General features: G+C 53.3%; 104 protein-coding genes and 4 tRNA genes (1 of these 108 only partly in view). 35 read left to right on the plus strand and 73 right to left on the minus strand.

Annotated elements, in window-relative coordinates; genetic code table 11:
- Positions 1 to 63: 63 nt before the first annotated feature.
- Positions 64 to 315, minus strand: coding sequence for a hypothetical protein (locus Q4606_RS14735; protein ID WP_303608004.1), 252 nt, complete (start codon positions 313 to 315; stop codon positions 64 to 66).
- Between the two features lie 119 nt (positions 316 to 434).
- On the opposite strand from Q4606_RS14735, the gene Q4606_RS14740 reads away from it, so the two are divergent.
- Together Q4606_RS14740 and Q4606_RS14745 are read left to right on the plus strand one after the other, a co-directional pair.
- On the plus strand, positions 435 to 1,139 hold the full coding sequence (locus Q4606_RS14740) for an AzlC family ABC transporter permease (RefSeq protein WP_303608005.1): 705 nt from the start codon (positions 435 to 437) through the stop codon (positions 1,137 to 1,139).
- Positions 1,132 to 1,482, plus strand: a complete 351-nt coding sequence (locus Q4606_RS14745; RefSeq protein WP_303595815.1) for a branched-chain amino acid transporter permease — start codon at positions 1,132 to 1,134, stop codon at positions 1,480 to 1,482. The genes Q4606_RS14740 and Q4606_RS14745 overlap by 8 nt, the downstream gene beginning before the upstream one ends.
- A 9-nt stretch (positions 1,483 to 1,491) precedes the next feature.
- Here the strand turns inward: Q4606_RS14745 and Q4606_RS14750 are convergent, their stop codons facing one another.
- Positions 1,492 to 1,896, minus strand: a complete 405-nt coding sequence (locus Q4606_RS14750) for a DUF1330 domain-containing protein (protein WP_303595814.1) — start codon at positions 1,894 to 1,896, stop codon at positions 1,492 to 1,494.
- Between the two features lie 131 nt (positions 1,897 to 2,027).
- On the opposite strand from Q4606_RS14750, the gene Q4606_RS14755 reads away from it, so the two are divergent.
- Complete coding sequence (locus Q4606_RS14755) at positions 2,028 to 2,975, plus strand: AEC family transporter (RefSeq protein WP_303608006.1); 948 nt, start codon at positions 2,028 to 2,030, stop codon at positions 2,973 to 2,975.
- Positions 2,976 to 2,995: 20 nt separating this feature from the next.
- Here Q4606_RS14755 and Q4606_RS14760 read toward each other — a convergent pair whose 3' ends face one another.
- The gene (locus Q4606_RS14760) at positions 2,996 to 3,766 is read right to left on the minus strand and encodes a fructosamine kinase family protein (protein WP_303608007.1); all 771 of its coding nucleotides are present in this window, start codon (positions 3,764 to 3,766) and stop codon (positions 2,996 to 2,998) included.
- Between the two features lie 94 nt (positions 3,767 to 3,860).
- Here Q4606_RS14760 and Q4606_RS14765 point away from each other — a divergent pair, with 94 nt between their 5' ends.
- Both Q4606_RS14765 and Q4606_RS14770 read left to right on the plus strand, forming a co-directional pair.
- Entirely contained in the window at positions 3,861 to 4,475 is a 615-nt protein-coding gene (locus Q4606_RS14765; protein WP_303608008.1) for a DUF938 domain-containing protein, read from the plus strand.
- Positions 4,475 to 4,915: an N-acetyltransferase gene (locus Q4606_RS14770; RefSeq protein WP_303608009.1), complete on the plus strand. Its 441-nt coding sequence runs from the start codon at positions 4,475 to 4,477 to the stop codon at positions 4,913 to 4,915. Before Q4606_RS14765 ends, Q4606_RS14770 begins: the two co-directional genes overlap by 1 nt.
- Before the next feature lie 48 nt (positions 4,916 to 4,963).
- Here Q4606_RS14770 and chrA read toward each other — a convergent pair whose 3' ends face one another.
- Positions 4,964 to 6,160, minus strand: coding sequence for a chromate efflux transporter (chrA, locus tag Q4606_RS14775; protein ID WP_303608010.1), 1,197 nt, complete (start codon positions 6,158 to 6,160; stop codon positions 4,964 to 4,966).
- Between the two features lie 290 nt (positions 6,161 to 6,450).
- Here chrA and Q4606_RS14780 point away from each other — a divergent pair, with 290 nt between their 5' ends.
- Both Q4606_RS14780 and yghU read left to right on the plus strand, forming a co-directional pair.
- On the plus strand, positions 6,451 to 7,005 hold the full coding sequence (locus Q4606_RS14780) for a carboxymuconolactone decarboxylase family protein (protein ID WP_303608011.1): 555 nt from the start codon (positions 6,451 to 6,453) through the stop codon (positions 7,003 to 7,005).
- Positions 7,006 to 7,092: 87 nt separating this feature from the next.
- Complete coding sequence (gene yghU / locus Q4606_RS14785; RefSeq protein ID WP_303608012.1) at positions 7,093 to 7,968, plus strand: glutathione-dependent disulfide-bond oxidoreductase; 876 nt, start codon at positions 7,093 to 7,095, stop codon at positions 7,966 to 7,968.
- Positions 7,969 to 8,035: 67 nt separating this feature from the next.
- Here the strand turns inward: yghU and Q4606_RS14790 are convergent, their stop codons facing one another.
- Positions 8,036 to 8,656, minus strand: coding sequence for a TetR/AcrR family transcriptional regulator (locus Q4606_RS14790; RefSeq protein ID WP_303608013.1), 621 nt, complete (start codon positions 8,654 to 8,656; stop codon positions 8,036 to 8,038).
- 163 nt (positions 8,657 to 8,819) lie between these two features.
- Between Q4606_RS14790 and Q4606_RS14795 the strand changes: the two genes are divergently transcribed.
- Positions 8,820 to 9,518, plus strand: a complete 699-nt coding sequence (locus Q4606_RS14795; protein WP_303608014.1) for a haloacid dehalogenase type II — start codon at positions 8,820 to 8,822, stop codon at positions 9,516 to 9,518.
- Positions 9,519 to 9,553: 35 nt separating this feature from the next.
- On the opposite strand, the gene Q4606_RS14800 is transcribed toward Q4606_RS14795, so the two are convergent.
- The gene (locus Q4606_RS14800) at positions 9,554 to 10,054 is read right to left on the minus strand and encodes a lactoylglutathione lyase family protein (protein ID WP_303608015.1); all 501 of its coding nucleotides are present in this window, start codon (positions 10,052 to 10,054) and stop codon (positions 9,554 to 9,556) included.
- A 93-nt stretch (positions 10,055 to 10,147) separates the two neighbouring features.
- On the opposite strand from Q4606_RS14800, the gene Q4606_RS14805 reads away from it, so the two are divergent.
- From Q4606_RS14805 to Q4606_RS14830, 6 genes are all read left to right on the plus strand, one after another.
- Positions 10,148 to 11,017, plus strand: a complete 870-nt coding sequence (locus tag Q4606_RS14805) for a LysR family transcriptional regulator (RefSeq protein WP_303608016.1) — start codon at positions 10,148 to 10,150, stop codon at positions 11,015 to 11,017.
- A gap of 172 nt (positions 11,018 to 11,189) precedes the next feature.
- Positions 11,190 to 11,591: a GtrA family protein gene (locus tag Q4606_RS14810; RefSeq protein WP_303595802.1), complete on the plus strand. Its 402-nt coding sequence runs from the start codon at positions 11,190 to 11,192 to the stop codon at positions 11,589 to 11,591.
- Complete coding sequence (locus tag Q4606_RS14815; protein ID WP_303608017.1) at positions 11,575 to 12,603, plus strand: glycosyltransferase family 2 protein; 1,029 nt, start codon at positions 11,575 to 11,577, stop codon at positions 12,601 to 12,603. Before Q4606_RS14810 ends, Q4606_RS14815 begins: the two co-directional genes overlap by 17 nt.
- Entirely contained in the window at positions 12,587 to 14,086 is a 1,500-nt protein-coding gene (locus tag Q4606_RS14820; RefSeq protein ID WP_303608018.1) for a glycosyltransferase family 39 protein, read from the plus strand. The genes Q4606_RS14815 and Q4606_RS14820 overlap by 17 nt, the downstream gene beginning before the upstream one ends.
- Positions 14,076 to 14,855, plus strand: a complete 780-nt coding sequence (locus Q4606_RS14825) for a response regulator transcription factor (protein WP_303608019.1) — start codon at positions 14,076 to 14,078, stop codon at positions 14,853 to 14,855. The genes Q4606_RS14820 and Q4606_RS14825 overlap by 11 nt, the downstream gene beginning before the upstream one ends.
- A complete protein-coding gene (locus Q4606_RS14830; protein ID WP_303608020.1) occupies positions 14,852 to 16,141 on the plus strand; it encodes a HAMP domain-containing sensor histidine kinase in 1,290 nt (429 codons plus the stop codon). The genes Q4606_RS14825 and Q4606_RS14830 overlap by 4 nt, the downstream gene beginning before the upstream one ends.
- Here Q4606_RS14830 and Q4606_RS14835 read toward each other — a convergent pair.
- From Q4606_RS14835 to Q4606_RS14845, 3 genes are all read right to left on the minus strand, one after another.
- Entirely contained in the window at positions 16,126 to 18,117 is a 1,992-nt protein-coding gene (locus Q4606_RS14835) for an LTA synthase family protein (RefSeq protein ID WP_303608021.1), read from the minus strand. The two genes, Q4606_RS14830 and Q4606_RS14835, sit on opposite strands and share 16 nt — an antisense overlap.
- Before the next feature lie 163 nt (positions 18,118 to 18,280).
- Positions 18,281 to 19,900, minus strand: a complete 1,620-nt coding sequence (locus Q4606_RS14840) for a methyl-accepting chemotaxis protein (RefSeq protein ID WP_303608022.1) — start codon at positions 19,898 to 19,900, stop codon at positions 18,281 to 18,283.
- 194 nt (positions 19,901 to 20,094) lie between these two features.
- Positions 20,095 to 20,185 (minus strand) — tRNA-Ser (locus tag Q4606_RS14845).
- 210 nt (positions 20,186 to 20,395) lie between these two features.
- Here Q4606_RS14845 and Q4606_RS14850 point away from each other — a divergent pair.
- Together Q4606_RS14850 and Q4606_RS14855 are read left to right on the plus strand one after the other, a co-directional pair.
- Entirely contained in the window at positions 20,396 to 20,926 is a 531-nt protein-coding gene (locus tag Q4606_RS14850) for an isochorismatase family protein (RefSeq protein WP_303608023.1), read from the plus strand.
- A gap of 71 nt (positions 20,927 to 20,997) precedes the next feature.
- Positions 20,998 to 21,648 carry a cupin domain-containing protein gene (locus Q4606_RS14855; protein ID WP_303595794.1) on the plus strand — a complete coding sequence of 217 codons (651 nt, stop codon included), beginning with the start codon at positions 20,998 to 21,000 and terminating at the stop codon, positions 21,646 to 21,648.
- A 7-nt stretch (positions 21,649 to 21,655) separates the two neighbouring features.
- On the opposite strand, the gene Q4606_RS14860 is transcribed toward Q4606_RS14855, so the two are convergent.
- The 6 genes from Q4606_RS14860 to Q4606_RS14885 form a co-directional block, all read right to left on the minus strand.
- Positions 21,656 to 22,201 carry a lipocalin family protein gene (locus tag Q4606_RS14860; protein WP_303608024.1) on the minus strand — a complete coding sequence of 182 codons (546 nt, stop codon included), beginning with the start codon at positions 22,199 to 22,201 and terminating at the stop codon, positions 21,656 to 21,658.
- Positions 22,202 to 22,326: 125 nt separating this feature from the next.
- Positions 22,327 to 22,677 (minus strand): hypothetical protein, encoded by a 351-nt coding sequence (locus Q4606_RS14865; RefSeq protein ID WP_303608025.1) that lies wholly within the window; start codon positions 22,675 to 22,677, stop codon positions 22,327 to 22,329.
- Positions 22,678 to 22,763: 86 nt separating this feature from the next.
- A complete protein-coding gene (locus Q4606_RS14870; protein ID WP_303595791.1) occupies positions 22,764 to 23,687 on the minus strand; it encodes a LysR family transcriptional regulator in 924 nt (307 codons plus the stop codon).
- Positions 23,688 to 23,699: 12 nt separating this feature from the next.
- On the minus strand, positions 23,700 to 24,887 hold the full coding sequence (locus tag Q4606_RS14875) for an MFS transporter (protein ID WP_303608026.1): 1,188 nt from the start codon (positions 24,885 to 24,887) through the stop codon (positions 23,700 to 23,702).
- Between the two features lie 3 nt (positions 24,888 to 24,890).
- The gene (locus Q4606_RS14880) at positions 24,891 to 25,718 is read right to left on the minus strand and encodes a protein-glutamate O-methyltransferase CheR (RefSeq protein WP_303595789.1); all 828 of its coding nucleotides are present in this window, start codon (positions 25,716 to 25,718) and stop codon (positions 24,891 to 24,893) included.
- 42 nt (positions 25,719 to 25,760) lie between these two features.
- Positions 25,761 to 26,690 (minus strand): chemotaxis protein CheV, encoded by a 930-nt coding sequence (locus Q4606_RS14885; RefSeq protein ID WP_303595788.1) that lies wholly within the window; start codon positions 26,688 to 26,690, stop codon positions 25,761 to 25,763.
- A gap of 188 nt (positions 26,691 to 26,878) precedes the next feature.
- On the opposite strand from Q4606_RS14885, the gene flgA reads away from it, so the two are divergent.
- The 6 genes from flgA (at position 26,879) to Q4606_RS14915 (ending at position 31,903) form a co-directional block, all read left to right on the plus strand.
- Positions 26,879 to 27,580 carry a flagellar basal body P-ring formation chaperone FlgA gene (gene flgA, locus Q4606_RS14890; RefSeq protein ID WP_303608027.1) on the plus strand — a complete coding sequence of 234 codons (702 nt, stop codon included), beginning with the start codon at positions 26,879 to 26,881 and terminating at the stop codon, positions 27,578 to 27,580.
- Positions 27,581 to 27,797: 217 nt separating this feature from the next.
- Positions 27,798 to 28,127, plus strand: coding sequence for a flagellar biosynthesis anti-sigma factor FlgM (gene flgM / locus Q4606_RS14895; RefSeq protein WP_303595786.1), 330 nt, complete (start codon positions 27,798 to 27,800; stop codon positions 28,125 to 28,127).
- 7 nt (positions 28,128 to 28,134) lie between these two features.
- Complete coding sequence (locus tag Q4606_RS14900; RefSeq protein WP_303595785.1) at positions 28,135 to 28,605, plus strand: flagella synthesis protein FlgN; 471 nt, start codon at positions 28,135 to 28,137, stop codon at positions 28,603 to 28,605.
- A 236-nt stretch (positions 28,606 to 28,841) separates the two neighbouring features.
- Entirely contained in the window at positions 28,842 to 29,453 is a 612-nt protein-coding gene (locus Q4606_RS14905; protein WP_303608028.1) for a peptidylprolyl isomerase, read from the plus strand.
- 17 nt (positions 29,454 to 29,470) lie between these two features.
- Entirely contained in the window at positions 29,471 to 31,195 is a 1,725-nt protein-coding gene (mnmC, locus tag Q4606_RS14910; RefSeq protein ID WP_303608029.1) for an FAD-dependent 5-carboxymethylaminomethyl-2-thiouridine(34) oxidoreductase MnmC, read from the plus strand.
- Between the two features lie 75 nt (positions 31,196 to 31,270).
- Positions 31,271 to 31,903, plus strand: coding sequence for a CBS domain-containing protein (locus tag Q4606_RS14915; protein ID WP_303608030.1), 633 nt, complete (start codon positions 31,271 to 31,273; stop codon positions 31,901 to 31,903).
- 3 nt (positions 31,904 to 31,906) lie between these two features.
- On the opposite strand, the gene Q4606_RS14920 is transcribed toward Q4606_RS14915, so the two are convergent.
- From Q4606_RS14920 to Q4606_RS14940, 5 genes are all read right to left on the minus strand, one after another.
- The gene (locus Q4606_RS14920) at positions 31,907 to 34,615 is read right to left on the minus strand and encodes a hypothetical protein (protein ID WP_303608031.1); all 2,709 of its coding nucleotides are present in this window, start codon (positions 34,613 to 34,615) and stop codon (positions 31,907 to 31,909) included.
- A gap of 190 nt (positions 34,616 to 34,805) precedes the next feature.
- The gene (gene ligA, locus Q4606_RS14925) at positions 34,806 to 36,836 is read right to left on the minus strand and encodes an NAD-dependent DNA ligase LigA (protein ID WP_303608032.1); all 2,031 of its coding nucleotides are present in this window, start codon (positions 36,834 to 36,836) and stop codon (positions 34,806 to 34,808) included.
- Positions 36,837 to 36,913: 77 nt separating this feature from the next.
- Positions 36,914 to 37,882, minus strand: a complete 969-nt coding sequence (zipA, locus tag Q4606_RS14930) for a cell division protein ZipA (protein ID WP_303595780.1) — start codon at positions 37,880 to 37,882, stop codon at positions 36,914 to 36,916.
- 147 nt (positions 37,883 to 38,029) lie between these two features.
- A complete protein-coding gene (gene smc / locus Q4606_RS14935; RefSeq protein WP_303608033.1) occupies positions 38,030 to 41,524 on the minus strand; it encodes a chromosome segregation protein SMC in 3,495 nt (1,164 codons plus the stop codon).
- A 1-nt stretch (position 41,525) separates the two neighbouring features.
- Entirely contained in the window at positions 41,526 to 42,209 is a 684-nt protein-coding gene (locus tag Q4606_RS14940; RefSeq protein WP_303595778.1) for a GntR family transcriptional regulator, read from the minus strand.
- Positions 42,210 to 42,501: 292 nt separating this feature from the next.
- Here Q4606_RS14940 and Q4606_RS14945 point away from each other — a divergent pair, with 292 nt between their 5' ends.
- The gene (locus Q4606_RS14945; RefSeq protein ID WP_303595777.1) at positions 42,502 to 43,428 is read left to right on the plus strand and encodes a GGDEF domain-containing protein; all 927 of its coding nucleotides are present in this window, start codon (positions 42,502 to 42,504) and stop codon (positions 43,426 to 43,428) included.
- Between the two features lie 27 nt (positions 43,429 to 43,455).
- On the opposite strand, the gene rluB is transcribed toward Q4606_RS14945, so the two are convergent.
- The 13 genes from rluB to sdhC all read right to left on the minus strand — a co-directional run bounded on the left by rluB (position 43,456) and on the right by sdhC (position 58,685).
- Positions 43,456 to 44,487: a 23S rRNA pseudouridine(2605) synthase RluB gene (rluB, locus tag Q4606_RS14950; protein ID WP_303595776.1), complete on the minus strand. Its 1,032-nt coding sequence runs from the start codon at positions 44,485 to 44,487 to the stop codon at positions 43,456 to 43,458.
- 39 nt (positions 44,488 to 44,526) lie between these two features.
- Entirely contained in the window at positions 44,527 to 45,168 is a 642-nt protein-coding gene (gene scpB / locus Q4606_RS14955; RefSeq protein WP_303608034.1) for an SMC-Scp complex subunit ScpB, read from the minus strand.
- A gap of 46 nt (positions 45,169 to 45,214) precedes the next feature.
- Positions 45,215 to 46,009 carry a ScpA family protein gene (locus Q4606_RS14960; protein WP_303595774.1) on the minus strand — a complete coding sequence of 265 codons (795 nt, stop codon included), beginning with the start codon at positions 46,007 to 46,009 and terminating at the stop codon, positions 45,215 to 45,217.
- 4 nt (positions 46,010 to 46,013) lie between these two features.
- Positions 46,014 to 47,228: a tryptophan--tRNA ligase gene (locus tag Q4606_RS14965; RefSeq protein ID WP_303595773.1), complete on the minus strand. Its 1,215-nt coding sequence runs from the start codon at positions 47,226 to 47,228 to the stop codon at positions 46,014 to 46,016.
- A gap of 121 nt (positions 47,229 to 47,349) precedes the next feature.
- On the minus strand, positions 47,350 to 48,222 hold the full coding sequence (gene sucD, locus Q4606_RS14970) for a succinate--CoA ligase subunit alpha (protein ID WP_303595772.1): 873 nt from the start codon (positions 48,220 to 48,222) through the stop codon (positions 47,350 to 47,352).
- Complete coding sequence (gene sucC, locus Q4606_RS14975; protein ID WP_303595771.1) at positions 48,222 to 49,388, minus strand: ADP-forming succinate--CoA ligase subunit beta; 1,167 nt, start codon at positions 49,386 to 49,388, stop codon at positions 48,222 to 48,224. The genes sucD and sucC overlap by 1 nt, the downstream gene beginning before the upstream one ends.
- 196 nt (positions 49,389 to 49,584) lie before the next feature.
- Positions 49,585 to 51,027: a dihydrolipoyl dehydrogenase gene (gene lpdA / locus Q4606_RS14980; RefSeq protein ID WP_303595770.1), complete on the minus strand. Its 1,443-nt coding sequence runs from the start codon at positions 51,025 to 51,027 to the stop codon at positions 49,585 to 49,587.
- Positions 51,028 to 51,062: 35 nt separating this feature from the next.
- A complete protein-coding gene (gene odhB / locus Q4606_RS14985) occupies positions 51,063 to 52,295 on the minus strand; it encodes a 2-oxoglutarate dehydrogenase complex dihydrolipoyllysine-residue succinyltransferase (protein ID WP_303595769.1) in 1,233 nt (410 codons plus the stop codon).
- Positions 52,296 to 52,320: 25 nt separating this feature from the next.
- Complete coding sequence (locus Q4606_RS14990) at positions 52,321 to 55,158, minus strand: 2-oxoglutarate dehydrogenase E1 component (protein ID WP_303595768.1); 2,838 nt, start codon at positions 55,156 to 55,158, stop codon at positions 52,321 to 52,323.
- A gap of 316 nt (positions 55,159 to 55,474) precedes the next feature.
- On the minus strand, positions 55,475 to 56,179 hold the full coding sequence (locus tag Q4606_RS14995; protein WP_303595767.1) for a succinate dehydrogenase iron-sulfur subunit: 705 nt from the start codon (positions 56,177 to 56,179) through the stop codon (positions 55,475 to 55,477).
- A 14-nt stretch (positions 56,180 to 56,193) separates the two neighbouring features.
- The gene (gene sdhA / locus Q4606_RS15000; protein WP_303595766.1) at positions 56,194 to 57,966 is read right to left on the minus strand and encodes a succinate dehydrogenase flavoprotein subunit; all 1,773 of its coding nucleotides are present in this window, start codon (positions 57,964 to 57,966) and stop codon (positions 56,194 to 56,196) included.
- Between the two features lie 3 nt (positions 57,967 to 57,969).
- Positions 57,970 to 58,317, minus strand: a complete 348-nt coding sequence (gene sdhD, locus Q4606_RS15005; protein ID WP_303595765.1) for a succinate dehydrogenase, hydrophobic membrane anchor protein — start codon at positions 58,315 to 58,317, stop codon at positions 57,970 to 57,972.
- Positions 58,308 to 58,685, minus strand: coding sequence for a succinate dehydrogenase, cytochrome b556 subunit (gene sdhC, locus Q4606_RS15010; protein ID WP_303608035.1), 378 nt, complete (start codon positions 58,683 to 58,685; stop codon positions 58,308 to 58,310). Before sdhC ends, sdhD begins: the two co-directional genes overlap by 10 nt.
- A 481-nt stretch (positions 58,686 to 59,166) precedes the next feature.
- On the opposite strand from sdhC, the gene gltA reads away from it, so the two are divergent.
- Positions 59,167 to 60,441 (plus strand): citrate synthase, encoded by a 1,275-nt coding sequence (gene gltA, locus Q4606_RS15015; RefSeq protein ID WP_303595763.1) that lies wholly within the window; start codon positions 59,167 to 59,169, stop codon positions 60,439 to 60,441.
- 135 nt (positions 60,442 to 60,576) lie between these two features.
- Positions 60,577 to 61,449 carry an NAD(P)-dependent oxidoreductase gene (locus Q4606_RS15020; protein WP_303595762.1) on the plus strand — a complete coding sequence of 291 codons (873 nt, stop codon included), beginning with the start codon at positions 60,577 to 60,579 and terminating at the stop codon, positions 61,447 to 61,449.
- Positions 61,450 to 61,530: 81 nt separating this feature from the next.
- On the opposite strand, the gene topA is transcribed toward Q4606_RS15020, so the two are convergent.
- The 3 genes from topA to fadB all read right to left on the minus strand — a co-directional run bounded on the left by topA (position 61,531) and on the right by fadB (position 67,798).
- Positions 61,531 to 64,170, minus strand: a complete 2,640-nt coding sequence (topA, locus tag Q4606_RS15025) for a type I DNA topoisomerase (RefSeq protein ID WP_303608036.1) — start codon at positions 64,168 to 64,170, stop codon at positions 61,531 to 61,533.
- 271 nt (positions 64,171 to 64,441) lie between these two features.
- Positions 64,442 to 65,617: an acetyl-CoA C-acyltransferase FadA gene (gene fadA / locus Q4606_RS15030; protein WP_303608037.1), complete on the minus strand. Its 1,176-nt coding sequence runs from the start codon at positions 65,615 to 65,617 to the stop codon at positions 64,442 to 64,444.
- Positions 65,618 to 65,650: 33 nt separating this feature from the next.
- Positions 65,651 to 67,798, minus strand: a complete 2,148-nt coding sequence (gene fadB, locus Q4606_RS15035) for a fatty acid oxidation complex subunit alpha FadB (protein ID WP_303608038.1) — start codon at positions 67,796 to 67,798, stop codon at positions 65,651 to 65,653.
- A 428-nt stretch (positions 67,799 to 68,226) separates the two neighbouring features.
- On the opposite strand from fadB, the gene Q4606_RS15040 reads away from it, so the two are divergent.
- Positions 68,227 to 69,042, plus strand: coding sequence for a hypothetical protein (locus Q4606_RS15040; protein ID WP_303608039.1), 816 nt, complete (start codon positions 68,227 to 68,229; stop codon positions 69,040 to 69,042).
- Positions 69,043 to 69,116: 74 nt separating this feature from the next.
- Positions 69,117 to 69,548, plus strand: coding sequence for a universal stress protein (locus Q4606_RS15045; RefSeq protein WP_303595757.1), 432 nt, complete (start codon positions 69,117 to 69,119; stop codon positions 69,546 to 69,548).
- Positions 69,549 to 69,628: 80 nt separating this feature from the next.
- Here the strand turns inward: Q4606_RS15045 and Q4606_RS15050 are convergent, their stop codons facing one another.
- The 4 genes from Q4606_RS15050 to Q4606_RS15065 all read right to left on the minus strand — a co-directional run bounded on the left by Q4606_RS15050 (position 69,629) and on the right by Q4606_RS15065 (position 73,239).
- Complete coding sequence (locus Q4606_RS15050) at positions 69,629 to 71,581, minus strand: ATP-binding cassette domain-containing protein (protein ID WP_303608040.1); 1,953 nt, start codon at positions 71,579 to 71,581, stop codon at positions 69,629 to 69,631.
- A gap of 8 nt (positions 71,582 to 71,589) precedes the next feature.
- Positions 71,590 to 72,393: an MOSC domain-containing protein gene (locus tag Q4606_RS15055; RefSeq protein ID WP_368502318.1), complete on the minus strand. Its 804-nt coding sequence runs from the start codon at positions 72,391 to 72,393 to the stop codon at positions 71,590 to 71,592.
- 87 nt (positions 72,394 to 72,480) lie between these two features.
- Positions 72,481 to 72,556, minus strand: a tRNA-Gly gene (locus tag Q4606_RS15060).
- 80 nt (positions 72,557 to 72,636) lie between these two features.
- Complete coding sequence (locus tag Q4606_RS15065; RefSeq protein WP_303608042.1) at positions 72,637 to 73,239, minus strand: DUF924 family protein; 603 nt, start codon at positions 73,237 to 73,239, stop codon at positions 72,637 to 72,639.
- A gap of 101 nt (positions 73,240 to 73,340) precedes the next feature.
- Between Q4606_RS15065 and Q4606_RS15070 the strand changes: the two genes are divergently transcribed.
- The 3 genes from Q4606_RS15070 to Q4606_RS15080 all read left to right on the plus strand — a co-directional run bounded on the left by Q4606_RS15070 (position 73,341) and on the right by Q4606_RS15080 (position 74,799).
- The gene (locus tag Q4606_RS15070) at positions 73,341 to 73,718 is read left to right on the plus strand and encodes a sirohydrochlorin chelatase (protein WP_303608043.1); all 378 of its coding nucleotides are present in this window, start codon (positions 73,341 to 73,343) and stop codon (positions 73,716 to 73,718) included.
- Positions 73,719 to 73,729: 11 nt separating this feature from the next.
- Positions 73,730 to 74,632 (plus strand): TIGR01777 family oxidoreductase, encoded by a 903-nt coding sequence (locus Q4606_RS15075; RefSeq protein WP_303608044.1) that lies wholly within the window; start codon positions 73,730 to 73,732, stop codon positions 74,630 to 74,632.
- Between the two features lie 91 nt (positions 74,633 to 74,723).
- Positions 74,724 to 74,799, plus strand: a tRNA-Glu gene (locus Q4606_RS15080).
- A 72-nt stretch (positions 74,800 to 74,871) separates the two neighbouring features.
- On the opposite strand, the gene ccoM is transcribed toward Q4606_RS15080, so the two are convergent.
- The gene (gene ccoM, locus Q4606_RS15085) at positions 74,872 to 75,027 is read right to left on the minus strand and encodes a cytochrome c oxidase subunit CcoM (protein WP_303595751.1); all 156 of its coding nucleotides are present in this window, start codon (positions 75,025 to 75,027) and stop codon (positions 74,872 to 74,874) included.
- Between the two features lie 246 nt (positions 75,028 to 75,273).
- Here ccoM and Q4606_RS15090 point away from each other — a divergent pair, with 246 nt between their 5' ends.
- From Q4606_RS15090 to pta, 3 genes are read left to right on the plus strand one after another with little or no spacing between them, the layout of a single operon-like run.
- A complete protein-coding gene (locus tag Q4606_RS15090) occupies positions 75,274 to 77,691 on the plus strand; it encodes an EAL domain-containing protein (protein ID WP_303595750.1) in 2,418 nt (805 codons plus the stop codon).
- A 21-nt stretch (positions 77,692 to 77,712) separates the two neighbouring features.
- Positions 77,713 to 78,900 (plus strand): acetate/propionate family kinase, encoded by a 1,188-nt coding sequence (locus tag Q4606_RS15095; protein WP_303608045.1) that lies wholly within the window; start codon positions 77,713 to 77,715, stop codon positions 78,898 to 78,900.
- Between the two features lie 33 nt (positions 78,901 to 78,933).
- Positions 78,934 to 81,090, plus strand: coding sequence for a phosphate acetyltransferase (gene pta, locus Q4606_RS15100; protein ID WP_303608046.1), 2,157 nt, complete (start codon positions 78,934 to 78,936; stop codon positions 81,088 to 81,090).
- A gap of 26 nt (positions 81,091 to 81,116) precedes the next feature.
- Here pta and der read toward each other — a convergent pair whose 3' ends face one another.
- The 13 genes from der to trmJ all read right to left on the minus strand — a co-directional run bounded on the left by der (position 81,117) and on the right by trmJ (position 93,860).
- Entirely contained in the window at positions 81,117 to 82,538 is a 1,422-nt protein-coding gene (gene der / locus Q4606_RS15105; protein ID WP_303595747.1) for a ribosome biogenesis GTPase Der, read from the minus strand.
- Between the two features lie 61 nt (positions 82,539 to 82,599).
- Positions 82,600 to 83,766, minus strand: a complete 1,167-nt coding sequence (gene bamB / locus Q4606_RS15110) for an outer membrane protein assembly factor BamB (protein WP_303608071.1) — start codon at positions 83,764 to 83,766, stop codon at positions 82,600 to 82,602.
- Positions 83,767 to 83,771: 5 nt separating this feature from the next.
- Positions 83,772 to 84,437: a tetratricopeptide repeat protein gene (locus Q4606_RS15115; RefSeq protein ID WP_303608047.1), complete on the minus strand. Its 666-nt coding sequence runs from the start codon at positions 84,435 to 84,437 to the stop codon at positions 83,772 to 83,774.
- Between the two features lie 42 nt (positions 84,438 to 84,479).
- On the minus strand, positions 84,480 to 85,760 hold the full coding sequence (hisS, locus tag Q4606_RS15120; protein ID WP_303608048.1) for a histidine--tRNA ligase: 1,281 nt from the start codon (positions 85,758 to 85,760) through the stop codon (positions 84,480 to 84,482).
- Positions 85,761 to 85,798: 38 nt separating this feature from the next.
- A complete protein-coding gene (gene ispG, locus Q4606_RS15125; protein ID WP_303608049.1) occupies positions 85,799 to 86,917 on the minus strand; it encodes a flavodoxin-dependent (E)-4-hydroxy-3-methylbut-2-enyl-diphosphate synthase in 1,119 nt (372 codons plus the stop codon).
- A 35-nt stretch (positions 86,918 to 86,952) separates the two neighbouring features.
- Entirely contained in the window at positions 86,953 to 87,978 is a 1,026-nt protein-coding gene (locus tag Q4606_RS15130) for a RodZ domain-containing protein (RefSeq protein WP_303608050.1), read from the minus strand.
- On the minus strand, positions 87,968 to 88,738 hold the full coding sequence (gene pilW / locus Q4606_RS15135) for a type IV pilus biogenesis/stability protein PilW (RefSeq protein ID WP_303608072.1): 771 nt from the start codon (positions 88,736 to 88,738) through the stop codon (positions 87,968 to 87,970). The genes Q4606_RS15130 and pilW overlap by 11 nt, the downstream gene beginning before the upstream one ends.
- A 78-nt stretch (positions 88,739 to 88,816) precedes the next feature.
- Positions 88,817 to 89,929, minus strand: coding sequence for a 23S rRNA (adenine(2503)-C(2))-methyltransferase RlmN (rlmN, locus tag Q4606_RS15140; RefSeq protein ID WP_303595742.1), 1,113 nt, complete (start codon positions 89,927 to 89,929; stop codon positions 88,817 to 88,819).
- Between the two features lie 62 nt (positions 89,930 to 89,991).
- Positions 89,992 to 90,420, minus strand: a complete 429-nt coding sequence (gene ndk / locus Q4606_RS15145) for a nucleoside-diphosphate kinase (protein ID WP_303608051.1) — start codon at positions 90,418 to 90,420, stop codon at positions 89,992 to 89,994.
- Positions 90,421 to 90,488: 68 nt separating this feature from the next.
- Positions 90,489 to 91,637, minus strand: a complete 1,149-nt coding sequence (locus tag Q4606_RS15150) for an IscS subfamily cysteine desulfurase (RefSeq protein WP_303608052.1) — start codon at positions 91,635 to 91,637, stop codon at positions 90,489 to 90,491.
- An 18-nt stretch (positions 91,638 to 91,655) separates the two neighbouring features.
- Complete coding sequence (gene iscR, locus Q4606_RS15155) at positions 91,656 to 92,153, minus strand: Fe-S cluster assembly transcriptional regulator IscR (protein ID WP_303595739.1); 498 nt, start codon at positions 92,151 to 92,153, stop codon at positions 91,656 to 91,658.
- A 77-nt stretch (positions 92,154 to 92,230) separates the two neighbouring features.
- Complete coding sequence (gene cysE, locus Q4606_RS15160; protein ID WP_303595738.1) at positions 92,231 to 93,004, minus strand: serine O-acetyltransferase; 774 nt, start codon at positions 93,002 to 93,004, stop codon at positions 92,231 to 92,233.
- A complete protein-coding gene (gene trmJ, locus Q4606_RS15165; protein WP_303608053.1) occupies positions 92,997 to 93,860 on the minus strand; it encodes a tRNA (cytosine(32)/uridine(32)-2'-O)-methyltransferase TrmJ in 864 nt (287 codons plus the stop codon). Before trmJ ends, cysE begins: the two co-directional genes overlap by 8 nt.
- 185 nt (positions 93,861 to 94,045) lie before the next feature.
- Here trmJ and Q4606_RS15170 point away from each other — a divergent pair, with 185 nt between their 5' ends.
- The gene (locus tag Q4606_RS15170; RefSeq protein WP_303608054.1) at positions 94,046 to 94,846 is read left to right on the plus strand and encodes an inositol monophosphatase family protein; all 801 of its coding nucleotides are present in this window, start codon (positions 94,046 to 94,048) and stop codon (positions 94,844 to 94,846) included.
- Positions 94,847 to 94,949: 103 nt separating this feature from the next.
- Here Q4606_RS15170 and secF read toward each other — a convergent pair whose 3' ends face one another.
- From secF to Q4606_RS15265, 19 genes are all read right to left on the minus strand, one after another.
- Positions 94,950 to 95,903 (minus strand): protein translocase subunit SecF, encoded by a 954-nt coding sequence (gene secF, locus Q4606_RS15175; protein ID WP_303595735.1) that lies wholly within the window; start codon positions 95,901 to 95,903, stop codon positions 94,950 to 94,952.
- Positions 95,896 to 97,770, minus strand: a complete 1,875-nt coding sequence (gene secD, locus Q4606_RS15180; protein ID WP_303608055.1) for a protein translocase subunit SecD — start codon at positions 97,768 to 97,770, stop codon at positions 95,896 to 95,898. Before secD ends, secF begins: the two co-directional genes overlap by 8 nt.
- A 95-nt stretch (positions 97,771 to 97,865) precedes the next feature.
- Positions 97,866 to 98,198 carry a preprotein translocase subunit YajC gene (yajC, locus tag Q4606_RS15185; protein ID WP_303596186.1) on the minus strand — a complete coding sequence of 111 codons (333 nt, stop codon included), beginning with the start codon at positions 98,196 to 98,198 and terminating at the stop codon, positions 97,866 to 97,868.
- 63 nt (positions 98,199 to 98,261) lie between these two features.
- Positions 98,262 to 99,383 carry a tRNA guanosine(34) transglycosylase Tgt gene (gene tgt / locus Q4606_RS15190; RefSeq protein WP_303596185.1) on the minus strand — a complete coding sequence of 374 codons (1,122 nt, stop codon included), beginning with the start codon at positions 99,381 to 99,383 and terminating at the stop codon, positions 98,262 to 98,264.
- A 14-nt stretch (positions 99,384 to 99,397) separates the two neighbouring features.
- The gene (gene queA / locus Q4606_RS15195; protein WP_303595733.1) at positions 99,398 to 100,510 is read right to left on the minus strand and encodes a tRNA preQ1(34) S-adenosylmethionine ribosyltransferase-isomerase QueA; all 1,113 of its coding nucleotides are present in this window, start codon (positions 100,508 to 100,510) and stop codon (positions 99,398 to 99,400) included.
- Between the two features lie 225 nt (positions 100,511 to 100,735).
- A complete protein-coding gene (locus tag Q4606_RS15200; RefSeq protein WP_303608056.1) occupies positions 100,736 to 101,362 on the minus strand; it encodes a hypothetical protein in 627 nt (208 codons plus the stop codon).
- 258 nt (positions 101,363 to 101,620) lie between these two features.
- Positions 101,621 to 101,707, minus strand: a tRNA-Leu gene (locus tag Q4606_RS15205).
- A gap of 82 nt (positions 101,708 to 101,789) precedes the next feature.
- Positions 101,790 to 103,010 carry a flagellar hook-associated protein FlgL gene (gene flgL, locus Q4606_RS15210; protein WP_303608057.1) on the minus strand — a complete coding sequence of 407 codons (1,221 nt, stop codon included), beginning with the start codon at positions 103,008 to 103,010 and terminating at the stop codon, positions 101,790 to 101,792.
- 19 nt (positions 103,011 to 103,029) lie between these two features.
- Entirely contained in the window at positions 103,030 to 105,084 is a 2,055-nt protein-coding gene (gene flgK / locus Q4606_RS15215) for a flagellar hook-associated protein FlgK (RefSeq protein WP_303608058.1), read from the minus strand.
- A 5-nt stretch (positions 105,085 to 105,089) separates the two neighbouring features.
- On the minus strand, positions 105,090 to 106,073 hold the full coding sequence (flgJ, locus tag Q4606_RS15220) for a flagellar assembly peptidoglycan hydrolase FlgJ (protein ID WP_303608059.1): 984 nt from the start codon (positions 106,071 to 106,073) through the stop codon (positions 105,090 to 105,092).
- A gap of 8 nt (positions 106,074 to 106,081) precedes the next feature.
- Positions 106,082 to 107,176, minus strand: a complete 1,095-nt coding sequence (locus Q4606_RS15225) for a flagellar basal body P-ring protein FlgI (RefSeq protein ID WP_303595728.1) — start codon at positions 107,174 to 107,176, stop codon at positions 106,082 to 106,084.
- On the minus strand, positions 107,176 to 107,877 hold the full coding sequence (gene flgH, locus Q4606_RS15230; protein WP_303595727.1) for a flagellar basal body L-ring protein FlgH: 702 nt from the start codon (positions 107,875 to 107,877) through the stop codon (positions 107,176 to 107,178). The genes Q4606_RS15225 and flgH overlap by 1 nt, the downstream gene beginning before the upstream one ends.
- A gap of 60 nt (positions 107,878 to 107,937) precedes the next feature.
- Positions 107,938 to 108,726: a flagellar basal-body rod protein FlgG gene (flgG, locus tag Q4606_RS15235; RefSeq protein ID WP_303595726.1), complete on the minus strand. Its 789-nt coding sequence runs from the start codon at positions 108,724 to 108,726 to the stop codon at positions 107,938 to 107,940.
- A 91-nt stretch (positions 108,727 to 108,817) separates the two neighbouring features.
- The gene (locus tag Q4606_RS15240; protein WP_303595725.1) at positions 108,818 to 109,570 is read right to left on the minus strand and encodes a flagellar basal body rod protein FlgF; all 753 of its coding nucleotides are present in this window, start codon (positions 109,568 to 109,570) and stop codon (positions 108,818 to 108,820) included.
- Between the two features lie 88 nt (positions 109,571 to 109,658).
- Positions 109,659 to 111,590 (minus strand): flagellar hook protein FlgE, encoded by a 1,932-nt coding sequence (locus Q4606_RS15245; RefSeq protein WP_303595724.1) that lies wholly within the window; start codon positions 111,588 to 111,590, stop codon positions 109,659 to 109,661.
- Positions 111,591 to 111,616: 26 nt separating this feature from the next.
- On the minus strand, positions 111,617 to 112,294 hold the full coding sequence (locus Q4606_RS15250; RefSeq protein ID WP_303595723.1) for a flagellar hook assembly protein FlgD: 678 nt from the start codon (positions 112,292 to 112,294) through the stop codon (positions 111,617 to 111,619).
- 19 nt (positions 112,295 to 112,313) lie between these two features.
- Positions 112,314 to 112,763: a flagellar basal body rod protein FlgC gene (flgC, locus tag Q4606_RS15255; RefSeq protein ID WP_303595722.1), complete on the minus strand. Its 450-nt coding sequence runs from the start codon at positions 112,761 to 112,763 to the stop codon at positions 112,314 to 112,316.
- Between the two features lie 34 nt (positions 112,764 to 112,797).
- The gene (flgB, locus tag Q4606_RS15260; RefSeq protein ID WP_303608060.1) at positions 112,798 to 113,196 is read right to left on the minus strand and encodes a flagellar basal body rod protein FlgB; all 399 of its coding nucleotides are present in this window, start codon (positions 113,194 to 113,196) and stop codon (positions 112,798 to 112,800) included.
- 226 nt (positions 113,197 to 113,422) lie between these two features.
- Entirely contained in the window at positions 113,423 to 113,986 is a 564-nt protein-coding gene (locus Q4606_RS15265) for a nitroreductase (RefSeq protein ID WP_303595720.1), read from the minus strand.
- Positions 113,987 to 114,138: 152 nt separating this feature from the next.
- Here Q4606_RS15265 and Q4606_RS15270 point away from each other — a divergent pair, with 152 nt between their 5' ends.
- On the plus strand, positions 114,139 to 115,343 hold the 5' portion of the coding sequence (locus Q4606_RS15270; RefSeq protein ID WP_303595719.1) for an adenylate/guanylate cyclase domain-containing protein. Its footprint extends 241 nt past the window's final position; the window shows 1,205 of its 1,446 coding nt (coding positions 1-1,205); the start codon lies at positions 114,139 to 114,141; the stop codon falls past the right edge of the window.

The raw sequence follows: 115,343 nt of genomic DNA on the forward strand, positions 1-115,343 counted from the left end.
ATTGTAACGTTTACAGGCGCCCCCGGGTAGGTGCAAACCGAAATACACCGGAATGCTGCCCCTTCAATTCGGAGAGCCAAGCCCGGCTGAATTCTCAACAGGATCGAACCAGACTACCAGATCGCCCCTGTTAATGGCTGCCCGCACCCCACTTAGCTCGGCCAGAGGGTTTTCGGTATCATTCAAGCCGTGGTAGCGAGTGCAATACTCTTCTGCCAGACCATTCAACTGATCTTCCGTCAATAATTCCTTGTCTACAATGAACTTTTCCTCTCGGGGATCAGACTGAGGCTGATGCGCGGTTTCGTCGCTCATATTATCTCCTTTAAAGACGCCTATCTTAGGGATTATGCCGGGCGGGGAGAAGTCTCCCCCACTTTCAAAATCCCGAACGATTCTCTATCATCCTCCGCTTTCAGAAAGTTTGGATGCTAATGAACCCGTTGGTTTTTCGCCTCACACTTCCAATTCTGTTCGGCTATCTCCCGCTCGGGATGGCGTTTGGCGTGCTGTTTACAACCCAGCTAGACTACGCATGGTGGGCAGCGCCCCTGATGGGCGTTGTGATCTATGCAGGTGCCGGCCAGATTCTGGCGGTCAGTCTGCTGACAGTGGGGGCCGGCCTGCTGGAAGTATTCATTGCCATGTTCGTACTCAACGCCCGCCACCTTTTTTACGGACTTTCCTTACTCGGGCAGTTCCGGGGCGCCGGCTGGCGCAAGTTGTATCTTATTTTCGGGCTGACCGACGAGACATACTCACTGCTCACCAGCCGACCGCGCTCTCCCAATACCAACCATGAGCTTGATGTGGATTTTCGAATCACGGCATTCAACCAGGTTTACTGGGTGATTGGCTGCACGCTAGGTGCGCTTCTTGGACGTAATGTTGCGTTCGACAGCACAGGTATTGAGTTTGCGCTTGTTGCGCTGTTTATCGTTCTCACCATTGAACAGCTCAAAGCCCTGGGGGACGCCTTTCCGGTATGGGCCGGTGCTGCGGCTGCGGGAATCTCTATGATCTTGCTACCGCCAGCGCATCAGCTAATCGGCGCTATCGCCATTGTTACCGGCGTACTCTTACTTCAATATCGCAAACTACGAGCCAAACCCGGCACGGAGACTAGTCACCATGTCTGACACTGGTTATCTGGTTGCATTCATTGCTGTGGCCGCAATCGCGACCTTTGCAACCCGGGTCATACCTTTTCTGTTTTTTGAGCGTCATACCGAACACCCGTTAATCAAACACCTGGGGCGCTATTTGCCTGCAGCTGTCATGGCGTTGCTGGCAACGGTTTTCTTGCAACGTTCGGGAGACTGGTCAGGGGCGGCGCCTGGGCTAGACGCAATTCTTGCGGGTGCGCTTGTGGTGATTGTTCATTTATGGCGTCGCAATGCCCTACTCTCAATTGCTGCAGGGACAGCAACCTACATGGCAATACGCCAAACCGGGATACTGGACTCAGGGCTCACGGGCTGAGGTGCGGTCTCAGCCTTGGCCTTCGAGGTTTGCAACCAGCCTTGAGTCGCTCAAAGCGGCGGTGCGATGTTTCACCACCCCCTTGTACTCGGTGCTTTCAATCATTGCCATAAACGCATCGATTGAGGGGTAGCGTACAAGCAACACCTGATCCCAGGATTCATCTGGCGGCGCAATAAGGGAGCCAACACTGCGGCCAGACCATATAACTTCGGCTCCCACGGCACTGACACAGGCGGCAGCTTCGCGCATATACAGTTGGTAGGCTTCACGCCCGCTCCGGTCACCGGATTCATCGGCGTAGTCAGCTTTATCGCGAAATCTTAAAAGGTTCAGCATAACCACGGGCTGGTCTTTGGGCGTGTCTGCCAGTACCTTTTTTAGCTGCTCCGGCGTGGGGTTTACGGCGTTCATGCTTGCCCTCATGTCCAAATTAGGTTGCGCACTACTATAGCCCACCCTCTACGTCTCTCGGCAAGTGATTTCATTACCTTTCCGTCAGAACTATGATACGGGCATCAATCCTCAGACTTTTGGCCAATCAAATGGATCTTATCAGCATTTTCCTACAGACACTGGAAACCACCCTCCCAGTCTTTGCCATGGTCTTTATCGGGCTGGGCCTTCGAAGAATTGGTTGGATTGATGACTCTTTTGTTCACACTGCTTCTGCATTGGTTTTCAAAGCCACACTGCCGACTCTGGTTTTTCTCAGCATTATTAAAGCCGATCTCAATGCATCCCTTAACCCGAACCTTCTTATTTTTTACCTGTTTGCAACGCTCGCCAGCTTTGGCCTCACCTGGCTGTGGGCTCGCTGGAAGGTTGTTCACGAAGACCGGGGCGTGTACGTTCAGGGCGCCTTTCGAGGAAACTGCGGCATTGTGGGCCTGGCGCTGGCGGCTAACCTCTACGGAGAGTTCGGGCTATCGGCAGGCGGCATTCTACTAGGGATAGTCATACTGTCTTACAACGCGCTTTCTGTGATCGTGCTCACCGCCTATCAGCCGGGGCACTCCCCACAATGGAACCGTATCCTTCAGGATATTCTGCGCAACCCTCTGATACTCTCTGTATTCGCTGCCATTCCTGTTGCCTGGCTTGATCTGAAACTGCCCAACTGGGTAATGACCAGCGGTGATTATTTTGCCTCCCTTACATTGCCACTGGCACTGCTGTGCATTGGCGCCACCATTTCTTTCAGCGCTCTTCGCAGTGACAGCTCAACCGCATTCAGCTCTTCGCTCATGAAAATGGTCATACTACCAGTGCTTTGCACCGGTGCCGCATGGGCGATAGGCTTCTCCGGGCCGGAACTCGGCCTGATGTTCCTGTTTTTCGCGAGCCCGACAGCGGCCGCGAGTTTTGTAATGGCGAAAGCACTTGGTGGCAACGACCGTCTGGCGGCAAACATCATCGCAATAACCACGCTGATGGCAAGCGTTACCATAACCCTGGGGGTATTTATCCTGAAGAGCGCTGGCCTCGCGTGAAATGGGACAACCCTAACTTACTAAGCGCCTGTGACCGCCTGTTTCAGCAACGAAAACCCGCGCCGGCACCCATCCAGATAGTCTGAGCCGAAAAGGTTGTAGTGGTTCAGGTAGTGATAAAGATTGTAGATATCGCGCTTCTGCACATAGACCTCTGACCGCGGGTAAAGCCGATCGTAAGCTGCATAAAACGCACTGCCAAAACCACCGAACATTTCGGTCATCGCCAGGTCAGCTTCCCTGTCACCACAATACACCGCAGGGTCAATCAACCAGGGATCTTCGGCATCAAACAACACGTTACCGCACCAGAGATCCCCGTGCAGAAGGCTGGCATGAGTGCAATGTTCATTCAGCCAGTCAACCAGGCTCTCTTGGTAGGTACTTAGACAGTCCTCAAATGCGGCTTTTACAGAAGGCTCTCGAATTATAGAAACCTGGTACCCAAGGCGATCCCTTACAAAAAACTCACCCCAGTTCGCAGACCAACGGTTTGGCTGCGGCGATAGCCCGATGTAGTTATTCCAGCCCCAACCATATTGTGGTTGCCTGGCCTTGTGCATTCGCGCAAGGCCTTCGCCAAACATCTTGAGCGTAGTCGGTGACGCAGAACACGAATCAACCGCCGTAACCTTGAGTTCACTTTCACTGACACTGTAAACCTCCGGAACTCGTAAACAGCTTATCCCCTGGTCGCGAAGAACTTCCCTCAGGCTTTCAAGTCCTTTCGCTTCACAGACCAGCGCATCTGCATACCCGGTGCTGTTCGGTTTGATGAATACGCCCGCCATACTCCGTTATTCTCCTTGGACACTCTCGCTTTCAAACGTTAGATTCATACGGAGCTTGGCACTTCAAACATCCAGCGACAAATCAGGGGCCCCGATGACTGCAGGAAAGCCATTTTCGCAAGCCTGCGAGAATAACAAACAGGTTATTCTCGAAAAACTTGCTACGGTATTCAGCCAACCGGGAACCGTTCTGGAAATAGGAACAGGAACCGGACAACACGCCGTTCATTTTGCAGGTAACCTATCGCACCTTACCTGGCAGCCCAGCGACCATCCGAGTAACTACCAGCTATGCGAGCCATGGCTGACAGAGGCTCGCTTGCCAAACATCAACAAACCACTGGCTCTGGATGTTTCCGTCGAAGAATGGCAATTGCCGCGAATAAACGGAGTTTTCTCTGCCAATACTTCCCACATCATGTCGTGGCCAGAAGTTGAGGCCATGTTTCGGGGGGTATCCGCCAACCTCCAGCCAAATGAAGCCTTCTGCCTGTATGGTCCATTCAATTACAACGGTCAGTTTACCAGTGCCAGCAATCAACAGTTCGACGCGCATCTGCGGCAACAGAACCCGGCAATGGGGATTCGCGACATGAATGACCTGAAGCGCATCAGTAATGAAAACAAACTGTTTCTGGATTCGGATTTCGAGATGCCAGCGAATAACCGACTGCTGGTCTGGCGAAAGTGCGAAACCGACTCCGACTGATGAACTACTCTCTGAGAAATACGCGACTAGACGAACTTGAGTGGCTCTACACGTTGAACAAAGAGTCCTTCCTAGATGTTGTGGTTCGTCAATTTGGCGAATGGGACGAAACCTTCCAACGGCAGCTTTTTTTCTCAAAGTGGGATCAGCCGCGACCGGCCCAGGTTATTGAAACAGGAACGGATCGCGTCGGCGTTGTGATTCTGGAACAGCTTGAGGATTGCAACTGGCTGCATGAGTTGCAGATTTGGCCCGACTACCAGCGGCTAGGTTTGGGAACCACTCTCCTGAATAACCTGCTGGCAGACGCACGGGCGCGGGGAGTCCCGCTTCGCCTTCAGGTTCTGCACGCCAATCAGGATGCGAAGCGGCTGTACGAACGATTGGGCTTTGCGGAAATCGATAAGCTGGATCACCACTATCTTATGGAAATCGTTTAACCGCGCCTAAAACTGGGCTGCGCGCAAACCGCAGGATGACGATGCGCTCTACATGGTAATTAGAATGCCTCCGCTCGCCATGATGATCACCACCGCCCAGGCGGGCAGCTTCCATAGGCTTAGCAACAGAAAGCCCGTAAGTGCGAGAGCAAAGTCTTCAGGGCCGAGAATCGCGCTGGTCCAGACCGGTTGGTAGAGGGCTGCGCCCAGAATACCCACCACTGCCGCATTTGCTCCGCTCATCAAAGCCCGCACGTTGCCCCAGCAGCGGAATCGGTTCCAATGGGGCAAGACCGTGACCAGTAGCAGCATGCCCGGCAGGAAAATCATAACCAACGCCAGAGAAGCGCCGAACAGGCTGCCGCCAAGCGGCGTCATTGTCATTCCCAAATAGGAAGCAAAGGTGAACAGTGGCCCCGGTATTGCCTGAGCCGCGCCATAGCCTGTCAGGAACTCGTTCGCCCCAACCCACCCGGATTCCACAACCTCCGCCTCAAGCAGCGGCAATACCACGTGGCCTCCACCGAATACGAGGGCGCCAGCGCGATAAAAGGCATCCATTACTTGCAGACTTTCGGCGGGGTTGACCCACACCAGAAGTGGCAAGCCGACTAACAAGGCAGAGAAGATTACGCCGGCCATGCGACTGGCACGGATGGAGACGGGTATTAATAACTCGTGAAATTGAACTTCGGTATGGGCTTGGCAAAGTGCCATCCCCGCCAGCGCACCAATCACAATGGCTGCAACCTGACCCAGGGGGCCATTTGCCAGAACGACGATAATCACTGCTGCAAGCGCAATGCCGGCGCGCTTGCGATCCGGGCAGAGATTACGCGCCATACCCCACACAGCGTGAGCCACGATGGCTACAGCCGTTACCTTGAGCCCGTGGATAATGCCCTGACTGACAGGGCCATCAAGCACAGCCGATCCCAAAGCAAAGAGCACCAACACCATGGCGGAAGGCAAAGTAAAAGCCGCCCAGGCTGTAGCGGCACCCCAGGGGCCTGCGCGCATCAGACCCAATGCGAAGCCTACCTGGCTGCTGGCCGGACCCGGCAGGAACTGGCACAGAGCCACCAGATCGGCGTATGCCTGTTCGGACAGCCATCGACGGCGCTCAACAAACTCAGTGCGAAAGTAGCCAAGGTGGGCGATGGGGCCGCCGAAAGAGGTCAATCCCAGCAGTAAAAAAGCCATGAAGACTTCTCTGATACGACTAACGGAGTGCATTCTATTCATGCTTGCTACAGATCCCGATCAAAGAGTGTCATCTTTGCCACGCCCAGGAGCTTTCCCAAAAAAGCGCAACCAGAACCTCTTATATCAAACCCGTCACGGCGAATGTATTTTTGTTAATTGAATGTTCACTCAAATACATATTGAGCGATTGCTCAATTTGAGTTAGAGTCCTTCCGTCGAACTCGCACATACGCTGTATTACGCAATGAACTGAGCGATCTCTTCAATTCGTTACAGCCTATGCAATTGCGAGCTATATCACTTTGATATTAACTGGAAGGAGGCAATCCATGGCCAAGTTTACTCTTCACGATAAGCAAAGTGCGCCGCAGGAAAGCAAAGGCCTACTCGAAAATTCCGTTGAAGCCTTTGGTATGGTTCCAAACCTGCACGCGGTTATGGCCGAAGCTCCTGGACTGCTTGAAGCTTATCAACAGCTTCACCAACTGTTTCTGGACAGCAGCTTTGATGACGAGGAAGTCACTGTGGTGTGGCAGACTATCAATGTTGAACATGCTTGCCATTATTGCGTGCCCGCCCACACCGGCATCGCGAAAAACATGAACGTTGATGACACCATTACCGAAGCGCTGAGAAACGAAACGCCGCTGCCAACTGATCGACTTGAAGCCCTGCGCGAATTCACCCTTGCTCTCGTGCGTGGCCGTGGCAATGTCGACCAAAAAGCAGTGGACGCATTTCTGGAAGCAGGCTTCACCAAGCGCCAGATCCTTGAGGTGATTCTTGCCACCGCGCAAAAAGTGATGAGCAACTACACCAACCATCTCGCAGAAACCCCAGTAGACGAGCCATTCCAGAAATTTGAGTGGCATAAGGCAAGTTAATCATAAAGGCTCGAAAGCCGGCTTGCTGGATTCCCCAAAGGGCAGCTTTCCGGCTTCGAGCGCGAAAACGTATAGGAGATCAGGGTTATGTCGGATACCAATCAGTACCAACCACCAAGCGTCTGGACCTGGGACGCAGAGAATGGCGGTGAATGGGCCAGCATTAACCGCCCCGTCGCAGGGCCGACCCATGAGGCCTCATTGCCGCGAGGAAAGCATCCCTTGCAGATTTATTCAATGGGTACACCCAACGGCCAGAAAGTGACCATCATGGCCGAAGAATTACTTGCTGCTGGTGAAACTGGCGCAGAGTACGATGCGCATCTGATCCGTATTGGCGAAGGTGATCAGTTTTCATCAGGTTTCGTCGACATTAATCCGAACTCAAAAATCCCTGCGCTATTAGATACCGAAACCGGCATCCGGGTCTTTGAGAGTGGCTCGATCCTTCTATATCTTGCCGAGAAATTCGGGCGATTTCTGCCCAAAGAAACGGCCGCACGCACCGAAGTGCTGAACTGGCTCTTCTGGCTGCAAGGATCCGCTCCTTATCTGGGCGGTGGCTTCGGGCACTTCTATGCCTACGCACCGGAAAAGTTTGAATACCCGATCGATCGTTTCACCATGGAAGTCAAACGCCAACTTGACGTACTGGACCGGGAGCTGGCCGAGCATCGCTATCTCGGCGGAAACGAATACTCCATTGCGGATATCGCCACTTGGCCCTGGTACGGAAACCTGGTGCTGGGAGAGGCCTATGACGCAGGCGAGTTCCTACAGGTGGAGAGCTATAAGAACGTGCGCCGCTGGGCAAAAGACATTCTTGAACGCCCCGCCGTTCAGCGTGGCCGTATAGTGAATCGCACCAGAGGCCCGCTTTCAGAGCAACTGCATGAGCGCCATGATGCCTCGGATTTTGATCGGAAAACGCAGGATAAGCTGGCGCCGGAATCAGCGGACTGACGCTCGGGCCTTGAACAACCTGCTCTCTGGATGAAAACCACGAGAGCAGGCAAATATCCACAGACCGTCAGTGCGTATTGTTACCCGATTCACCATTGATGCGCAGCGCTTCCAGTGACAGTGCCATATCCTCTGCCAGGGCATGCACGGCAGCACTGTCCACATCACGCTGAGCAAAGGCCCGCAGCCCCATCACCTCAGCCTGCAACCTGCGGCCGAGCCGGATGGGATCGAGCCGGCTATCCAGTTCCCCCATCCTCTGAGCGTCAGCGAAACGAGACACAAAGCGCGCCTCCATACCAGCCAACAACTCTTCTGCTTTGCTCCGGGCTGCGTGCTCACGCTCACCCAATTCAAGCAGACTTTTTACCAGCATACAGGCACGACTTGGTAAACCCTGGTCACAAAGACCGCCAAGCCCACGCAAATAAGCCGCCAGTCCAGCCAAAGGTGATTCATGGGCGAGTAAGATACGTTCAAGATTCGCCAGCCCCAGACTGGCATATCGCTCCAGAGACTCCTGGAAAAGCCCGTCTTTACTACCGAAGGTTGCATAGATACTCCCCGGTCGCATATCGAGAGCTTTCTCCAGGTCCTTCAGCGAGGTGGCATGAAAGCCTTTCTGCCAAAATAGGTGCAGCGCCCGCTCCAGAGAATCTTGCCGGTTGTGAATCATTGCTCGAGCCATGGATATTTCCAGTTATAGAAGTCGCGATACAACACGACAATAGAGTCTGAATGATTGCTCAATTTTATATTGAGCAATCATTCAAGTCCAGATACAGTCCCAGAAAGAAACTAACATCTCTACAGGTGCCAGCATTTCCGCTAACACAACAAGAGAATGACTTATGCCCACTAAAGGCTTCCCCTCGATAATCGTATTTGACGTAAACGAAACGCTTCTGGATATCACTACCCTGGAGCCATTGTTTGATCGAATCTTTGGCAATCCGGGCGTTCTTAGAGAATGGTTCGCACAGCTTGTACTTTATTCCCAGACAATGACCCTCTCGGGGCTTTATTCGCCATTTGGCGAGCTAGGCATTGGTGCCCTGAAAATGACGGCGAGTATCCATGGCGTGAACATTGCGGATACGGATGTTGCAGAGCTGAAAGAACGAATGAGTTCAATGCCGGCACACCCTGACGTTTTACCCGCACTCACCCGCTTGCAGGACGCCGGGTTTCGAATGGTGACGCTGACCAACTCAGCCGCCGGCGCCTCCCCCACTCCGCTCGAGAAAGCAGGATTAAGCCATTTTTTTGAAAGGGCTTTCAGTGTCGCTGAAGTAGAAAAATTCAAGCCGGCTCCGGACACCTACCGTCTTGTCGCTAAGGAGTTAGGGGTCGAGACTTCAGATCTGTGCCTGGTAGCCTGCCACCTGTGGGATACCATCGGTGCGCAAGCTACCGGGTGCCAGGGCGCATTTCTCAAACGCCCTTACAACGACATCCTGCCTGCAACCAATGTCCCCGTCCCCGACCTTTGTGCGTCAGATCTTACTGGCCTTGCCGACGAAATGATCAAGCGCAGACAAAGCACCTGACCGACCAGGCATCGGTCATGGTGCCATGCCGCGACTCAGTATGCGCCTTCGCTGTAGATCAATTCATAGCTGTGGCTGTATATCTCCAGAATGTTCCCGAACGGATCTTCCATGTAAATCATGCGGTAAGGCTTCTCACCCGGATAGTAGTAACGCGGCTTCTGCATACGCTTCTTGCCACCGGCTGCTACGATACGATCAGCGAGTTCTTCAACGTTCGGATCCTGCACGCAGAAATGGAAGATACCGGTTTTCCAATACTCAAAGTTATCCTCCGGATTCGTCTGGTTTTTAAACTGGAATACCTCGACACCAATCCTGTCTCCGGTAGACATGTGGGCAATGCGGAAGCTTCCCCAACCTTTGCCAAACACCTCGGTGCACATTTCACCAATGGGGCTGTCATCCTCAACGATCTCCGTTGGCTCCATGATCAGATACCAACCCATCACCTCGGTATAAAATTTAACGGCATCTTCAAGACTGGGTACTGAAATACCGATGTGCGAAAAATTTCTTGGGTAAACGTTGTTCATGTCCTGCACTCCTGTTTTAACGTAGAGACAGGTTACAATCGCCTTATAAGTACGTAAAATTATCGTTTATCATATTTATGAGTATAATTTGTAATGACTAACACTACCTGGCTCAGGAGCTTTTGCACACTCGTTGAGGTAGGTCACTTCACTCGCACGGCTGAGCGCCTGCACATGACTCAATCCGGAGTCAGTCAACACGTGCGAAAACTGGAAGACCAGTTGGGCGTTGCCCTTCTGATTCGTGAAGGCAAACAGTTTTCGCTCACAGATGCTGGCGAACTGCTGTACGCCGAAGGACGTGCGATCCTTCAGGCGCTATCCAGCCTTGAACAAAGAATCGTCGAAGACCCTCCGTACGAAGGCTTAGTTAAAGTCATGTCCCCGGGAAGCGTGGGGCTCAAGCTATACCCTCACCTCCTAAATTTGCAAAGCCAGCATCCCGGGCTTGTGATTGATTACCGGTTCGCTCCAAATGCTGACGTCGAAAACGCGCTTTCCGATTACAGGATCGATTTTGGGTATATGACCAGCGCGTCAACTCTGGAAGAAGTGAGCTGTTCACCGGTCGCAAAAGAATCTCTCCTGCTAGTGACGCCCGCCGATATTGTTGAGCCCAGCTGGGAATCGTTAATCGAACTCGGATTTATTGACCACCCTGATGGAGCTCATCATGCGGGTATGCTGCTTGGTGCCAATTACACTCAGTTTCAGCACAGTAACCTGTTTCAAAAGAAAGGTTTTTCGAATCAGATTGGTTTGATTCTGGAGCCGGTGAGCATGGGATTAGGATTTACCGTATTACCAGCCCATGCTGTCGAGGCCTTCGGGAGACCCAAGTGTGTGAGGACACACCGGCTTGCCACCCCGGTCAGTGAGACTCTCTACCTTGCCGTTCGTCGCGACAGAACGCTGCAGAGCAGCATGAACACAGTGATTGCAGAATCGAAGAAGTGGCTCTGAAATCAAAGCCAGTATCGAAAGCCTGCAGTCCGTGCCCTCCTTTCTGCATCTACCTTCTCAAGTTTTGACATTTTCCTGATAAAACCTCCACAAAGTCGTGATACCGCCAGAGCTAAGGTACTCACTCACGAGTAGCCCGACTTCGTCTGTCTTCAAGGGGGGCATTTTCGCTGTGATCAGATTTTCACCACCTTTTTTCTCACGCCAGGTGCAAGGATTCCTGGCTGCCGGGGGCCTTGCCACGCTGTTTCACTGGCTTGTTATGGCTGCGTTGATTGGCGCCGGGCTTGAGCCAACAGTCGCAACCGCAAGTGGAAGCCTGTCGGGCGCCGCACTGAACTATGGTCTACAGCGACGCATGGCCTTCCATAACGCTGGCCCGCACAGATTTACCCTATGGCGCTACGTCGGATCCTGTTTTTTCGCCTGGCTGTGCAATCTCGTATTTTTCTTCCTGTTCAATAACCTTTTGGCACTTCCCGTACCGCTTTCCCAATTGGCTGCTACGGGGCTTGTCGCTGCAATGAATTACACCGTTTACCAAAGGCTGGTTTTCCATGAACAAACGCGTTGAGTTCCCTGCTGTACCGTTTGATAAGCCATTGCTATCACTCGTAGTGCCGCTATTTAACGAGCGCCCCATGCTGCCTCTTTTCTTTGAGCGGGTTCTACCGGTGCTCGCTCAACTGGACCTGAAGTGGGAAATCGTACTGGTTGATGATGGCAGCGACGATGGCAGTGCCCAATACATCCGCGGCGTTGTTGACCGAACGCCGGGCATCCGTCTTGTTAAATTGAGCCGGAATTTCGGCAAAGAAGCCGCAATGACGGCGGGGATGGAACATGCCATGGGCGATGCGGTGATTGTGCTGGATGCCGACCTGCAGGATCCGCCCGAGCAGATTCCGGGCATGGTCGAATGCTGGCAGTCTGGTGTAGATGTTGTTCTGATGCAGCGTCGTTCACGGGCTGGGGAAACGGCCTTAAAGCGCTGGAGTGCGCACATTTTCTATCGGTTGCTGAACCGAACCAGCCGGACAAATATTCCGGTGGATACCGGTGATTTCCGATTGATGAGTCGAAAGGCGGTTAACGCTCTGTTGTCGCTGACGGAGCGCAATCGCTATATGAAAGGCTTGTTTGCCTGGGTCGGCATGCCAACCAGAATAATCCAGTACGACCGCGAACCCAGAGCCGCAGGAGAAACAAAATGGGATTATCCGGGGCTGGTTGGACTTGCGCTTGAAGGGCTGACTTCATTCTCGGTGTCACCTTTGCGCTGGGCTACGTTGATCGGACTGATCGCCGCCACTATGGGCGCGGTATTCGGGCTGTGGATCGTCGTCAAGGCTATCATGCTGGGCGATGCGACCAGCGGCTACCCATCACTGGTGGCCATCATCAGCTTTCTCGGTGGCATTCAATTAATAAGCGTGGGCATCGTGGGCGAGTACGTCGGCAAGACCTATATGGAATCCAAACAGCGACCGATTTACCTGACCGAAGAGGTGCTTGAAAGCCGGGTCAGTGTTACGCAGCAGGCTAATCGTAAAATGACAGGGGCACGACATGTCAAAGCGGTTTAACGTCTGGTTGCTGATACTGGCGGTAATTCTAGTGAGCCGCTGCATCAGCATGGCGCTGTTTCCCTTTGCAGACACTACCGAGCCTCGTTACGCGGAAATCGCCCGCTTGATGGCGGAAACCGGAGACTGGATTACGCCCTGGTTTGAACCCGGCGTTCCTTTCTGGGGTAAACCGCCATTGTCTTTCTGGGCCCAGGCGGCGTCCATCAAGATGCTCGGTATCTCGGAGTTTTCGCTACGCTTTCCTTCCTGGCTGGCAACGCTCGGCATGGTGTGGCTGGTGTGGCGACTGGCGCGGCAACTCTGGAGTGTTCAGGTGGCTCAATGGAGTAGCCTGGTTTTCGGGACCATGGCCCTCACGTACATCAGTGCCGGAGCCGTAATGACCGACGCCTTTCTGGCTCTTGGCACCACGCTTACGCTGGTCAGCTTCTGTTTGGTGATGTCGGGAGAACGCGGCGTTTGGCGATGGCTTTTCTTTCTTGGAATGGTGATCGGACTTCTGTCCAAAGGCCCCTTGGCCCTGGTGCTGACCGGAATTCCCCTTGGTTTGTGGTTACTTCTCTCATGGCGTGAGGCGACCACATACTTGCGAAGACTTCCCTGGCTGGGAGGAACTCTGATAACTGCGCTGCTGGTCTGCCCCTGGTATGTCATGGCTGAGTTAAAGACCCCCGGGTTTCTGGATTACTTTATCATAGGGGAACATATTCGCCGGTTCCTGGACCCGGGTTGGGCTGGAGACCTCTACGGCAGTGCGCATAACCGGCCCAAGGGCATGATCTGGATATTCTGGTTGTGGGCATCCTTTCCATGGGGAATTGTTGCGCTGGCGAGCCTGGCAAGTGCATTGCTCAGTGGCAGAAGAAACGAAGTCCTGCACACAGCCATATCAAATCCCGGAGTCCGCTTTCTACTGCTCAGCGCAATAGCGCCTATGCTGTTTTTTACGCTCGCAGGCAATACACTCTGGACTTATGTACTGCCTTCACTCCCGTTTACCGCCATCCTGATCGGTCGCCGGGTCTCGCATTGGGAGACTTCCCCGTTGTTTAGGGTACGGGGCGGCCTGGTGGCGCTTGTGCCTGTTTTACTGAGCGTCTTCGTCGGTCTGGCCGCGACAGGCTGGACGCCGGTCAAAACGGAGAAGGAACTGGTAAGCTATTACCAACAGAACAGGCAAGCACAGGACAGCCCGCTGATGTATCTGGACAACCTGCCCTTTTCCGCCAGGTTTTACTCAGGCGGGGATGCTCTTGAAGTTACCCGGGGTGGTTTGAGTAAGTTGCAGTTGGCCGACAGATTTAAACGTTTGTATGTGGCCGTTCCGAGGAGCTGGTCAGAGAATAACGTGGCTGACTTATCCATTTCGAACCGGAAGATTATGGAAAATAATCGCTATCAATTGTTGATTATTGAGGGCTCGCGCCACGGTCAACATACAGTGTCTGGCGCCAACGGAGTTCGCTTGAATGACATCTGATCACTCTTCTGCACTAACTCCTGCACTGACTTCTGGCAAAAGGTCTGTCAAACCGTCTCTCAAGCTTTTGATTGTTGAGGACCAGGTGGATCTGGCTGAAAACCTGTTCGAGTTTCTGGGTGAGGATCGTTACGCTCTGGATTTTGCCGCTGACGGTCTGACCGCCCTGCATTTGCTCGCCACCCAGACCTACGACGTTATCGTGCTGGACCTGATGCTACCTGGCATCAATGGTTATGATATCTGCCGGCGTATCCGCCAGGACCTGAAATGCGAAACGCCTGTTATTCTGATGACCGCATTGAGCGCACTGACCGACAAGGAAAAAGGGTTTGATTGCGGTGCTGATGATTACCTTGTAAAACCGTTCGAGTTGCGTGAGCTACAATTGCGAATTGAAGCCCTGCACCGGCGCTATTCACCCCAGAGGCCCGTCTTGTCGGCCGGCGATGTACGGTTCGACCCGGGCACACTTGAAGTGGAACTGCACGGGCGGAAAACAGCACTATCCGGCACGCCGGCTCGCCTGTTTGAATTATTGATGCGAGCCTATCCGAGCTTCCTCAGCCACGAAGCACTGAGCGAAGCCATATGGGGAGCACATTATGGCGAAACGGAAGGAAACAGCCTGCGAACTCATATTTACACACTCCGGAAATCCCTTCAGGCCAGCGTGGGTAGCGGTATGGTAAAAACCATCCATGGACGAGGGTACAGGTTAGAGGTCCCTGCGGACCCCCTTGAAAAAGAAAGCACCGATACACCATGAAATTCTCCCTGACCACGCGTCTGGCCCGAACCCTGTTTTTCCTGATCGCCGCCACGACTGCTCTCTCGATGTTTATCGTCGAGGTGTTTGTAAATGATGTTGAGGACACTATTCTCAGCCTGGAGCTGAAGGCAGATGCCCAGTTTTTCACAGAGCAACTCCGGGAAGGGAGCTTTCAACCTCTAAAAACAGCCCAACTGGAAGCCACTTTCCTTCCCGAAGGTGAGCATGAAGACCGCCTGCCAGACTATTTTCAGAGCCTCCCTCTGCCGTTTTCCCAAGAGGTCGAGATAGGTGAAACAACACTTCTCATATTCGGCGAGCAGGTGACTGCGCCAGACGGAAAGCTGTTTCTGGCTCAGGATATTACGATCATGGAAAACCGCGAGTCCCTGGTTCAGCTTGCTCTGGCAGGTGTAGCCGGCTTCATGCTTCTTGTCGGTTTTTTTGTCGCCCGCACAGGCGCCCAATACCTGGTGCGCCCCTTTAAAAAGCTGACTCGTGAAGTCCTCAACACAGCACCGGGCTCCAGGATGCCGCAAATCACTACGGATTATCATGATCAGGAGTTTTGCGATATCGCTGCTGCATTTAACCGCTTCCTTTCCGCTTCAGAGCGCCATATCGAGCGCGAGAAGTCGTTTGTGAAGCTAGCGAGTCATGAGTTGCGCACACCCCTTGCCGTGATGAGTGGCGCCCTCAACGTACTCGAGCAGCGCCAGAGTTTGTCAGCAGCGGACGAAAAAACCCTCGCTCGTATCCGCCGGGCCATGCAAACCATGCGCGACGATACAGATGTCCTGCTTGAGCTCGCTCGCAGTGAAACGCCCAAAGACGATGCCCGAACCGTGATATTGCAGGAAATCGTCCAGAACACCATTGATGACCTGGAACAGGGGCTTCCGAATCATGCCGGGCGGATTACTGTCTACTCAGACAGCTCGGAACTGAGAATAAACACTCATCCCGCTCTGGTGCGCATGTTGCTGAGAAATCTGTTGCAAAATGCATTAAGGCACACCGTTTCCGAGGTGGAGGTTCGAATGTTCGACTCCAGCATCTCGGTGCGGGATTTCGGCCCCGGACTTCCTGATCGAATTACTGCAAGCCTGAATACTGACGAAGCACCCCGCGCCATTACGTCCCCGGCCGGAGAGTTCAGCAACACCACTTTCGGGTTGCTGATTGTCCGGCTGGTTTGTGAACGACTGGGCTGGGATCTGGAGGTCTCGCAATCAGACGGCAAAGGCACGGAGTTTTTGATCCACGTTCATAGCTTGGCCTGATACGCCTGTTCCCGATACAACATCAGTGGAAGGAGTGCATGGGCCAGCGCTTTTTCAGTCGCAGCTTTCTCCGGACTGTCTTCCAGATATTCTGTGCTGCCCTTTTCTCGGGAATAGACTCCCGCTAAAGCTTCCTGACCGGGCCGCAATACTGTCACGTTGAAGCGGTCGTCCATCCACGCATAGTAATCATTGAACTGCATGATCGCCCGGCCGGGCTCTTCCGGAAAACTCAGCAGATCACGGCCTATCATCGGGTGGTCACTGGCAATGCCCATTAGTGATAACAGGGTTGGTGCAAGATCGATCTGGCTGGTCACTGTTTTAATGCGCCGGCTTTCAATATCAGCCCCAAGTATCAGCCCCGGAATCTGAAAGTTCTTCACGGGCACCAGCTCGTCACCCCAGACCCTGGCGTCATGATCAGCAACAATCAGGAACACCGTATCCTCCCAGTAGTCACTGTTTCGGGCAGTATCGATGAAATTACCCAAGGCGTGATCTGCATATTTAACGGCATTATTAACAGTATTTTTCTCATCGTCGTAACGCTCTATTCTTTGGTCAGGGTATTCAAATGGAGTGTGATTGGAAGATGAAAAAACCAGACGGAAAAAAGGTTTCTCCGACGCATGGAGTTTCTCAAGGTCTTCATGGGTTTTTGCGAACAGATCTTCATCGCTGACCCCCCAACTCCCGGTAAAAACGGGGCTGGTGTAGTCCTGTTCGTCGATGATCGTGTCGAAACCGTTTCCGGAGAAAAAGCTGCGCATATTGTCAAAATGGGCTTCACCGCCATAAATGAAACCTGTGTCGTAGCCTTTATGTTTCAGCAGCTCACCCAAGGTAAAGAACCCTGTCTGGGACAGTGACAGCTTCACTACGCTCCGTGCCGGAGAAGGCAAATAGCCGGAGACAACAGCTTCAATACCACGAACAGACCTTGTACCCGTCGCATACAGATTCTCGAACCACCAGCCCGAGTCTTTCAGGGCTTCAAGGCGAGGAGTAACCGGGGTGCCACCCAATGACTCAACAAAGGTCGCACCCAGGCTTTCTTCAAGAACAATGACCAGATTAAGTGGGCGGGACTTTTCGAGTACAGGGCGCTGCCGGTGTAGCGTCGGAAACTCACTTGAGCTGAAAGCGTAGTTACTGAGCCAGGGCGCACTCCTCACCTCATCGAGTATTTTGGAAACTTCCATTTGGCCGTAGATGTCACCTGCGTCGTCCTCGTGCTTGAGATTGTAGATAGCAAAGGCCACCGACCAGGTTGAGTTGATTATCAGCGAATTCACCAGGGCATCTGAAGTCAATGCGAACATCGCCGGGTTAGCAGGTCGATGGCCGGTCGTGGAGCGAATACACATAAACACGGCGAGAATTACGATCGGCCAAACCAGAAGCGCTCGAGGATAGCTGCCCGACCTGACCTCCCCTGACCAGGGTCGCAGCAACCAGGCAAACAAAAGCGTCACTGAGACACAAAGAAAGACTCCGGCAACAACTGTCGGCAAGTATCCCTCCCAGAGCATACTCAGTACCTCTTTGGGATAATTCAGATACTCAATGAACAGACGGTTGGGCCGGGTATCGTATTCTGCAATAAAGGTTGGCGTTGCCAGCTCCATGAACAGAAACACGAAAACAACAAAAAGCGACCACAGGCCTGTCAGACGCTTCCAGACTGTCCAACTGAAACGATGACCCAGAACCGGCAAAAGCAGGACCAGAGGTGCCACGGCCATACCCGCCATGATCAGATCCACCCGTAATCCATGAAGAAAAATGTCTGGCCAGACGGATGTTTCCGCAACCCGATCGAACTGCCATGCCACCAGCAGAAAACGGGACAACCCTCCGATGAGAAGTATTGCCAAAAATAGCATCAATATCGGAGCATAAGCACCGGTCCAGCTGAACCGTTGATAGATACGTTCCGGCAATGAGCGTATCGGGAAAGACAATGAAGTCATATCTGCACTCTGTGTAAGAAGCTTCGCCTCAGGCGACTTATTAACCGAAGTGCAGAATAGAAGGGACCACGTCAATGGCGGGTCAAAAAGGTATCAAAAATTTGTCAAATCATGGGAAGTGTAGGTCGGCGGGAGCCCCGTACAGCGTGCCCGCCTTACGGTCTTATTCACCTTGAATCTGGAAACGGGCAATAAGCGCTCTCAGCGATTCCGACTGCCCCTGCAACTGTTCACTCACCATCTTGGTTTTGCCAATATGTTGATCCAATCCCTGTGAACTTTCTCCGAGCGCATCCACATGCCGGCCCACACGGCCAATTTCATCACGCTGAACGAGAATCGCCTCATCTACTTCATTGGAAAAATGGCTGAGGTCATCAAAGGTTTGTTCGAGGGCTACAAGGTGCGTTTTGAGTGTTTCCAGCGTATCGCGACTTGTATCACCGGCTGTACGGGTTTCATCGAGCAGGCCATGGGCGCTATCAACCTGAGCCACCAACTCATTAACCCACTGACGGATCTGGTTAGTGGATTCACCTGTTCGTCGTGACAGGTTTCGCACTTCATCGGCAACAACGGCGAAGCCTCTGCCCTGCTCTCCTGCACGGGCCGCCTCAATGGCTGCGTTCAGTGCGAGAAGGTTTGTCTGCTCAGCGATGTCCGCGATCACACCAATAACCTGTTCGATCTTTACACTGGACCCGCGAAGCGCTTCAATCGCCTCGGCAACGCGATTGATCACCTCAACTGCGTGTTCTGCTGCATGCTCGCTCTCTCGCAGCTGGTTCTGAACATCATCGTTACCCTTCACGGCACCACTAACCTGCGCTCTGGAGTTCTGAGCCGATTGCTCAATCTGGCTAGCGCTATGGGTAATCGCGCCCATTGACGAAACCACTTCATGGATCTGCAGGTTGGTGCGCTGCGATGAGGCCTTCACTGCATCGGCCTGCTCGTCCAGATTGGCCGAACGCTGCTGCAGAGCCATCGCCGCACCCGTGACGTCATCCACGAACAACTTGAATTTTTCAATCAATCCGTTGATCGCCATTGCCACTGCAGTTACTTCATCGCGTCCTGAAACAGGTAGTGATTTAGAAAGGTCTGAGGCGGCTTCCATTGAGCGGAGGCACTCCGCAATCAACTGAAGTCTTGTGGTTACCGTGCGACGTAACCAGAACGTCAGCAGCAAAACACCAATCAAAACGACAAGCGAACCCAGAATTAACAAATTCTGTTGTTGTTCGAGAAAATCAATCAGTGAGATGGCTCCTTCATCGGATTGCTGGCGGCCTGCAGAGAGCTTGGCTTCGATCTCAGCAAGAATTGGATCAAGTGCTTGATAAAGATTAAAATCAACAACTTGGCCAACGGAGTAGTAGCTCTTTGCATCAATGGGTTCTTTCAGAGCCTCGAGCAGTTCCAGAATTGCATAATGAGCCTCCATGTTCGCCTCTGCCCAACCTTGTAAGCGTGGGTTATCAAGCGCCGACTGCCACTGCCCCTTTATCGCTGCTGAGTTTTCCTTAAACTCTGCGTTGATCTCGTCCCACAGCAACAACTGGGCCTTAATTTTGAAGGCAAGGTCCTGGATTTGGCGGTGACTGCGATCAAGATCAGTCAGCAACCAGACATCCGACATTTGCTCTTGAACAAGCCTACCTGTGGCTTCCTCAGCCTCATCAACGACTGTCATCGACAGCAATCCCAGGCCGGCAAGTGCAACTAAACAAAACCCGGAAAATACAAACAAGCGCTGACGGACGGTAAGATGTATAGACATGAATTACCTCATAAAATTGGCATTTTGAGGATATGTCAGGAATATGACAGTTTGGTTGCAACAGTGAGTACACAGAGGTAAAGCGGAAAGATTTTACATTTGGCAGAACCAAGAAACGGCCAGCCTGGGGGCGACTGATGCTGCACCTAAACGAAAAAACCCCGACTTTCCAAATGAAAGTCGGGGTTTTTAATTGGCGGAGAGAGAGGGATTCGAACCCTCGAAACGCTATTAACGTTTACACACTTTCCAGGCGTGCGCCTTCAGCCACTCGGCCACCTCTCCAATAACCTGTTTCAAATCAGCTATGTTGTCGCTCATTTGAGGGCGCAAACTTTAATGGTTTTGGCGGCGCTTGGCAACTCTCTTACGCTATATCGAGGTAAAATTTACCGTTTACGCCAATAATCATGTGTATGGTATTCGGCGCCCTTGGCTAGGGGTACTATGGCAACCCACTCTACTTAGCATATTGATAAAGCCTGGAGGCCTTCAATGCTCATGAAATCGGAACAATCGACTCTGCTACTGATAGATGTCCAGGAAAAGCTGATGCCCGCGATTGCGTACGGCGCTGAGGTAATCGACCGTTGCACAACCCTCGCTACAATTGCAGGGCTTCTGGAAATACCCGTGCTGGCCACCGAGCAGCTGCCTGAAAAGCTGGGGCCTAATGCAGAGATCGTCAAAGAGCTTTGCGACCAAACTATCGCCAAATACCACTTTGATGCCTGCCCGGACGGGCTGGTTGAGAATCTCCCGGAAGGCCGACAACACATTATTATTGCGGGCTGCGAAACCCATGTATGTATGATGCAAACGGCGCTAAGCCTGATCGATGCAGGCTACAAGGTGTGGGTTGTTGCGGATGCGACCGGCTCGCGCAATGAATTTGACCGGGATGTTGCCCTTGATCGACTCAGTAGCAGTGGTGCACGCATTGTTACCGTAGAAATGGTGGCATTTGAGTGGATGCGACACTGCAAACACCCTGCATTTCGTGATGTACAAGCGTTGATCAAGTAGCGGTTAGCCCATTCATCCATTCGTTGCTTGGTACCGTAAAGGACATCTCGACTTTATTTAGGAGGCACACAATGCTGAACATGGATTTTGGCAGCAGGGTTGTTGTCCGCACCAGTGAGCAGGAGTGGGTCCCCAGCCCTGCGGGCGGTGTTCTAAGGAAACCTCTGGCCAGAGAAGAAGCTGAGCGCGGCCATGCCACCAGCGTTGTGCGGTACGAGCCTGGTGCCTCATTCAAGAGGCACGAACACCCCCTTGGCGAAGAGATACTGGTCCTGGAGGGTGTCTTTTCGGACGAAAACGGTGATTACCCGGCCGGCACCTATCTGCGAAATCCACCTGGAAGTGGTCACGCACCGTTCAGCAAGGATGGCTGCACGCTGCTGGTAAAGCTACACCAGTTCAATGATCGCGATAAAGCCACCGTTCAGATTGATACCCGGAGCAAAGGCTGGTTACCTGGAATCGGCGGACTTGAGGTGATGCCACTGCATGAATTCGAACACGAACATGTAGCCTTGGTTAAATGGCCTGCCAATGAGGTTTTTCAGCCCCATCGGCATTTTGGTGGTGAAGAGATCTTCGTGCTCTCAGGGGAGTTCTGCGATGAGCACGGCCGCTACCCGGAAGGCTCCTGGATAAGAAGCCCTCACTTGAGTCAGCATCACCCATTTGTGGAGCAAGAGACCATTATCTGGGTTAAAACCGGCCACTTACCTTTCTGACCGAGACCTACTCAACAGGGCGATGATCCACCACAATGAGCTCGTCCAGATCAAAGCCCGCCTCAACAGCCGCCCGTCGGAAACGGGCCAACGCTTCTTCACTGACTTCAGGTGTGCGTGAAAGGAACCATAGATAGTCCCGGTCGTAGCCGGTGACATAAGCATACTGATACCCATCCTGGTCCAGCTCAAAGATAACGTAAGACGCGTAAAACGGGCCAAAGAACGATACTTTGAGATGTCCAGTAGTCTCATCACCCACGAACACCGCCCTGCCCTCAGCAAGACTCCATTCGCCAGCCTCCGCATCGAACCCGCGATTAATCACCTTGATGCTGCCATCATCCTGCAATTCGTACTCGGCCGTTACCTGGCTGAGCCCTTCCTCGAACGAGTGATCAAGGCGGGCAATTTCATACCATTCCCCCAGGAATTTTTCCGGATCAAGCCCGGTTACGGGCTGTATACCTTGCGGCACGCCGGTACAAGCTGCGACTAACAAAAATAGCGGCGCAAGAGCCAGAAGCTTCAGATGATTGCGTGAAAATGCCATGGAACTCTCTCTGTATGTAAACGAATAGGGGCATGAGACAATGATTCTACGCAACGATTACACAAAGAGAAAAAAAGAGCCCCTAAGGGCCCTTTAAGTTGGGGTTACACGAGTGCCAAGAGCCTTTACCAGTCCGAAGCTGCAAGAGGCTGGTTAACAAGGCTATCGTTCTCAGGTTCCACACCATCTGCCTGGCTTTCTGCCGGCACTGCGAATACGTGGTACGCCTCTGGGCCGAACTGATCAAGTGCGGTATCTATATATTCAAAGTCCCTGGGCACAGGCTCCCCGGAAAAGGCGACACGGAACTGCCGCTTCAATACAGGGGCTCCCACGTTCAGTGGCTGTTCCACCCAAAGGTAAACGGCTTTATCGGGTATAAGGTACTCACAACGAACTACTCGGTAACCTTCGGTAAGCGATAGGGTGGTTGGCTCTTTACCCGGTTCAATGCGGAATTTGTGGATAGTTTTCATGGTGGCCTCTCCTTTTGGGCTACTGCCTTTTACACCTCCATAGTGGCCACATTTAAAGCTCGATAAAATAATGTTTTATAATCAATTCACATCGTTTTTTTCGATGTATCTCTGGGATTCCTGAAATCTGTGCGTACTTCGCAGATGGCCCGAACGCCCTCGTGATCTAGCCGGCTCCCACGGGTGATGGCGAACAACTCATCTGTTACGTCATCAATAGCAAGGAGGTGTTCCACTTCATACTGCCGGCAGACTTCGTGCTGAATGACGGTAGGTGCAGCAAAAACACCGAAGCCTTCATGCCCAAAGACCTTAATCAACGCACTGTCATCCACTCGAGCCACCAGGTTCATGCGAACCCCATTTAAAAGGAACCAGTTCATAAGGCGGTCGAAGTAAGGCACATCGGTGGCATTGGCAAGAAAGGGCTCTCCGTTCAGTGACTCCGGCAATCCGGGTCTCAATCTTTGCGCCAGCGCCGGCGCGGCAAAGAGGCTGATACTGGAGTTGGCAATCGGGTGAACGGTCAAATTAGTTTCTTGCTGTATTCCTGGCATGCGGTCTGTGAGGACCACATCCAGCTCTTTTCGCTTGAGACTCAAAATCAGCCCCTGGGTTCGGCCCGTCTGGCATTCAAGCTGAACCGGTCGTTTGATCGCCATCGCAGGCTGCAAAAGGTAATAGACGATCAGCTTGTGGATAGAGGCAGAGATACCTGCCGATAACGCCAGAGGGCGGTCCGCGGGACCCGATCGCAAGGTTTCTGTTAACTCTCCTGTAAGAGCAAAAATATCGTCGGCATACCCAAGTGTCAGCCGGCCAAGATCTGTCAGGACGAGCTTTCGCCGTTCCCGCAGAAACAGTCGACCGCCAATAGAAGCTTCGAAGGTCGCAAGTTGTCCACTCAAGGTTTGCGGCGCCAGATCCAGCACGTCGCTGGCGCGGGCAATCGAGCCTTCTCGGCTTATCACCCAGAAATAGTAAAGGTGGCGAAGGTTAAGCTGCTCCATATACGCCTCAAGTTACGAAGCCTCACTGGCCCCTACTTCTTTACGGGTTAACCAGACTGTCATCAGCACGCCATGGATTACCAGAAACGGCACGGCGATCATTACGAGCGAAGACCAACCCAGCCAGGAAAGGATAACCCCAGCCGATAGGGCGGCAGTAGCCTGCGAGCCAAATACAAATATATCGTTCAGCCCCTGAACCCGGAAGCGTTCAGCATCTGTGTAGCCGCGGGGTAGCAAGGTGGTACCACCTACAAAAAGGAAATTCCATCCGACACCCAATAGTAGTAGTGCAGATAGGTAATGGTGAAAACTGACACCGCTGGCGGCCAGTACAACGCATCCCAGATAGGCCAGCAGGCCTGCCGCCATCATCAGAGGTATGCCTAAAACCCGGGTGAGCCAGCCACTGATGAGCGATGGCAAATACATGGCCATGATGTGCAGCTGAATAACCCGCTTGGCATCATCCAGATCATGCCCAGCCATTTCAGTCATGCTCAGTGGCGTTGCGGTCATGATAAAGCTCATAACAGCGTAGCCAATAGCAGCAGCGCTAATAGCTACCCAAACCAGAGGGTTGGCCAGGATTTCCCGCATGGGCCTGCCACCACCTGCGTGTGTCTCTCTTACCCGCTCGCCTTTTGCCTGGTATCCCACACCGAGTATCACCAATGCGAAAAACTGAACACCCACCAGAGCCAGCCAACTGGTAAGGAACGGGTGCTCTGCCCCGGCTCCGTTGCCCAATGCGGCTACTTCAGGGCCGAGCCACGCAGCAACCAGCCCACCAAGCAACACTCGGGCAGCAGCTGAGCCCGCCATGTTATCTGGCACGGATTCCATCGCCGCGAAGCGATACTGATGCACCACCGCCAGCCCGGTTCCTCCCACTACTGCAGCCAGACAAAGCATCGGAAACTGGCCGAGCCAGGACGCCAGTGCACCGAGAATACCAGCGAGGATGCCCATTAACGCACCAAGCAACATCACGCGCTTGCGCCCTAGCCTTTCCATCAACCAGGTAGCAGGTTTTATGGCGAGAACCGTACCCACAACCACGAGGCCGACAGGTAACGTGGCGAACTCGGGGGCTGAGGCCAGTAGGCGTCCCTGAATACTTCCGATAAATACAATAAAAGGCGCAGTACACATGGCCAAAGCCTGTGCCGCTACAAGCACCCATACGTTAAATGGCATGGCTTACTTTTTCCTGTAAATAATCCCCGGATGACACTGCACCATCTCATAGAGATCCGGCAAACCGTTGAGAGACTCAGAGGCGCCAAGAATCAGGTAACCACCCGGGTTGAGGGTGGCGTGAATGCGGGTCAGTATGTCTTTTTTCAGGTCGGCAGAAAAATAGATCAGCACGTTGCGGCACATCACTATGTCGAATTTACCCAGCATATAACGCTCAAGCAGGTTCAGCTCCTTGAACTCAACCATACTTTTGATTTGTGGCCGTATCTGCCAGCTACCACTTGAGGAAGGCGTAAAAAAGTGTTTCTGGCGCTCAGGCGACAGGCCCCGGCCAATGGCGATCATTTCGTATTCACCACGGCGCGCGACTTCGAGTACGCTTTTCGATATGTCCGTTGCGGTGATTTTCACATCACGCAGTTTGCCGGGCTTCTGGCGCCGGAACTCATCGACAATCATACTGGCCGAATACGGCTCTTGCCCTGTAGAACAGGCGGCAGACCAAATCCGCAGGGGTGCAACAGAGGTTCGCGCAGCAAATTCCGGAAACAACTTTTCCTGCAGAATACGAAATGGGTGATTATCCCGGAACCAGAGAGTTTCATTGGTGGTCATCGCATCTATGACCAACTCTTTAAGGCTGGCCCGGCCCGGTTTTTTCAAGCGCTCCAGCAACTCTCCGAGAGAATTTAACCCGTTCTCTTCCAGAATCCGCCGTAACCGGCTTTTCACAAGGTATTGCTTGTTGTCACCCAGCAAAATACCACACGCATCCTGCAGGAACGTTTTGAAGGATTCATATTCCTGTGGCGTAATTTCTACGTTCATTGCATCTCAGTTCTGAATGAATTACCCGACAAATGAGTAGAGTCAGCTCTGGTCAACTATTTCCATGATTCGTTCAGCGAGCTCATCGGGGCTGAATTTTGCCATAAAATCGTCTGCCCCGACCTTCTGCACCATCGCCTTGTTGAAAACACCGCTTAACGAGGTATGAAGCATAATAAACAGCGTGTTGAGTGCGGGATCGCTTTTGATCCGGGTGACCAACGTATAACCATCCATTTCAGGCATTTCCACATCGGAGATTATCAGTGAAAGATGATCCTTTCCTGTCGATCCGTCCGCCGTGATTTCTTTAAGGTATTGAAGTGCCTGTTTACCATCATTCCGGGTGATCACTTCCATACCGATCGCAGTCAGGCATCGCTCAATCTGGCGTCGCGCTACAGAGGAGTCATCAACGACCAGAACCGGCAAATGCCCTGGAATTCGTTCAGCGCTTTTGTTCCGGACTGCTTCAGTAACATCTTCCCGAAGCGGAGAAACCTCTGAAAGAATCTTTTCTACATCAATGATTTCAGCAAGTTTATCATCTATCTTCGTAACTGCAGTAAGGTAGATATCCTTACCCGTCCCCTTGGGCGGAGGAAGAATATCTTCCCAGTTCATGTTCAGGATCCGGTCTACTCCGGTTACCAGAAACCCCTGCGTCTTGCGATTGTACTCAGTAATGATCACGAAACTGCTGGGCAATTCTTCCTGGGGAATCCCTGGCAAACCGATGGCCATACCCAGATCTATAACCGGGATGGTCGCTCCCCGGGTATGGGCCACGCCACGCACAACCGCCCGGCTGTTGGGTATTGATGACAGCTTCGGGCACTGAAGTACTTCTTTGACCTTGAACACGTTGATGCCGTAGATCTGGCGTCCCCGCAATCGAAATAGAAGAAGCTCCAGGCGATTCTGCCCGACCAGCTGCGTACGCTGGTTAACACTGTCCAATACACCTGCCATCGCAGTCTCTCCTTGCCTGCCAAAAGCGTCGGCATGCATTTTGCTGTTCTTAAGAATGAGTTGCCTGGGTGACAGATTAACGTCACCCAAAAACGGATTAATCTGTTTAACGGCCAGAACGCCGCAAGCCTTAGGTATTTGCCGCTAATTTTGCCGTTTAACTGACAGCATAGGACAAACCAGAGCATATGCGCACCACGCTTTTAGTCTCGCTCCTGATTATGTCAGCCCTGACCAACTCTGCACTGGCGCAAACAACTGCAGATGAAATTCGCCTGGCCGCCAAATCGTTTCTTGACGACTTTGCTCGCACCCAGGCTGGAGAGGGCTATCAGGTCACCTTTGAGACGGGCAACATTGACAGCAGAATCAATCTCGCGCCCTGCACAGCACCACTTGCGGTGGAGTTTACCGGTGACCCCTGGAAAAGCGAGCACCCCTCTGTACAAGTGGCTTGCAGTGGCGGACGGCCCTGGCGCATGTTTGTAACAACCACTGTGACGATAAATGGCCCCGCTCTGGTAGCAGCCCGGCCGTTCGGGCGCGGCGAGCGTATAACTCAAGACATGCTTGAAAGCCATTCAGTCGTTGTGAATGCCAGCCGGCGAGGAATCATAACCGACGCCAGCCTTGTACAGGGCATGGTTGTGCGCAGACCTGTCAATAGCGGCTCGGTTCTGACACCGGACCTTCTGGAAGCACCAGACGCCGTTTCGCGGGGCGACCATGTTATTATCACCGCCCGCAGCGGATCCTTTGCGGTTCGCTCCCGGGGCAAAGCCCTGGCAAATGCATCCGTTGGTGAGCAGGTTATGGTGCAAAATCTTGCATCATCGCGAACGATCAGGGGCAACGTCACTGCACCCGGGCACGTCGAAGTCCCAATGTAGTTTTCTCTGCGATCTTTGCCTGGCAGATCTTTTCCGCCGGAAAAAAACTGCCTAAATCGCAGGAAGAACAGTGCCGCAAAGGTGCATTAGAAATGTGACAGAATGTTAACAAAAAGTGTCTATCTGGCCCTAAAGTATGACGGCAGTGTGCCGTTAAGAAGATATAAACCCGAGTCAGCCCACGTGTGTGCGGCTAAACTGTAGAGCAGGTAACGATATGTCAGTTGACTTAAATGGAATTGGCCAAGGCCAGGTCAACATCCAGAGACCAACGGCCGACAAGTCATCCAACAGCCAGAATACCGGGCAAACCACACCGGAGCAGGCCAATAATGCCAAGGCTCAGGGTGCGCGTGGCGAAAACGTTAATTTGAGTAGTCAGGCCAGGAATCTGAAACAGCTTGAACAGAAGCTGGGAGATTACCCCGAGATGGATGACGAGCGGATTGAAGAAATTCGCGCCGCACTGGCGGATGGCACGTACAAAATTGACGCTGAGAAACTGGCCCAGAAAATGCTTGATATGGATAAAAGCATATTCGGGTGAGTAAATCATGGCTGCAATTGATGATCTGAAGAATCTTCTTTCACTGGATATCCACCAGCTTGATTCCCTGGTGGACGTTCTGCAGAAGGAAAAATCCTGCCTTTCTGGCTCCGATGCCAAAGCACTTGAGACATTAACCCGCGAGAAGAATGCACTTCTCGGAGAAATCCGGGAACGCGCTAAGCAGAAGATCCGCACGCTGGTAGCTATGGGATTTCGCCCGGATAGCGGCGAACCCTCTCGCTTCATCCGCAGCGCTGGCCTTGATGACCTTTACACCCTCTGGCAGAAAGCCGATGAAAAGCTTCGGGAATGCCACACGCTGAACCAGAACAACGGGCGAATTATCAACCACCTGCAGAAGCGCCTCACCCGTCTTACAGACATCTTCAGGGGAGCCTCCGGCCAACAGAAGCTATACGGCGCCAAGGGCCAACAAACCACCGTATCAAGCCGCACAGTTCTTGCCAGCGCCTGATAAACGCGTATGGGTGGCCGTTCTGATCTTCCCGATGTGCTCTGGTAAAGCCAGAGCAATACCCCGCTTTCACCCACAGCCCACCTCAACACCGCTCCGTCAGGCTCATAGCCGTTACTGCTGTAGCCGGCATGCATCCCGAACCACGAATCAAATCTGTTAAGATCGGGGTACAATCAAGTTCAAGTAATTATTGCAGGAATTCCACTTACCGCTAACCGACTGAGAGCCCAGCGATGAGAAATTTGGCAAAACCCCTGAATAATGTAATCCACGTCGTAGTTGCGATTCTCGCTTTATCTTTTTTATCGCTTCCAGCTCAAGCCCAGACCGAAAGCAAAGATGCCGAAGCTGAGCTACCGAAGGTACGGATCCTCACCAGTGAAGGCGCTATTGAGCTGCAGCTACGGCCAGATGTAGCTCCCAAAACGGTTGAGAACTTCCTGCAATATGTACAGGACGGCTATTTTGACGGCACCGTTTTTCACCGGGTTATTCCTGGCTTTATGATTCAGGGCGGCGGCTTTACTGAAAATATGGCACGCAAGGAAACCCGGGCACCTATCAAAAATGAGGCATCGCCAACGCTTCCAAATCTCCGCGGCACAGTTGCCATGGCACGAACCAATGCCCCCGACTCAGCAACGTCTCAGTTTTTCATCAACGTAGCAAAAAATGATTTTCTGAATGCAGGTGTTCGCGGACCAGGCTACGCCGTTTTCGCGAAGGTAACGGCTGGCATGGGTGTGGTTGACACCATCGCCGGTGTTCGGACTGCCCGTATCAAGGGCATGGCGGATGTGCCGGTAAATGCTGTTGTAATCGAGAGCGTTACTCTGCTGGAGTAACATAACAGGACAACTGAATGACTTCCCCTGCCATTCCGCCAGCCATAGAGGCGGCGGAATTGATCTGGCGCGATGGCCTGCCGGAATCGAAGCAAATCGAAGATATCTGTTCTGACCTCCGTAACGGGCGGCTGGAATCTGGTGACGAATTCATCGAACGCTACAACCTGATCGAGCAGTTTGCCGCAGTTCCTGAGGCAGGTTCCTTCGTAGTTGCCAAGGCAGGCTTCGGTACAGGCTTGACGTTTCTGACCACATGGCAAGCCTGGCAAGCACACGGCCCCTCTCATGCGGCGACGCTTCACTTTGTCGCCGCTGAACCTTCTCCACTCTCCCGGAGAGATCTTGAGAGCGCGCTGACGGCTTGGCCCGAACTTCAAAGTTTATCGAAAGAACTGATTTCGAATTACCCGCCTCTGATTCAGGGTACCCACCGCCTTATCCTGGATGGTGGTCGTATTCGCCTGACACTCTTCTTCGGCGATATAAATACCGCCTGGGATCAGCTCGATTTTCAGGCTGACGTCTGGCTAGGGGATAACCCTAAGGTTCCGGAAAGCTCTGTAACACGGGATACCACCGAGACGCCTGCCAATTCGGTCGCGGTTATCGGCGCTGGTATTGCGGGCTGCCTGCTTGCAAACAACCTCGCACGAAGAGGCTATAGCGTCACACTGGTAGATGCCGCAGACGAGGCAGGCTCAGCGGCATCCGGCAATCTTCAAGGTGCAATGTACGTAAAGCTCGGTGTCGAGTTTAACCACCAGACTCAGCTTGCTCTGTCTTCACTGACGTTTAGCCAACGCTACTACGCTCCCTATCTCGACCAATACTGGCACCCAACTGGCCTGCTACAACTGGCCTGGAATGACAATGAAAAAGATCGCCAGCGACGGTTTGTCGAGCGAAACCGCTATCCGGAAGAAGTTCTGCGCGCGGTAACCAGGCAGGAAGCAGAAACTCTTACAGGCAGCAGTCTGGAGAGCGGTGGCTTATGGTTTCCGTCCAGTGGATGGCTGTCCCCTGGCAAGCTCTGCAAATCACTCGCTTCCCACCCGGGCATCCGAAAAGTTTTTGGTTTGTCGGTGAGACAACTGGTGGCTTCTGAGGGCAAGTGGCTCCTATCTGCGACTGACTCTGAAGATATCCGGGCAGACCAGGTTGTTATCTGCGCCGGGCACTTAAGCCCGAAGTTGATACCAGGCCAGGGAACATTCCGCTTCAAAGCCATTCGCGGGCAGGTCACTCATATCCCCGCCTCCCTGATTACCAACCCAAAGGCTGTTATCTGCGGTGCCCGTTATTTCAATCCGGCTCAAGGCACAGAAAGCGAGCAACTGGCCGTCATTGGTGCCACATTCGACCTGCACAACGACGAACCCGCCCCGACTGCAGCCAGCCACAGGGAGAATATCCGGGACCTTTCGGCGATGGTCCCGCAAATGCTGTCAGCAGAGATCGCATCGGGCAACCTGCCCGATCAACTGGCTGGACGCGTCGGCTTCCGTTGTACAACCCATGACTATCAACCTGTCGCCGGGCCGTTTTTCGATGCCAGTGGTCAGGTTCAGGAGGGCCTTTACCTACTGACCGGATTAGGGAGCAAAGGCCTGACCTATGCACCTCTGCTCGCAGAGTTCGTTGCAGATCTATTAACGGACCAGCCATCGGCACTTCCTGCGCAACTTGCAAAAAGAGTCGCTACCGGGCGTATGCATCGAACAAAAGTGGCGTCTTCGTAATTAATTACTGCTAATGGTCTGCAGTAGCGCGCCGATACACTGTCTGACAGGTGTCGTCTTCAGAGGGTAATGCAGGTGTCCATTTTTGTCAGCGAGCCAGGCCGTCCCGTAGGAACAAGATTGCCGGAAATATTCCGGGGGCGACGCGTGGGTGATGTCAGCGAGCTCACGGAGAGCCAACCCATCAATCCACAGCGCGGTGAAGCAACAGACTCCGAGTTTCAGCTTGCAGCTCAGTCGGGCCGCCATCGTGCTCTGGAAGAGTATGGCGCGGCCGCCGCGGGCGAACGCAAAGATCAACGGCCTTATCTGCCAGTCTCCTCTATTTGCTCGCCATCGCTTTACTCCATATCCGCCTCGGCAACCGTGAGCGAGGCTATGACAATGATGGACGTACAAGGTGCCAATCATCTTGTCGTTACCGCTGACACAAACGTTGCCGGGCTCGTAACGCAGCAGTGGTTACTGGCCTGGCTATACGAAAATCAAACCAATACGATTAACCAAAGCCTGACCCATATTGAGTTACCCGCATTCCTGACCGCCTCGCCGGAAACCGATGCCCACCAGCTTGCCAGGCTGATGCTGGCACACCAGCTTAATGCAGCTCTGGTTGTAGACGCTCAGGGCGAGGCTATTGGCATTATCACCAGCACAGATTATCTTCGCCTTTACGCCAGTGTCGGCGGACAACAAGGCAGTGTTTAGCTCCTAAGGATTCAGCAACTGTCCCTCAGGGCTGAATAACAATACCAACCAGGAAGAACCCACCTGAGCCAGAGCCACAATTTCGTCGTCCCGGTAGTTGGCGAGTTGAATGATTTCCGAGTCACCAGCAAGTAACTGGCTACGCCATTCATTACGGAACTCGCTCGTCTCTGCATCCGGTTCAGGTTCCGATACCAGTGACAACCGCGAAATAATACCCGCGGCACTGCCACCGGAGTTAGCGGTACCAGTATAGTCTCCATCGGTAACACCGGCCGCCACCAGATCGCCGGCAAAGCCAGTTAGCGCAGCGAAGTGCTCGTCCGAGACATCTCCGTCATCATTCAGATTAAACGCGCGGATAACATCACCGGTGGAGGTGTAACCCAGCACAAAACCACTTGCGCTGGAGCCTGGCAGACTCGTCAGGCTCAGGCTGTCTTCTTCCTGCTCGGCCGTGTATTCATTGCTCCCATTACCCAGCAACCATAAGGTGCTTCCATCTGCCACACCACTTGAAATCCTCTCATCCGCGTCAGTACCTCTCTGATATACCCTTAGGCCAGTGTCTGCGGATGTCGTGTTGTAAAAATAAGCATCCTCTCCACCCAATGATGGCTCACCGCCAACAGCGCCCCTGGCAGAGCCGAACAGTGACGCTCCGATACCTGCCACACTTGCGCCAGCTACCCGGTCATCTGCAGAAGATCCGACCTGGCGTGTCCAGGCCAGCGCTGGAACCAGGCCGCTTCCATCAGCAAGCGAATCTATGCGCTGCAGAAAACTGTCGAAGCCTCCGTTTGCCATTTGCCCGGGCCATACACCATCGGTCTCACCAGCAATCACAACAAAACCATTTGTGACATTTATACCCGCCCAGCGAACCAGATCGTCTCCAGCTGTACCCGTACGTGTCGTCCAGGCTTCAATATACTCACCACCGTTGCTTGCTTCGTCGTACCAATACAATGAGCTTACAATATCCGTACCGCCCTGCTCTGTGGTACCGGACACGGCTTTATCTGTGCTGTAAGCCACCAAAAGTTCAAAGCGATCGGTCTTTATGTTGTTCTTTGTCACCTCTCGTTTGGCTACGCTGATCATTGGCTCTGGTTCAGTCAACTGGTCTCCGGCCCCTGACACGTCAAGAACTTGAAGCAAGCCACCCTTCTGGCTGAATATACGCACCAGAACCCTGTCGTTATCTGCACTGTCGTATCCAGCCACAAATATTCGCCCGCTATGTCCCGTAGCTACGTCCGTTGCGACAAAACCGCCTCCAGATCCAACAACAAGTGGCGACACCAGCTCGTTAATACTGATTCGTAGCATTTCGTCTTCCGCTGCACGGGCATAGTTTTCGCGACCGAGCTGAAAGTTCTCGTTCAAGACTAACAGGATAAAACGATCATCCAGACCAGAGTTGTTATAAGTTCCGGGGTCAGCAACACGGATAGTGAATGTGACCTCATCCACCCCATCCGGAAATACAAGCTCATCTCCCGGCAGACTGGTGCTGAACTCGGTACCTAATCGAGCGGTGGAATCGTCCGAATGACCAAGCTTTGCCCGGACCGCTCCCTCCCGCTCCCCGGTCAGGCGCGCTGCGTATGTTCGGGAGCCACCAACATTCAACGTATCCCGCGATCCACCTGCGATGGTTTCAAGGCTCACTCCAGGCTCATTGTCATCAATCACCAATGTGGTGCCGACACCTCCATTGGTCTCTCCCAATCCTGCAAGGCCGGAGCGCACTTCCGTGAGGTTCAGCTGCAAGGCCTCTGAAGGCTCGGGAAAACTGTCGTCCACAACTTCCAGGCGAATGTAGCACTCGGTGATTCCTGGCTCGAATGTCACGACACCACCGGCATATACTCCGGTGGTGTCGGTTTCGTAGGTCAGGTAGGAAAGCTCTTCGAGGAGTAAATCACTACCGCTGCCCATTGCCACGATATCCTGCCCCGGAATGGCATCACCGGCGTTGGCTTTGCTGTGATCACACCGTTGATCAGGAGCGGTCACCCCCGGATCACAGCTGGATGCGTCGTAACCCGATGTCAGTTCGAAGGCGACCGCTACCCGTGTTACCGACGGCTGCTCCAGCAGTACTTTTACAAAAACAGGCCTGGTTGGCAGCGTTAGGTCGCGGGTGCCTGAAACAGCACCGTTTGTATCATAGGTGTTGATCGTAAAACTGTGTTCACCGGGAGTTTCCAGATCAGGTAAATCACAATGCTCCCGGCGAGTATCCGGAATAGTCGGTGATGCGCCTTCAATGAACGTCTCTGATTCCAGCGCAAGTGCGTTGTATTTGACTTCAATATTGAATGGCTGAGTGCCCGCCATCTCGCCGTCGGTGCTTACAAGGTTAATATTTTCCAACTTACCAAGGTCTGCATCGCCTCGGGCGCCCCCACTGAGGCCCGGCACACCGCGCATGATGATTCCTTGCCGAGCTTTGTTGCTCGTATCTTCAAGCGCTAGCCAGGACGGCGCATTCGTCAGCGTATAATCGAGTATGTCCTCGCCGCCGTAGGCGCCAAAATTGTAGTAATACTCCACCCCAAGATAGGCTGCCGCCGGAGGGATGCCCAGAATCGTTGGCTGATCCGGATCCTTCTCGGTTTTACAGCCTGAGGCGGCAGAGACAAGCAGCAGTATAATTGCCATGTTTGCAAGGATGGCAGGGCGGGGATACGACTCGGCGCGCATGGGAAAATCCGTTTCGGAATATTGTTGTTATGGCAGTGCATGCACACTGGTACAAACCAGTGATTTACACACCGTTACAGAACAACGCCATGTTAGCCAGTTTGGGAAATGGGGTATCTGCGCGAGTTCTCAGATTCGCCGACCAGCCAAAGCCTGAGGGGTTGTTCCCCGCAAACTTCGACGCCAGTGTTCAAAACAAACCGTGCTCCTTCAGCATTTCCAGCAAAGCCGGCTCATCCAGAACCTGCACGCCAAGCTGTTCAGCTTTTGTCAGTTTGGAACCAGCCGCCTCACCCGCCACAACACAGGCTGTCTTTTTCGAAACGCTGCCAGCCACCTTGGCGCCCAGTGACTCCAGCTTTTCCCGGGCCACATCGCGGGTCAGTTCCGACAAGGTTCCTGTAAGCACCCAGGTCTGGCCCTGAAGCGGTCTGGCACCAGCAGTAACTTCCTCCTCCTGCCACTTTACGCCGGCCTCACGCAGCGCATCCAGCGTTTCCCGGTTATGGGGCTGGTCGAAAAAGCTGCAGATATGTCCGGCGACTATCGGTCCTACATCGGGTACGGCAACAAGCGCTTCTTCATCCGCTTCTGCTACAGCCTCCAGAGAACCGAAATGGGAGGCCAGGGACTTGGCTGTGGCCTCCCCCACTTCCCGGATACCCAGTGCGTATAGAAAGCGCCAGAGTACTGGCTCCCGGGCCCGATCAATGGCCTCTACCAGGTTAGAGGCAGATTTTTCCCCCATGCGCTCCAGGCGGGTTAAATCCTTCGTGGTCAGGTGGTAGATATCCGCAACGGTTTTCACCATGCCCTGGTCTACAAGAATATCGATCCACTTATCGCCAAGCCCTTCAATATCCAGCGCCTTTCTGGACGCGTAATGCCGAATCGCTTCTTTTCTCTGGGCCGGGCAATACAGCCCACCTGAACAACGCGCGATCGCTTCACCTTCAATCTGTATAACATCAGAGCCGCACACGGGGCAGTGCTTGGGAAGCTCTACCGATTCAGCATTTTCCGGGCGCTTTTCTACAACCACCTTCACAACTTTGGGAATAACGTCACCGGCCCTGCGAACAAACACGGTGTCGCCGATATGAACGTCCAGCCGGCGGATCTCGTCCATGTTGTGCAAGGTAGCATTACTGACCGTTACCCCACCCACAAAGACCGGCTTCAGGCGCGCTACTGGCGTAACGGCACCCGTACGTCCCACCTGAAACTCCACATCCTCGACAACCGTCAGTTCTTCCTGGGCCGGAAATTTCTGGGCAATAGCCCAGCGCGGCGCGCGGGAGACAAACCCAAGCTTCTCCTGATAGTCCAGTCGGTTGACCTTGAATACGATGCCGTCAATTTCGTATGACAGCGTATCGCGCTTCTGCATCAGCTCCTCATAGGCCGCGAGACATTCGTCGGCGCCCTGGGCTCTTCGCATTTCCGGATTGATACGGAAGCCCCAGCGCTGAACTTGTTGGAGGCTCTCCCACTGTGTATCAGGCAACAGATTTTCGTCTGTCACTGCAACACTGTAGGCGCACATTTCCAAGGGGCGCCGCGCCGTGACGGTAGACTTCTTCTGGCGCAGGCTGCCGGCTGCTGCGTTCCTGGGGTTTACGAAGGTTTTCTCACCCTGCCCCGTCAGCCGGCTATTTAAAGCCTCAAAGCCGGCCCGAGGCATGTAAACCTCACCCCGGACTTCCACAAGGTCGGGAACATCCGAGCCTCTCAAACGCAGTGGCACCGAGGGAATGGTACGAATGTTTGCTGTAATGTCCTCTCCGGCATAGCCGTCGCCACGGGTCGCTGCACGGGTAAGCGAGCCCTGCTCGTAATGCAGGCTGACAGCAAGACCGTCCAGCTTTGGCTCGCACACGTACTCAACGTCTTCATCGCTGTTGAGGCGTTCCCTTACCCTGCGGTCAAAATCACGAAGCTCGTCTTCGCTGAATGCATTATCCAGAGACAACATGGGCAGACGATGGATAACCTCATCAAAGCTGGTCTCGGCACTGCTACCTACACGACGGGTAGGCGAATCGTCCGACGCCAGCTCGGGGTATTCATTCTCGAGTTTTTGCAATTCCCGAAACAGGCGGTCGTACTCCGCATCCGGAATACCCGGATCGTCCAGCACGTAATACCGGTAATTATGCTCATCAAGGGCTGACCGCAGTTCCTCTACCCGCTTGATAGTGTCCGGTGAAGGCTTACTCATAAATTCGTGCTCTTGGCTGTCAAAAAAATGCCCGGATGGCTCCGGGCATTGTTATTTCAGTTCTGACCCAGGCCGGCTCAGTGGAGTGGCGACCGCTGCTTGCGTTCGAACTCACGGATACGCTGGCGGCAGTGCTCGATGGTCTGGGCTGTCATCACGCTACGACGTTCATCCTTGAGCTCTCCACCCAGGTTACGAACGACGCACTGGGCGGTTTCAAGCATGAAATCGAAGGCCTGTAAGGCCTTGGTCGGCCCCGGCATACTCATGAAAAAGCTGATACCCGGTGTCGTCATTGCGGCCACATCGTCAGGCTTGAATGTGCCTGGCTGAACCGCGTTCGCAACACTGAACTGTACAGGGCTGGTGGTATCCTCTGCCTCGTGGCGGTGATAGATCTCCATATCGCCATGGGCCAGACCGCAGGCTTCAAACAGTTTCTGCAACGCGCTGCCACTAAACTCCTCTCCCTGGCGGGCAAGCACATTAATAACAATAACCTCGCGGGCTTCCGGGCGGTTTGCGCCGGCCGGTGGCTGCTTGGGATCGGCTTTCTTTGGCTCGCGGCGGGCGGTATCTTCTTCTACGTCAATTGACGCCGCTGCAGATGTTTCTGGTACAGACAAGTCATCATCTTCTGCACCCCAACCTGTATCAACTGTTAACTCTTCTTGCTCAATGGAAGAAAAACCAGCCTCTTCACCATCGCTGCGGAGTTGCTCATCAGGTAACTCGTCTTTTTCCTGCAGCGCTTCGCGAACAGGCCGTGTCGGTTTCTGTTGCGGGGTGCGGAACCGCGAGGGTCTTTCACGCCGCACATAGCCGCGTTCTTCCAGGGTATCCTTTGAAATAGCCCTGGCCCCTCCGTTTGGAAGCTCAGGATTATGATCCTCATCCAGCGGAGACTCTTTGAGATCGTCAGCGCCCATCCCGGAAGAAATCGCAATAGATTCCTTGCGGGCACGGCGCATGCGCCTTAAACCATCTATAACAATGCCGATGATAACCAGGGTACCGATGGCAATTAACCATTCCCTAAGTGACATAGTGCTGCTGTCCTGTTTGCAGATCGGGTACGGGAGCAAATAAGACGCTCCGTCTATTACTCTAAAAAAAGCCCGTAATGAATACAACGCAAAGCCGCATCACATGGCTTTATTGTCATTCTTGACGAATTTCTGGTCAGTTCGTTCTCAGGCTTCCGCCAGGGCGGCCGCCTCATCCACATCCACCGAAACGAGACGCGAGCACCCTGGCTCATGCATGGTAACGCCCATAAGCTGATCTGCCATTTCCATAGCGATCTTGTTATGGGTTATGTAGATAAATTGTACCTGTTTTGACATTTCCTTGACCAGATTGGCGTAACGACCAACGTTGGCATCATCAAGAGGCGCGTCAACCTCATCCAGCATACAGAAGGGCGCCGGGTTGAGCTGAAAAATGGAGAATACCAGCGCGATAGCGGTTAACGCTTTTTCGCCCCCGGACAACAGATGGATAGTGCTGTTCTTTTTACCTGGCGGCCTTGCCATGATCGTGACACCAGTTTCCAGAAGGTCCTCGCCAGTCAATTCGAGATAGGCATTACCGCCGCCAAATACTTTCGGGAACAAGGCCTGAAGGCCCCCGTTTATCTGGTCGAAGGTTTCCTTGAAGCGCTGACGGGTTTCCCGGTCAATCTTGCGAATCGCTGTGTCAAGAATCTCCAAGGCTTCGATAAGGTCTTCGTGCTGGCTGTCGAGATAGGTTTTGCGCTCACTCTGGACCTGATACTCATCAATCGCAGCAAGGTTAATGGCGCCAAGACGCTGGATGCGGTTACCAATTTTCTCAAGCTCCGCTGCCCACTCGTCCTGATTCGCATCCTCTGGCAACTGTGGCAGTATGTCCTGCAACTTCACCTGCAACTCTTCAAGCTGCTCAATATAATTACCGGAGCGTATCTCAAGCGCCTGGGATTCCATCTTCAGCTTCTCGAGCTTTGAGCGGACTTCCTGAATCCGGTGATCTGTGCCGCTTCTGCCCTGTTCCTTCTCCCGCACCTGACGATCAATCTCTTCGAGCGCATCGCGGGCGACGCCAAGTTTTTCTTCTTCCGCGAGCCGACGATCCAGCAGCCCCTCAAGCTGCATCTGGAGATCTTCCATGGGCTCTTCGGCACTTTCCCGGGATTCTCTAAGCATCTCAAGGCGCTCTTCCAGCCGTTCTTTCTGCAACTGCATGCGGTCTATCGTCTGCTTTAGTCCGTCGCGCTGACTGCTAAGGGATTGTAGTTGCAGTTGCAGCTGATGAGCGTGGTCCCGGTCATTCCGGGCTTCCTGGCGCAGGCCATCGAGTTTTTCCCGTAACATGTCACGTTGTTCGAGTAGACGCTCTTTTTCATCCTCGCCATCCTCGCTCAACATCAGCGCCTGCTGCCACTCTTCGCGAGCGATGCCAAGACTCTCCTGCTGCTCTTCCAGATTCAGTGCGACGTCAGCGACATCCTCGTGAATGCGTGTCAGGCGCGCATCAATCTGTTCGGCGCGAGCACGGAGCCCGCTGATTCGGGAGACAACCTGGCCAAGCTCCCGATCACTTTCGCTCAGCCGGGCCTGAGCATCATCTCTCGCTGCCTCTGCCTTTTCTGTGCGCTCCTGCAAGGCCTCATAGCGCCCCTGCACTTCTTCCAGAGATTCTTCGGCCTGGGACAACTGCTGAGTCAAGTCATCCACTTTTTTCTGTCGTTCGATAACACCTATCTGGCCGGCGTCAGAATCCGGCATTAAGACCCAATCGCGGGCAACCCATACACCCTCTCGGGTGATAAGGCTGTGACCTTCTGCCAATCCGGCTCTCTGCGCCAAAGCGTCATCAAGAGTCTCCGACGTACCGATACCCGCCAGCATGGCAGTTACCGAATCCATCCCGTCAACCTTTGAGGCCAGACCCTGAGCGGAAGTACTGTCACCAGAGCCAGGCTGGATAACGGCCAGCCCCTTTGGTGCGCTGTGCAGAGCTTCATTCAGTTGATCAATATCCGGCAACAACAGCCCCTGGCTGAAGCGCCCGATCACCTGTTCCAGCGCAAATTCCCAGCCATCATCTATGCGGAGCTTTCCTGCGACCCGGGGTAGATCACCCAGGCCATGTTCCCCCAGCCAGGCTTGCAACCGGTCATCCTGACCACCCATCTGTTCGTCGAGCAAAGCCTGTTGGGATTCCATACTGGCCTGCAGGCTCTGAACCCGCTGACGGATTTCCGACAGCCTCTGTTCGGTATCCCGCTGGTTATGGCGTGCATCCTGAAGTTCGTCGTGGGTGGCTTCAATGTGTTCTGCGGCTTCCTCTCGCTGCAGTTCCAACACCTCTTGCTGCTCCTGGAACGACTCAAGTTCCGCCCGATCAATCTGTCCGTCCAGCTGGGCCTGTTCTTCCTGAAGCTTGTGCTGACGAGCCAGCAACTGTTCGATAGCCTGTTCAAGTGAGCGGATGCGAGACTGGGCAAGCTCCGCCTCCCGGCGGGCGTCTGCGGACCGTGAGCTGAACTCTTCCCACCGATGCTGCCACTCGCTCATGGCGTCTTCCGCCTGTTGAAGCTTTTCACCGGAGTCTTCCGAACGGATGGCCAGAGCCTCTTGCTCGGGCTCAATCATTGCGAGTTCTTCGCAAATTCCTTCCAGTTTTTCCTCGTCCAGGCTCAGTTCGCGGCCGAGCTCGCGCTGGTTCGCCATGGCCTGGTCCAGTTCTGCGGCCGTTTGCCGGCTGCGCTCTCGCTGATGCTCAAGGCTTTGTTCAATTCGGGCGATATCCGCTCCAGCCTCATAATAACGGGCCTGGGCACGGTTAAAGTGCTCTGTGCGTTCGTGGTGGCCATCCCGAAGAGATTCGAGGGACGTCTCCAGGCTGATACGCTCCGCCAGCTGCTTCTCAAGCTCCAGCTCGGTGTCACGGATTTTCCCGCGCCAATTTTGCAGGTCGTTATCCAGTGACTGCCACCGCAAAACAGTAAGCTCGGCTTTTTTCTGGCGTTCGTCGTGTTTATAGGCTTTGTACTTTTCTGCGGCCGCAGCCTGCCGTTCAAGGTGCTGCAGCTGGCGCCCGAGCTCTTCACGAAGATCGGTCAGGCGCTCAAGGTTTTCCTGGGTGCGACGCATCCGGTTTTCTGTTTCCCGGCGACGCTCTTTATATTTTGATATACCGGCGGCTTCTTCAATATAGGTTCGCAACTCCTCTGGCTTGGCCTCAATCAGCCTTGAAATCATCCCCTGTTCGATAATGGCGTAACTTCGAGGGCCAAGACCGGTGCCCAGAAACAAATCCGTAATATCCCTGCGACGGCACTTAGCGCCGTTTAGGAAATATTCCGATTGGCCTTCACGGGAAACACGGCGACGCACTGAAATTTCGTTAAACCGGACAAATTCTCCGGGAGCAGAGCCGTCGCTATTATCAAAGACCAGCTCTATGGAAGCCTGCCCCACTGGTTTGCGGGCACTGGATCCATTGAATATAACGTCGGTCATGGATTCGCCACGCAAGTACTTGGCAGAACTTTCACCCATCACCCAGCGAACGGCATCGATAATGTTGGATTTGCCACAGCCATTGGGGCCTACCACCGCCGTCAGATTCGTGGGGAACGGCACAGTGGTCGGGTCTACAAACGACTTGAACCCGGCAAGTTTTATAGACTTCAGGCGCATGTCACGCGCTCTCCTCCTCCCTGAGAATGCTCAATACCTGTTGGCGCTGATGCTCGCCAAAGGCCGTAATTGCAGCTTGTAAGCGTTCAGAATCCCCACTTGCTGCTGCCTCGCCGAGGCGTCTGAAAAATTCAGCCGTCTGCCCAATACTTTCCCGGAAATTCTCCAGGGCAACAAAATAAGTGCGACTTATCGCAGGCCGGAAGTTTTCCAGGGTTTCTTCAAGAAACGGATTATCGACCAATCCATAGGCGTGGCGCATTACACCGAAACCGGCATCAATAATTTTTTCTGCAGCATCCGGGCCTGTTGAGTTCACAGCCTGAATGACCGCCTCGACTTCCCGGACTCGCCCCATGACGCCAACCAGTTCATCGCCAGTCCAGCGCTCAATAACCTTACGCCCTAGCATGCACAGCAAGTCGATATAGATATCATAGAGGCTGTTAACGCTCGCCACGGTCAGGCTTGAAACAACCGCGCCCCGACGTGGGAAAATTTCAATCAAATGTCTGCGTTCCAGAATGAGCAAGGCCTCACGCACCGAACCACGACTGACGTTGAGGTCGCCAGCAACCTTTAGCTCCTGGATGCGACTTCCGGGTGTCAGATCCCGCGTCACGATCCGCTGCCCCAAATGCTGGGCGATCTGTTCAGAAAGACTTTCCGGGGCCTGAAACGTCATAGGGAATGTAGCTCACTTCTGCAAACGGCGAGGATGTTGGTCGCAGAGTTTAGCACAGGGTTTCCCCATCCCCATCCCCTAGTAAAAGCGCATTTTCCGGCAGGAAGCGCATCCAACGGAACGAGCTTGCCGTATTTTTGACACTCAGATTCACCTTGGCACGCTGGTGCCACAGAACACTTCATAATTTCCATATATCTATATGTTTTTAAAAAAAACTTCGATTTACGGCACGAAGCATGCTCAATCCTCCCTTAAGAGCATCACCAATTTTGCCAGAGAGTGAGATCCAGTGAAAAACATATCGTCGATACAGAGCGCCACCTCTCAGCCAAAGGATCTGGCAGCGCTACAACAGGCCTACCGGAGCTGGTCGAACACTTCCGACCCTTTCAGCAGGCTTACACGACGCCTTGCCACGACACTGTCCCTGGAAACTCAGCTCGGCATTCTGGCGGAAGAACTGGGAAACATCATCCCCTTCGATTCCCTTACCTATCGCCACCAGATCGGGCATCGTGATTTTGTATACGCAACCGGGATTGGCGGCCCTCACCGCTGTGAGTATCGCTTGAATCTCGAAGGAGTGTGCTACGGAACGCTCTCAGTAAATCGTCGGCAAAAGTTTTCAGACGACGAGCTCCAAGGCATTGAAATGATCATCAGTGCAGCCGTCTGTTCGCTCCGCAATGCCTGCCAATTTATTACGATAGAACAAGCAGCATTGACCGATGCGCTGACTTCAATTCCGAACAAACGCGCCCTCGACGAACAGCTGCAACGTGCATGCTCGCTTGCCGACCGCCATGCGGGGGAGTATTCCCTGATTCTCTGCGATCTGGATCATTTCAAATCAGTAAACGACCAGCAGGGGCATGTGGTAGGTGACCACATGCTGCGATTGGCCGCCAGCACTCTGGAAGCGGCAATCAGAAACTCAGACAGCGTATATCGGTTTGGCGGTGAAGAGTTCGCCATTCTGCTACCACACACAGGCGAACTCGAGGCGCGGGATGTAGCAGATCGTGTGCGCAATGCCATTGCGGATCTTCGGGTAGACTGTGGTGGCACCGAGCTGTCTGTGACAATCAGCTGCGGTGTTACTCGCTATATGCCGGGGGAAAGCGCGGACCAATGGATAGCCCGCGCCGACGAGGCCCTTTACAGAGCCAAAGAACAGGGCCGGAACTGCACAAGGGTGTTTGCCACCATTGGCTGAATAACGCGACCCGAAACAAATTTTAACCTATCTGCCCGACTTACCAGGACTCCCTGTCTGGGCCTTGCGAGGTCTGGCAGGGCCTGTTTTAGGCTTGCTTGCTCCGCCACGGGGTTTATCTGAGCCACCTTTGCGAGCAGGTTTGGTATCACTCACATCCCAGCGCCGGCCTCCGCTTTTCTTGCTGCCACTGCCAGGGCTCTTTCTTCTCAACCGGTCATGAGCGGCCTGCTCATCCGGCGTTTTCTGCGGTATATCTATCGAATCAAGCCCGACCACTTTGCTCAGGGTGTCCACTGTTTTCTGATCCAATTCTTCCCATTTGCCAAGTGTCAGCCTGCTGGGGAGAAAAATCGGTCCATATCGCACACGCTTCAAGCGACTTACACGCACGCCCTGAGACTCCCACAAACGCCTGACCTCCCGGTTTCGGCCTTCCAGAAGGGTCACGTGAAACCAGCGGTTGATTCCACTGCCGCCAGCCTGGCTTATATCACTGAATTTGGCCATGCCATCTTCAAGAAGAACCCCCGCCATCAGGCGCTGGATCATGGCATCATCAACCTCGCCAAAAATCCTGACTGCATACTCCCGGTCAATCTGGCTCGAGGGGTGCATAAGGCGATTTGCCAGTTCACCGTCGGTGGTAAACAACACGAGCCCGGTGGTATTGATGTCCAGCCGGCCTATCGATATCCACCGGTTATCCTTGAGCCTGGGCAAACGGTCAAATACCGTTGGGCGCCCCTCGGGATCCTTACGAGTAGTCACCTCACCTTCGGGCTTATTGTAGATAAGCACCCGGCGCACAGTCGTCGCCGCACCCGCAACCTCAAGTCTTTTCTCATCCAGCTCGAAGCGATCATTCACGGTCGCCTTCTGGCCCGGCACAGCTGCCTCACCATTGACGGTCAGGCGCCCGGTTTCCATCCAGCCTTCAATTTCCCGGCGCGAGCCAATACCTGCGCGGGCAAGAAGTTTCTGGATCCGCTCCGGGCCTTCGTTAGTAGCCGTGTCTGCGGCCGGTTTTGCTTTTCTTCCGGGGCGTTCTGACGCCATGAACATAATCCTTAATCGCTGACTGACACCCGAATGGTGTCAGTGAAGTGTCTCACCCGGGGAATTATCCTCTGCGGGCTCCGCCGAAGTTGAATCAAACTCAATCTCGGCCTGAATGCTTTTTTCAATCTCTCTGCCAATTTCTTCCAGGTCCCGGATCTCGGATAGAGGTGGCATCTGATCCAGGCCTGAAAGGTTGAAATAGTCCAGAAACTGTCGGGTTGTTGCGTACATCGCAGGCCGACCAGGAACGTCTCTGTGTCCTACAACGCGAACCCACTCTCGCTCAAGTAACGTACGAATGATATTGCTGCTTACCGTAACACCCCGGATGTCTTCAATTTCGCCGCGAGTTATTGGTTGGCGGTAAGCAATAAGGGCAAGAGTTTCCAGTAGCGCTCGGGAATACCGTTGCGGTTTTTCCTCAAACAACCGGCTGACCCAGGGAGCATATTCCTCACGCACCTGAAGCCGGTAGCCGCTGGCCACTTTACGAAGTTCAATCCCCCGGCCCTCGCAAGCGTTACCAAGGAGCATCATCACATGATCCATAACCTGCCGGGCCGGACGTTCATCCTCGGTGAACAGTTCTCGCAACTGGTCTACAGAGAGAGGCTTGCCCGCCGCCAGCAGTGCGGCCTCGACAATCGCCTGAATTCTGGAAAGATGCTCTTCATTCATGATCGCTATCCGTTCTTCGGTACGCCGTTTGCCGATACAATAGGGCCTAACGGGCAGCCCGGGCACGCATGTGAATGGAACCCAGCACGTCTGTCTGCACGACTTCAACCAGCTGTTCTTTCACCAGTTCCAGCATGGCCAGAAACGTAACCACTACCCCAAGCCTTCCTTCCTCCACGGTAAAGAGGCTCTCGAAAGTAACAAACTGATCATCCTGCAACAGAGACAGAATGGCCGACATGCGCTCGCGCGTGGAAAGCTTTTCCTTTTCCACGTGATGGCTGGTAAAAAGATCCGCTCGCTCCAACACTCCTCGAAGCGCAAGGATCATCTCCCGAAAGTCGACATCAGGATGCGGCTGGGTAGACGGCAATTGCGGCAAGGCTGCCGACACAGAAAAACTGTCCCGCTCCATCCGCGGTAACGATTCGATATCCTCAGCGGCCTTTTTGAAACGTTCATACTGTTGCAGCCGGCGAATCAATTCAGCCCTGGGGTCCAGCTCTTCGTCTTCATCAGATTCGTGCTTCGGCAGCAGCATGCGGGACTTTATTTCTGCAAGCGTGGCTGCCATCACCAGATACTCGGCAGCCAATTCGAAACGCATGGCTTCAACGGCTCCGATGTAGTCCATGTACTGCCGGGTAATTTCACTCACGTCTATGTCCAGAATATCCATATTCTGGCGACGGATGAGGTAAAGCAATAGATCGAGCGGGCCCTCAAAGGCTTCCAGAAATACCGCAAGCGCGTCCGGCGGTATGTAAAGGTCTTTGGGAAGATCGACCAACGCCTTCCCGGATACCTTTGCTAATGGGGCCTGCTCTGGCTCTGGCTTCACGGGATCAACGATAGCTCAGGCCCATTGCGGCACGGACTTCATCAAGCGTATCACGAGCCGCATCACGGGCGTGTTCACGCCCCTCTTGAAGAATCGAATGCACCAGATCCGGGTTCCCTTCGTATTCCAATGCTCGCTCCCGCAAAGGACGTTGCTCTTCGATAATTGAATCAATCAAAGGTTTTTTACAGTCCAGACACCCGATACCGGCACTGCGGCAACCCGTCTGAACCCACTCTTTTGTTGCCTCATCTGAGTAGACTTTATGCAGCCCCCAAACCGGACACTTCTCCGGCTCACCCGGGTCTGTGCGCCGCACCCGCTGCGGGTCAGTCTGCATGGTCCGCAGTTTCTGGGCCACGCTATCCGGCTCTTCCCTCAGGCCAATGTAGTTGTTGTAGGACTTGGACATCTTCTGCCCGTCCAGTCCCGGCATTTTGGATTCAGGCGTCAGCAATGGCTGCGGCTCCGGAAGTATGACCTTGCCGCCACCCTCAATGAAGCCATAAAGGCGTTCACGATCACCGATGGAAATGTTCTGCTGCTCCATAAGCAATGCACGAGCAGTGTCCAGAGCTTCAAGATCACCTTCTTCCTGGTAGCGCTTCTTGAGGTTACGATAAAGCTTGGCGTTTTTCTTGCCCATCTTGGTGATGGCTGATTCCGCCTGCTCTTCAAATCCTGGCTCACGCCCATAAATATGGTTGAACCGACGGGCGATCTCACGGGTAATTTCAACATGAGACACCTGATCTGCGCCAACTGGTACTTTACCCGCGCGATACATCAGTATGTCGGCAGTTTGCAGCAGTGGATAACCGAGGAACCCATAGGTCGCTAGGTCTTTTTCCCGCAGCTTTTCCTGCTGATCCTTGTATGTAGGGATACGCTCCAACCAGCCAAGCGGCGTGATCATGGAGAGTAAAAGATGCAGCTCCGCATGTTCAGGCACCTGTGACTGAATGAACATGGTGGAAGACCCGGGATTAACGCCAGCTGCGAGCCAGTCGATCACCATGTCCCAGACGCTTTGCTCGATGCCAGAAGGGTCATCGTACTGCGTCGTCAGGGCGTGCCAGTCGGCAATAAAGAAGAAGCACTCAAATTCGTGCTGGAGTTTCACCCAGTTTTTCAGCACACCGTGGTAATGACCAAGATGAAGCTTGCCGGTCGGACGCATACCGGACAAAACCCTTTGCTGGGAATCTACAGAACTCAAAGCACAAACTCCTTCAATTGAATGGGACTCGGCCCATAGTAGATCAGACGACCCGGCATTATAAATAAAAAACCCCCGCTCTGCAGAACAGAAACGGGGGTTTTAGTGAAAGAAACCAGCTTTACCAGCCAGTCACTTCCTTCAGAGCCTTACCAATCTCGGCCAGACTGCGCACGGTTTTGACACCAGCGTCGTTCAGAGCCGCGAATTTTTCGTCTGCAGTACCTTTACCACCGGAAATGATGGCACCGGCGTGGCCCATACGCTTGCCTGGAGGTGCTGTAACACCGGCAATGTAGGAAACCACTGGCTTGGTGACGTTTTCCTTGATGAAAGCAGCCGCTTCTTCTTCAGCGGTACCGCCGATTTCACCAATCATCACGATAGCTTCAGTCTGCGGATCTTCTTGCAGCAGCTTGAGAATATCGATGAAGTTTGAACCCGGAATAGGGTCACCACCAATGCCCACACAGGTAGACTGGCCGTAGCCGAAGTCTGTGGTCTGCTTGACCGCTTCGTACGTCAGGGTACCTGAACGGGAAACGATACCGACCTTACCTGGCTTGTGAATGTGCCCTGGCATGATGCCGATCTTGCACTCTCCCGGTGTGATAACACCTGGGCAGTTAGGCCCGATCATGCGAACGCCTTTACGGTCAACGTATTCTTTGGCGTACAGCATATCGATTGTCGGGATGCCTTCGGTGATGCACACAATCAGCTCAATGCCTGCATCCGCCGCTTCAATGATGGCGTCTTTACAGAACGGAGCCGGAACGTAGATCACAGTTGCCTGAGCACCGGTCTTCTCTACAGCGTCGCGCACGGTGTTGAACACCGGCAGACCCAAATGCTCGGTGCCACCTTTACCCGGGCTTACGCCACCAACCATCTTGGTACCGTACTCAATAGCCTGCTCAGAGTGGAATGTACCCTGTGCGCCGGTAAAGCCCTGGCAGATTACCTTGGTGTCTTTATTAATCAGGATGCTCATTATTTACCCCCTGCGGCTTTAACGACTTGCTCTGCAGCATCGGCCAGGCTGCTGGCGGCGATGATGTTCAGGCCACTATCAGCCAGTACCTTGGAACCCAATTCAGCGTTGTTACCTTCAAGGCGAACAACTACGGGCACTTTAACGCCAACTTCTTTAACGGCACCAATGATGCCTTCGGCAATCATATCGCAGCGAACAATACCGCCAAAGATGTTAACCAGTACGGCTTGCACTGCATCGTCAGACAGGATGATTTTGAACGCTTCGGATACGCGCTCTTTGGTCGCACCGCCGCCAACGTCCAGGAAGTTAGCCGGACGGCCGCCAGAAAGCTTGATGATATCCATGGTACCCATGGCCAGGCCAGCACCGTTAACCATGCAGCCGATGTTGCCTTCGAGGGCAACGTAGTTCAGTTCCCAGGCTGCAGCTTCAGCTTCGCGAGCATCTTCCTGTGAAGGATCGCGCATTTCCTGAAGCTTCTTCTGGCGGTACAGAGCGTTGCCGTCGACGCCAATCTTGGCATCCAGGCAGTGCAAATCACCAGCCGGAGTGATAACCAGCGGGTTGATTTCCATCAACGCCAGATCGTAGTCTTCAAACAGTTTCGCCAGACCCAGAAAGATCTTGGTGAACTGCCCGATTTGCTTGCCCTCAAGACCCAGTTTGAATGCCAGCTCGCGACCCTGGTATGGCTGTGCGCCAACCAGCGGATCGATCTCGGCTTTCAGGATTTTTTCCGGAGTTTCTTCCGCAACGGTCTCGATCTCAACACCACCTTCGGTGGATGCCATGAATACGATACGACGAGTACCACGATCGACAACAGCGCCCAGATACAGCTCTTGGTCGATATCAGTCAGGGATTCAACCAGAATTTTGCTGACTGGCTGGCCGTTCTCGTCAGTCTGGAAAGTCACCAGCTGTTTGCCCAACCACTGCTCTGCGAACGCTCGGATGTCATCAGTGTTCTTGACCAGCTTTACACCGCCAGCTTTACCGCGGCCGCCCGCGTGAACCTGAGCCTTTACAACCCAGCTGTTGCCGCCAATTTTTTCTGCAGCTGCTACTGCTTCGTCCGGGGTATCGCAGGCAATGCCCTGCGATACTGGCAAGCCATATTCAGCGAAAAGCTGTTTGCCCTGATATTCGTGCAAATTCATAGTTAGTGTCCCGCTCTTTGATGGAGGATAACCACGTACGGAAATTGAACCCGCGACTCCCCGTCAGGAGAGTCTTTACTGCGAATTCCTTTCGGCGAGCAGGTTTTCAACTCAGCTCGCCATGATCGCAACAGGAAATCGGCTCTTTTTATGGTAAAGGGGCGCCATCACGGGCGCCCCTGTTTCCTGGTTTGCGTTACTTCTTTTTACGACGGTTCGCAATATGAATCGCGCCACCGCTAACTGCCAGCGCTGCCTCGTGCACAGACTCCGACAGAGTCGGGTGCGCAAAACAGGTCAGAGCCAGATCTTCTGCACTGGAGCCAAATTCCATGGCAATAACACCCTGAGCAACAATTTCTGATGCCTGAGGGCCCACAACGTGGAAGCCCAGAATCCGGTCGGTCTTCTCGTCGGCAATGATCTTCACCATGCCAGAGGCGGAGTTTGCCGCCATCGCACGACCGTTGGCCGCAAACGGGAATGTACCAACGTTATAGGCTTCACCTTCACTCTTGAGCTGCTCTTCCGTTTTACCTACCCAGGCCACTTCCGGCGATGTGTAGATTACATTTGGAATGCAGTCGTAGTTAACCTGAGGTTTATGGCCGGCAATACGCTCTGCTACCATAACGCCCTCTTCGGAAGCTTTATGCGCCAGCATAGGACCACGCACAACGTCGCCTACGGCCCAGACACCCGGAGCCTCGGTTTTACAGTTTTCATCAACAAAGATGAAACCACGCTCATCCATGCTGACGCCGGAATCTGCTGAAAGCAGATTGTCTGTAAATGGCCGGCGACCAACAGCAACAATCAACTTGTCGACTTTAAGTTCCTGTTTGCCCTTGCTGTCTTCGTAGTTCACATAGACCAGCTTGCGCTTCACTTCGGCGCCGGTTACGCGGCCACCCATGACGATGTCCAGGCCTTGCTTGCGAAACTGTTTCAGAGCGTCCTTGGCAACCTGCTGATCAACGGCAGGCAGGAAGGTATCCTGAGCTTCCAGTACAGTTACTTCAGAACCCAACCGCGCCCAGACACTGCCCAACTCAAGCCCGATAACGCCAGCGCCGATGATGCCAAGACGCTTGGGAACTTCATCAAATTCCAGCGCGCCCTCAGAGTCCACAATATAGCCTTCCGTCATCGGAGCAGGCGGTATATCAATGGGCTTGGAGCCGGTGGCAATAATGACATTCTCGGCTTCATAGGTCTTTGTCTTACCGTCTTTATCGGTGACTTCAACCTGACGATTTGCCAGCAGCTTGCCGTGGCCATGTATGGAAGTAACGCCGTTGGCTTTAAACAGGCCTGCGATACCGCCGGTCAACTGTTTAACGATGCCACTCTTACGCTCCATCATCTTGGCGATGTCCATTTTGACATCTTTGGCGATGATGCCCTGCATTTCATAGTCGTGGCTGGCTTCCTCAAACTTATGAGAAATTTCCAGCAGGGCTTTCGAAGGAATGCAGCCTACGTTCAGGCAGGTACCGCCAAGTACCTGACTTTTGCCATCCTCGGAGGTCCACGACTCGACACATGCGGTTTTAAGACCAAGCTGAGCAGCTTTTATAGCGGCAACATAGCCACCAGGGCCTGCACCAATGACAATTACGTCGTACTTATCAGACATAGTTAATCCTGTTTTCTGATTCGTTAAATGTCAGCTCAGACGTCCAGCAGAATACGCGCCGGGTCCTCGAGCATTTCCTTGATGGCCACAAGGAACTGCACCGCCTCCTTGCCATCGACCATGCGGTGGTCATAGGACAGCGCAAGGTACATCATCGGACGGATTTCAACCTTGCCATTGACCGCCATCGGGCGCTCCTGGATTTTATGCATACCCAGAATAGCAGTCTGTGGCGGGTTAAGGATCGGAGTAGAGATAAGCGATCCAAAAATACCGCCATTGGTGATGGTAAAGGTGCCACCAGTCATATCTTCGATTGCAAGCTTGCCACCTTTTGCCTTGGTACCATACTCAACAATCTTCTTCTCAATGTCTGCCAGACCCAGTGCGTCGACATCACGAAGTACCGGAACCACCAATCCACGATCAGTCGAGACCGCAACACCGATATCCTGGTATCCGTGGTAAACCATATCGTTACCATCGATAGACGCGTTCACAGCCGGGAACCGCTTCAGCGCTTCAGTTGCTGCCTTGGCGAAGAACGACATAAAGCCCAGCTTGATTTCGTGACGCTTCACGAAGCTGTCCTGGTACTGCTTGCGCAGTTCCATAATGGGGCCCATATCGACCTCATTAAAGGTCGTCAGCATAGCAGCGGTTTGCTGAGCATTTACCAAACGCTTGGCAATACTGGCACGAAGACGAGTCATGGGTACGCGTTTCTCAATACGCTCACCCGTAGAAACATTGGCTTCGGGCGCAGCAGCTTTTGAGGCTCCACCTGAAGACTTGGCGTTATCTACATGATTCTGAACATCTTCTTTAGTAACGCGACCGTCTTTTCCAGTGCCTTTTACGGAACCGGGGTCAACATTGTTCTCCTCGGCCAGCTTACGTGCTGCCGGGCTAAGAATAGCGTCGTCAGAACTCTGGCTTTGTTCAGTTTTGGCTTCGTCCTTGTCAGCATCGGCCTTGGCCTTGCTTTCGTCACCGCCTTTGCTGTCGGCAGAGCCAGAGTCGCCCACGGCGCCTGCCTTGAATTTGCCGATAACTTCACCGCTTTCTACGGTGTCGCCTTCGCCTTTAAGGACTTCTTCTATTACGCCGTCGGCCGGAGCAACAACCTCGAGAACGACCTTGTCGGTTTCAATATCGACAATCAGATCATCACGTGAACAGGCTTCGCCCGGCTGTTTGTGCCAGGTCGCGACGGTACCCTCTGCGACCGACTCCGGGAAAACGGGTGCTTTTATCTCAGTAGACATTACAGTTCCTTAGCTCGGTAGCTCGTCAGATTTCGAACGCGTCGTTAACAAGATTTTTCTGCTCTTCAATATGAACAGACATGTGACCTGCTGCCGGCGCAGCAGAGGCCTCACGGCCGGCATACTGAAGGTGAAGCTTGGGGTTCAGCCGCTGCAGCGCATTGCGCATATGGTGCTGACTGCTGTACCAGGCGCCCTGGTTCATTGGTTCTTCCTGACACCAAACCACGTGCTTCAACTTTGAGTAATTGGCCAGTACCTCATCCAGGTCTTCGCTGGGGAACGGATAAAGTTGCTCAATGCGCACAATGGCAACATCGTCACGTTCATCAGCTTTCTTCTTTTCCAGAAGGTCGTAATAGACCTTGCCGCTGCAAAGAATAACCCGGGAAACTTTTTTCGCCTCCGGCAGTTCTTTCTCAGGAAGAACGGTCTGGAAAGTGCCTGATGTCAGGTCTTCCAGATCAGAGGTTGCTTCCTTGTGGCGCAACAAACTCTTGGGTGTAATCGCCACTAGCGGTTTACGCAGCGGGCGCTTCACCTGGCGACGCAACATGTGGAACACCTGGGAAGGCGTTGTCGGCACGCACACCTGAATGTTGTGCTGCGCAGATAGCTGCAAGAAACGCTCCAGCCGCGCAGAACTGTGCTCTGGCCCCTGCCCCTCATAACCGTGAGGTAGCAGCAGAGTCAACCCACAAAGGCGACCCCACTTGTGCTCACCGCTCGTGAGGAATTGGTCAATAACCACTTGGGCGCCGTTTGCAAAATCCCCAAACTGCGCTTCCCAGACCACCAACGTATCCGGGGTCGTAGTAGCGAAGCCATATTCAAAAGCCATCACTGCCTCTTCAGAGAGCAGTGAGTCGTATATTTCAAACTTCGGCTGAGTGTCAGTAAGTTGCTCGAGAGCAATATGCCTGGAACCGTCTTTCTGGTTATGCAAAACAGCATGCCGGTGAGAGAAGGTTCCGCGGCCCACGTCCTGGCCGGTCAACCTGATCGGGTGCCCTTCATTCAGCAGAGTCGCATAAGCCATTATTTCGCCATAGCCCCAGTTGATAGGCAAGGCACCGGCTGTCATTTTCTCACGGTCAGAAACAATCTTGGAAACCTGACGCTGAATGCTGAACCCTTCAGGAACCTGGGTCAGTTTCTTACCAAGCTTCTGGATCGTTCTCAACGCCACACTGGACTTACACTTGGCTGTCCATTCGTGTCCCAGATAGGGAGCCCAGTCAACATAAAGATCTTTATTCGGCTCTTTAACCAGAGATTTGACCACGTGCTCGCCATTATCCAGCGCGTCACGGTACTCATTTTCCATCTGCTTGGCTTCGTCTTCGCTCACAACGCCAGCAGCGACCAGTTTGTCCGCATAAAGCGTGCGGGTGGTCTTCAACTTGCGGATCTTCTCGTACATCATCGGCTGGGTTGCCGCAGGCTCATCAGCCTCGTTGTGACCCCGACGACGATAACAAACAAGATCGATAACCACGTCGCCTTTGAACTCATTGCGATAGTCCATCGCCATTTGAGTAACAAAGACCACTGCTTCAGGATCATCCGCATTCACATGAAGTATCGGCGCGTGAACCATTTTGGCCACGTCGGTACAGTATTCAGTGGAACGAGCGTCTTCCTGCTTGCTGGTCGTGAAGCCGACCTGGTTATTGATAACGATGTGGATAGTGCCGCCCACGCCGAAACCGCGGGTCTGCGACATCTGGAAGGTTTCCATTACCACGCCCTGCCCCGCAAACGCGGCGTCGCCGTGCATGATAACAGGAACGACCTGATTACCCTCATTGTCAGAGCGTCGGGTCTGACGAGCACGCACGGAGCCTTCAACTACGGGTGATACAATTTCCAGGTGCGACGGGTTAAACGCCATTGCAAGGTGTACTTCACCGCCTTCGGTCATCACGTTGGATGAGAAGCCCTGGTGATATTTGACGTCGCCGGAACCGGAATCGGCCAGTCGCTTGCCTTCAAATTCGTCAAACAACTCTTTCGGATTCTTACCCAGCGTATTAACCAGCACGTTAAGGCGGCCACGGTGGGCCATACCCAGAACGATTTCCTTGGCGCCGTATGAACCGGCACGCTGGATCAACTCGTCCATGCAGGGGATAAGACTTTCGCCGCCTTCAAGCCCGAAACGCTTTACACCGGGATAACGGGAGCCTAGATATTTTTCCAGACCTTCAGCTGCCGTGAGGCGCTCCAGAATGTGCTTGCGGGTTTTTGTCTCGTAGCCCGGCTCGGAGCGGACAGGTTCCATCCGTTGCTGAAACCAGCGTTTAATGCGGGTATCAACTATGTGCATATACTCGGCGCCAATGCTGCCGCAGTATGTCTGCCTCAGACCGTCAACTATGTCTCCGAGCTTCATGGTTTCAGAACCAAAACTCAGCGAGCCTGTCTGAAACGTCAGATCCCGGTCAGAATCGGATAAATCATGGAACGCCGGATCGAGGTCTTCTACCGACGGGCGCTGCCAGACCCCAAGAGGATCCAGTTTCGCTTCCTGATGACCGCGGAAGCGATACGCATTAATAAGCTGGAGAACACGGGTTTGCTTTTTATCAGCGTCCGACGTTGCACTGACAGGCACGCCGTTACTCGCGAGAAAACGCTGATTGCGGGATATGTGTCCAAACTGTTCACGAATCGTAGAGTGCAAGACATCTCGGCCATGAGAGCCGTCGACGCTCGGAAGCTTGTCAAAATAGCTCCGCCACTCTTCGGAAACGGAATTAGGGTCTGTCAGGTAGGTTTCAAAAAGCTGTTCAACATAGGCCAGATTTCCACCTTGTAAGTGGGACGTCTGCCATAACTGCTCCATGATGCTTTCTTGCATTTTGAATAGCTCACCTTGGGCTGGTGCGGGGGAGCCCGGTATGGTCGGCCAGGGGTAATTACCAGTCAATACGGGTTTTTACGGGATCGACTGTAGCAAACCACACCCAACACGGATGCTTTTCCGTTCCCCAATGATTTTTTGTACTCAGCGAAGCCGCAAGAAAACCGGATGAGTTCCCGCCACGGCTTGCGTAGTTTGCACCCGGGTAAGACCTTTGACTATAAGCCTTTGGTTGAAGGCCCCGCATAAATGCGAGGCCTTCCGGGTTCCAACCTGATCAAGTCAGTATAGCGTCTGTCTGCAATTTTGCCGCTTAAGTAGCACGGTGTAGCAGAAGATTCCGGATATGGCCGATAGCCCTCGTTGGGTTAAGGCCTTTCGGGCAAACGCTAACACAGTTCATGATTCCCCTGCAGCGGAAAACGCTGAACGGGTCATCGAGATTGGCAAGACGCTCAGCCTGTGCGGTGTCGCGACTATCCGCCAGAAAGCGGTATGCCTGCAACAGACCCGCAGGGCCAATGAACTTGTCCGGGTTCCACCAGAACGACGGGCAAGACGTTGAACAGCATGCACACAGAATACATTCGTACAGGCCGTCAAGCTTTTCGCGATCTTCAGGTGACTGAAGACGCTCGATACCAGGCGCAGGAGTGTCATTTACAAGATACGGCATCACTTTTTCGTACTGCTTGTAGAACAGGCTCATGTCCACAACCAGATCACGGATAACCGGCAGTCCTGGCAGCGGGCGCAAAACCAGCTTGCCATTCTTTACGACCTGCGACATTGGCGTAATACATGCCAATCCATTCTTGCCGTTCATGTTCATGCCGTCAGAACCACACACACCTTCACGGCATGAGCGGCGATAGGCCATTGAAGAGTCCTTTTCCTTGATCAGGTTAAGAACATCAAGAACCATCAGATCCTTGCCGGCCGGAAGCTCCACATCGACGTCCTGCATATAAGGGGCGCTGTCAGTTTCCGGGTTATAACGATAAAGGCTTACCAACATAATGTACGTCCCCCTTAATAAGTCCGAACTTTCGGCTGGAAGGTATCGACAGTCTTCGGCGCGAAGTTAACATCACGCTTGCCAATACGCTTGTCCAGCGGGAAGTAGAGAGAATGCTTCAACCAGTTCTCATCATCGCGCTCGGTAAAGTCATTACGGGCATGAGCTCCGCGACTCTCTTTGCGTTCGTTTGCAGCAATCGCAGTTGCCTGGGCCACCTCAAACAGGTTATCCAGTTCCAGAGCTTCGATACGAGCGGTATTGAACGCATTGCTGGTATCAGTAAGCTTGGTATTGCGAACTCGCTCACCAATCGCTTCGAGCTTCTTCAGGCCTTCTTCCATGCTATTGCCGTCACGGAATACGCCAAAGTAGAGCTGCATACAGTTCTGAAGATCCTTACGGACCTCAGCAACACTCTCACCTTCCGAAGCTGTGTTCAGACGATCAAGACGCGCCATTGCACGCTTGATGTCTTCATCAGTGGCACCGTCGGTTTCGAAACCACCGCGCAGCTGCTCTTCAATGTGCAAGCCAGCGGCACGACCAAATACTACGAGATCCAGCAGCGAGTTACCGCCCAAACGGTTTGCACCATGAACGGAAACACACGCAGCTTCACCACAGGCAAACAGACCCGGAATTGGCTGATCATTACCGTTTTCGTCCTGAGTCAGCGCCTGGCCACCTACATTAGTAGGAACACCACCCATCATGTAGTGACAGGTAGGTACAACAGGAACAGGCTCTTTCACAGGATCCACGTGAGCAAATGTGCGAGACAACTCACAAATACCCGGCAAACGCAGATTCAGAGTTTCTTCACCCAGGTGATCAAGCTTCAGCAGTACGTGATCCTTGTCCGGGCCACAACCGCGACCCTCAAGAATCTCGATAACCATGGAGCGTGCAACAACATCACGACCAGCCAGGTCTTTCGCATTTGGAGCATAACGCTCCATAAAGCGCTCGCCTTCGGCGTTGATCAGATAACCACCCTCGCCACGGCAACCTTCTGTTACCAGCGTTCCGGCACCGTAGATGCCTGTTGGGTGGAACTGCCACATTTCCATATCCTGCATCGGGAAACCTGCACGCAGCGCCATGCCAATACCATCGCCGGTATTAATCAGGGCGTTGGTGGTAGACGCATAAATCCGACCTGCGCCGCCCGTTGCCAGAACCGTAGCTTTGGACTTGATGTAAGCCACTTCGCCTGTTTCGATTTCAATTGCAACAACACCAACAACTTCATTCTTGCTGTTCTTGACCAGATCGACGGCGTACCACTCGTTCAGGAAGGTAGTGCCACCTTTCAGGTTTGCCTGGTACAGAGTGTGCAGCAGCGCGTGTCCCGTACGGTCGGCTGCGGCACAGGTGCGTGCGGCCTGAGTAGGGTTGTCAGGGCCCTTGGACTGACCACCGAAAGGACGCTGGTAAATACGGCCCTGTTCGGTACGTGAAAACGGCAGACCCATGTGCTCAAGTTCGAAAACAGCTTGAGGGCCAACTGAACACATGTATTCAACGGCATCCTGATCGGCAATGTAGTCCGACCCTTTTACTGTGTCATACATGTGCCAGCGCCAGTCATCATTGGGATCAGCGCTTGCGATTGCACAAGTGATACCACCCTGGGCAGACACAGTGTGCGAACGCGTTGGAAATACTTTAGTGATACACGCAGTCTTAACGCCCGATTCGGTTAACTGCAGGGCCGCCCGCATACCGGCGCCGCCGCCACCGATAACAATCGCGTCGTATGACATGGTATTGATATTAGCCATCTATTAAAGCCCCCAAATAATCTGAATGCCCCAGACCACATACACGAAAATCACGAGAATGCATGCCGCCTGAAAGAGAAAACGCTGCATCGCGGATTTGATGTAGTCGGTAGATACTGTCCAAAGCCCGACCCAGGCATGCGCACCGATCGAAAGCAGCGCCAACAATGTGAAGACTTTGAACCATGCCTGATCAAACAACGCCGACCATGACTGGTAATCCACATCTGTTGTCACGAAAAAGCCGAGCAAAAACAGCGTATAAAAAGCTAATACGTAGGCAGAAACACGCTGGATGATCCAGTCCTGGATTCCGTTACGGCCAATGTTGGTCACACTATTCATGCCCATACCCAGACTCCTGCCAGAACAATGAGGATGACGGAAACTGCAATTGTGATTTTCGCGGCTGCACGCCCGCTTTCCAGCTCTTCACCAATACCCATATCCATGAGCAGATGCTTGATACCCGCAACAAGATGATAAAGCAGAGCAGACAGAATGCCCCAGATAATCAGCTTTGCCAGGAAGCTGTTCAGCAATTCACTAACCTGACTGAAGCCTTCTTCCCCGGAGAGGGAAAGCTGAAGTCCGTAAAGCATGAACGCAACACCAACAAAAATGATGATGCCGCTTACGCGGTGCAATATGGACGTAATGGCTGGCAGTGGAAAATGAAACTTGCCGAGATCGAGATTTACTGGTCGTTTGCTATTCACAGCGCTCTCACACTCTCTTTCTAGTACCGCGAAGCCGGCGAACCGGTGGCGGATGGTTGGTATGTAAGGATCGAATGAAGGATACGGAACCGACAGTCGATTGGCTCAGGAGGGCGGACACCTATCAGGTAGCTTGCTACGAACAAGCGTACACGAAGAAGATGCATCCCCGATTCTGGGCTAGGGATTATAAGGAGGCGCCCGTATAATTACAAACGCGCAACCCATGCAAAAGCAACGAAGAAACCGCAAGGGCACAAGCTATAAGGCGTATTGACAAACGTTTTTTCTGGTCGGAAGTCACGTTATTCGTGATATCCCTGATTTACAAAAAGGACTGGATCGAAAGGTTTCCCCACTCTTTCATTGACAAAAAAAGCCTACGCCCTATATTTTGCCGCCAGTTTTGCGATAATACGCGCCTTCTTGCGCAACTATAAAGGCAGCCCATGCTGCAAAAGCTGATAAACAGGAGAGCACTATGACCGACAGGAAAGCCACGCTCTCGGTGGGGGACAAGTCCATTGAGCTACCGGTTTACTCCGGCACAGTTGGCCCTGACGTCATCGACGTACGAGGCCTAGTCCAGCAAGGTGTTTTTACTTACGACCCGGGGTTTGTTTCAACAGCCGCCTGCGAGTCGGCCATCACTTATATTGATGGTGATAAGGGCGTTCTCCTGCACCGGGGTTATCCAATCGAGCAGCTTGCAGATCATTCAGATTACCTTGAAGTCTGCTACCTGTTACTGAAAGGTGAACTGCCAACTGCCGCAGACAACAAGCAGTTCCACGAGACCATCAAAAAGCACACCATGCTGCATGACCAGATGCGCAATTTCTTCAACGGCTTCCGCCGGGACGCGCATCCGATGGCCATCATGTGCGGTGTTGTTGGTGCCCTGTCCGCGTTCTACCATGACCAGATGGATGTCACGGACCCCAAACAGCGTGACATTACGGCCCATCGTTTGATCGCGAAGATGCCAACGATTGCAGCCTGGTGCTACAAGTATTCCAAAGGCGAGCCGTTCATGTATCCGCGCAACGACATGTCGTATGCGGAAAACTTCCTGCAGATGATGTTCGGAACGCCCTGCGAAGACTACAAGCCAAACCCGATTCTGGCGAAAGCCATGGACAAGATCTTCATTCTGCATGCAGACCATGAGCAGAACGCATCCACTTCGACTGTGCGGCTGGCTGGCTCTTCTGGCGCCAACCCCTATGCCTGCATAGCCTCTGGTATTGCAGCACTGTGGGGCCCAGCTCACGGCGGCGCTAACGAAGCCGTTCTGGACATGCTTGCAGAAATCGGTGACGAAGCAAACATTGATACCTTCATCGCCAAAGCAAAAGACAAGGACGACCCCTTCCGCCTGATGGGCTTTGGTCACCGCGTTTACAAGAACTTCGATCCGCGCGCCAAAGTAATGGCCGAAACAGCTCACGAAGTACTGAGCGAGCTTGGACTCGAAAATGATCCACTTCTGAGAATCGCCCAACGTCTCGAGCAGATTGCGCTTGAAGATGAGTACTTTGTTCAGCGCAAACTGTACCCGAACGTGGACTTCTATTCCGGCCTGATCCTTAAGGCAATCGGAATTCCAACATCCATGTTCACGGTAATTTTTGCCATGTCACGGACGATTGGCTGGTTCTCCCATTGGAACGAAATGGTCAGCGGCGACTACCGTATTGGCCGTCCGCGCCAGCTTTATACCGGTTTCCCGGCAAGGGATTATCCGAAAGGGTAAATTCTGACTGCCCTGAAAACCCAAAGGCCGCTGACTCAGCGGCCTTTTTTTCGTCCGCAACAAATACAGCTTTTGCTCAGGCAACCCTTTAACTCTGTGCTAACTTAAGCTCCATAATTCAAAGAGGAGACAGGAATGACTACCGCAACCTTTATCGGCCTTGGCGTTATGGGCTACCCGATGGCAGGCCACCTTGCAAAAGCAGGCCTCACCGTCCGCGTATGGAACCGCTCAGCACAAAAAAGCGAACAATGGGCAAAGGAATATCCGGGAACCGCCTGTCAAACGATTGCAGAGGCCGTTAAAGGGGCCGATTTTGTTATGACCTGCGTGGGCGCAGACAAAGATCTCATTGCGGTTTATGAAGGTGAGGACGGCATTCTGGCGCATGCGCGTTCTGGAGCCATTCTGGTTGATCACACAACCGCATCAGCCGGAGTAGCCGAGAGACTCGCCAATTCGGCTCAGAAAGCCGGCATGGCATTTATTGACGCACCTGTGTCAGGGGGCCAGCAAGGCGCGCAAAATGGACAGCTCACCATAATGTGCGGCGGATCTGAACCGGATTACGCCAAAGCCGAACCCTTGCTCCAGCATTATTCCAAAGCCCTCAACCTGATGGGCCCGGCTGGCAGTGGCCAGAAAACCAAAATGGTCAACCAAATTGCCATTGCAGGCCTGGTTCAAGGGCTATCTGAAGCACTGCACTTCGCCGAACAGGCAAACCTCGACGTCAAGAAGGTTGTCGATGTAATCTCTAAAGGAGCGGCCCAGTCCTGGCAGATGGAAAATCGATCAGGAACCATGATTGACGGTGAATTTGATCATGGGTTTGCCGTCGACTGGATGCGTAAGGATCTGGGGATTTGCCTGGACGAAGCGCGTAAAATCAACGCCTCACTGCCGGTTACGGCACTGGTAGACCAATTCTATGGTGATGTTCAGGAGATGGGTGGTAAACGCTGGGACACGTCTTCACTGATTCAACGATTGAGAAAATTCAGATAAGCGCAAATAAATTTGCCAAATAAAAAAGGGGTCAGAACAACCATTCTGACCCCTTTTCTTATCTTGAGCACTCTGCCCTGATTATTTCTCGCGGGGCTGCCACTTCCCATTCACATACCATGCAGACCAGCCGGTAGCCTTGCCGTCTTTTTCCGACATGACATACTGTTCTTTGGTCTTGCGACTGTAGCGAATGACCGTAGGATTGCCCTCCGGATCACGCTCAGGTGCCTCCATCAGGTAATCGTGCTTCGGATCGATTTCCTTACGGTGCGGCTTGATCTCCATAACGAGCGGCGGCCGGGTTTCACGGTTTTTCGGAAATTTACTGGCTGCCAAAAACATTCCGGATGCCCCATCACGCAATACATAGGTGTCATCCACCTTCTGGCATTGCAGCTCAGGCATTGGTACCGGGTCCATTTTGGGTGGCGCGGGCTCCCCGTTCTTCAACAGCTTACGAGTGTTTTTACAGGTGTCGCTCATACAACCGAAATACTTGCCGAATCGACCTGTTTTCAGCTGCATTTCGGAGCCGCATTTATCGCATTCCAGGGTCGGCCCGTCGTATCCTTTTATGCGGAACGTACCCTCTTCTACCTCATAACCGGAACAATCAGGATTATTGCCGCAAACGTGGAGCTTGTGGGTTTCATCCACCAGGTAGCTATCCATGGCTGTAGAACAGATGGGACACCGCCGCTTCTTGCGCAGCAGGCGGGTTTCTCCCTCGCCTTCCACATCATCGTCCGCACTGACAACTTCATCACCCGAAACCAGGTTAATGGTGGTTTTGCAACGCTCCTTCGGCGGTAGCGAATAGCCCGAACAACCCAGGAATACACCGGTGCTGGCCACCCGAATCTGCATATTGCGTCCACACGTGGGGCACGGAATACTGGTTTCCGTCGGATCATTCGGGCGCATACCGCCCTCACCGTCTGCACCCTCGGCAGATTCAAGCTGCGAACGGAATCTCGCATAAAAATCGTTAAGAACCTTCTTCCAGTCCACATCACCTTCGGCAATGTGATCCAGATCGCCCTCCATCTTCGCGGTAAAATCGAAATCCATCAGGTTGGAAAACGATTCACAAAGACGCTCGGTGACAATCTCACCCATTTTTTCAGCGTAAAAGCGCCGGTTCTGAAGGCGAACATAGCCCCGGTCCTGAATGGTCGAGATGATCGACGCATAAGTTGATGGACGACCGATACCCTGCTTTTCCAGTTCTTTTACCAGGCTCGCCTCAGTATAACGCGGTGCCGGCTTAGTGAAGTGCTGACTGGGCTCAAGTTTTTCGAGGCTCAGCGCCTCCCCTAACTTGATGTCAGGCAGGGCCACATCTTCTTCTTTTTTAGCCGATTGCGGGGCAACCTTGAGGAAACCATCAAATTTGATAATGCGGCCGCGTGTACGCAGCTCGTAATCACCGTTGGCAACCACGATCGAGGTACTGAGAAACTCTGCTTCTGACATCTGACACGCCACGAACTGACGCCAGATCAGTTCGTAAAGTTTCTCCGCATCCTTCTCCAGGCCACTGATAGCCGCGGACTGACGGGTGACTTCTGTTGGACGGATGGCTTCGTGAGCCTCCTGAGCACCCTCTTTACTACCATAAAGTTTGGGCTTCTCAGGCAGATACCGGTCACCGAACTGGTCCTGAATATAATCACGGCAGCTATTGATGGCGTCCTGGCTCAGGTTCGTCGAATCCGTACGCATGTAGGTGATATAACCGGCTTCGTACAACCGCTGTGCCAGCATCATGGTTTTCTTGACGCTGAACCCCATTCGATTACTCGCCGCCTGCTGCAACGTCGATGTAATAAACGGAGCGCCAGGGCGGGATCTGGTTGGCTTATCTTCCCGCTTGGCCACTTTAAAGCTGCCGGATTTCAGGCGCTCTACGTGCTCAGTACTTTCCTGTTCGTTAATCGGGCGATAGGGTTTATCGTTATACCGCGTAACCTCAAAACGAACAGGTTGAGCACTGTTCTCGGCACCAAGGCCGGCAAACAACTGCCAGTATTCTTCTGGAACGAATATACGAATGTCTCGCTCACGCTCCGCAATCAAACGCACAGCAACGGACTGGACACGACCCGCAGACAGGCCTCGGGCAAGCTTAGCCCATAACAGCGGCGACACCATGTAACCGACAACCCGGTCAAGAAAGCGCCGTGCCTGCTGGGCATTAACACGATTGGTATCGAGCTGCCCTGGATCTTTGAACGCTTCCTGAATGGCGCGCTTGGTAATTTCGTTAAACACCACACGACGATATTTTTCTGGCTCACCGCCAATGGTCTGTTGGAGATGCCATGCAATGGCCTCCCCCTCTCGGTCAAGATCCGTCGCGAGATAGATATGGTCAGCATTCTTGGCGAGTCGTTTGAGCTCACTGACAACTTTTTCCTTGCCCGGAAGAACTTCGTAACGGGCGCTCCAGTCTTTGTCAGGGTCTACACCCATACGGGCAACCAACTGCTCCCGGGCCTTGCGTTTTTTATGCGCAACCTTGTCTTCGGGGCTGAGTTTGCGAGTGAGCGCGGCCTGTCTGGCGCGCTCCTTCGGGTCAGACTGGGATCCGCTGCCACTAACGGGAAGATCACGAATGTGCCCAACGCTCGACTTCACAATGAAGTCAGGGCCCAGATACTTGTTGATGGTCTTCGCTTTCGCTGGTGACTCGACAATTACGAGACTTTTACCCATATCGGAGATCTGTATCCTTGGCGATAAATCGGTCAGTAAATGAGCAGACCGTAAACTCGCTGTAAAATCAATCGGCTGGAAAAACTATAGGAGCCGCCATTGTGTATAGGCTCACTGTTTTACAGTGTCAGGATTAGCAAGACAACCCATTCTTTGTTTCCATCCTGCTTTTTTCCCGTTTTCGGAACGCCCTCTTAGGCCACCCTGAACGCAGAAAGGCCCGGCGCGAGCCGGGCCTTCCATGAAAGCGTTACCGTGTCCGTCTAGCGGATCACAGACGCTCCCACACCGTTGCAATGCCCTGACCCAGGCCAATACACATGGTGGAAACACCAAGCTTACCGCCTTTGTCTTGCATTACGTTCAGCAGGGTTGTGGAGATACGAGCACCGGAACAGCCCAGCGGATGGCCAAGAGCAATCGCGCCGCCGTTCAGGTTAACTTTCTCTTCCATTACACCCAGAAGCTTCAGGTCTTTCAGGACTGGCAAAGACTGACCTGCAAAGGCTTCATTCAGCTCCCAGAAGTCGATATCTTCGACTTTCAGGCCTGCACGCTTCAGTGCCTTTTTGGTTGCCGGCACAGGACCGTAACCCATGATCGCGGGATCACAGCCAGCGACTGCCATGCTACGAATCTTCGCGATCGGCTTCAGCCCCAGCGCTTCGGCACGCTCTGCAGACATCAGTACCATTGCAGCGGCACCGTCAGTCAGCTGAGAAGACGTACCTGCAGTGACAGTTCCGTTCTTGGGATCAAAAGCCGGCTTGAGCTGACCCAGTGATTCCGCCGTAGTTTCCGAACGAATGGTCTCATCGTGCTCAATCAGCGTCTTGAAGCCATTGTCATCATGACCTTCAATCGGAACAATTTCGTTCTTGAAGCGGCCTTCCAGCGTAGCTTCGTGAGCAAGGCGATGCGAACGCGCACCGAACTCATCCTGCTGTTGACGGGTAATGCCGTGCATCTTCGCCAGCATCTCGGCAGTCAGGCCCATCATGTTGGAGGCTTTGGCAGTGTACTTGGACGCAGCCGGGTTATGATCGAAACCCGCTGTCATGGGAACATGGCCCATGTGCTCAACACCACCCACCATGAATACATCACCGTTGCCGGTCATGATGGCTTGCGCCGCAGTATGGATTGCACTCATGGCAGAACCACACAGACGGTTTACGGTCTGGGCTCCAGACTCATGAGGAACACGGGTCAGCAACGATATCTGCCGTGCCACGTTAAACCCCTGCTCCTTGGTCTGGTTTACACAGCCCCAAATCACATCTTCTACTTCTTTCGGGTCGAGCTTGGGATTGCGCTCGAACAACGCATCAATCAGCGTTGCCGACAGGGTCTCCGCACGTACATTGCGGAAACAGCCATTCTTGGCACGACCCATCGGAGTCCGCACGCAATCGATGACGACAACGTCTCTCGGATTAAGGCTCATAGATCTTTCTCCGTTCGGAAATCTCGTTCAGGGTTAGCCAAAGAACTTTTCGCCAGTTTTGGCCATTTCGCGCAGCTTCTCGGTCGGATGGTAAAGGGGACCGAGGTCTGCAAACTTGTCTGCCAGTTCGACGAACTTGTCTGCACCCATATCATCGATATAGCGCAGCGCACCTCCGCGGAACGGCGGGAAGCCGATACCGAAGATCAGACCCATATCGGCATCAGCCGGGTCTGCAACAATGCCGTCTTCCAGGCAGCGAACAGTTTCAAGGCACAGAGGGATCATCATACGAGCAATGATATCCTCATCACTGAAATCGTTCTTACCCTGAACAACAGGTTCAATCAGCTTGTAGGTGTCTTCATCGACAACCTTCTTCTGCTTGCCCTTGCGATCCAGTTCGTACTTGTAGAAGCCTTTATCGTTCTTCTGACCGTAGCGATCATTCTCGAACATCACTTCAACAGCTGACTTGTAGTCGGCCTTCATACGTTCCGGGAAACCGTCAGCCATTACTTCATTGGCGTGCTTGGCAGTATCCATACCAACTACGTCAAGCAGGTACGCGGGGCCCATTGGCCAGCCGAACTTCTCCATGACTTTGTCAATATTCTGGAAGTCCGCACCGTCACGGACCAGAGCGGAAAAACCACCGAAGTACGGGAACAGAACACGGTTAACCAGGAAGCCCGGGCAATCATTCACAACAATCGGGGTCTTGCCCATTGCTTTTGCATAAGCAACGGTTGTTGCAATAGCGCGATCGCTTGTTTTCTTGCCACGGATAACTTCAACCAGCGGCATCATAGGCACCGGGTTGAAAAAGTGCATACCGCAGAAGTTTTCAGGCCGTTTGAGGTTCTTGGCCAGCAGGTCGATAGAGATGGTTGATGTGTTAGACGTCAGAATGGCGTCATCACGGGTCATCTCTTCAACTTCACGCAGAACAGCGTCTTTTACCTTGGGATTCTCAACAACAGCTTCAACAACCAGGTCTACGTTCTTGAAATCACCGTAATTCAGAGTCGGAGTGATGCTATTGAGAACATCAGCCATTTGCCCTGCATTCATGCGGCCTTTATCAACACGCTTGGTCAGCTGCTTCTTGGCTTCTTTGAGGCCCAGAGCTATACCGTCCTGGTTGATGTCTTTCATGATGATAGGCGTGCCTTTCAGTGCTGACTGATAAGCAATACCACCACCCATGATTCCGGCGCCCAATACAGCAGCCAGTTTCACTTCCGAAGCTTCTTTTTCCCACGCCTTGGCTTTCTTCTTCAGCTCCTGATCGTTCAGGAACAAGCCCACAAGGCAAGCAGCAACGTTGGTTTTTGCCATTTTGGCAAAACCTTTCGCTTCTACTTCGATGGCCTTGTCACGAGTCAAGCCCGCATGCTTCTGCATTACCTTGATCGCTTCCACCGGTGCAGGATAATTTTTACCGGCTTTACCGCCAACAAATGCTTTGGAAATCTCAAACGCCATCATGCTTTCCATGGCGTTCAGCTTGATCTTGCCTTTCTTCTCTTCACGGCGCGCTTCGTAATCCAGCTTGCCTTCGTTGCACTGATCAATAATTGCAACAGCTGCTTCAACCAGTTTCGCCGGCTCGACAACTGCGTCCACAGCGCCGGTTTTGAGGGCTGCATCCGCGCGATTTTCAGTACCGCCACAAATCCACTCAACCGCATTATCCACGCCTACCAGACGGGACAAACGAACAGTGCCACCAAACCCCGGGAAAATGCCCAGCTTGACTTCTGGCAGGCCAACTTTCGCTTTGGGCGCCATAACCCGGTAATCGGTTGCGAGGCACATTTCAAAACCGCCGCCCAGCGCAATGCCGTTGATTGCTGTAACGGTAGGGAACGGAAGATCCTCAACCGCACTGAAAATCGCATTGGCTTTCAGGTTGTTGGCAATCAGATCTTCTTCGGAACCGGCAAACAGGTCAGTAAACTCTGTAATGTCGGCACCAACGATGAAACTGTCTTTAGAGCTGGTTACAACCAGACCCTTGAGTTTCTTCTGTGCTTTTAATGCATCAGTCGCGGCGTGAAGCTCTTCAATAGTAAGACGGTTGAACTTGTTTACCGACTCGCCCTGCAAGTCGAAGTCCAACTGAGCTATCCCGCCTTCGATCTCTTTAACCGTGATGGCTTTACCTTCGTAAATCATCAACTGATCTCCAGTCTGTGTTTGGAACTGCTTCCAATTCTGGCAGGTCTCGATGACGATCCGCCAGAGTTGTTTTGTGCAGCGAGATTTCGGTCACTGCCCGATTAATCGACTCAAAAAATTCATACAGTCGTTTGAATCGTGAGGGCACACGATGAGAAAAAACAGAACGTTTGTCAATTCGTTTCTTTATCAACGCACACCAACCGCTTTGAATTTCGATACACCCTAAAGGTAAAATCTATTAACTTCAGATGCTTAAGTGTTACTTTAAACAATATACCTTAACTTAATCGTGCAAATTTCAAAGATATTTACATTTCCACGAGCCAGCAGTATCAAAACCGCTTGATTGGCCGGGGAAGTTACTTTACCTTCCAACTACGACTTTGGTACACAATAATAAACGTATTACGGAGAGTCATCCGATGAAAACCATCCGCCTGCGGACCCATTGCCTGGTCTCTGCACTCTTGCTTTTAATGCTCACATCCATAAGTGCCCAGGCACAAGACACTGACGACTTTCTGTCTCAACTCCACAGCTTTCGTGTCAGTAATTACGTTTCTCTGGATGCTTACTACCGATTTATTGGTAGTGGCACCAACGACACCCTGAACGAGATAGTAGCGGGTATCAACACAGCCAACGACTCTATGAATCTGCTCGCAAAAAACACACGCGGCATCTTGAGTGGTGAACAGATTGAAGGGCTTAACAGCGAATTTGACAAGTTCAAGGCCCTGATGCGCGACAACATCAATGACGTGCGAAATACCGGGTACCCAGATTTGCGTCTTGTCTCCGATATGGCCAATCAGGCGCTGATCATGAACGATAGAGCAACTGAACTTTACCAGGTTGCCCAAGAAAACTCCCAGACGGAAACTGACCCACGAGTTGAAGCGGCAAGATTAAGCGCAGTGAAGATCGCCCAGATGATGGCTAAATATTCTGTTCGCACCAATTCATCCGTAGCTCAGACCTTTCAGGGTTCATCCACTGAAAAGCCTCTGGATGAACAGGCAATGGAGTTTGATCAACTTCTGGCTAAGGTTGTCGGAGGAAAGAGCGATGGCGAGCTGAAGGTCCTACTCGATGACGTCGAGGCAAAATGGCAATTCATCCGCGGCTCTTACGTCAATTACAACGAGAACAACGTAGGCTTTGTGATCGACAGGTACTCGAAACGCATTCTTGAAAGCCTGACCATGGCTATCGGCTTGCTTCAGCAAAATGCCTGAGAACCCGGTAGCTCTTTCCCCAACCGGACTCTCGTATTATGCTGTAAGAAAGATTGAACACTAAGGAGCTAGGGATGTCTGCTTACAAGAAATTGCTTGTTGCCATAGATCTTACCGAAGAGGCGCCACAGGTTCTGGAAAAAGCCAGAGCCATGAGGGAAGCACATGGTGCCAATCTGGTCCTGGTACACGTTGTGGAGCCGGTAGGTTACGCCTACGGTGGTGATATCCCGATGGATCTTACAGAACTTCAGGATCAGCTCGATAAAGCGGCCCGGGAACAGCTTGCCGCGTACGGCAATGAATATGGTGTCGATAACGCCAATCAGATTGTGACTGTTGGCAGACCAGAATCCGAGATACATCGTTTGGTCAAGGAACAGGAAGCCGACTTGGTGATTGTGGGAAGCCACGGCCGCAAAGGCTTTCAACTCCTTCTTGGCTCAACCGCCAACGGCGTATTGCACGGAACCGAATGTGACGTTCTGGCCGTTAGGATTCGCTGATTCCCTACGCCTGAATACCCTATGATAAAAAAGCCCGGAGCAAACCATACTCCGGGCTTTTTTTTATATCACCAGCTAGCTCAGTTGAGCGCTTGCTCCTCAAGCTCCATCCATCGCTCAATCACTTTTTCCAGGCGAGCCTCAGTCTCCTCCAGCTCACGCAGCGTAGTTGCAACCGTATCGGAAGGGCCTGAGTAAAAATCAGCTGCTGAAATACGCTCCTGAATGCGGGCAACTTCCAGCTCCAATGCTTCTATCTGGCTCGGCAGCTGCTCAAGTTCAAGCTTCAGCTTATAGCTGAGCTTCGCTGTTTTGCTCTTGTTCGTCACCCCACCCTGAGAGGCAGACACACTCTGCGCCTCGTTTGCAGACGAGCCACTCTGTTTACCAGACTTCGCAGCCTTGTCATGACGATCAGGGCGAGCACCATTGGCCTCGGCCGGGAAACGGCCGCCCTGGCGACGCCAGTCGCTGTAGCCGCCGACATACTCACGCACCTTTCCTGATCCATCGAGAAAAACTGTCTCAGTAACTACATTGTCCAGAAACTCACGATCGTGACTGATAACGATTACAGTGCCGGCGAACTCGGCAAGCTGCTCTTCGAGCAATTCCAGAGTCTCGACATCCAGATCGTTGGTTGGCTCATCGAGCACCAGAATGTTCGCGGGTTTACTGAATAGTTTGGCCAACAAAAGCCTGGCTCGCTCGCCTCCGGAAAACACCCTCACGGGTGAGCGAGCCCGCTCTGGCGTGAACAGGAATTCCTGCAAATACCCGAGGACATGCTTACTCTGGCCATTGATGTCAATAAATTCCCGGCCTTCAGACAGGTTATCAAGGGCATTGCGACTCAGGTCCAACTCTCCACGAAGCTGATCAAAATAGGCAACTTTGAGGTTTGTGCCGAGACGGATAACACCTTCTGTTGGCTCAAGATCTCCAAGAAGCAAACGCACCAAGGTGGTTTTGCCTGTGCCGTTTTCTCCCACAAGGCCGATCTTGTCGCCCCGAAGCACAGTAAGATTCATATCCCGGATAATCGGGGTTCCGTCGGGATACGCAAAACCAGCATCAACAGTCTCGACCACGAGCTTACCTGAGCGGGCAGCATCTTCCACTGCGAAGGTTGCTGTTCCACCGCGCACTCGGCGCTGACGGTGCTCTTCTCGCATTGCCTTAAGCGCCCTCACCCGGCCCATATTGCGGGTACGGCGCGCTTTGATGCCCTGGCGGATCCAGGCTTCTTCTTGCTTCAGACGTTTGTCGAAAAGAGCGTTTTCCCGCTCTTCCTCTTCAAGGGCTTTTTCCTTGAGCTCCAGATAGCGGTCATAAGTAGAAGCAAAACTGATCAGTTTACCGCGATCCAGCTCCACAACGCGGGTTGCCATGCGCCTTATAAATGCCCGGTCGTGGCTGACAAACAGCATTGCCCCACGAAACGCACCAAGCGCTTCCTCAAGCCAGGCAATCGCCGGCACATCAAGATGGTTGGTGGGCTCATCCAGCAACAGAATGTCCGGCTCACCTACGAGTGCACGAGCCAACAATACTCGACGCTGCCAGCCGCCAGAAAGTGTATTGAGCCGCTGGTCCGGGTCTATTCCATATTGTGCCAGCACTGCTGTCACCTTCTGATCAAGACGCCAGCCATCAAGGGCCTCAAGGCGCTCCTGAACCTTCATCATACGATCAAGGCTTGCCTCGTCTGCAGATTGTGTAAGCGTGTGAAATTCCGCCAGGAGCTGGCCTGTTTCAGGAAATGCACCGGATACGACCTCGTACGCCGTTCTCGAATCGTCAGAGGGTAGGTTCTGTGGCAGAACCGCCAGAACAGCACCATCCTCAAGGCGCACTTTCCCACCATCCGGCAGAACTTCACCACTGACGATTTTGAGCAGGGTTGATTTACCTTCACCATTCCTGCCCAGAAGACACACACGCTCTCCGGCATCGATATTGAGAGACGCCTGATCCAGCAGAGGGTGCATCCCGAAGGCCAGGGAAATCGAGTCCAGCGTTAACAGTGGCACGTTGCGTTCTACTCCGTTTCAATAGCAGTGATGGAATCACCCACATGGATAACTCCCGGTAATTCGTTAATTGCATTCTGACCGAAAATCACGCCGTCGACCGTTTTTCGATAACTGGAAAGCATTCTCAAAGGTTGCAAACCTGGGTCTTTAACTCCGGTGTCCGGATCAACCGTTGTCAGAACACAGCGTGAACAGGGCTTAACAATGGAAAACCGTTGCTCTCCTATCAAAAGTTCACACCAGCGATCCTCCTGCCACGCAGCCGACCCCTCAACAACAATGTTGGGCCGGAACCTGCGCATATCCACCGGGACCTCAAGGCGCCCATTCAATTCCTTCAATGACGCCAGGCTGGTAATCAGAAAAGGGAACCCATCGGCGAAGCCTACACGACGGTATTCAGTTACCCGGCCCGCATCAACACGCCGAAACGACGAGTCTGGCATATAAACAAAACGTAAGTCCTTGCCACAAAACCGGCTCAGCGCCTCACTTGCATCGGACTCGCCTTCTTGAGCCTTCACCCAATCACGCCAGACCAACACTCGCAACTCCTCACCCGTCGCCTTTAATGCGAAATCACCTTCACCCGGAATGTGGATATTCACGCCAGCGTCAGAAATAGAAGTCGTAATCTTCGCGAGCTCAGGGATGGCCCTTTGGGTGACAAAATTGCGATCTGTATCAACGATCATCCAGCGACGATCACCTTTTGGACCAAAATCATCCATTTCAAATGACGACACCTGGATACCGGTAAGTGACTTGACCGGGTAGATATGGAGCGAGTGGACTTTCACAAGACGCATCTCCGTAACAGAGCAAATGTTGACGAGACGGCCAGTATAACCAAAAACAAAAAACCCGGTCTCTTTCGAGGCCGGGTTTTCGGAATCTGGAGCGGGAAACGAGATTCGAACTCGCGACCTCAACCTTGGCAAGGTTGCGCTCTACCAACTGAGCTATTCCCGCTTATCTGCTGGAGGCATTGCCTCTCAACGGCTGCGTATTTTACGCATCCCACCCCTTTCGTCAACCTACTTTCAAACTTTTTATTGTCCAAACCGTCTGCCACTGGCGAGATATTCCTGCTCAGCTTCCGTAGACGGGCGATTGAGAGCCTGATTCCTGTGTGGAAACCGACCAAAACGCTCAATGATTTCGTGATGATCCTGAGCTGAGCGCAAAAAGCTTTTCAGGAAATCCTGGAGGACACCAGAAGAGGACGCGACCAGCTGCTCATAACATTCAACCGAAAGGGCCTGGTCTTCAAGACGCTCGGAGTGCTCCAGGGGCATATAGATAAACGCCCTTTGAATCGAAGGAAGCGCCATATCATGGCCCTTACGCATGGCCTCCTTGCAAAGCTTGTTCGCCAGCTTGTCTTGCTCAAAGGCCAGCGCCCCGCCGCGGAAAATATTTCTGGAGAACTGATCAAGCAGTATGATTTCCGCAAGTCTCCCGCCAGCTTCCGTGCGCCAGTGATCAAGACCCTGCTCAGATGCAAACAGAACCATGGAAAGAAAACGGCGCCTGACCTCCTGATCAAACCTCTTACTTGATCGAAACCAACGGTTGCGATGGAAGCTGTCGGGCAGACCATGCTCATCAAAATCTCCGAACCAGAAATCCAGAATGCCTTTCCAATCGAACATTAGAATATACCCTGTTATCTTGATTGGCGTGATTCGCTGAGAATAACCGCCAGTAAAAGAAATTACGACAGACACCTTCGATTCCAGTATCCAGGAGCTTTATGAACAGCCGCCGCATTATTCTGTTAGCCCACGGCAGCAGCGACAAACGCTGGTGTGACACCTTCGAGGCCCTCGCAGACCCTACCCTCAAAGCGGTCAGCAATTCCAGAATCGCTTACATGGAACTGGCCGAGCCATCTCTGGATCAGGTCGTTCAAGACGGGGTAGCCGAAGGGGCCCATGAATTCACTGTCGTACCGCTTTTCCTGGCAGCGGGCCGGCACCTGCGCAAGGATGTACCGGCCATGATAGAGGCCTTGGAGCAAGCCACAGGGGCAAGCATTCATCTTTCGCCTCCGATTGGCGATAACCCCCTTCTCGGCCAGGCCATAAAGGATGTGGTTACCCTTCAACTGGACCAGAACAACGGCCAATAAGGAATACAACCATGGAAAAGCGCGTACTGATTACAGGTGGCACAGGGTTCATTGGACATGTGTTGTGCCACGAGTTGCTGAAGCGAGGTTACAGACTGACAGTTTTAAGTCGGCAAGCGGCAGATAACGTACGCGCAGTGTGCGGCCAGGTAGAAGTTATCGCCGATCTTGAGAGCCTGAGATCCCACCCGGGTTTCGATGCCGTGATCAATCTCGCAGGAGAGGGCATCGCAGACAAGCGTTGGTCTGACCAACGAAAAAAGGCGCTACGTGATAGCCGCATAAGTCTCACAGCGACTCTTACAGAAGTCATCACTAGCTGGGAAAAACCGCCAGAGGTAATGATCTCAGGTTCAGCGGTTGGTTTTTATGGCGACCAGGGTTCAACCCGGGTAACAGAAGAAACCGCTCATCATGACGAGTTTACCCACCGCTTATGCAAAGACTGGGAAGACGCTGCGTTAGCGCTGGAAACATTGCAAGTGCGCGTATGTCTATCGAGAACTGGCGTGGTGGCTGGCGCCGGTGGGGGCTTTTTGCAGCGCATGATTCTGCCATTCAAGCTTGGGCTGGGTGGGCGCCTCGGTGACGGTCAGCAGTACATGCCCTGGATTCACCGCAGTGATGTCGTGGCAGCGCTTATCTGGATGCTGGAAACACCCGAGGCCTCGGGAGCATACAACGTGGTAAGTCCAAACCCCGTTACAAACCGGGAGTTTACACGCTGTCTGGCAACTACCCTCAAACGCCCTGCAATATTCCCGGCACCCGCACCGGTTCTAAACCTGGCGCTAGGGGAAATGTCGCGCCTGTTACTGACAGGCCAGCAGGCAGTTCCTGAAAGGCTGACCAATGGCGGGTTCGTGTTTCAGTACCCCAGGCTCGAGAAAGCTCTTGAAGACGTTGTAAATTAAAACGTTCTTTTTTCAACAAAAGCGTTGACAGGTGAGGAAGGCTTTCTTAATATACGCGCCACCTCGACGAGGCACGGTTTTGAAGCGTTGCGTCCCCTTCGTCTAGTGGCCTAGGACTCCGCCCTTTCACGGCGGCAACAGGGGTTCGAACCCCCTAGGGGACGCCATTTCTGCTTTACAGACTTATAGCTCTGAAAGCAGAAACAAGCTTTAGCAAAACCAGATCAAATCAGCAGTTTTCAGACCGGCTTCCCACCGGCCTTCAAATCTTTAGCTTGCTGCTCTACTCCATGCGACTTCTGGTCGCGCATCACAAATACGCCTACACCAACGAAGAATGCGACCATCAGCAACACAGTTGCGATTCCAGCGAAAACCACAGCGTCCATATACATAATTTTTCTCCTGGCCCATATCAAACTTGATTAAGCTCAGGTTACGTCTTTACAAAATATCAATGTTGATCTGCGTCAATGGATAACCCCCCTCTTAAAACCAGAAAGCCCAGAAAATATCGACCAGGGCATGTTCCTCTCACCTTTTCACATATATGCAAAGAATTTGCGGAGCGGGGCTGTTATAGTCATCAAGTGATAGACTTTCAGCATTTATCAACTGGCCAGGGTGGCTGAAGTTACGAGATGCCAAGACTACCGACGCGCATTCAACGATTTCGTAAAGGCTCTCCCCTGTCATTCAGGTTGCTTGCCTGGATACTTCTATTCAGTTCGGCTTTCACTCTGATCGCCTCAGCCATTCAAATATACTCCGACTACCGAAAAGACCTTGCCCAAATTGACAGCCGAATGCTGGTTGTTGAGTCAGGTTATGCGTCCAGTCTCGCCAGAAGCCTCTGGGCTCTTGATCAGAAACTGCTTCAGACGCAAATGGAGGGTATCCTCAGCCTGCCAGACATTGTCCACCTTCGTCTGCGCATTGAGCCTGACTCCGAGCTGGTTATGGGAGAGATACCTCGCGGAGCCGATACTCAATCTCACAGATTCGACCTGATTCATCAGGGGGAAGGAGCGCTCAAGCTCGGTGAGCTGACCGTCACTGCGAATCTGGACCGCGTCTATGAGGATATGAAGGTGAAGGTTGGCATCATAATGGCCACCCAATTCCTCAAGACATTTTTCGTATCCATATTGATTATATTGGTCATACAGCATTTTATTACCCGCCATCTCACAACCATGGCGAATTACGCAAAAGATTTTTCTCTGGCGAACCTCAGCACGCCCCTTACGCTGGACCGCCCGGATACACCCTCACACCGTAATGATGAAATCGGCCGCGTAACCGAAGCGTTCAACCAGATGCGCGAAAGACTGAACGACGACCTGGTGCGCCAGAAGCGAGACGCAGCCGAGATCCACAAGTTCTCTAAAGCAATCGAGCAAAGTCCCTCTTCCGTTGTTATCTGCGATCGCCAGTGGCGGGTTGAGTTTGCCAACCATAAATTTACCCAGCTTACGGGCTATAACGCGAAATCCATTGTTGGCCGGCACCCGGGTGCTTTAAGCGACGATAACGTGAATAACCGTGACAACCGCCACCTATGGCAATCCATCCGGTTGCAGGTTCAGCGGGTTGGTGTCTGGCAGGGTGAAGTTAACAGCGTGCGCCGCAATGGAGAACGGTTCTGGGAACAGTTGATCGTCACGCCCATAAAGAATGGTGCCGGGGATGCCACTGGCTACCTCATTCTCGGTGAGGACATCAGTATCCGGAAACGCTATGAACAACAATTGTTACGCCAGGCCAACTACGACATCCTGACTGGCCTGCCCAACCGCATGCTTGCTCTGGACAGGCTCAAACTCGCTTTGGCTCAGGCACGGCGCGAGAACTCCATGGTCGGTGTGATGTTTCTGGACCTGGATAACTTCAAGCACATCAACGACACGCTGGGCCACGACGCCGGTGACAACCTGCTCATAGAAGCAGCCCGACGAATCTCCAGCTGCCTGCGTGGAACCAGTACAGTGGCGCGACTCGGGGGAGACGAATTTCTCGTCATTCTGCCAGGACTCGCAGGCCCCGAATCATCGTCACAAGTTGCCGAACGTATATTGAGCACGTTTGCTCCGGCCTATTTTCTCAATGGCCAGGAAGTGTTTGTTACAACCAGCATAGGTATTGCCATTTATCCTACGGATTCCGACAACAGTGGCACCCTTCTCCAGCATGCCGACGCAGCCATGTACCAGGCAAAGCACCAGGGGAAGAGTTCCTATGCGCACTTTACCCAGGAAATGTCCGAAGTTTCTCACGAGCGCCTGCAAATGGAATCGCGCTTGCGACGCGCGCTCGAATTGCAGGAAATGGAGCTTTACTTCCAGCCAATCATAGATACAACAACCGGCAGCCTGAAAGCGGCTGAAGCACTGATACGATGGAATAATCCGGCGTTGGGTATGATCATGCCAGATCGATTTATCCCGCTTGCCGAAGAAACCGGTCTGATTATTCCCATTGGAGAATGGGTGCTTGAACAGGCTTGCCTTGCAGCAGCTGGCTGGAAGTCGGTCACCGGCCAGGACATCGGTATATCAGTTAATGTATCTCCACGTCAGTTTCGCGACTCCGGATTTACCAAAGCGGTTATGGGCGCTCTCTCCAACGCTGAACTGGCTCCTGAAATGCTGGAGCTTGAAATCACCGAGCGCCTGCTTCTTGATAACTCGATAGAAACGGCTGAAATCCTCAGCAATCTGGATCGCGCAGGGATACGCCTGTCAGTAGATGATTTTGGCACTGGCTACTCAGCTCTCAGCTACCTGAAAAGCTACCCGTTTGATACGCTCAAGATCGACAAGTCGTTTGTCCAGGATGTGATGAAAGAGCCTGAGGACGCGACCCTTGTGCGCGCTATTATCAACATGGCTCACAGCCTTGGGCTTAGCGTAGTTGCCGAAGGCGTTGAGGATGAGGCTCAAACCCTTTTCCTCCGCCAGGAAGGCTGCGACTTCGCTCAAGGCTATTTTTATAGCCGCCCCCTACCCGCTGAAGAATTTAACGAGTGGCTGAATCTCAATCACCGTACATCAACCTGAAATCCGGGAAGCTGTGAGAACATGACAAAATCCATTCTTGTTGTTAACTGCGGCAGTTCGTCCCTAAAGCTCGCGCTGTTCGACGAAAATGAAAAAAAAATAGCATCGGCGTCTGCAGAGCGCCTGAACAGCAACGACGCATCTGCTCGAATTGATAGTGACGAGCGCATAGTTGCTCTCCCGAAGGGCGCCGACCACAAACAAGCTCTACAGGTACTGGTTTCGACGCTGCGTGAACGGCAAATGATGCCCGATACCCCCACATCTGTTGGCCACCGCGTTGTCCATGGCGGTGAGACGTTTCGCGAAGCGGTTTTGATCAATAACGATGTGATAAGTGCGATCAAAGACTGTGCCAGCCTGGCCCCTCTCCACAACCCGGTCGCCCTTGCCGGAATTGAAGCAACTCTTGAGCAATTTCCCGATACACCTCAGATTGCAGTATTTGATACCGCTTACCATCAGACTCTTGCGCCACGCGCGTATCTCTACGCGCTGCCAGAATCCTACTACCGGGACTGGAGCGTTCGACGCTATGGATTTCACGGCATCAGCCACTTTTTCATGGCGAATGAAGTAGCAAAGCGGCTCGATAGAACACCGGCAACCACATCAATCATATCCGCTCATCTTGGCAACGGGTGCAGCATAACGGCGATCAAAGATGGCCTGAGCGTCGATACCAGCATGGGGCTAACACCTCTCGAAGGGCTGGTCATGGGCACCCGAAGTGGTGATATCGACCCGAGTATTTTTAGCTACCTCTGCTCTCGCGGTATGTCACTCAGCGAAGTGCACAGAGCACTTAATCACGAAAGTGGTCTTCTCGGGATTTCGGGGCAGACCAACGACATGCGCACGTTATGCGACCTGGCGGATCATGGCCATGAACCATCAGCTCTGGCGATTGAGATATTCTGCTTTCGCCTGGCAAAATACGTGGGAGCCATGATGGCTTCGCTAAATCAACTGGATGCTCTGGTTTTCACTGGCGGTATTGGAGAAAACAGCAGTCGGGTGAGAGAGAAAACCCTGAGTCACCTGGGGCTCCTGGGGTTTGGTATTGATGCCGACATGAATGAACATCACGGTGGGTACAGCGACGGCAGAATAGACGATACAGCTTCCCGCTTCCCGGTTCTGGTTATCCCAACCAACGAAGAACTTGTAATCGCCCGTGAGGCCACGCGCCTGGCCGCCAATGTATAAAGAACTACCAAAGTAACTATCTGGAATTCCATTATGGCCAAAAGCCTGTTTATCGCCCCCACATCCATAGATTCAGGGCTTACATCAGTATGCCTGGGCCTTTTGCGCGCAATGGAGCGTGTGGGGATCAGTGTTGGATTCTACAAGCCCTTTTCCCAGTCGGTTAATCTGGGGGAGTCCATACATAACGATGGTAAAGACTCATCGGTTAACTTCGTGCGCTCGCGCAGCCACCTGCAGTTACCAGACCCCATTCCGCTGAAAAAGGCGCAACAGTGGCTGAACCGTGGAAAAGCCGACCTGTTGATGGAAACAGTGGTTGGTGAGTACCAAAAGGTTGCCAAAAATGTCGACGTAGTGATCATTGAAGGCCTGGTTCCCGATCGCCGCGAAGCCTACATAGCACGGCTAAATGTGGAAGTGGCGCGAAACCTCGGCTCCGAAGTGGTATTGGTCAGCACGCCGGGCAAAAGTAGCGCGGCTGAACTGGACGAAGAACTGGATTTCTCCGCACGTATATTTTCCGATGTGTCCGCGCAGGATGTTATCGCAGTTATTCTCAACAAGCTTGGTGATCCTGGGCGATCGGGGCTCGAACCCTACAGCACTGTCAACCAGACCGAATGCGAAACCCCTGACTACCGGAACGCCTGCAAGGTCTTCCGAGACGGTCGTTTCCGCTTGCTGGGCGAAATTCCCTGGCAGTCCGATTTACTGGCTCCCCGCGTCTCCGATATTGCCCGAGAGCTTGGTCTCCCGGTGCTATACGAAGGCCAGATGCATACTCGCAGGGTGCAGAAGGTCTCTGTATGCGCAAGGTCTATCCGCAACATGACGGAGACCCTGAGCCCGGGAACACTGATGGTTACCCCCGGTGATCGTGAAGATATTATCGTAACGACAGCAGTTGCGGCTTTGAACGGTGTGCCTCTGGCAGGCCTCCTGCTGACGGGCGGGCTAATGCCAGATCAGCGCGTAATCGATCTTTGCTCTCGTGCGTTGCACACCGGCATGCCGGTACTCAGCTCGCCCACAAATACGTACGAAACCGCACATATACTGGCAAACCTTTCGACAGCTATCCCTGTCGATGACCCCGACAGGGTCGAAAAGGCGATGGAAACAGTTGCAACAAATATTGATACAGACTGGCTTCAGGAACACCTCCGCGTTGAGATTCAGAGCCGGCTATCCCCCCCTGCGTTTCGCTATCAGCTGTCCGAGCGCGCCCGGGCGGCCAACAAGCGCATTGTGCTTCCGGAAGGCAGTGAACCGCGGACCCTCCAGGCTGCAATCATTTGTCACCAACGCAAACTTGCGCGCTGTGCTTTAATCGGCGACGAAAGCGAAATCCGGGGTGTGGCGGCCTCACATGGTCTTGAGCTACCTGACGACATTGAAATAATTGATCCTACCCGCGTGCGCAAAGAGTACGTCGCACCTATGGTCGAGTTGCGCAAACACAAGGGTCTTGCCCCGGACATGGCGGAAGCCATGCTTGAAGACAATGTCGTCATGGGCACCATGATGGTCGCTCTGGATGAAGCCGACGGGCTGGTTTCAGGAGCCATACATACCACAGCCAACACCGTGCGCCCTGCTTTGCAGCTGATCAAAACCCACGAACAGGCCCGGGTTGTCTCCTCGGTTTTCTTCATGCTGCTGCCGCAGCAGGTTCTGGTGTATGGTGATTGCGCTATTAACCCAGACCCAAACGCAGAAGAACTCGCTGATATTGCCATTCAGAGTGCCGAATCAGCTGAGGCCTTCGGTATTGAACCTATTGTAGCGATGATCAGCTACAGTACCGGAGCGTCCGGAAGCGGGCATGATGTGGAGAAGGTGCGCGAGGCAACAAGGATTGCCCGGGAACGCCGGCCAGATCTGCTTATCGATGGTCCCCTGCAATACGACGCGGCTGCCATCGAGAGTGTGGCCCGGAGCAAGGCGCCAGAAAGCAAGGTTGCAGGTAAAGCCACGGTGTTCATCTTCCCCGATCTCAACACCGGCAACACCACCTACAAAGCGGTTCAGCGAAGCGCAAATGTAGTAAGTGTCGGGCCAATGCTTCAGGGCCTGAGAAAACCGGTGAATGACCTTTCACGGGGTGCGCTGGTGGAGGATATTGTGTTTACTATCGCGTTGACAGCGGTGCAGGCAAAGCAGGTAGAGGACGCGGGGCTGGCCTGAGCCGCCCCGCTAAATAGAAAGGCCTGTCAGCGTTTGATGCTTTTCTGACGGGTCTTTTTCACACGGCGCCCTGCCTTCAGATCATTATCCTGCTTGACCTTTTGGCGCGGCGTTTTCCGGTCAACGTTGCCAACGAAAGGATTTTCACTGGAGCGGAACTCAAACCTTATAGGCGAGCCCGTCACCTTAAGTACCTTGCGAAACGTATTTTCCAGGTAGCGTTTATAGGAGCCAGGCAAGGCTGCGGTCTGATTACCATGAACAACAATAACCGGGGGGTTTGAACCACCCTGGTGAGCATAACGCAGCTTGATTCTGCGGCCCCGAACCAAAGGCGGTTGGTGCTGGGAAATTGCATCTTCGAGAATTGTGGTTAATCGGTTGGTCGGCCACTTCGCCATGGCGGATTCATAGCAGGCTTCCACCGACTCATACATAACCCCCACGCCAGATCCATGAAGTGCGGATATATAGTGTTTGTCAGCGTAATCAAGAAAGTCCAGGCGACGCTTCACCTGCTCTTTTACCCTGGCACGCTCTTCCGGATCCATCCCGTCCCATTTATTGACTGCAACCACCAGAGAACGACCGGCATCAAGAACAAATCCAATCAGGTGCAGGTCCTGATCAACGAGCCCTTCCCTTGCATCGATCACAAGTATCACCACATGGGCATCATCGATGGCTTTCAGCGTTTTGATTATCGAAAACTTTTCGACCGCCTCATTAACATTTTTACGCCGCCGTATCCCCGCCGTATCAATCAGGGTGTATTGCTTTTCGTGCCGCTCATAGGGAATGTAAACACTGTCCCGAGTAGTGCCTGGCATGTCGTAAACCACCACGCGATCTTCCCCTAGCATGCGGTTAACCAGGGTTGATTTACCAACATTGGGGCGGCCGACAATGCCAATACGAATTCCGGGGTACTTGTTCGCGTTATCGGCTTCCTCCCGGTCTTCTTCAGACGGAAGCAACAACTCCAACATCGAACGGACGCCACGGTTATGGGACGCCGCTATCATGAATATAGAATCAAATCCGAGGCTGTAGAAGTCGGCTGCAGCGATGTCCGGGTCCTGGCCATCAGTCTTGTTGACCACCAGATGGCCCTTTTTGCCCGACCTGCGCAGGTGATCAGCAATTAACTCATCACCCGCCATAAGCCCTGCGCGCCCATCGACCAGAAACAGAACAATGTCTGCCTCATCGATAGCCTGCAACGACTGCCGTGCCATTTCGACATCCAGCCCTTCTTCTATGCCGGTAAGACCACCGGTATCAATTACGATAAAACGCTGGTCTTCGTAGGTGCCCTCACCGTATTTACGATCCCGGGTCAGGCCAGGAAAATCTGCCACCAGAGCGTCGCGGGACCGCGTCATCTGGTTGAATAGTGTCGACTTGCCAACATTCGGCCGACCGACAAGGGCAATTACTGGGGTCATAATAATTCGCTATAAAGTCGTTTTAGGCCCCGCATTAAGCGGGGCGTTGAGGGCTTGCGGATCAGTTCCGCTCCCTCAGCTTGAATACAGACAGCTTACCGCCGTTTCCGAAAACCATCAGGTTTCCATTCGCCAGGCGCTGAAACGGAACCCGAAGGCCATCGCTGTCATAACTCTTCTGCCCTACCAGGCTCCCGTCATCAGCGGACAACACGTGTAGATAGCCCTCATAATCTCCGACCACAAGATAATTCTCGTACACGGCCGGTTGGGTCAACTGACGCCAGGACAGCGCATCTTGAAGCCATAGCTCCCTGCGGTCTGAACCACGGTATGCAACAACATCACCATTCGCAGATGAAAGGTAGATATTACCGCCGCCAATCATTGGAGAATGCAGGCTTGATGCCTTCCGGCTCCAGATTTCCTGGCCAGTGCGGATATCAACCAATGCAAGCTTTCCCTGATACCCGGAGACCATCACCGCAGACTCAAGAACCAGCGGCTGCCCCGAAATGTCTACCAACCTTTCAAGTTCTGTACGTCCCTGCGGTTGCCCCACTTCGTATTGCCAAAGCGGTTGACCGGCGTCCGCCGACAAAGCAATAAGCTTGCCGTTAGAAAACGACGCGATCACAACGTCACCGCCCACCAAAGGCTCTGCCGCGGCGCGCAAAGACAACGCCGGAATTACACCATCATACTGCCAACGTTTCTCACCGTTGGTTGTATCGAAAGCGAGGACTCTACCATCGGTGGTCTGGGCGACCACTAAACTACCGTTTGACTGGGGCGCGGCCAGCGCTTCCATTGGCAAGGCGCTGCGCCAGAGTTCACTGCCGTCTTCCCGGGATAGTGCAATCAGGTCTGCTTCGCGGGTAACCAGATAAAGTTGGGTGCGATCGCCACCAACTCCGGCAAAGATACGACTTTCAAGATCACGCTCCCATTGCAGCTTGCCTGTCTCTGCATCCAGAGCTAAGAGTTCACCATCAGCAGAAGCGGCATACAGTGTTTCGCCAGCATTTAATGGTGACAGGTACAGGAAGTCACCATCGTGCCCCTCGCCAACCGATTTACTCCACACCGTTTTGAACTCAACCGTGCTGTCCACATCGGGAACCGGCACAGGCTGTTCAAAGGTATCAGTGGTGCTGCATCCGGAAACACCCAACGCCGCCGCCAAAACTGTAAAGACGCCAGCCCGGACCAGCCCGCTACCAGTCATCCGCATCAGGCCTCCTCTCCTACGCCCAGGTCAGACAGTTTGAGTTCCAGAATGCCGGTACGGCTTTGCTGACCCTGCTCCCGAGCTGCCAAATAAGCGTCCCGAGCACCCTCTTCGTTACCCTGCGCCAGTAGAATATCGCCACGTAGCTCAGAGAAAATTGCCGCAAAGGCACCTGTATTTTCAACACTTCCAGCACCATCAATGGTGGCCAGCGCATCGTCATACTGTGCAGCGGAGAACTGCGCCCGGGCAAGGCGATTGCGAACGACTAGCGCCAGAGCCTTATGCTCGCCCGCTTTTCCAAGGGCCCATTCAAGCGAATCAATCGCCGCTTCGGCGTCGTTATCCTCAACCAACTGCTGACGAGCAAGAATCAGATTTCCATATACCGCGTATGCACTGTCGGTATAATCCTCTTGCAGGGTTTTTGCTACGAAAGCCACTGTCTCGCCCGACGTTTCGTCGGCTTCGTTGGAAAACGCGTTCAACAGCGTCGCAAATTGATTGGCTGCCTCTGCGCGCTGCTGGTCCTGATGGTTCTGCCAGGCCTGCCAGCCGAATACAATCGCCAGGGCGGCACCGATACCAATGAGCAGAGAACTACCATTCCGCTTCCACCAGTCCTTGATCGCCTGTACCTGTTCTTCTTCGGTGCGCAATTCCGCCATGTTGACTCCTGTAATGGTTTTTTACTTTTATGTTCGTACGGATCAGTTTGTCAGGGCTTTCGCAAGCACGGCTGCCAAATCACTCTGCGCAACGCTACTCTGCTCTTCGCCCGATCGCAGCGGCTTGAGGCCTGCCGTGGCATTCTCCAGCTCATTCTCTCCAAGAATCACAGCGTAGCGAGCGCCACTTTTGTCTGCTTTTTTCATCTGACTCTTGAAGCTACCACCACCGCAATGACTGACAATTACCCGGCCTTTCAGTTCGTTACGCAAAGTCTCAGCAAGAGCCAGAGCCGGTGCGACCGCCGCTTCACCCATAGCCGTTACATATACATCCGCGTTACTGTTGGCTTCCTCTGGCACCAGTCCGAGCGTATCGAGTAATAAAATGAGGCGTTCAAGGCCCATAGCAAAGCCAACTGCAGACGTCGGTTTCCCGCCAAGCTGTTCAACCAGGCCATCATACCGCCCACCCGCACAAATAGTGCCCTGGGCGCCGAGACTATCGGTAACCCATTCGAAAACAGTTTTGCCGTAGTAGTCGAGCCCGCGAACAAGGGCCGGGTTAACGGTGTAGGCAATCCCTGCTGCATCAAGAAGTTTCTTGAGCTGGTCGAAGTGTTCCCGTGATTCGGCGTCAAGATAACTTTCCAGACGCGGCGCGTCTGTAAGCAGTTTGCGCGTGCCCGGGTCTTTACTATCAAGAATACGCAGCGGATTGGTATCGAGGCGTCGCTGGCTATCTTCATCAAGCTGCGTTTTATACTGCCCCAGGTAGTCCACCAAGGCGCAACGAAACTCTTTGCGTGCCTGTGAAGAGCCAATGGAGTTGATTTCAAGGCGTGCATGCGTGCCAAGACCAAGCTCTTGCCAAAGCCTTGCCGTGAGAATCAGCAGCTCCGCGTCAATGTCCGGGCCCTGAATGCCAAAACACTCAACACCGATTTGATGGAACTGACGGTAACGGCCCTTCTGCGGCCGCTCATGCCTGAACATGGGGCCTGTGTACCACAATCTGCGAGTCTGGTTAAACAATAAGCCGTGCTCTTCTGCCGCACGGACGCATCCAGCGGTACCTTCCGGTCGCAGAGTCAGACTGTCACCGTTGCGATCCTCAAAGGTGTACATCTCCTTTTCAACGATGTCTGTAACCTCACCGATGGAGCGCTTGAAGAGATCCGTCTGCTCCACCACGGGCATTCGGATCTCCTGATAACCATATTGCCGCAAAACCCTGCGTGCGGTGTCTTCAACAAACTGCCACAAAGGTGTCTGTTCTGGCAGGATATCGTTCATCCCGCGTATTGCCTGAATCTTAGCCAATGTAAACCCTTAAATCTTTCTGAATACGAGGTAAACGATCATTTGTCTGAACGCGCAATGATGGCATCTTCCTGCTCTTTGCGCTGGGCAATCTCTGCACGAATCAACCGCTCAAGGTCATCGGTAAGGCTTGCATTATCAAGCTTCTGATTCGGCTTACCTGCCCTGTAAAACAGGTTTTTGGGGCTTCCGCCGGTCAGTCCGATATCCGCCACTTTTGCTTCACCAGGGCCATTTACAATGCAGCCAATGATGGCAACATCCAGAGCTTCGTTCACATCTTCCAGGCGCACTTCCAGATCGTTCATGGTCTGAATAACATCGAAGTTCTGGCGAGAGCAGCTTGGACAGGCAATAAAATTGATACCCCGGCTGCGTAAGCGCAGGCTTTTGAGGATATCGAAACCAACCTTGATCTCCTGAACCGGGTCCGCCGCCAGAGAAACCCGAATGGTATCGCCGATACCGTCCATCAGCAGCATGCCGAGGCCAATGGAAGACTTCACCGTGCCTGAACGGAGGCCGCCGGCCTCGGTGATGCCAAGGTGAAGCGGCTGCTCAATCTGGGAGGCAATTTTGCGATATGCGGCTACCGTCATGAAAACTTCCGAAGCTTTCAGGCTGACCTTGAAATCCTGGAAGTCATGACGGTCGAGAATGTCAATATGGCGCATGGCCGACTCAACCAATGCGTCATGAGTCGGCTCTCCATACTTACGCTGGAGTTCCTTTTCCAAAGAGCCTGCGTTCACACCAATGCGAATCGGAATATTACGATCACGCGCTGCGCTGATCACGGCACTCACACGGTCTTCACGGCCAATATTGCCTGGATTGATACGCAGGCAATCCACGCCTAATTCGGCAACCCGCAGCGCAATCTTGTGGTCAAAGTGAATGTCTGCAACCAGTGGCACCGAAACCCGATCACGGATCTTTCCGAAGGCATCAGCAGCTTCCATGGAAGGTACCGAAACCCTCACGATATCAGCACCTGCATCCTGCAACGCGACAATCTGGCCTACCGTCGCATCAACATCGCAAGTATTCGTGTTGGTCATGCTTTGCACCGCGATTGGCGCATCACCGCCAACGGGTACATTTCCAACCATGATCTGGCGGGATTTGCGTCTTATGATCGGGGATTCGTGTTTCATGTGCTTGGGACCGAAATAGATTAATGCAAAAATTTTCAGATTGTGAGGGTGAACTCCGCACGGTTGTTCTCAACGGGGAAATCACCAATATCCACAGATTCTCCCTGGAAGCGCATCGCTTTTACGGTATTAACAGCACCAATCACAACGGTCAGAGGCGCCTCTCCGGTCACTTCAAGCTTCTCACCCGCTCTTCTCAGGGAGCTTGTCAGCCGGGTGCCAGTCGCATCCTGCACCTGAACCCAGCAATCGCCGGCGAAATCTATTTCCAGCCTGCCTGATACGGGGCTCGCATCTGCAGTTAGAGATGGCTGAGCCAACGCGGGCTCTGTGGACTGAGCAACCACCGGTATCTGGTCTTCTACAATGTCACCGGACTGCACAGATGTTGCCGATTCAGCTTCAGCCGCAAAGGTCTCCTCCGGCTCGGCACCTGTTGTCGCTGGCAGATTCTCCGTTTGAGCTTGAGCTTGATCGGCATCGTTGTTCACAGATGCGTCTGCTGTTTCAACTGCAGGTTCAGGATCATCGCTGTTCAGGTTTGGCAGTGTTTCCGACTCACCCAACGAATCTGCGTCCAAAGCCCTCTCATCCGGTGCCGTCATTGTGGAAAGTGACGCGCCGGAATCACCGGTGCTGAACTTAGGTACCACAAACATGACAACAAGAGCCGCTACGAGCAGAACTGCCAGGATAAGTAACAGCAGTTTGCCAACCCTGCGCTTTCTGCGCTTACGCCGCTCGATATCCACCAATGGATTGGCTTCCAGTTCGCGCGCTTTCTTTTGCCGCAATGGCTCAAGTTCAAGATTGAGGTCCGCAATAATTGCGTCCCCGTCGAGACCAACCTGCTTTGCATAAGCCCGAACATAGCCTTTAAGAAAAAGTTCACTGTCGATCTGGCTATGATCGTCATTTTCGATTGCCTGGATGACGCCATTTCTCAAATGCTGCGCATCGGCTATCTGGGCAACGCTTAGTCCATGCCTTTCTCTAGCTTTCTTAAGTTGCTGACCAACGGTTTCCGTCGACGCAGTCTGTTGAATCTCATCACTTGTCATTGGAAATCAGCGCCTTGTATTGTTGATACTCTACTGACTCCGGGTACTTGTTTTTCAGTTGCAACACCATGCTGGACTCTTGGTTTACATCTCCACGATAGCGCGCAATGCGTATACCCGTTAACAGGCTTTCAGGCGAATGCTGCAGTCCTTCGGTTCTTTGCATGATCAGCAACAGTCGATTGTAGTAATGCGCAGCGCCATCCATGTCGCCGGAAGCCGCCATCACGCGGGACAGCGAAAGCAGTGACCGGGCGTCGCCACGGCTCAACTCGGAGGCACGACGATAAGAGACTATAGCTTCATCCATCTCGCCGAGTCGTTCCTGGGTCATACCAAGATTATAAAAAATGGACGCACGATCGCTGTACTCTGTGTCCCTGGACGCAGCCCGAAACTGGTCGCGGGATTCATCCATTCGCCCCTGGGAATATAAAAATGCACCGTAATACACTCTGGCGCGTGTATAACCGGAATCGTTGGAAATTGCCTGCTGGAAGCTCTTTTCTGCAAGCTCAGGCTCGCCATCTGAGTTATAGATCAACCCTTGGGCCGCCAGTGCAGAAGAGCTATCCGGAGACAGCTCCAGCGCTCGATCAAGATGATGCCTCGCCCGCTCAATATTACCCTGGCCGATATAAGCCGTCGCAAGCTGGACATAACCTTCAACGGCTTTCTGCCGATCGGCCTCGCGGGAGAAACGGCTGTCGGTTGTTGTGACACACCCTGTGATCAAGAGAGTGCACAACAAGGTTGCCATGACAGCAAAACGTCCAGTCAGCAGTTTTTTAGGCACAGATTGCGTTCCTCGCAGATTGAGCATCGCAGGGGCCCGGATTCAGGGGTTCACCTGCTGAACATTTATATAACGTTGGCTTCTACGGGTGCGGTCTTCTACCTTTCCAACCAACTGGCCACAGGCAGCGTCAATATCATCGCCCCGAGTCGTCCTGATCGTTGCGATATAACCGGCATCGTTCAAGACAGCCTGAAACCGCCGGGTAGCATTCATGCTGGGCCGCCGGAAGTCACTCTCAGGAAACGGATTGAAGGGAATAAGGTTGATCTTGCAGGGAAGATCCCGCAGCAATTCAGCCAACTCCACGGCATGCTCCGGTTTGTCGTTCATACCTTCAATGACCGTGTATTCTATAGTCGCTTTTCGCTTTTCCGGCAAACGGCTAAAGTAACGACGCGTTGCCGCCAGAAGCTCGGCGATCGGGTATTTCTTATTGAGCGGAACCAACTTGTTCCTCAACTCATCATTGGGCGCATGTAGAGAAATGGCCAGTGAAACATCCGTAACTTCTGCAAGACGGTCAATACCTGGCACGACCCCGGAAGTGCTCAACGTAACCCGACGCTTGGAGATACCGTAAGCGAGATCCTCCATCATCAGATTCATGGCATCCACCACGTTGTCGAAATTCATCAGAGGCTCACCCATCCCCATCATGACAACGTTGGTAATCGGCCTGTCCGGGCCCGGCTCAAACGGCATAAAGGCCTTGCGTGCGACCCATACCTGCCCGATGATTTCGGCAGCGGTCAGGTTGCGATTGAAGCCGCGCTTGCCGGTTGAGCAGAAAGTGCAATCAAGCGTGCAGCCGATTTGCGAAGAAACACACAAAGTACCCCGCTCTCCATCGGGGATCAGCACAGTTTCTACACTGTTACCGTTATCCATGCGCATGACCCACTTTCGGGTGCCATCCTTCGATGTTTCGTCATAGACAACTTCGGGGCCGCGAACCTCAGCCACTTGCTTGAGCTTGTCCCGTAGGGATTTGCTCACATTGGTCATTTGATCGAAGTCATCCACGCCACGCTGATGCATCCACTGCAGGATCTGAGTAGCGCGAAAACGCTTTTCCCCCAGAGAATCGAAGAACGCCTCAAGCTTGTCCTTCGGCATTCCTAGCAGGTTGGTCTTTTCAGCGGCCGCTGTCATTTTATAACCTCAATCAGATAACCAATACGGAGACTGCCGGAGGCAGCCCCCGATCAACGTAATCAGCCGCGCGGGCAGATCTCGTTGTCATTGAAAAAATATGCGATTTCGCGCTCTGCAGAAGCAGCAGAGTCAGATCCGTGAACCGCGTTCGCATCGATAGATGAAGCGAAGTCAGCGCGAATGGTGCCTGCTTCAGCTTCCTTCGGGTTGGTAGCACCCATCAGGTCACGGTTTTTCAGGATGGCGCCTTCGCCTTCAAGAGCCTGAACAACAACAGGGCCGGAAGTCATGAAGGCAACCAGATCGTTGAAGAACGGGCGCTCTTTGTGTTCAGCGTAAAAGCCTTCAGCCTGCTCCTGGGTAAGATGCATCATGCGTGCAGCAACGATGTTCAGGCCAGCCTTCTCGAAGCGGCTATAAATCTCACCAATTACATTTTTTGCGACTGCATCAGGCTTGATAATAGAAAGCGTGCGCTCGTTAGCCATGGTATTTCTCCTATTAGGGTTTGGGTAAATTTCAGGCCTGCGATTATACGCAGTCGGAGGCCTACTGCCTACCGCACTGCACGAAGACGAGTAACAACATCAACAATTTGCGCGCTGGCAAAGGCGATTTCTTCTGCGGTCGTGTAACGCCCGAAGGAAAATCGTAAAGCGCGATTGGCCTGTTCATCACTTAAACCAATACCACGGAGCACAAAAGAGGGCTCTACGGCCGCGGAGGCGCAGGCGGAACCCGAGGAAACCGCCAGATCCCGGAGCCCGAGCATCAGAGACTCTGCATCGACGCCGTCGAACGACAGATTCACAATCCCGGGCACGCGAACACTATCGGAGCCATTGAGGGTAACGCCGGACAAGTCCTTCAATCCATGCAGAAACGATGAGCGCAGAGACTCAAGGTGATGCATCTCCTCCTCAAGGCCGGCCTCAGCAATCGCAAACGCCTTACCCATACCGGCAATCTGGTGCGTAGGCAGGGTTCCTGAACGCATGCCGCGCTCGTGGCCGCCGCCATGAATCTGAGCTTCTATGCGCACATCGGGCGAGCGCCTGACGTAGAGAGCACCAACACCCTTGGGGCCATAGACCTTATGACCAGAGAGAGACATCAGATCCACAGGCATGGTCGTAACGTCAATGGGCATTTTGCCGGCAGCCTGGGCCGCATCCACATGAAACATCACACCACGACTGCGGAGTTCTGCACCAATAGTTGCTATATCCGTTACACAACCCAGTTCATTATTCACCAGCATCAGGCTCACCAGGACCGTCTCCGGCCTGAGTGCATTGAATACCTGAACCGGCTGAATACGACCGTCGCTGTCAGGGTTCAGCCAGGTAACCACAACACCCTGCCCTTCCAGCCACCTGCAGGTATCCACTACAGCCTTGTGCTCAATAGTTGACGTTACGATGTGCGCATTATCACGACCGGCAACCGCCCCCTTGATCGCAAGGTTATCTGACTCTGTAGCGCCAGAAGTCCAGACAATTTCGCGGGGGTCGGCGTGAATCAGATTCGCAACCTGGCCTCGAGCCGACTCGACAGCGGATTCCGCTTGCCAGCCAAATCCATGGGAACGGGATGCCGGATTGCCGAAAAGGCCATCGGGGGTAAGATACTTGATCATTTCATCAGCGACTGCGGGGTCAACGGGCGTCGTTGCCGCGTAGTCGAGGTATACGGGCTTTTTCATAGAATACAGAGGCTTGATTCAGGCGGGCGCCTGATCTGTCAGACGCTCGGTATTAATCGTGTCAGAGCCGCCATCAACCTGAAGACGGTTCTGCCTGTCCGCAACCTGGCGGATTTCATGTCTTTCCATCAGATCACCGAGGCTTATCTCGCTGAGAAACTGATGAATCTGATCACTCAGATCAGACCAAAGGTGGTGTGTCAGGCATTTCTCACCATTCTGGCAATCGCCTTTATTTCCACACCTTGTGGTATCGAGCGACTCACTAACCGCGTCGACGACGTCCGCAATGTATATCTCGGCAGCCACACGACTCAGGCGATAACCGCCTCCAGGACCACGTATACTGGCCACTAGTTGCCGGCGCCGGAGGCGTGAGAATAACTGCTCGAGGTAGGAAAGAGAAATTTCCTGACGGGCTGAAATATCCGCAAGAGTAACCGGCCCCTGCCCCCCGTGAAGGGCAAGATCCAGCATTGCCGTGACGGCGTAGCGGCCTTTGGTAGTCAACTTCATGGCATCAGCCCCGTGATGGGATTGAATCTCGATATCGGAGTCCGAGTATGAATTGACCAAGTATTCCAGTCAAGTATTCAGTCCCGATCCTCTCTATCGTCCCGCACGCAGTCAAAATCGTCTTCATCCAGTACAGGCAACTCGCCATTCTGGTACTCACTGTTAACCTTACGGAGCGCCTTGCACATGGTCTCGATACGATCATCGACAGCATGCATATGATCCAGCAATGCCCTCACAGAGCGCGCCACCGGGTCCGGCATCTCCTCGGTTACGCCATAGGCATCGAAGCCCATACGCTCTTCCATGACCTTGCGACGGGCGTCGTCTTCCGTTTTTTCCTTAACAATGATCCTGCCCGGAATACCCACAACCGTCGCGCCGATCGGTACCGCTTTTGTTACAACAGAGTTCGATCCGATTTTGGCGCCCTCACCCACTTCAAAAGGCCCCAGAATCTTTGCGCCGGCACCAACAACAACGCCGTCGCCAATAGTGGGGTGACGCTTACCCTTGTTCCAGCTGGTACCGCCAAGAGTGACGCCCTGGTATAGAGTTACATCATCCCCAATAACAGTCGTCTCGCCAATCACCACACCCATGCCGTGATCAATAAAGAATCGCCGGCCAATCGTGGCTCCGGGATGTATTTCTATACCGGTAAACCAACGCGCCAGGGTCGAGATAGTGCGCGCCAGCCATTTCAGCCCTGCATTCCAAAGCCAGTGAGAAACCCGGTGAATAAGCAGAGCATGCAGCCCCGGATAATTCGTGAGCACCTCAAAGGTATTCCTGGCGGCAGGGTCCCGGTGAAATACACTTTTTACATCTTCACGCAAATGCCTAAACATGGCGATCTTCCTGTCCGGTCGGTTCTGAACCGGCCTCGGTTTGTTTCGTGTTCCCAGACACCCCCGCAGCTTTCTGCACCGCGCTCAGGATCCCCCGAAGAATATTGATCTCCATCCGATCGAGTTTTGCCCGCTGAAACAGCCTGCGCAAACGAGACATCAACTGCCGCGGATTGTCTCGGCGATGGAAATCGACATCATGCAGCGTCTGCTCAAGATGGACGAAAAAGCTCTCAACATCCCCCACCTTGGCGGGTGATACATCCCAACCCGCATCACCCGGTGCCAGCATCGGCTTTAAATAGGGACTACCTTCGCCGCCTTCAAGGTTACGCAAAAAAAGCATGCGCAATTCGTAGCACATGATCTGCACAGCCATCGCCAAATTCAGAGAACTGTAATCCGGGTTCGATGGAATATGGATGTGGTAATGGCAGCGCTGAAGCTCATCATTACTCAAGCCGTGATTTTCCCGCCCGAAAACCAGGGCCACCGGGCCAGAAAGGCTATTTTCGGCCGCAATTGCAGCCGCCTCAGGTGGTGGCACAACTGGCCAGGGCACCTTGCGCCCCCGGGCACTGGTGCCCAACACCATGACACAATCTTCCAGAGCCTTATCCAGCGTTGGAACTACCTGGGCCCGATCCAGAATATCGGAAGCACCGGCGGCACGGGCGTATGAGGCCTCATCAGGAAATGAGTTCGGATTTACCATCCATAGGTTGGCAAGCCCCATGTTCTTCATGGCCCGGGCAACAGCACCAATATTGCCTGAGTGAGAAGTCTCTACAAGGACAATCCGGATCTGATCCTGAAATGCGTCCGGTCCTTCCAGCGGGGGAGATGGTTTGTGCATTGGCTGCAAGCCCAAAGTTAAAATTTAAGGCCGGCAATGATAGCAGAAACGACTCGCTTTCTGCTCCCCCCGAAAAACTCCTCATATGGCGTTATCCGTGCTATTCCTGAGTCAAAAAGCATACAAGAGCAAGGTTCTTTTGCTATCATACCCGGCCTTCACACACCCGGATAACGAACACTCAGATGGAACCAGCTATTAAAATGGCCCTGCGCGTTGCGCGCCAAGGGTCGGATTACCTGAAAGCCCACTTCGAGCGCCAGGAGCCCACCGGAAAGGACGACGACGAACGTCGCCTTCAGTTGGACCGGGTAGAGCAATCCATTTATGACAATTTTGCTGAGCAACTCGGAAAGGCCTACAAAGATCACACCATCGCGCCGCTGAATGAAGCAGATGCCGGCACCAGCGAGAGAAGCTGGCATATTTTCCCGACCATGGGTCGCGAAAATTTCCTCAGAGGCATCCCTGAATTTGCCCTGGCACTGGCACAAAAGAAGAACAACCGCACTGAAAACCTGCTTCTGGTGAACCCGGTTACAGGCGAGGAATACTCCGCCAGCCGTGGACGCGGTGCCGCATTGAACAGCCGCAGAGTTCGCGCTTCAGAAGTTCGGCATACAGAAAAAGCGGCCTTTGCAAGCAACTTGCTTGACCAGGCACGCAAAGGCGACAACCCCCTGCTTTGGGGCGAAATGGCCGCCGTGCTGGCTCAGAACTCAGGCATGTTCCGCACATCAGGCTGTGTGGTTCTGGATATCGCCCGGGTTTCTGCGGGTCTTCTGGATGCAGCGGTTATATTCCGCCCGGAAACTGTAGATCTGGATCTTGGCGTAACCCTGGCAATGGAGTCCGGTGCACTGACCGGCGATTTTTCAGGGAATCCATCAACTGGCAAAGCGCGACAGCTGGTGGTTGCGAACCCCAAGCTGTTCCGGGAAGTGCTTAAAGTACTCCAGCCGTTCCGCGGTCGCATACCTGCTTAAAGCAAACACCCGGTTCTGAATCAAATATCAGATTCCGGGCACAAAAAAACCGCCAACTGGAAAGTGGCGGTTTTTTTGTGCCCGGAGATTCGCCCCGGGAAAATCACATACGGTTAAGCCATTCCGGTGGCTGCTCGTCTTCTTCGGAATCGCCAGTACCTTCTTTCGCTGGAACCATCAGGTCTTCGCGAGAAACGCTCATTGCCATCAAGAGGTTGGCAGATACATAGATGGACGAATAGGTACCTACGACAACACCGATGATCAACGCAAGCGCGAAGTTATTGATCGCTTCTCCACCCAGGAAATACAAAGCCAGCAAAACCACCAGCGTGGTGCCCGACGTGTTAATAGTACGGGCAATGGTCTGGTGGATAGACTCATTGATGATATCCCAGGGCTCGCCTTCCCGCATTTTCCGAAAGTTTTCACGGATGCGATCCGCCACAACAATGGTGTCGTTCAGCGAGTAACCGATAACGGCCAGCAAGGCTGCAAGAACAGTCAGATCGAAGGTCCACTGGAACAATGCGAAAAGCCCGAGAACGATAATAACGTCGTGGGCCAAAGGCACTACCGACGCGATACCGAATTTGAACTGGAATCGCATACCCACATAGATGAGCACCACGGCGAGCGCCAGAAGAAGGCCGAGGCCACTATCCTCTTTAAGCTCATCACCAACCTGCGACCCCACAAATTCGGAACCGATCAGCTCAAGCTCATCACCACCAGCCTCAAGAGCGCTGGTGATCTCCTGGGCAAGCTGGTCATTACCGGCTTCAGACAAACGCACCAGAACAATGGTATCGGCACCAAAGTTCTGCACTACAAACTGGTCGTACCCCGCCTCCGTGAGCGTCGAACGAACCTCGTCGAGCAGAGGCGCTTCCTTATACTCCAGCTCAACGGACGTGCCGCCAGTGAAGTCCATGCCAAAGTTAAGGCCACGGACTCCCAGAAGCACAATGGAAACTACTATCAGTGAAATGGAGATAACAGAAGCAATCTTCCGGAACCCCATAAAATCAAACGGCTTCTTCTGATCATCAGACATTGGCGATCTTTCCTCCGATCGACAGTTTCTCGACCCTGCGGCCGCCATAGACGGTATTGACGATACTCCGGCTAACCATCAGCCCGGAGAACATGGACGTCAGGATCCCGATGCACAATGTCACCGCGAAACCTTTGACCGGGCCCGAGCCCATTGCGAATAGAATAATAGCTACAAGCAAAGTCGTGATGTTCGCATCGAAAATGGACACAAAGGCGCGGGAGTAACCTGTGTTGATCGCCATCTGGGGTGATACACCCCCTTTGAGCTCCTCTTTTATGCGCTCAAATATAAGCACATTGGCATCGACCGCCATACCCACAGTCAATACGATGCCGGCGATACCAGGCAAGGTCAGTGTGGCCGAGAGAATGGACATGCACGCTATAAGAAGCATCAGGTTGATGGTCAGAGCAATATTTGCCACAACCCCGAAGCCCCGGTAATAAACCAGCATGTACAGAAGCACAAGGATAAACCCGAGAGCCACTGACATCATGCCCGCATCAATATTCTTCTGACCCAGGCTTGGCCCGATAGTGCGCTCCTGTACAAAGTACATGGGCGCAGCCAAAGCACCGGCTCGCAGAAGCAGTGCAAGTTCCGCGGCCTCAGGAATGGAGTCCAGACCTGTAATGCGGAAGCTGCTGCCCAATGCTGACTGAACAGTAGCCAGGCTGATAATACCTTTCTCAACAACCCGCTTTTCTGACTCCACCGGCTCGCCATTGACCATTCTGGTCTCGGTTTCCGTGCGGAATTCAATAAACAGTACGGCCATGCGACGGCCTATGGCATTGCGCGTCGCCCGGTTCATCAAGTCGCCGCCCACCGAGTCCATGGTGATACTTACCTGAGGCTGACCGTTTTCATCGAACGCCTGCTGGGCATTCGCAACGTTATTACCTGTAGCAATGACATCACGCTCCAGGCGAGCACTACGCTGGAGCTCATCGCGGAAGCTGAACTGCTCGGTCTCGCTCGCCGCAGCATCCTGACGAGCTTCCATACGGAATTCCAGGTTTGCTGTAGCACCAAGAACACGTTTGGCCTGAGCCGTATCCTGAACACCCGGCAGCTCTACGATAATCCTGTCAGCGCCCTGCTGCTGCACCAGAGGCTCGGCAACGCCAAGTTCGTTCACCCGGTTGCGGATAGTGGTCAGGTTCTGCTCAAGGGCATACTTGCGAATGGCAGTCACCTCAGCTTCTGACAAGGTAAGAACAATCAAAAACTCGTCACCACTGGTTCGCTCGTCGAGCAAAAACTCGTTGTACTGACGCTTGATCAAGTCAAAAGCTTCAGACCGGGAGGCTTCATCACGAAAACTCAGGACGATATCACGGTCACCTTCAACATCACCGCCGCGATAACGAACGCGCTCTTCACGAAGCTCTCGCTTTATCTGGCCGGAGACAGCTTCCAGTCTCTGGCCAACGGCTGTATCCATATCGACTTCGAGCAGGAAGTGAACACCGCCACGGAGGTCGAGGCCGAGTTTCATCGGCCCTGCACCCAGGCTTCTCAGCCAGGAGGGTGTCGAAGCTGCCATATTGAGAGCAACAAGATAGTCTCTACCAAGAGCGGCCTGAACCGCTGGCCGGGCGCGCAGTTGATCATCGGAACTGGTCAACCGGATAAGGGCATCCCGATCCTCAAGAGAACTGCTTTTAACCTCGATACCATCCGATTCCAAAGCCTTGAGCGCCCTCTCGAGCACGGCAGAATTAACTTCGGTACTACTGCGCGCACCGGTAATCTGCACAGCGTAGTCATCGGGGAAAAGATTGGGTAGAGCGTAGATAAACCCGATCAGAATCGCGATCAGGATAATCAGGTTTTTCCAAAGCGGGTACTTGTTCAGCATGGGATCCCTTGTAGCCGGCCCTGAAGCCAGCCTTGGTGTTTCAGCCAGGAAGGTTCAGGCCGGCGGGTATCAAGGCCGGCCCTGAGAGACCTTGCTCAGATATCTTTGAGCGTACCTTTCGGCAATGCAGCGGCAACAGCGACTTTCTGTACCTTGATCTCAACATTGTCAGCAATTTCAACAATGATGAAATCGTCGGTTACTTTCGTGATTTTTCCGGCAATGCCGCCGGATGTAACCACTTCGTCACCCTTGTTAAGGCCTGACATCAGTGTTTTGTGCTCTTTAGCGCGCTTGGATTGCGGGCGCCAGATCAGGAAGTAGAAAATCAGAATAAAGCCGGCGAAGAAGATCACCTGGCCCATAACACCCATGCCACCAGCAGGACCCGCTTCCTGAGCCATCGCAAGTGCGGGCATCATTGCCATTAGGCCGGCTAAAAACAACTTGACTGATTTCATTAAAACTCTCCGTTGATTAAGCAAAAATAGTTACCCATTACCCAGCGCTGGCACTGTCTCGCCGCGCAGAGCATAGAAGTCGCTTATAAAGTCCGACAATGTACCTGCTTCAATGGCGCCGCGCAATCCAGCCATCAGGTTCTGATAGAAGCGCAAGTTATGGATTGTATTAAGCTGGGAACCCAGCATTTCTCCACACTTATCCAGATGATGCAGGTAACTTCTCGAAAAATTCTTGCAAGTGTAGCAGTCACACCGATCATCCAACGGTGAGGTATCGTGACGATGCCTGGCATTGCGGATCTTTACGATGCCGGTAGATGTGAACAGGTAACCATTACGGGCATTTCTCGTAGGCATCACGCAATCGAACATGTCGACACCGCGCCTTACCCCTTCAACGAGATCTTCCGGGCGCCCTACCCCCATCAGATAACGAGGTTTGTCGGCCGGCATTTTCGGCGGCAAATGATCAAGGATGCGGATCATGTCTTCTTTTGGCTCACCTACCGACAGACCACCAATGGCATAACCATCGAAACCTATGTCGGTAAGGCCTTCCAGAGAACGGTCTCGCAGGGACTCATACATGCCACCCTGAACAATGCCAAACAGTGCTGCGGGATTACCCTCATGGGCGTCCTTGCTGCGCTTCGCCCAGCGCAGTGAAAGCTCCATAGAGTCCTTTGCCTGCTTCTCTGTTGCAGGGTATGGAGTGCACTCATCAAATATCATAACGATATCCGAACCGAGATCACGCTGGACCTGTATCGCAATTTCCGGTGACAGCTCAACCGGTGAACCGTCTATCGGTGACCGGAAGGTTACTTTTTCTTCGGTAATTTTGCGCATCTCGCCAAGACTGAAAACCTGAAATCCGCCAGAGTCGGTCAGGATCGGCCCTTTCCACTGGGTAAAGTCGTGGAGATCACCGTGGGCTTTTATCACCTCTGTGCCTGGGCGCAGCATTAGATGAAACGTATTACCGAGGATGATTTCAGCGCCGATTTCGTGAATATCGCGCGGCAACATTCCTTTGACCGTTCCATAGGTGCCTACAGGCATAAACGCCGGGGTTTCAACCGTTCCCCTCGGAAAGGTCAGCCTGCCGCGTCGCGCCAGACCATCTTCTCCCAATTTTTCAAAGGACATGAAACAGGGCTGGCTCAAGACTTGTCTCCGCTATCAAGTGGTGATTGAGTGCCTGCCTGTGCAGGCTCATCAGGTACTCCAAGCAGCATTCCCCTGCTCGGCTCCTGTCCGGTTATGAACATGGCATCGCCATAACTGAAAAACCGGTACTTTTCGTCAACAGCTTCGTGGTATGCACGCATCACATGCTCGTAGCCCGCAAACGCGCTCACCAGCATGATCAGTGTGGATTCTGGCAAATGGAAGTTGGTAACCAACGCGTCGACGGTCTGAAACCGGTAGCCGGGATGGATAAAAATATCCGTTTCGCCCCGGAAAGCGCGCAAAAAACCTCCCCTGCTTGCAGACTCGAGAGACCGCACTGAGGTTGTCCCAACGGCTACTACACGGCCACCCCGGGCACGAGTGCGATTAACCGCCTCTACCGCCGCCTCGGGCACATGGACTATTTCACTGTGCATCACATGCTCGTCGATACGGTCTACGCGTACAGGCTGAAAGGTTCCAGCCCCTACGTGCAAAGTAACGAATGTGCTTTCCACCCCTCGCGCTTTGAGAGCCGCTAACACGTCTTCATCAAAATGCAGGCCAGCCGTCGGAGCTGCGACGGCCCCGGCTTCCCTGGCATAGACTGTCTGATAGCGCTCCCGGTCCGCAGATTCATCTGGCCGGTCAACATAAGGCGGCAGAGGCATATGCCCAATACGCTCCAGCATATCCAGCACTGCCTCATCAGCCTCACTCGCAAGATGAAACAAGGCATCACTACGGCCGGTCATGCGCAGTACAGTACCGTCTTCAAGAATGACCTTTTGACCATCCTTAAGGGCTTTAGACGCCCGAACATGAGCCACCAGGTTACGTTCATCAATTACGCGCTCTACCAATACTTCAACCTGACCGCCGGTTTCTTTCTTGCCAAACAGGCGAGCCGGTATCACACGAGTATCATTGAAAACGAGCAGATCGCCTGGCTGCAGCAAATCCGGAAGGTCCGTAAAACAACGGTGCACAGTATCGCCTGTCGTACCTTCAAGGCATAGAAGACGGGAAGCGCTGCGCTCTCTTAGGGGGTACCGGGCGATGAGTTCGTCCGGGAGATCAAAGTGAAAATCGGAGACGTTCATGGACCGGACTGTTCACGACGTCGCACTATGCGACTTGAATATGGTAGCGGCGGGCCAATTCAAGATCCGGGCCGCTGCTGGTTAATTTTCGTAAGTGACTGATTTAATTAAACTCAACCACTTACGAAAGCGGCGTAGTATGGCATGCGCACCAGCTCGGTTACAACCACACCGCCCTTGGCAGTGCGCGCCAAGGCACAATCAAACCGTTAGGTCGACACGGCCTTAGTTACCCTTCTTTGCATGGGGCAAGGTTTTTCGAAGTGCTTTAACTATCACCTTTCCGAAATCTTTGGCGGCAACGTCTATGCTTTTCGGATCAACTGTACTGGAATACAGCTGCCAGACGGGCTTGGCAGAGTCCGTGTCGAACAACGTCGATTTCAACGCATAGCTTATGGTTTCTTCATAATCTGCTGGCACTACTGTAGTTTCCATATAAGTGGTTGATGCCAGTGGCCCAACAGATGTAACAACAGGCTGGTGAATAACCTGCTCCGGAACATATCGGGATTCGCGATGCTTGCTGATCAGAGAAACCACCAGTACACCATCGTATTCGCCGCTTCTTGCATCCTCAGCAATCAGGTTCTGTAATCGGGTCGGGTCACCCCAGGGGATCTCTGAGTTCTGCATTTCGAAGCGACTAGCTTCGAATTCATGCTTGTTCAGTTCCGCCACAAGCTCGGTTTCCATAGCCGACCTATTGTGCTCTTTTTGCGTTACAGCGAATACCAGAACACGGCTGTAGTTTTTATCTACTTCCGCAACCGCATCAATGCGCTCGACCTTTGTGCCGGAGCTGGCGCACCCGGCCAAAATTGCTGCGAAAAAAAAGCAGATATATTTCATTATTGTAGATCCCTTCATACTTGCCCTCTTAATTCCCTGTAGCCCATAGACAGCCGTTTCTTTAGCCACCCTTGCTGTATTAATGACACGCTGTTCCGACAATCATTGTAGTTCAGAGCTATGGTGAGCACCCGAAAAATTAGCCAGACATCTCATCTGTTGCTTCGGACAATTATCGAAGAAACCGAACAGACACAAAAAAACCAGCCTGGAAGCTGGTTTAATTTTTCTCTAGGAAACTGATCTCAAATCAAGTTTTGGTAGCGGCGGGCGGACTCGAACCGCCACTCCGGTTAAGGAAACGGATTTTGAATCCGTCGTGTCTACCAATTTCACCACGCCGCCATCGAAGAGAGGGGGAGATTATACTGAGCCTGATCGTGAAAGCAACACGCTGAGACGCGAGTTTTTTCACGGCCCCTCACATTTACAGTCGGTCGAATAACGACAACTGGGAAACCTGGGCAAAGGATTGCTGCGCAGCCTGCAACACAAAGCTCTGAAAACTGAGATTGCTGATCGCTTCCGCGTAATCCACATCCTGTAGCTGGGAGCGGATCTCATTGGTATACACCGACGAATCTGCCAGGAAGTTCCTGGTGGATTCAACCGCATTCATGCGCCCGCCCAACTCTGTCTGCTTGAGGAGAATGCTCTCCTGGGCATTATCGAGATTTACCAGCGACTGAGCGATAAGGTCATCGTATTCGGCAAGACCCTCTGGCGTGCCCTTATCGATGGACTCTAGCCCCGCAATAAGGTTTTCGATGGTGCCGAATACCGATTGCCGCTCGTTGGGCTTCAGCGTGAAAGAGTCCCCTGCGCCCGGCGTTATATCGGCAATAGTGGCTTCAACCCCGGCAACTACGAAGGGTTCACCACTTTCATAAGTAGCAGGGGTAACGGCAAGTGCATTACCTTGGCTATCCTGGGCCTGAATAATACCGGCAGCGTCGACTGTGAGCGAAATATCGCCGGGAAAGCCACCGCTGAAGGCTGCGTTAAGGTCAGCCTCATTGACAACTGACACTCCGGATATAAATCCACCTGAAACATTAGTGGTGTATTCTCCGGTTGCAGCGGCCGGGATATTCACGAAAATACCCTTGCCATTGTCACTGATCGGGACGGTAACGCCATCATCGATTTCAAGAACGCGCTGGCCCTCGTCACCCTGATAGACGTAACTCCCTTCCTCGTTCTGCTGAAAAGCCTGCACAGAGCCCTGAAACCCGCTGAAAATATATTCACCAGAGGCATCCCGGGTGTTGCCAATATTGGCCAACTGCCCCAGCCTTTCTTCAATTTCCGAGGAAATGGACTGGCGATCATTCGCGGACAGAGACCCATTGCCTGCCTGGACAGTTAGTTCACGAATTCTCTGGAGTATATCTATGGAGCTTTCCAGAGCGTTCTCCTCCTGGCTGAGACGGTTGTCGGCCAGATCCACGTTGCGCTCATAAGTGCTAACCCGGGATAACTCCTGGTCAAGCTTCAGAATGCGGGCCGCAGCCACCGGGTCATCCGAGGGCTTATTAACCCGCTTACCCGTGGATATCTGCTGCTGGGTGCTATTCAGATTACTGTTTAGCTCCTGCAACCGGTTAATACCGCTTGAGAACACTTGTTGTGATGAAATCCTGATCATGTCACATCACCTCTATCTGTTACCGGAACGTCTGCAACAGCGTATCGAACAAATCCTGGGCCACCGAAATCACCTGCGCTGAGGCGTTATAAGCAGCCTGGTACTGAATCAGTTTGCCGGCTTCCTCATCGAGGTTTACCCCCGAGACCGACTCCCGCTGGGCAGACGATTGCTCCAGCAGAGTATTACCAGCTTCCAGATCAAACTGGCTCTGGCGAGTTTTAACGCCGATATCCTCAACAAGGCCCGCGTATCCTTCCGTGAAGCTCTGGCTATTGCCGTTGAGTGTATTGGCGGTGCCCAGGGCAGCCATTAGTTCGGCATTCCGGTTATCCGAGACACCATTGCTGTTGTAGTTAATCTCGAAGGTGTCGCCTATTGCCGGCTGGCCTGTTAACTTGAACTGGTAGCCTTGGTAATCATCACCCGCAGCAGGGTCACTACTGAAAACCAAATTGATATTGCCGCCGGTGTACTCTTTTGGCGAACCAATAACAGGTGCGGAAGAAGGATCCCCAGCAACTGCCTCAGGGCCCTTTACGACGTACATCATGCCCGTAGAACCGCCCGCCTCAAAAGAGATGGTTAAAGGCCCATTCGCTAAATCACCCGCCGTCTGAAACCCCGGCAACAGTGAGCCGGTAAACGGGCTGCGCACATCCAGCATAGTGCCCTGATCGATCTGTCCCGTTCCCACATTTTGATCGCCGGTAGTGGCGCGAATAGGGCTGGCAAACGCCAGATCTTCTTCCCGATCAACCTGCAGCCCCATTGATTCTGCTGCGTTACGGCTGGGCTGAATCAGGTACTTGTCGCCAGCGTTGAAGCTTCCACCTTCTACCCGGATATTGAAACCCGGCATGGTAATTTCGGACTGAACGGGATCCGGCAACCGGCCCTGATTAACAATTTCCCCGGACGCCTCGTCGATAAGCTCAAAATTACGCCCGTCGCCGCTGAACTGCAGCGTCCAGCTTCCGGCCGGTAGTTTGCTGCTGTCGGTAATTTCGACCGCCAACTGCCCATCATTTGGCAACTGGTTGTCTGCATTCGCCACAACACGGCTTCGCTGAACTGCCAGGTCGTTAACGTCGTTAAAAAACAGACCACCCAGATCACCCTCAAGATCCATACCGATTTCGTGTTGATGATTCATGCTGGCAGCAACGCCAATCGCGATCCGCCCCAACTCATCAAACGCCGGCTTCAGCGCTTCGCTTTCGAAACGTTTCAGCCCACCGAGCTTACCGCCGGAGATCTGTTCATCTATGTTAAGGGTGCGACCACCATTGGATAGCGTAAACTCCAGACGCGTCGGATCTTCCGAGCTGCTCCGGGTGCCCATCTGTGCCGCATTATTTCCAACTACAAGGGAAAGGCCATTGGAGAGGGAAACGTTTACCTGGCTACCCTCGGCTTCAGTCACTTTTATGCTCACCAGCTCAGAGAGCTGGCGCAATTTTTCATCCCGCTGATCCAACAACTCATTCGGCATCTGGCCCTGGGCTAGCCCCGGAGATTCAGAAATCGCCAGATTAAGGTCTGCAATGCTGTTCAGCAGAGCGTTGGCATCTTCAACACCCTGCTGCATCTGAGTCTTCACAGACTCCCGCTGCTGAATGAATTCCTGGCTAAGGGCTTGGAAACGGTTAACGACCTGTTGCGCTTCACTCAATACCAGCTGTCGCTGCGGTAGCGAGGTGGGATCCTCCGCGGCGTTTTGCAGACTTGCAAAGAAGTTATTCAGGGCAGTATTCAGGCCCGTAGTCTCACCACCCAGCAAGTTGTCGAGCCGGCTCAACTCGGAATTCAGTGTTTGCTGCTCACCCGTCAGCGTGCTGTCTTCACGCACCTGCTGCACAAGAAACTCATCCGCCAGCCTGCGAATATCCACGACGCTGACGCCTGAACCAATGGTTCCGGCACCAGTGCGCTGCCCTTGCTGGGTTTCGAACACCACTTCCTGCCGGCTGTAACCAGGCGTATTCGCGTTGGTGATGTTGTTGCCTGTGGTATTCAAAGCGCTCTGATGCCCGAGGATACCGGTCAGGCCAATACCTAGCAGTCCCGCCATAATAATTACTCCCCGGCCCCATTGCTCATTGAAAGAGTCATCAACGAATCGCGGTTCATAATCCGATTGATTTTCTCACCGTACTGAGGATCAGTGGCATATCCAGCTTCCTGCAACTTCCTCGCGAAAACTTCTGGTTGATCGGCACTTGCGAGCACATCCCGATACCGGGGATTCGACTCGAGGAATGACACATAGTCCCGGAAGCTGGATTCGTAATCCGGGTAAGCCCGGAAATCCGCGCGCTCTTTCATCGGAACACCCTCACGGAACTCGGTAGTGGTGATGGTTACCGCATCACCCTCCCAGCGACTGTCAGCCTTGATACCGAAAAGGTTATAACTGTGCTGGCTGCCATCGCCCCGGATCATGTGCTTACCCCATCCTGTTTCCAGAGCTGCCTGGGCCACCATCAATTTGGGATCAATACCTGTATCCGCAGAGATGCTTTCTGCAACAGGCAAAAGCGTGCGCACAAAGTGCTCAGGAGAATCGAACTGCTCCGGCATTTTTTGTGCCTCAGGAGACGCCGCCGGGTTTTTATCGACCTCAACCTCTGAGACTTCTTCAACTCGCTCAGGAAGGCGGGGCGACAGTGGCGGTATGCTACGTTCATAATCCGCCAGTACAGTTTTGTGAGATGCGAGAAGCGCTCCCTCTTTATCGATTCCGGGAATGTCTTTCCCCAACTGCCGCACCAGAGCATCAGCAAGCCCGGTGCCCTGCCCGCCCGACATGGTAAGGCTCATCTGGCTGTCGAACATGTCGCGGTAGAATTCCGACTGGCTGCTGTTGAGGTAGTTACCCTCAGCAAGCACATCTCCTGCTTTGCGCATGGACTTCAGCATTTCAGACAGAAAGATACTTTCAAACTGACGCGCCACTTCCTCAAGCGCCGCCTGTTTATCGTCACGGGCACCGTTTTTCAGTGCATTCAGCCCGCTGAAATCTGTGTATACCCTGGCCTGTTGAAGCTGATAATCCTGCATCATGTCACCTAGATAACAATAAGCTCGGCGCGCAATGCGCCTGCCTGCTTCAGGGCTTCCAGTACCGCCATAACGTCGCCGGGTGCGGCACCAACCTGATTCACAGCCTGAACAATGTCGTTCAGCGTAACCGCCGGCCCGAACTTGAACATGCGAGCCGGGTCTTCGGTAATAGCAATCTGGCTATCCTGCACAACCTCAGTGTTACCAAGAGCAAATGGATTGGGCTGCTGCACTTCCGGGTTTTCCTGGATAGTCACTGTGAGATTGCCGTGAGTAACAGCCGCTGGGCTCACCTGAACGTTCTGCCCCACTACAATGGTGCCCGTACGGCTATTGATAACGACTTTTGCAGCATCTTCCGCAGGATCCACTTCAAGGTTTTCCAGAATGGAAAGAAAGCTCACACGCTGCGAAGGGTCACGGGGGGCGCGCACAGAAATCGATGTCGCATCGTGGGCATAGGCCATATCGGGTCCCAGATTCTCATTGACCACTTCCACCACTCGGCGAGCCGTTGTGAAATCGGGGCGCATCAGGTTAAAAGTGATGGTGTCGCCACGAGTAAAAGGAGAGGCGATTTCACGTTCAATCGTGGCACCGTTTGGTATGCGGCCAACGCTGGGAACATTTACAGTGATACGCGAGCCGTCCAGCCCTTCAGCACCAAACCCGCCGACAACAAGACTGCCCTGAGCCATGGCATAAACGTTGCCATCAGCACCTTTAAGAGGTGCCATAAGCAGAGTACCGCCTCGCAGACTATCCGAGTTACCAATGGACGAAACCGTGATATCTATTTCCTGGCCCGCTTTGGCGAACGGCGGCAGAGTCGCGCTCACAGTTACGGCCGCTACATTGGCAAGATTCGGGTTCACCCCGTCCGGCAGGGTGATACCGAACTGGTTCATCATGTTGCGAAATGTCTGATTAGTGAATGGCGCCTTGTCACCCGTACCATCCAGCCCCACCACCAGCCCATAGCCCACGAGCTGGTTGTTGCGCACGCCTTTGATTCGCGCCAGATCCTTCAGGCGATCGGCCAACACTGGCGCCGCCATTACCGCAAGCATCAGCGAAAGAACTACGCATCGACGTATCATCACAGAGGCCACCACTCGCTGTTAAAGAATCGGGCCAGCCAGCCCATCTGGTTTGCCTGATCGAAATCACCGGTACCACCGTAAGCAATTCGGGCATCCGCAATACGGTTGGAAGCCACAATGTTGCCTGGGTCGATATCCTGTGGCCGAACAAGACCTGTCAACCGAACGTATTCATCGCCATTGGTCAACGACAACCATTTCTCGCCACGAATTTTCAGTACGCCGTTTGGCAAAACATCTGTAACCGTGACGGTAATGCTGCCCGCAAGGCTGTTGCTCTGGTCAGCTTCCGCTTTGCCGCTAAAGTCCCGCTCGTTCGTTATAGAAGTAGCAACGCCAAAATTGCTTTTTCCCAGCACTGTAGGCTCTGGCAAGGTGATTTCGTTGTCTTTCGTGATGCTAGATTCTGCGTTCTTGCTTGCACGGGTGGACTCGTCAAGCGTGACCGTCAGCACGTCTCCAATATTCAGTGCAACCGTGTCCCCATAAAAATTGTAGTTGCGGGAGCTCTGGTAAATGGCTCCGGATTCCGGGTCACGCTGCATCATTGCCTGAGCTCGAACCGGCGCATAAGCGGGATCATCCGGCACAGCTCGCGGCCGGCTCATGGCGGTACACCCCTGCAGTAGAATCAGCATCCAGACCAGCAGAAAAGTCCCTGCCCGCCCGGTTAACCAGGTTGATGTAGTCGGTTTCATGAGTTCACTCCTCACTTCTTTCGCGCGCCTGACATCTCAAAAACATGCCATGGCAAAGCATTAACCAATGTTGTTGGTAATAAACTGGAGCATCTGGTCTGTGGTGGAGACGACCTTAGAGTTCATCTCATAAGCACGCTGGGTAGTAATCATATTCACCAGCTCTTCAACCACTTCCACGTTGGATGACTCCACCATGCCCTGCTCCAGCGTACCCAGCCCGGCCAGACCCGGCTCGCCCTCAGCAGGGTCGCCACTGGAATTGGTTTCCTTGAACAGGTTGTTACCTATCGCCTGCAGACCCTGGGGATTGATAAAGTTCACCAGAGTGATCTGGCCCAGATTGACTGGCGCCGCCTGGTCATCAGTGATCGCGGAGACCGTACCGTCTTTTCCGATCGTTACGGTTGTAGCGTTTTCCGGCACGTTAATGTTCGGCTGGAGTGGGTAACCATCCGGTGTAACCACATCGCCGTCGGCATTGAGCTGGAACTGACCATCTCGCGTGTAGGCTGTCTGACCATCCGGAAGCTCGATCTGCAGAAAACCACGGCCATTAACGGCTACATCAAGAGGCTGTTCAGTAATCTGGAGGTTGCCCTGGCTGAATTGCTTTGCCGTTCCGACTACCCGCACACCTGTACCTAACTGCAAGCCCGAGGGCAGCTCGGAGTTCTGAGTGTTCAAACCGCCCGGTTGCCGGTTGATCTGATACAGCAGATCCTGAAATACCGCCCGATCCCGCTTGAAGCCCGTGGTGTTTACGTTGGCCAGGTTGTTGGAGATGGTGGACATGTTGGTGTCCTGGGCACTGAGACCCGTCTTACTAACCCATAGAGCCGGATGCATAGTCTTTACTCCTTGCCGATGCCTGGTTTGCGGCCAAAATTTGCCGCTTTTCGCCAGGCTGGCGTTGTTTTCACGTTTTTTTCAAAAGTTATCAAAGGTTCTGCAACAGCCGTGCCGCTGCTTCGGAATTCTCGTTCGCGGTACTCATAACCTTCACCTGCATCTCGTATTGACGGGACAACTGAAGGTTGGAAATCATTTCTTCCACCGCATTAACATTAGAGCTTTCGAGAAAACCAGACGCCACGCGCAACGTGGCATCGGCAGGCTCTTCACCATCAATCGCCTGGTCCGCCTTGCGATGAATAAAGCCATCCAGCCCTTTTTCCAGCGCCTCCGGGGGAGGATTGACCAGTTTCAACCGATCCACTTCTACTAGCTGGTCGGGGGGCCCACCCACGGGAACAATAGAAACAGTGCCGTCGGCACCGACCTGGACATTATCAAAGGGAGGAAGGGCAACCGGTCCGCCGTTACCCAGAACCATCTCGCCACTGGCCAGCCGCACCATGCCGTTAACATCAATTTGCAAGCTGCCGGAGCGGGTAAAGGCTTCTTCACCGAGGTTGTTCTGAATAGCCAGCCAGCCTTCGCCTTCTATGGCGACGTCCATTTTTCGGCCGGTTTGCATCAGTGCTCCCGCCGATAGATCTGTGCCGGGGCGCTCCGCCATAGCGTATGCACGGGTAGGATGATGTTCCCCGAATACAGGCATGCTGCGGGCCTGGGCAAAATCCTTCTTGAAACCTGTGGTGCTTACGTTGGCCAGGTTGTTGGCATGGGCACGCTGGGAAAGCATATTCTGCTTCGCGCCAGACATACCGAGATAAAGTGCTTTGTCCATGGGACAACTCCTGCCGGAATTTTGACTGTTTCCAGTGCTCTTTCAGACATTCTTGCAGGAGTCATGCCACATTCAGACAAAAGCCTGTTTAGCGGAGGTTGATGATGGTCTGGGTGACCGCATCGGAGGTCTCGATCGTTTTGGCGTTCGCCTGATAGTTGCGCTGGGCAATAATCAGGTTCACCAGTTCTGCAGAAAGATCCACGTTGGACTCCTCAACCGAACTGGCTGCGATACTGCCGAGCGTTCCTGTATCTGGCTGGCCAATAATCGGCTGACCGGATTCGAACGTTTCTACCCAGCTGGTATCTCCTATCGGCGACAAGCCGTTTGTGTTGTTGAACGAGGCCAACGCCACCTGCCCCAAAGCTTTCGACTGGCCGTTGGTATAACGGGCAAACAGTGTTCCCTCACCCGAGACATCAAGGCCAGACAAACGACCGGTGGTATAGCCATTCTGGCGCTGATCATCAACACCAAACGCTGCGCCATACTGGGTTGTACCCCCGAGGCTCAACACAAAAGCCGATGATGTCGGTGGCTCCGGAATGGGCGTAACAACATTAGTGCCCGCCGGCGGAGGACCGTCCGCTCCGTTGGGTTGGCCGTCGCTGTCCTTCGGAATCCAGTCGGTGATGAGAATTTCGCCGTTGGCATCGCCATCAACGGACTGCAGGGTGCCGTCCTGATCAAATCTTGCGGTATACGGCGTAGTGTCGGTACCCGCAACCATTTCACCGTCAATCTGCAGGTAAACGGACCACTGGCTAACACCCACACCGTTCCCCGGAGATGGTTCTTTCACAAAGAACTGAGTCATTTCGTGGGAGTTGCCCAGGCTATCGAAGATAGAAGTGGATGTGGCGTGATTATAAGTACGCTGATCCAGTGGGTTGAACTCATTGGTGATTCGGATAGGCGAATTGGTATACGCATCCGCAAAATCCGTGTCCGCTCCAAGGCCCGACAAACCAACAATTGATCTGTCACCCGTAACATTCACGTCGCCTGATACGGTGATAGGTGTGCTTACGGAATCAGCCGGAGTACCGTTACCATAACTGAACTCCAGATCTTCCCCCTGGTTATGGATAACCCGCAGTACGTCATTGCCAGTCCCATCATCCACTACAGACGCCGAAATAGCGGTATCGCTGGAGCGGTTGATGGCGTCCCTGAGGCCCAACAAGGTTGTCGCGGTGCTGGTATCAAGCTGAAGTGGCGCATTGTTGACACTAAGGCTGAACGAGAAGCTCCCTGCGGTCTGTGCTGCCGAAATATAGGAATCGGTCAGCGGCGGGGCCGCGGGCACATTGGTATCAACGATCGACGCAGTCGTGGTCGCTGAAGCACTCAGGCCAGGTGCATTGGTGATAATGTCTGCAATATCACCGGCTGTTGTTGCCGGGCTCAGATCCACAGAGTAGTTCGGAGTGCCATCAGAATAGGTGATTTCAAACTGCTCACCGCTAATATCGTTGAATGCAAGCGGTCCCACATCCCGTACTCGGGATTCGAGCACGGACTCACGGGAATCCAGGTTCAGGTCCGTAGTCAGGCTGGTCGTTCTACGCGGCGCCAGGTTATCGGTAGCAATCTCAAGATCGCCACGGATACCGGAAAGGTTACCGTCATCGTCGGCGGTGTAACCTTGGACCCGCATGGACTGAGCGTTGACCACAAAGCCATCTTTATCGATGGTGAACTGACCAGCCCGGGAGTAACGGGTTTCGCCACCATTATTCAGTATAAAGAAGCCATCTCCACTGATGGCCATATCAAGACCGCTGTCAGTGAAGCTGATGTTGCCCTGACTGAACGACTGTTTTACGTCCTGAACGTTCACCCCGTCACCAACCGGTGCAGAGCCTCCGCTCAGAAAACCACTGGCATAGAGATCGCCAAACTGTACTCGGCTGCCTTTAAAACCTACGGTGCTGGCATTGGCAATATTGTTGCCGGTTACATCCAGATCTACCGCTGCCGCCCGCAGGCCGCTTAGTCCTGTATTAAAAGCCATAATTCACCTCTGGTCTGACACCGGTATTAATTGATTTGTTGTACATCTGACAGCGCAATGGAGCCCATCCCCGCCAGGTTCAGAGTCACCGACCCACTCTGGCCCAGTGACACACTATCTACATTGGCGCTGACAAGGGTCGGAAGCTGAACGCTACCCTCAGAATAAGAGGCTTCAGCCACAATCTGATATGGACCCGGCGGCAAGCTGTTGCCGTTTCCATCTGTGCCATCCCAGCTGAACGCCATAACTCCCGCGGAGCTACTGCCCAGATCAATCTGACGTACCAGCTCGCCGCTCGCGCTTTGAATAGAGAGGCGCACACCACCAGTGGACGCAGGCACTTCAATGTTGCCGGAGATTTCGCCTTCAGCGCCGAGAATCCCCACTTCGGAAGGTGCGAGAACGGTTTTGCCTACCATCGCTGACGCCTGAAGCGCCTGGGAAGAGCGGAACTGCCCGACCACATCATCAACGGTGCTGGTAAGCGCCTGCATTTCTTCAAGCGAGCTGAACTGTGCCAACTGGGAAATGAACTCACCGTTGTCCTGAGGCTCCAGCGGGTTCTGATTTTTCAACTGCGCCAGCATCAACTCCATGAACTCGTTCTTGCCGAGCTCACTATTGCTGCTGGTGCCACTCTGAGTCTGACTGCGATAATCAGCCAGTACATCTGAGGCTTCTGTTGCGTTAATTGTACTCATGATTCAATCCCCCGCCCCATTACTGCTGACCAAGTGTCAGGATGCGCTGCATCATGGATTTAGCCGTGTTCATAATGTCTACATTCATCTGAAAGCTTCTTGAGGAAGACATCATGTCTGCCATCTCTTCCACCACATTCACATTGGGATAGAACACATATCCGTCCTCATTTGCTGCCGGATGATGAGGTTCGTAGCGCATCTGCAGTTCCGCATCGCTTTCAACAATGCCCTCAACACGAACGCCAGCACCTGCATCCTCACTCGCCTGAACACCAAATCCTTGTTGCCCGGGGTTCAGAATTGACTGCTGAATGGCAGAGAAAACCGGCTTCCGCGCACGATAGGTCGTGTCAGTGCTGGAACTCGCCGTCTCTGCGTTGGCAATGTTTGAAGCGGTTGTATTCAGCCTCAGCGACTGCGCTGTCATTCCGGAACCGGCGATATCGAATATGCTGCCCAGTGACATGATAATTCTCCTTAGCTAATCGTAGACCCGCGGATTACTCGCCTTTGATGGCTTTAGTCAGGCCGGTAAACTTGCTGTTCAAAAACTGGAAGCTGGCCTGGTAATCCATCGCATTGCGCATAAACCGGGTCTGCTCTGCCTGGGCATCCACCGTATTACCGTCTACGGAGGGCTGGTTTGGTACCCGGTACATCAAATCTGAATCACCAGCGCCCGCTGAAGTATCCATGTGGCCTTCATGGGTTTTCTCCATGCCAAAGCCACTCATACTGTCCTGGGCCTTTTGCATCATGGCCTGAAAATCCATATCCCGGGCTTTGAAACCTGGCGTATCAGCATTGGCCATATTGTTCGCCAGAACTTCAGCGCGCTTTACTCTGGCTTCCAGCGCGTGCTGGTGAATGCCAAGAGCTTTGTCAAAAGTGATCGCCATACAACCTCCGAAATACTGTCTCCGGCGGCTTGAGGCCTTGCCGGTTTCGTTCTATGGCAGAACTAAAGCAATGCTGATGCCAGATTTTTGAAGCCCTTTAAAATAGGGACATTCAGAGGGTTACAGGAGGGGATTGAGGTAAGAGCGAAGTAAAGGGGAACGGCAAACCCGGGGAAAGCGGCAAGCTGCTTCCCCCACAGGAATAGCGGGGAAGCACACGAAGTAACTACGCAGGCCAGCGCGCCACAAACTCAGCCAGCTCCGGCCGGGGTACCGCGGGCTTGGCCGAGGATACAGAGCCGGTGTAAAGAAGCCCGATGATAGACTCTCCCTCTTCAAGCCCAAGCCCTTCGAGAACCACCGGGTTGTATACCAACTCACCGGTGCGCCACATCACGCCAAAGCCAGCATCCTCCAACGCCAGCCCCAGAAAACTCATGCCCGCGCCCGCCGAGAGTATCTGTTCAATTTCGGGGATCTTCTGATGCTCTTTGGGCGACGCGATTCCAACGATAACCATCGGTGCACGCTTCGCTTTACCACGGATTATCTCTAGCTTCGCTTCATCGGTTTTACCCCTCATATCGGTGTACCCGGCGGCGAGCAAATCACCCAGGGCATTAAGACCTTCACCCTCGATAACCAGATAACGCCAGGGGCGCAGTAAGCCATGGTCCGGAGCACGCGATGCACACGCGAAGGCCCGGTCAAGCGTTGAGGCGTCGGGGCCCGGCGCTTCCAGCCGCGGCTCAGATGCCCGGTTGAGCAAAAAGTCAGTGACTGAACTCATATTAATAGTTTCCGCTAACTTAACGCTGGTCAGTTACAACTCAAAAAAGACCAGTGAATTGTGGGTTCTACGTAATACTGTTAACCTTTAGTCCTACTCGGCATAAAACAAATAAAATTCTACGGTTCCAGCGCCATGAGTGATCAGCGTACATGATGAGTGCTCCGGCAGATCTGCGCAATGCCAGCATCAGCGCAGGAAAATCTCTGACCTCAGAGGCCCTCAACAGCCCCATAGCTATTCCCCCGATGCCCGATTATAACGGTCGTCTAATTGCCTATACGGCAACGGCTGCCATTATTGTGGTGGGCGTATTGCAGGGGGCGTTCGAGCAATGGCACCTCTGGATGATTGTCGGCGCGCTGGCCTGGCCACATATTGCGCACCAGCTTATCCGGCAAACGTTTTTGAGAAACTCACCCCGCATTCGCCAGAAAATGCTCACGGCGGATTGCGTTATTGGAGGCGGGTTCATAGGTTGCATCGGGCTGGTTGCCATACCCTCGGTCTCGGTGGCATTGATGCTGATGTTCAGCGGCCTGATCATCGGCGGCATACGCCAATTCCTGATTGGCTCGGCCTTTATGGCGGCCTCTATTCTGGTTTTCTTCTTGGTTCTTGGGCCCGCAGACTCCTTCCAGTCCCCCCTGCTCACCAGTATGCTGTCCATCTCGTTGACCGGCTTCTATATCTGCGTCACTGCGTTTTATTCGCACCAGCAGGCCCGCGCTCTGATGCTGGCAAAAACTCAGATACAAAACCAGCGCGAACAATCCATAGCGCTGTCCCACAAGCTTTCAAAGTACCTTTCGCCTCAGGTCTGGCAGTCTATCTTCACCGGGGAAAGAGACGTTCGCCTTGAAACCCAGCGAAAAAAGCTTGCCGTCTTCTTCTCTGACATAAAAGGCTTTACCGAGCTTTCCGAGGAAATGGAACCGGAAGCACTCACCGAACTTCTCAACCACTACTTCAACGGTATGGCCGAAGTAGCTCTCAGGTACGGCGGAACCATCGACAAATTTGTGGGCGACTCCATTATGGTTTTCTTTGGCGACCCCACCAGCCGCGGCCAGCGGGAAGATGCGTTTGCTTGTGTATCCATGGCAATCGACATGCGCAAACACATGAAGATCATGCGGCAAAAGTGGCGCAGCCAGGGTATAAAAACCCCGCTCGAAATCCGCATGGGTATCAGCACCGGCTACACAACCGTGGGTAACTTCGGGGCTGAAAATCGCATGGATTACACCATTATCGGCAAAGAAGTAAACCTCGCCAGCCGGCTGGAATCCCTTGCAGAGCCGGGTGAAATACTCGTTTCCTACGAAACCTTCTCACTGATCAAAGACCGGATTAT

The sequence above is a fragment of the Marinobacter sp. 1_MG-2023 genome (genome assembly GCF_030549045.1).
Lineage (GTDB): Bacteria > Pseudomonadota > Gammaproteobacteria > Pseudomonadales > Oleiphilaceae > Marinobacter.

Coding starts and splice junctions, on each gene's coding strand:
- Q4606_RS14735 (WP_303608004.1), bottom strand. CDS start 315: ATGAGCGACGAAACCGCGCATCAGCCTCAGTCTGATCCCCGAGAGGAA.
- Q4606_RS14740 (WP_303608005.1), top strand. CDS start 435: ATGAACCCGTTGGTTTTTCGCCTCACACTTCCAATTCTGTTCGGCTAT.
- Q4606_RS14745 (WP_303595815.1), top strand. CDS start 1,132: ATGTCTGACACTGGTTATCTGGTTGCATTCATTGCTGTGGCCGCAATC.
- Q4606_RS14750 (WP_303595814.1), bottom strand. CDS start 1,896: ATGAACGCCGTAAACCCCACGCCGGAGCAGCTAAAAAAGGTACTGGCA.
- Q4606_RS14755 (WP_303608006.1), top strand. CDS start 2,028: ATGGATCTTATCAGCATTTTCCTACAGACACTGGAAACCACCCTCCCA.
- Q4606_RS14760 (WP_303608007.1), bottom strand. CDS start 3,766: ATGGCGGGCGTATTCATCAAACCGAACAGCACCGGGTATGCAGATGCG.
- Q4606_RS14765 (WP_303608008.1), top strand. CDS start 3,861: ATGACTGCAGGAAAGCCATTTTCGCAAGCCTGCGAGAATAACAAACAG.
- Q4606_RS14770 (WP_303608009.1), top strand. CDS start 4,475: ATGAACTACTCTCTGAGAAATACGCGACTAGACGAACTTGAGTGGCTC.
- chrA (WP_303608010.1), bottom strand. CDS start 6,160: ATGAATAGAATGCACTCCGTTAGTCGTATCAGAGAAGTCTTCATGGCT.
- Q4606_RS14780 (WP_303608011.1), top strand. CDS start 6,451: ATGGCCAAGTTTACTCTTCACGATAAGCAAAGTGCGCCGCAGGAAAGC.
- yghU (WP_303608012.1), top strand. CDS start 7,093: ATGTCGGATACCAATCAGTACCAACCACCAAGCGTCTGGACCTGGGAC.
- Q4606_RS14790 (WP_303608013.1), bottom strand. CDS start 8,656: ATGGCTCGAGCAATGATTCACAACCGGCAAGATTCTCTGGAGCGGGCG.
- Q4606_RS14795 (WP_303608014.1), top strand. CDS start 8,820: ATGCCCACTAAAGGCTTCCCCTCGATAATCGTATTTGACGTAAACGAA.
- Q4606_RS14800 (WP_303608015.1), bottom strand. CDS start 10,054: ATGAACAACGTTTACCCAAGAAATTTTTCGCACATCGGTATTTCAGTA.
- Q4606_RS14805 (WP_303608016.1), top strand. CDS start 10,148: ATGACTAACACTACCTGGCTCAGGAGCTTTTGCACACTCGTTGAGGTA.
- Q4606_RS14815 (WP_303608017.1), top strand. CDS start 11,575: ATGAACAAACGCGTTGAGTTCCCTGCTGTACCGTTTGATAAGCCATTG.
- Q4606_RS14820 (WP_303608018.1), top strand. CDS start 12,587: ATGTCAAAGCGGTTTAACGTCTGGTTGCTGATACTGGCGGTAATTCTA.
- Q4606_RS14825 (WP_303608019.1), top strand. CDS start 14,076: ATGACATCTGATCACTCTTCTGCACTAACTCCTGCACTGACTTCTGGC.
- Q4606_RS14830 (WP_303608020.1), top strand. CDS start 14,852: ATGAAATTCTCCCTGACCACGCGTCTGGCCCGAACCCTGTTTTTCCTG.
- Q4606_RS14835 (WP_303608021.1), bottom strand. CDS start 18,117: ATGACTTCATTGTCTTTCCCGATACGCTCATTGCCGGAACGTATCTAT.
- Q4606_RS14840 (WP_303608022.1), bottom strand. CDS start 19,900: ATGTCTATACATCTTACCGTCCGTCAGCGCTTGTTTGTATTTTCCGGG.
- Q4606_RS14850 (WP_303608023.1), top strand. CDS start 20,396: ATGCTCATGAAATCGGAACAATCGACTCTGCTACTGATAGATGTCCAG.
- Q4606_RS14855 (WP_303595794.1), top strand. CDS start 20,998: ATGCTGAACATGGATTTTGGCAGCAGGGTTGTTGTCCGCACCAGTGAG.
- Q4606_RS14860 (WP_303608024.1), bottom strand. CDS start 22,201: ATGGCATTTTCACGCAATCATCTGAAGCTTCTGGCTCTTGCGCCGCTA.
- Q4606_RS14865 (WP_303608025.1), bottom strand. CDS start 22,677: ATGAAAACTATCCACAAATTCCGCATTGAACCGGGTAAAGAGCCAACC.
- Q4606_RS14870 (WP_303595791.1), bottom strand. CDS start 23,687: ATGGAGCAGCTTAACCTTCGCCACCTTTACTATTTCTGGGTGATAAGC.
- Q4606_RS14875 (WP_303608026.1), bottom strand. CDS start 24,887: ATGCCATTTAACGTATGGGTGCTTGTAGCGGCACAGGCTTTGGCCATG.
- Q4606_RS14880 (WP_303595789.1), bottom strand. CDS start 25,718: ATGAACGTAGAAATTACGCCACAGGAATATGAATCCTTCAAAACGTTC.
- Q4606_RS14885 (WP_303595788.1), bottom strand. CDS start 26,690: ATGGCAGGTGTATTGGACAGTGTTAACCAGCGTACGCAGCTGGTCGGG.
- flgA (WP_303608027.1), top strand. CDS start 26,879: ATGCGCACCACGCTTTTAGTCTCGCTCCTGATTATGTCAGCCCTGACC.
- flgM (WP_303595786.1), top strand. CDS start 27,798: ATGTCAGTTGACTTAAATGGAATTGGCCAAGGCCAGGTCAACATCCAG.
- Q4606_RS14900 (WP_303595785.1), top strand. CDS start 28,135: ATGGCTGCAATTGATGATCTGAAGAATCTTCTTTCACTGGATATCCAC.
- Q4606_RS14905 (WP_303608028.1), top strand. CDS start 28,842: ATGAGAAATTTGGCAAAACCCCTGAATAATGTAATCCACGTCGTAGTT.
- mnmC (WP_303608029.1), top strand. CDS start 29,471: ATGACTTCCCCTGCCATTCCGCCAGCCATAGAGGCGGCGGAATTGATC.
- Q4606_RS14920 (WP_303608031.1), bottom strand. CDS start 34,615: ATGCGCGCCGAGTCGTATCCCCGCCCTGCCATCCTTGCAAACATGGCA.
- ligA (WP_303608032.1), bottom strand. CDS start 36,836: ATGAGTAAGCCTTCACCGGACACTATCAAGCGGGTAGAGGAACTGCGG.
- zipA (WP_303595780.1), bottom strand. CDS start 37,882: ATGTCACTTAGGGAATGGTTAATTGCCATCGGTACCCTGGTTATCATC.
- smc (WP_303608033.1), bottom strand. CDS start 41,524: ATGCGCCTGAAGTCTATAAAACTTGCCGGGTTCAAGTCGTTTGTAGAC.
- Q4606_RS14940 (WP_303595778.1), bottom strand. CDS start 42,209: ATGACGTTTCAGGCCCCGGAAAGTCTTTCTGAACAGATCGCCCAGCAT.
- rluB (WP_303595776.1), bottom strand. CDS start 44,487: ATGGCGTCAGAACGCCCCGGAAGAAAAGCAAAACCGGCCGCAGACACG.
- scpB (WP_303608034.1), bottom strand. CDS start 45,168: ATGAATGAAGAGCATCTTTCCAGAATTCAGGCGATTGTCGAGGCCGCA.
- sucD (WP_303595772.1), bottom strand. CDS start 48,222: ATGAGCATCCTGATTAATAAAGACACCAAGGTAATCTGCCAGGGCTTT.
- sucC (WP_303595771.1), bottom strand. CDS start 49,388: ATGAATTTGCACGAATATCAGGGCAAACAGCTTTTCGCTGAATATGGC.
- lpdA (WP_303595770.1), bottom strand. CDS start 51,027: ATGTCTGATAAGTACGACGTAATTGTCATTGGTGCAGGCCCTGGTGGC.
- odhB (WP_303595769.1), bottom strand. CDS start 52,295: ATGTCTACTGAGATAAAAGCACCCGTTTTCCCGGAGTCGGTCGCAGAG.
- Q4606_RS14990 (WP_303595768.1), bottom strand. CDS start 55,158: ATGCAAGAAAGCATCATGGAGCAGTTATGGCAGACGTCCCACTTACAA.
- Q4606_RS14995 (WP_303595767.1), bottom strand. CDS start 56,179: ATGTTGGTAAGCCTTTATCGTTATAACCCGGAAACTGACAGCGCCCCT.
- sdhA (WP_303595766.1), bottom strand. CDS start 57,966: ATGGCTAATATCAATACCATGTCATACGACGCGATTGTTATCGGTGGC.
- sdhD (WP_303595765.1), bottom strand. CDS start 58,317: ATGGGCATGAATAGTGTGACCAACATTGGCCGTAACGGAATCCAGGAC.
- gltA (WP_303595763.1), top strand. CDS start 59,167: ATGACCGACAGGAAAGCCACGCTCTCGGTGGGGGACAAGTCCATTGAG.
- Q4606_RS15020 (WP_303595762.1), top strand. CDS start 60,577: ATGACTACCGCAACCTTTATCGGCCTTGGCGTTATGGGCTACCCGATG.
- topA (WP_303608036.1), bottom strand. CDS start 64,170: ATGGGTAAAAGTCTCGTAATTGTCGAGTCACCAGCGAAAGCGAAGACC.
- fadA (WP_303608037.1), bottom strand. CDS start 65,617: ATGAGCCTTAATCCGAGAGACGTTGTCGTCATCGATTGCGTGCGGACT.
- fadB (WP_303608038.1), bottom strand. CDS start 67,798: ATGATTTACGAAGGTAAAGCCATCACGGTTAAAGAGATCGAAGGCGGG.
- Q4606_RS15040 (WP_303608039.1), top strand. CDS start 68,227: ATGAAAACCATCCGCCTGCGGACCCATTGCCTGGTCTCTGCACTCTTG.
- Q4606_RS15045 (WP_303595757.1), top strand. CDS start 69,117: ATGTCTGCTTACAAGAAATTGCTTGTTGCCATAGATCTTACCGAAGAG.
- Q4606_RS15055 (WP_368502318.1), bottom strand. CDS start 72,393: ATGCGTCTTGTGAAAGTCCACTCGCTCCATATCTACCCGGTCAAGTCA.
- Q4606_RS15065 (WP_303608042.1), bottom strand. CDS start 73,239: ATGTTCGATTGGAAAGGCATTCTGGATTTCTGGTTCGGAGATTTTGAT.
- Q4606_RS15070 (WP_303608043.1), top strand. CDS start 73,341: ATGAACAGCCGCCGCATTATTCTGTTAGCCCACGGCAGCAGCGACAAA.
- Q4606_RS15075 (WP_303608044.1), top strand. CDS start 73,730: ATGGAAAAGCGCGTACTGATTACAGGTGGCACAGGGTTCATTGGACAT.
- ccoM (WP_303595751.1), bottom strand. CDS start 75,027: ATGTATATGGACGCTGTGGTTTTCGCTGGAATCGCAACTGTGTTGCTG.
- Q4606_RS15090 (WP_303595750.1), top strand. CDS start 75,274: ATGCCAAGACTACCGACGCGCATTCAACGATTTCGTAAAGGCTCTCCC.
- Q4606_RS15095 (WP_303608045.1), top strand. CDS start 77,713: ATGACAAAATCCATTCTTGTTGTTAACTGCGGCAGTTCGTCCCTAAAG.
- pta (WP_303608046.1), top strand. CDS start 78,934: ATGGCCAAAAGCCTGTTTATCGCCCCCACATCCATAGATTCAGGGCTT.
- der (WP_303595747.1), bottom strand. CDS start 82,538: ATGACCCCAGTAATTGCCCTTGTCGGTCGGCCGAATGTTGGCAAGTCG.
- bamB (WP_303608071.1), bottom strand. CDS start 83,766: ATGACTGGTAGCGGGCTGGTCCGGGCTGGCGTCTTTACAGTTTTGGCG.
- Q4606_RS15115 (WP_303608047.1), bottom strand. CDS start 84,437: ATGGCGGAATTGCGCACCGAAGAAGAACAGGTACAGGCGATCAAGGAC.
- ispG (WP_303608049.1), bottom strand. CDS start 86,917: ATGAAACACGAATCCCCGATCATAAGACGCAAATCCCGCCAGATCATG.
- Q4606_RS15130 (WP_303608050.1), bottom strand. CDS start 87,978: ATGACAAGTGATGAGATTCAACAGACTGCGTCGACGGAAACCGTTGGT.
- pilW (WP_303608072.1), bottom strand. CDS start 88,738: ATGGCAACCTTGTTGTGCACTCTCTTGATCACAGGGTGTGTCACAACA.
- rlmN (WP_303595742.1), bottom strand. CDS start 89,929: ATGACAGCGGCCGCTGAAAAGACCAACCTGCTAGGAATGCCGAAGGAC.
- ndk (WP_303608051.1), bottom strand. CDS start 90,420: ATGGCTAACGAGCGCACGCTTTCTATTATCAAGCCTGATGCAGTCGCA.
- Q4606_RS15150 (WP_303608052.1), bottom strand. CDS start 91,637: ATGAAAAAGCCCGTATACCTCGACTACGCGGCAACGACGCCCGTTGAC.
- iscR (WP_303595739.1), bottom strand. CDS start 92,153: ATGAAGTTGACTACCAAAGGCCGCTACGCCGTCACGGCAATGCTGGAT.
- cysE (WP_303595738.1), bottom strand. CDS start 93,004: ATGTTTAGGCATTTGCGTGAAGATGTAAAAAGTGTATTTCACCGGGAC.
- trmJ (WP_303608053.1), bottom strand. CDS start 93,860: ATGCACAAACCATCTCCCCCGCTGGAAGGACCGGACGCATTTCAGGAT.
- Q4606_RS15170 (WP_303608054.1), top strand. CDS start 94,046: ATGGAACCAGCTATTAAAATGGCCCTGCGCGTTGCGCGCCAAGGGTCG.
- secF (WP_303595735.1), bottom strand. CDS start 95,903: ATGTCTGATGATCAGAAGAAGCCGTTTGATTTTATGGGGTTCCGGAAG.
- secD (WP_303608055.1), bottom strand. CDS start 97,770: ATGCTGAACAAGTACCCGCTTTGGAAAAACCTGATTATCCTGATCGCG.
- yajC (WP_303596186.1), bottom strand. CDS start 98,198: ATGGCAATGATGCCCGCACTTGCGATGGCTCAGGAAGCGGGTCCTGCT.
- tgt (WP_303596185.1), bottom strand. CDS start 99,383: ATGTCCTTTGAAAAATTGGGAGAAGATGGTCTGGCGCGACGCGGCAGG.
- queA (WP_303595733.1), bottom strand. CDS start 100,510: ATGAACGTCTCCGATTTTCACTTTGATCTCCCGGACGAACTCATCGCC.
- Q4606_RS15200 (WP_303608056.1), bottom strand. CDS start 101,362: ATGAAATATATCTGCTTTTTTTTCGCAGCAATTTTGGCCGGGTGCGCC.
- flgL (WP_303608057.1), bottom strand. CDS start 103,010: ATGATCAGGATTTCATCACAACAAGTGTTCTCAAGCGGTATTAACCGG.
- flgK (WP_303608058.1), bottom strand. CDS start 105,084: ATGGCGGGACTGCTAGGTATTGGCCTGACCGGTATCCTCGGGCATCAG.
- flgJ (WP_303608059.1), bottom strand. CDS start 106,073: ATGCAGGATTATCAGCTTCAACAGGCCAGGGTATACACAGATTTCAGC.
- Q4606_RS15225 (WP_303595728.1), bottom strand. CDS start 107,176: ATGATACGTCGATGCGTAGTTCTTTCGCTGATGCTTGCGGTAATGGCG.
- flgH (WP_303595727.1), bottom strand. CDS start 107,877: ATGAAACCGACTACATCAACCTGGTTAACCGGGCGGGCAGGGACTTTT.
- flgG (WP_303595726.1), bottom strand. CDS start 108,726: ATGCATCCGGCTCTATGGGTTAGTAAGACGGGTCTCAGTGCCCAGGAC.
- Q4606_RS15240 (WP_303595725.1), bottom strand. CDS start 109,570: ATGGACAAAGCACTTTATCTCGGTATGTCTGGCGCGAAGCAGAATATG.
- Q4606_RS15245 (WP_303595724.1), bottom strand. CDS start 111,590: ATGGCTTTTAATACAGGACTAAGCGGCCTGCGGGCGGCAGCGGTAGAT.
- Q4606_RS15250 (WP_303595723.1), bottom strand. CDS start 112,294: ATGAGTACAATTAACGCAACAGAAGCCTCAGATGTACTGGCTGATTAT.
- flgC (WP_303595722.1), bottom strand. CDS start 112,763: ATGTCACTGGGCAGCATATTCGATATCGCCGGTTCCGGAATGACAGCG.
- flgB (WP_303608060.1), bottom strand. CDS start 113,196: ATGGCGATCACTTTTGACAAAGCTCTTGGCATTCACCAGCACGCGCTG.
- Q4606_RS15265 (WP_303595720.1), bottom strand. CDS start 113,986: ATGAGTTCAGTCACTGACTTTTTGCTCAACCGGGCATCTGAGCCGCGG.